At 61.3% G+C, this 114,057-nt stretch carries 99 protein-coding genes and 1 pseudogene (2 of these 100 cut by a window edge); 53 read left to right on the top strand and 47 right to left on the bottom strand.

The features are described 5' to 3' along the window. From RHM69_RS20555 to RHM69_RS20535, 5 genes are all read left to right on the top strand, one after another. Window positions 1-314, top strand: partial view of a LysR substrate-binding domain-containing protein gene (locus RHM69_RS20555; protein WP_014720521.1) — the 3' end only. The gene continues 595 nt to the left of window position 1, outside the view; the window shows 314 of its 909 coding nt (coding positions 596-909); the start codon falls outside the window, past its left edge; the stop codon is at window positions 312-314. Window positions 315-645: 331 nt separating this feature from the next. Beyond that, window positions 646-1,137, top strand: coding sequence for a 5-(carboxyamino)imidazole ribonucleotide mutase (gene purE / locus RHM69_RS20550; RefSeq protein WP_003195648.1), 492 nt, complete (start codon window positions 646-648; stop codon window positions 1,135-1,137). Window positions 1,138-1,148: 11 nt separating this feature from the next. Then, window positions 1,149-2,234, top strand: a complete 1,086-nt coding sequence (locus tag RHM69_RS20545; protein ID WP_014720520.1) for a 5-(carboxyamino)imidazole ribonucleotide synthase — start codon at window positions 1,149-1,151, stop codon at window positions 2,232-2,234. 105 nt (window positions 2,235-2,339) lie between these two features. Continuing rightward, window positions 2,340-2,585 carry a GlsB/YeaQ/YmgE family stress response membrane protein gene (locus tag RHM69_RS20540; RefSeq protein WP_005792540.1) on the top strand — a complete coding sequence of 82 codons (246 nt, stop codon included), beginning with the start codon at window positions 2,340-2,342 and terminating at the stop codon, window positions 2,583-2,585. A gap of 77 nt (window positions 2,586-2,662) precedes the next feature. Continuing rightward, window positions 2,663-3,199, top strand: coding sequence for a DUF3299 domain-containing protein (locus RHM69_RS20535; RefSeq protein ID WP_014720519.1), 537 nt, complete (start codon window positions 2,663-2,665; stop codon window positions 3,197-3,199). Window positions 3,200-3,315: 116 nt separating this feature from the next. Here RHM69_RS20535 and RHM69_RS20530 read toward each other — a convergent pair whose 3' ends face one another. Beyond that, a complete protein-coding gene (locus RHM69_RS20530) occupies window positions 3,316-4,215 on the bottom strand; it encodes a D-hexose-6-phosphate mutarotase (protein ID WP_019818138.1) in 900 nt (299 codons plus the stop codon). Window positions 4,216-4,273: 58 nt separating this feature from the next. Next, a complete protein-coding gene (locus RHM69_RS20525) occupies window positions 4,274-4,678 on the bottom strand; it encodes an acyl-CoA thioesterase (protein WP_003176975.1) in 405 nt (134 codons plus the stop codon). 406 nt (window positions 4,679-5,084) lie between these two features. On the opposite strand from RHM69_RS20525, the gene RHM69_RS20520 reads away from it, so the two are divergent. The 7 genes from RHM69_RS20520 (at window position 5,085) to RHM69_RS20490 (ending at window position 14,577) form a co-directional block, all read left to right on the top strand. After that, window positions 5,085-6,374 (top strand): MFS transporter, encoded by a 1,290-nt coding sequence (locus RHM69_RS20520; RefSeq protein WP_014720517.1) that lies wholly within the window; start codon window positions 5,085-5,087, stop codon window positions 6,372-6,374. A gap of 119 nt (window positions 6,375-6,493) precedes the next feature. Continuing rightward, window positions 6,494-7,480, top strand: a complete 987-nt coding sequence (locus RHM69_RS20515; RefSeq protein ID WP_003195633.1) for a phosphate ABC transporter substrate-binding protein PstS — start codon at window positions 6,494-6,496, stop codon at window positions 7,478-7,480. A 484-nt stretch (window positions 7,481-7,964) separates the two neighbouring features. Beyond that, the gene (locus RHM69_RS20510; protein ID WP_172832677.1) at window positions 7,965-9,998 is read left to right on the top strand and encodes an ABC transporter permease subunit; all 2,034 of its coding nucleotides are present in this window, start codon (window positions 7,965-7,967) and stop codon (window positions 9,996-9,998) included. 15 nt (window positions 9,999-10,013) lie between these two features. After that, window positions 10,014-11,684 (top strand): phosphate ABC transporter permease PstA, encoded by a 1,671-nt coding sequence (gene pstA, locus RHM69_RS20505; RefSeq protein ID WP_020302831.1) that lies wholly within the window; start codon window positions 10,014-10,016, stop codon window positions 11,682-11,684. A gap of 163 nt (window positions 11,685-11,847) precedes the next feature. Next, window positions 11,848-12,681, top strand: a complete 834-nt coding sequence (pstB, locus tag RHM69_RS20500) for a phosphate ABC transporter ATP-binding protein PstB (protein WP_003195626.1) — start codon at window positions 11,848-11,850, stop codon at window positions 12,679-12,681. A gap of 70 nt (window positions 12,682-12,751) precedes the next feature. Next, window positions 12,752-13,513, top strand: coding sequence for a phosphate signaling complex protein PhoU (phoU, locus tag RHM69_RS20495; RefSeq protein WP_003195624.1), 762 nt, complete (start codon window positions 12,752-12,754; stop codon window positions 13,511-13,513). A 164-nt stretch (window positions 13,514-13,677) separates the two neighbouring features. Then, window positions 13,678-14,577: a response regulator gene (locus RHM69_RS20490; protein WP_014720514.1), complete on the top strand. Its 900-nt coding sequence runs from the start codon at window positions 13,678-13,680 to the stop codon at window positions 14,575-14,577. Window positions 14,578-14,709: 132 nt separating this feature from the next. Here RHM69_RS20490 and RHM69_RS20485 read toward each other — a convergent pair whose 3' ends face one another. The 3 genes from RHM69_RS20485 to phoB form a co-directional block, all read right to left on the bottom strand. Next, window positions 14,710-16,050: a hemolysin family protein gene (locus tag RHM69_RS20485; RefSeq protein WP_003195620.1), complete on the bottom strand. Its 1,341-nt coding sequence runs from the start codon at window positions 16,048-16,050 to the stop codon at window positions 14,710-14,712. Between the two features lie 257 nt (window positions 16,051-16,307). After that, the gene (gene phoR, locus RHM69_RS20480; protein WP_178123077.1) at window positions 16,308-17,594 is read right to left on the bottom strand and encodes a phosphate regulon sensor histidine kinase PhoR; all 1,287 of its coding nucleotides are present in this window, start codon (window positions 17,592-17,594) and stop codon (window positions 16,308-16,310) included. Window positions 17,595-17,675: 81 nt separating this feature from the next. Next, a complete protein-coding gene (gene phoB, locus RHM69_RS20475; RefSeq protein WP_003195617.1) occupies window positions 17,676-18,365 on the bottom strand; it encodes a phosphate regulon transcriptional regulator PhoB in 690 nt (229 codons plus the stop codon). A gap of 151 nt (window positions 18,366-18,516) precedes the next feature. On the opposite strand from phoB, the gene RHM69_RS20470 reads away from it, so the two are divergent. Further along, entirely contained in the window at window positions 18,517-18,894 is a 378-nt protein-coding gene (locus tag RHM69_RS20470; protein ID WP_014720512.1) for a hypothetical protein, read from the top strand. Between the two features lie 121 nt (window positions 18,895-19,015). On the opposite strand, the gene ubiA is transcribed toward RHM69_RS20470, so the two are convergent. Then, entirely contained in the window at window positions 19,016-19,906 is an 891-nt protein-coding gene (gene ubiA / locus RHM69_RS20465; protein ID WP_014720511.1) for a 4-hydroxybenzoate octaprenyltransferase, read from the bottom strand. Beyond that, window positions 19,906-20,469, bottom strand: coding sequence for a chorismate--pyruvate lyase family protein (locus RHM69_RS20460; protein WP_032873328.1), 564 nt, complete (start codon window positions 20,467-20,469; stop codon window positions 19,906-19,908). The genes ubiA and RHM69_RS20460 overlap by 1 nt, the downstream gene beginning before the upstream one ends. A 195-nt stretch (window positions 20,470-20,664) precedes the next feature. On the opposite strand from RHM69_RS20460, the gene RHM69_RS20455 reads away from it, so the two are divergent. From RHM69_RS20455 to RHM69_RS20440, 4 genes are all read left to right on the top strand, one after another. Further along, window positions 20,665-20,832: a rubredoxin gene (locus RHM69_RS20455; RefSeq protein WP_014720509.1), complete on the top strand. Its 168-nt coding sequence runs from the start codon at window positions 20,665-20,667 to the stop codon at window positions 20,830-20,832. 36 nt (window positions 20,833-20,868) lie between these two features. Beyond that, complete coding sequence (locus RHM69_RS20450) at window positions 20,869-22,017, top strand: NAD(P)/FAD-dependent oxidoreductase (RefSeq protein WP_019818134.1); 1,149 nt, start codon at window positions 20,869-20,871, stop codon at window positions 22,015-22,017. Window positions 22,018-22,207: 190 nt separating this feature from the next. Next, window positions 22,208-22,483: an HU family DNA-binding protein gene (locus tag RHM69_RS20445; protein WP_003195589.1), complete on the top strand. Its 276-nt coding sequence runs from the start codon at window positions 22,208-22,210 to the stop codon at window positions 22,481-22,483. Window positions 22,484-22,757: 274 nt separating this feature from the next. Beyond that, a complete protein-coding gene (locus RHM69_RS20440) occupies window positions 22,758-23,852 on the top strand; it encodes a type III secretion effector protein (RefSeq protein ID WP_200599370.1) in 1,095 nt (364 codons plus the stop codon). Window positions 23,853-24,074: 222 nt separating this feature from the next. Here the strand turns inward: RHM69_RS20440 and RHM69_RS20435 are convergent, their stop codons facing one another. The 12 genes from RHM69_RS20435 to tssA all read right to left on the bottom strand — a co-directional run bounded on the left by RHM69_RS20435 (window position 24,075) and on the right by tssA (window position 41,610). Next, window positions 24,075-24,836, bottom strand: a complete 762-nt coding sequence (locus RHM69_RS20435) for a pentapeptide repeat-containing protein (protein WP_175570659.1) — start codon at window positions 24,834-24,836, stop codon at window positions 24,075-24,077. Beyond that, window positions 24,833-29,215 carry an RHS repeat-associated core domain-containing protein gene (locus RHM69_RS20430; RefSeq protein ID WP_019818131.1) on the bottom strand — a complete coding sequence of 1,461 codons (4,383 nt, stop codon included), beginning with the start codon at window positions 29,213-29,215 and terminating at the stop codon, window positions 24,833-24,835. Before RHM69_RS20430 ends, RHM69_RS20435 begins: the two co-directional genes overlap by 4 nt. A 14-nt stretch (window positions 29,216-29,229) precedes the next feature. Beyond that, entirely contained in the window at window positions 29,230-29,664 is a 435-nt protein-coding gene (locus RHM69_RS20425) for a DcrB-related protein (RefSeq protein ID WP_014720504.1), read from the bottom strand. Between the two features lie 15 nt (window positions 29,665-29,679). Then, a complete protein-coding gene (locus RHM69_RS20420) occupies window positions 29,680-31,626 on the bottom strand; it encodes a type VI secretion system Vgr family protein (protein WP_014720503.1) in 1,947 nt (648 codons plus the stop codon). Between the two features lie 156 nt (window positions 31,627-31,782). Beyond that, window positions 31,783-34,443, bottom strand: a complete 2,661-nt coding sequence (tssH, locus tag RHM69_RS20415; protein WP_038452010.1) for a type VI secretion system ATPase TssH — start codon at window positions 34,441-34,443, stop codon at window positions 31,783-31,785. After that, window positions 34,436-35,479 (bottom strand): type VI secretion system baseplate subunit TssG, encoded by a 1,044-nt coding sequence (gene tssG / locus RHM69_RS20410; protein ID WP_038452008.1) that lies wholly within the window; start codon window positions 35,477-35,479, stop codon window positions 34,436-34,438. Before tssG ends, tssH begins: the two co-directional genes overlap by 8 nt. Further along, window positions 35,443-37,302 (bottom strand): type VI secretion system baseplate subunit TssF, encoded by a 1,860-nt coding sequence (gene tssF / locus RHM69_RS20405; RefSeq protein ID WP_020302842.1) that lies wholly within the window; start codon window positions 37,300-37,302, stop codon window positions 35,443-35,445. The genes tssG and tssF overlap by 37 nt, the downstream gene beginning before the upstream one ends. Then, window positions 37,299-37,814 carry a type VI secretion system baseplate subunit TssE gene (gene tssE, locus RHM69_RS20400; protein ID WP_003195563.1) on the bottom strand — a complete coding sequence of 172 codons (516 nt, stop codon included), beginning with the start codon at window positions 37,812-37,814 and terminating at the stop codon, window positions 37,299-37,301. Before tssE ends, tssF begins: the two co-directional genes overlap by 4 nt. 72 nt (window positions 37,815-37,886) lie before the next feature. After that, complete coding sequence (locus tag RHM69_RS20395; protein WP_003195562.1) at window positions 37,887-38,375, bottom strand: Hcp family type VI secretion system effector; 489 nt, start codon at window positions 38,373-38,375, stop codon at window positions 37,887-37,889. Between the two features lie 155 nt (window positions 38,376-38,530). Further along, window positions 38,531-40,027, bottom strand: coding sequence for a type VI secretion system contractile sheath large subunit (tssC, locus tag RHM69_RS20390; RefSeq protein WP_003195559.1), 1,497 nt, complete (start codon window positions 40,025-40,027; stop codon window positions 38,531-38,533). Between the two features lie 2 nt (window positions 40,028-40,029). Then, complete coding sequence (gene tssB / locus RHM69_RS20385; protein WP_322255314.1) at window positions 40,030-40,536, bottom strand: type VI secretion system contractile sheath small subunit; 507 nt, start codon at window positions 40,534-40,536, stop codon at window positions 40,030-40,032. A 54-nt stretch (window positions 40,537-40,590) separates the two neighbouring features. Next, entirely contained in the window at window positions 40,591-41,610 is a 1,020-nt protein-coding gene (gene tssA / locus RHM69_RS20380) for a type VI secretion system protein TssA (RefSeq protein WP_200599378.1), read from the bottom strand. Between the two features lie 393 nt (window positions 41,611-42,003). Between tssA and tagH the strand changes: the two genes are divergently transcribed. The 13 genes from tagH (at window position 42,004) to RHM69_RS20315 (ending at window position 59,490) form a co-directional block, all read left to right on the top strand. Continuing rightward, window positions 42,004-43,332, top strand: a complete 1,329-nt coding sequence (gene tagH / locus RHM69_RS20375; protein WP_032873323.1) for a type VI secretion system-associated FHA domain protein TagH — start codon at window positions 42,004-42,006, stop codon at window positions 43,330-43,332. Between the two features lie 57 nt (window positions 43,333-43,389). Continuing rightward, a complete protein-coding gene (gene tssJ, locus RHM69_RS20370; RefSeq protein ID WP_019818127.1) occupies window positions 43,390-43,899 on the top strand; it encodes a type VI secretion system lipoprotein TssJ in 510 nt (169 codons plus the stop codon). An 18-nt stretch (window positions 43,900-43,917) separates the two neighbouring features. Continuing rightward, entirely contained in the window at window positions 43,918-45,252 is a 1,335-nt protein-coding gene (gene tssK / locus RHM69_RS20365; RefSeq protein WP_019818126.1) for a type VI secretion system baseplate subunit TssK, read from the top strand. Window positions 45,253-45,258: 6 nt separating this feature from the next. Beyond that, entirely contained in the window at window positions 45,259-46,548 is a 1,290-nt protein-coding gene (locus RHM69_RS20360) for a DotU family type VI secretion system protein (protein WP_014720496.1), read from the top strand. Then, complete coding sequence (gene tssM / locus RHM69_RS20355) at window positions 46,545-50,045, top strand: type VI secretion system membrane subunit TssM (RefSeq protein ID WP_019818125.1); 3,501 nt, start codon at window positions 46,545-46,547, stop codon at window positions 50,043-50,045. Before RHM69_RS20360 ends, tssM begins: the two co-directional genes overlap by 4 nt. Beyond that, window positions 50,042-50,695, top strand: coding sequence for a type VI secretion system-associated protein TagF (gene tagF, locus RHM69_RS20350; RefSeq protein ID WP_014720494.1), 654 nt, complete (start codon window positions 50,042-50,044; stop codon window positions 50,693-50,695). The genes tssM and tagF overlap by 4 nt, the downstream gene beginning before the upstream one ends. Continuing rightward, window positions 50,696-51,415, top strand: a complete 720-nt coding sequence (locus RHM69_RS20345) for a PP2C family protein-serine/threonine phosphatase (RefSeq protein WP_003195541.1) — start codon at window positions 50,696-50,698, stop codon at window positions 51,413-51,415. Further along, a complete protein-coding gene (locus tag RHM69_RS20340) occupies window positions 51,412-54,390 on the top strand; it encodes a serine/threonine-protein kinase (RefSeq protein WP_019818124.1) in 2,979 nt (992 codons plus the stop codon). Before RHM69_RS20345 ends, RHM69_RS20340 begins: the two co-directional genes overlap by 4 nt. Further along, window positions 54,390-55,094 (top strand): ABC transporter ATP-binding protein, encoded by a 705-nt coding sequence (locus tag RHM69_RS20335; RefSeq protein ID WP_014720492.1) that lies wholly within the window; start codon window positions 54,390-54,392, stop codon window positions 55,092-55,094. Before RHM69_RS20340 ends, RHM69_RS20335 begins: the two co-directional genes overlap by 1 nt. Beyond that, on the top strand, window positions 55,094-56,278 hold the full coding sequence (locus tag RHM69_RS20330) for an FtsX-like permease family protein (RefSeq protein WP_020302846.1): 1,185 nt from the start codon (window positions 55,094-55,096) through the stop codon (window positions 56,276-56,278). Before RHM69_RS20335 ends, RHM69_RS20330 begins: the two co-directional genes overlap by 1 nt. Next, window positions 56,271-57,983, top strand: a complete 1,713-nt coding sequence (locus RHM69_RS20325) for a formylglycine-generating enzyme family protein (RefSeq protein WP_020302847.1) — start codon at window positions 56,271-56,273, stop codon at window positions 57,981-57,983. Before RHM69_RS20330 ends, RHM69_RS20325 begins: the two co-directional genes overlap by 8 nt. An 84-nt stretch (window positions 57,984-58,067) precedes the next feature. Next, a complete protein-coding gene (gene tagQ, locus RHM69_RS20320) occupies window positions 58,068-58,991 on the top strand; it encodes a type VI secretion system-associated lipoprotein TagQ (RefSeq protein ID WP_003195532.1) in 924 nt (307 codons plus the stop codon). Window positions 58,992-59,115: 124 nt separating this feature from the next. Continuing rightward, complete coding sequence (locus RHM69_RS20315; protein ID WP_003195530.1) at window positions 59,116-59,490, top strand: hypothetical protein; 375 nt, start codon at window positions 59,116-59,118, stop codon at window positions 59,488-59,490. Window positions 59,491-59,619: 129 nt separating this feature from the next. Here the strand turns inward: RHM69_RS20315 and RHM69_RS20310 are convergent, their stop codons facing one another. The 6 genes from RHM69_RS20310 to exbB form a co-directional block, all read right to left on the bottom strand. Continuing rightward, the gene (locus RHM69_RS20310; protein WP_014720489.1) at window positions 59,620-61,020 is read right to left on the bottom strand and encodes an aminoacyl-tRNA deacylase and HDOD domain-containing protein; all 1,401 of its coding nucleotides are present in this window, start codon (window positions 61,018-61,020) and stop codon (window positions 59,620-59,622) included. Window positions 61,021-61,097: 77 nt separating this feature from the next. Further along, on the bottom strand, window positions 61,098-63,173 hold the full coding sequence (gene recG / locus RHM69_RS20305) for an ATP-dependent DNA helicase RecG (protein ID WP_003195525.1): 2,076 nt from the start codon (window positions 63,171-63,173) through the stop codon (window positions 61,098-61,100). 8 nt (window positions 63,174-63,181) lie between these two features. Beyond that, window positions 63,182-64,102: a hydrogen peroxide-inducible genes activator gene (locus RHM69_RS20300; RefSeq protein ID WP_003195523.1), complete on the bottom strand. Its 921-nt coding sequence runs from the start codon at window positions 64,100-64,102 to the stop codon at window positions 63,182-63,184. Window positions 64,103-64,258: 156 nt separating this feature from the next. After that, window positions 64,259-65,005 carry an energy transducer TonB family protein gene (locus RHM69_RS20295; RefSeq protein ID WP_003195521.1) on the bottom strand — a complete coding sequence of 249 codons (747 nt, stop codon included), beginning with the start codon at window positions 65,003-65,005 and terminating at the stop codon, window positions 64,259-64,261. Next, the gene (exbD, locus tag RHM69_RS20290) at window positions 65,002-65,427 is read right to left on the bottom strand and encodes a TonB system transport protein ExbD (protein WP_003195519.1); all 426 of its coding nucleotides are present in this window, start codon (window positions 65,425-65,427) and stop codon (window positions 65,002-65,004) included. Before exbD ends, RHM69_RS20295 begins: the two co-directional genes overlap by 4 nt. Window positions 65,428-65,433: 6 nt before the next feature. Next, window positions 65,434-66,417: a tonB-system energizer ExbB gene (exbB, locus tag RHM69_RS20285; RefSeq protein ID WP_032873316.1), complete on the bottom strand. Its 984-nt coding sequence runs from the start codon at window positions 66,415-66,417 to the stop codon at window positions 65,434-65,436. Window positions 66,418-66,605: 188 nt separating this feature from the next. Here exbB and RHM69_RS20280 point away from each other — a divergent pair, with 188 nt between their 5' ends. Beyond that, the gene (locus tag RHM69_RS20280; protein WP_014720486.1) at window positions 66,606-67,457 is read left to right on the top strand and encodes an SDR family oxidoreductase; all 852 of its coding nucleotides are present in this window, start codon (window positions 66,606-66,608) and stop codon (window positions 67,455-67,457) included. Between the two features lie 125 nt (window positions 67,458-67,582). Here the strand turns inward: RHM69_RS20280 and RHM69_RS20275 are convergent, their stop codons facing one another. The 6 genes from RHM69_RS20275 to RHM69_RS20250 form a co-directional block, all read right to left on the bottom strand. Continuing rightward, on the bottom strand, window positions 67,583-68,323 hold the full coding sequence (locus RHM69_RS20275) for a hypothetical protein (protein ID WP_014720485.1): 741 nt from the start codon (window positions 68,321-68,323) through the stop codon (window positions 67,583-67,585). A gap of 56 nt (window positions 68,324-68,379) precedes the next feature. Further along, window positions 68,380-68,760 carry a RidA family protein gene (locus RHM69_RS20270; RefSeq protein WP_003176922.1) on the bottom strand — a complete coding sequence of 127 codons (381 nt, stop codon included), beginning with the start codon at window positions 68,758-68,760 and terminating at the stop codon, window positions 68,380-68,382. 24 nt (window positions 68,761-68,784) lie between these two features. Continuing rightward, entirely contained in the window at window positions 68,785-70,890 is a 2,106-nt protein-coding gene (gene spoT, locus RHM69_RS20265) for a bifunctional GTP diphosphokinase/guanosine-3',5'-bis pyrophosphate 3'-pyrophosphohydrolase (protein WP_003195510.1), read from the bottom strand. A 60-nt stretch (window positions 70,891-70,950) separates the two neighbouring features. Then, on the bottom strand, window positions 70,951-71,214 hold the full coding sequence (gene rpoZ / locus RHM69_RS20260) for a DNA-directed RNA polymerase subunit omega (protein ID WP_003195508.1): 264 nt from the start codon (window positions 71,212-71,214) through the stop codon (window positions 70,951-70,953). 167 nt (window positions 71,215-71,381) lie between these two features. Next, complete coding sequence (gene gmk / locus RHM69_RS20255) at window positions 71,382-72,002, bottom strand: guanylate kinase (RefSeq protein WP_019818119.1); 621 nt, start codon at window positions 72,000-72,002, stop codon at window positions 71,382-71,384. A gap of 10 nt (window positions 72,003-72,012) precedes the next feature. Next, window positions 72,013-72,876 (bottom strand): YicC/YloC family endoribonuclease, encoded by an 864-nt coding sequence (locus RHM69_RS20250; RefSeq protein WP_014720484.1) that lies wholly within the window; start codon window positions 72,874-72,876, stop codon window positions 72,013-72,015. A 286-nt stretch (window positions 72,877-73,162) separates the two neighbouring features. Here RHM69_RS20250 and rph point away from each other — a divergent pair, with 286 nt between their 5' ends. Both rph and RHM69_RS20240 read left to right on the top strand, forming a co-directional pair. Next, entirely contained in the window at window positions 73,163-73,885 is a 723-nt protein-coding gene (rph, locus tag RHM69_RS20245) for a ribonuclease PH (protein ID WP_003195497.1), read from the top strand. Between the two features lie 22 nt (window positions 73,886-73,907). Then, window positions 73,908-74,276, top strand: coding sequence for a DUF4870 domain-containing protein (locus RHM69_RS20240; protein WP_003195495.1), 369 nt, complete (start codon window positions 73,908-73,910; stop codon window positions 74,274-74,276). Window positions 74,277-74,335: 59 nt separating this feature from the next. On the opposite strand, the gene RHM69_RS20235 is transcribed toward RHM69_RS20240, so the two are convergent. Beyond that, window positions 74,336-75,115, bottom strand: coding sequence for an exodeoxyribonuclease III (locus RHM69_RS20235; protein WP_003195493.1), 780 nt, complete (start codon window positions 75,113-75,115; stop codon window positions 74,336-74,338). Between the two features lie 82 nt (window positions 75,116-75,197). Here RHM69_RS20235 and pyrE point away from each other — a divergent pair, with 82 nt between their 5' ends. Next, the gene (gene pyrE / locus RHM69_RS20230; protein WP_014720483.1) at window positions 75,198-75,842 is read left to right on the top strand and encodes an orotate phosphoribosyltransferase; all 645 of its coding nucleotides are present in this window, start codon (window positions 75,198-75,200) and stop codon (window positions 75,840-75,842) included. Between the two features lie 166 nt (window positions 75,843-76,008). Here pyrE and argB read toward each other — a convergent pair whose 3' ends face one another. From argB to coaBC, 4 genes and pseudogenes are all read right to left on the bottom strand, one after another. After that, window positions 76,009-76,914: an acetylglutamate kinase gene (gene argB, locus RHM69_RS20225; RefSeq protein ID WP_003213275.1), complete on the bottom strand. Its 906-nt coding sequence runs from the start codon at window positions 76,912-76,914 to the stop codon at window positions 76,009-76,011. Window positions 76,915-76,934: 20 nt separating this feature from the next. Then, window positions 76,935-78,341 (bottom strand): annotated as a pseudogene (locus RHM69_RS20220) (phosphomannomutase/phosphoglucomutase); the annotation flags it as partial. Between the two features lie 254 nt (window positions 78,342-78,595). Further along, window positions 78,596-79,051 (bottom strand): dUTP diphosphatase, encoded by a 456-nt coding sequence (gene dut / locus RHM69_RS20215; RefSeq protein ID WP_014720481.1) that lies wholly within the window; start codon window positions 79,049-79,051, stop codon window positions 78,596-78,598. 5 nt (window positions 79,052-79,056) lie between these two features. After that, the gene (coaBC, locus tag RHM69_RS20210) at window positions 79,057-80,265 is read right to left on the bottom strand and encodes a bifunctional phosphopantothenoylcysteine decarboxylase/phosphopantothenate--cysteine ligase CoaBC (protein ID WP_003195481.1); all 1,209 of its coding nucleotides are present in this window, start codon (window positions 80,263-80,265) and stop codon (window positions 79,057-79,059) included. A 142-nt stretch (window positions 80,266-80,407) separates the two neighbouring features. On the opposite strand from coaBC, the gene radC reads away from it, so the two are divergent. Beyond that, window positions 80,408-81,082 carry a RadC family protein gene (gene radC, locus RHM69_RS20205; protein WP_014720480.1) on the top strand — a complete coding sequence of 225 codons (675 nt, stop codon included), beginning with the start codon at window positions 80,408-80,410 and terminating at the stop codon, window positions 81,080-81,082. Window positions 81,083-81,136: 54 nt separating this feature from the next. On the opposite strand, the gene RHM69_RS20200 is transcribed toward radC, so the two are convergent. Next, entirely contained in the window at window positions 81,137-82,729 is a 1,593-nt protein-coding gene (locus tag RHM69_RS20200) for an ABC transporter substrate-binding protein (protein ID WP_014720479.1), read from the bottom strand. 457 nt (window positions 82,730-83,186) lie between these two features. On the opposite strand from RHM69_RS20200, the gene rpmB reads away from it, so the two are divergent. The 3 genes from rpmB (at window position 83,187) to ltrA (ending at window position 85,492) form a co-directional block, all read left to right on the top strand. After that, a complete protein-coding gene (gene rpmB, locus RHM69_RS20195) occupies window positions 83,187-83,420 on the top strand; it encodes a 50S ribosomal protein L28 (protein WP_003176907.1) in 234 nt (77 codons plus the stop codon). A gap of 11 nt (window positions 83,421-83,431) precedes the next feature. Beyond that, window positions 83,432-83,587, top strand: coding sequence for a 50S ribosomal protein L33 (rpmG, locus tag RHM69_RS20190; protein WP_003176906.1), 156 nt, complete (start codon window positions 83,432-83,434; stop codon window positions 83,585-83,587). A gap of 483 nt (window positions 83,588-84,070) precedes the next feature. Continuing rightward, complete coding sequence (gene ltrA, locus RHM69_RS20185) at window positions 84,071-85,492, top strand: group II intron reverse transcriptase/maturase (RefSeq protein WP_322255312.1); 1,422 nt, start codon at window positions 84,071-84,073, stop codon at window positions 85,490-85,492. A 184-nt stretch (window positions 85,493-85,676) separates the two neighbouring features. Here the strand turns inward: ltrA and RHM69_RS20180 are convergent, their stop codons facing one another. Beyond that, the gene (locus RHM69_RS20180; RefSeq protein WP_014720478.1) at window positions 85,677-86,039 is read right to left on the bottom strand and encodes a cupin domain-containing protein; all 363 of its coding nucleotides are present in this window, start codon (window positions 86,037-86,039) and stop codon (window positions 85,677-85,679) included. 230 nt (window positions 86,040-86,269) lie between these two features. On the opposite strand from RHM69_RS20180, the gene RHM69_RS20175 reads away from it, so the two are divergent. Further along, window positions 86,270-87,763, top strand: coding sequence for an aldehyde dehydrogenase (locus RHM69_RS20175; RefSeq protein ID WP_003195472.1), 1,494 nt, complete (start codon window positions 86,270-86,272; stop codon window positions 87,761-87,763). Window positions 87,764-87,940: 177 nt separating this feature from the next. Further along, the gene (locus tag RHM69_RS20170; RefSeq protein ID WP_054919722.1) at window positions 87,941-89,083 is read left to right on the top strand and encodes an MFS transporter; all 1,143 of its coding nucleotides are present in this window, start codon (window positions 87,941-87,943) and stop codon (window positions 89,081-89,083) included. 124 nt (window positions 89,084-89,207) lie between these two features. On the opposite strand, the gene RHM69_RS20165 is transcribed toward RHM69_RS20170, so the two are convergent. Both RHM69_RS20165 and RHM69_RS20160 read right to left on the bottom strand, forming a co-directional pair. Then, a complete protein-coding gene (locus tag RHM69_RS20165; RefSeq protein WP_038451999.1) occupies window positions 89,208-90,776 on the bottom strand; it encodes a phospholipase D family protein in 1,569 nt (522 codons plus the stop codon). A 61-nt stretch (window positions 90,777-90,837) separates the two neighbouring features. Continuing rightward, window positions 90,838-92,262: a PLP-dependent aminotransferase family protein gene (locus RHM69_RS20160; RefSeq protein WP_003195467.1), complete on the bottom strand. Its 1,425-nt coding sequence runs from the start codon at window positions 92,260-92,262 to the stop codon at window positions 90,838-90,840. A gap of 166 nt (window positions 92,263-92,428) precedes the next feature. Here RHM69_RS20160 and RHM69_RS20155 point away from each other — a divergent pair, with 166 nt between their 5' ends. After that, window positions 92,429-92,653: a DUF1127 domain-containing protein gene (locus RHM69_RS20155; RefSeq protein WP_014720475.1), complete on the top strand. Its 225-nt coding sequence runs from the start codon at window positions 92,429-92,431 to the stop codon at window positions 92,651-92,653. On the opposite strand, the gene RHM69_RS20150 is transcribed toward RHM69_RS20155, so the two are convergent. Next, complete coding sequence (locus tag RHM69_RS20150; protein ID WP_200599380.1) at window positions 92,654-93,946, bottom strand: NAD(P)/FAD-dependent oxidoreductase; 1,293 nt, start codon at window positions 93,944-93,946, stop codon at window positions 92,654-92,656. Window positions 93,947-94,061: 115 nt separating this feature from the next. On the opposite strand from RHM69_RS20150, the gene RHM69_RS20145 reads away from it, so the two are divergent. Further along, window positions 94,062-94,415, top strand: coding sequence for a YkgJ family cysteine cluster protein (locus RHM69_RS20145; protein WP_003195461.1), 354 nt, complete (start codon window positions 94,062-94,064; stop codon window positions 94,413-94,415). 71 nt (window positions 94,416-94,486) lie between these two features. Here RHM69_RS20145 and RHM69_RS20140 read toward each other — a convergent pair whose 3' ends face one another. After that, window positions 94,487-94,975, bottom strand: coding sequence for an Lrp/AsnC ligand binding domain-containing protein (locus tag RHM69_RS20140; RefSeq protein WP_003176896.1), 489 nt, complete (start codon window positions 94,973-94,975; stop codon window positions 94,487-94,489). A gap of 156 nt (window positions 94,976-95,131) precedes the next feature. On the opposite strand from RHM69_RS20140, the gene dadA reads away from it, so the two are divergent. The 6 genes from dadA to RHM69_RS20110 all read left to right on the top strand — a co-directional run bounded on the left by dadA (window position 95,132) and on the right by RHM69_RS20110 (window position 101,231). Next, entirely contained in the window at window positions 95,132-96,433 is a 1,302-nt protein-coding gene (gene dadA, locus RHM69_RS20135) for a D-amino acid dehydrogenase (RefSeq protein WP_014720473.1), read from the top strand. Continuing rightward, entirely contained in the window at window positions 96,405-96,758 is a 354-nt protein-coding gene (locus RHM69_RS20130; protein WP_019819809.1) for a RidA family protein, read from the top strand. Before dadA ends, RHM69_RS20130 begins: the two co-directional genes overlap by 29 nt. An 80-nt stretch (window positions 96,759-96,838) precedes the next feature. Then, the gene (gene alr, locus RHM69_RS20125; protein WP_060766886.1) at window positions 96,839-97,912 is read left to right on the top strand and encodes an alanine racemase; all 1,074 of its coding nucleotides are present in this window, start codon (window positions 96,839-96,841) and stop codon (window positions 97,910-97,912) included. 116 nt (window positions 97,913-98,028) lie between these two features. Beyond that, window positions 98,029-98,577 carry a cupin domain-containing protein gene (locus RHM69_RS20120; RefSeq protein WP_014720470.1) on the top strand — a complete coding sequence of 183 codons (549 nt, stop codon included), beginning with the start codon at window positions 98,029-98,031 and terminating at the stop codon, window positions 98,575-98,577. Window positions 98,578-98,759: 182 nt separating this feature from the next. Then, on the top strand, window positions 98,760-99,170 hold the full coding sequence (locus tag RHM69_RS20115; RefSeq protein ID WP_019819811.1) for a c-type cytochrome: 411 nt from the start codon (window positions 98,760-98,762) through the stop codon (window positions 99,168-99,170). A 138-nt stretch (window positions 99,171-99,308) separates the two neighbouring features. Beyond that, window positions 99,309-101,231, top strand: a complete 1,923-nt coding sequence (locus tag RHM69_RS20110; protein WP_014720468.1) for an acetyl-CoA hydrolase/transferase C-terminal domain-containing protein — start codon at window positions 99,309-99,311, stop codon at window positions 101,229-101,231. A gap of 116 nt (window positions 101,232-101,347) precedes the next feature. Here RHM69_RS20110 and RHM69_RS20105 read toward each other — a convergent pair whose 3' ends face one another. Beyond that, window positions 101,348-101,920 carry a xanthine phosphoribosyltransferase gene (locus RHM69_RS20105; RefSeq protein ID WP_003195447.1) on the bottom strand — a complete coding sequence of 191 codons (573 nt, stop codon included), beginning with the start codon at window positions 101,918-101,920 and terminating at the stop codon, window positions 101,348-101,350. Window positions 101,921-101,978: 58 nt separating this feature from the next. Then, a complete protein-coding gene (rep, locus tag RHM69_RS20100; RefSeq protein ID WP_005792464.1) occupies window positions 101,979-103,988 on the bottom strand; it encodes a DNA helicase Rep in 2,010 nt (669 codons plus the stop codon). Window positions 103,989-104,254: 266 nt separating this feature from the next. Here rep and RHM69_RS20095 point away from each other — a divergent pair, with 266 nt between their 5' ends. Next, window positions 104,255-105,919: a putative bifunctional diguanylate cyclase/phosphodiesterase gene (locus RHM69_RS20095; RefSeq protein ID WP_014720467.1), complete on the top strand. Its 1,665-nt coding sequence runs from the start codon at window positions 104,255-104,257 to the stop codon at window positions 105,917-105,919. Window positions 105,920-105,983: 64 nt separating this feature from the next. On the opposite strand, the gene RHM69_RS20090 is transcribed toward RHM69_RS20095, so the two are convergent. After that, window positions 105,984-107,387, bottom strand: a complete 1,404-nt coding sequence (locus RHM69_RS20090) for a NorM family multidrug efflux MATE transporter (protein WP_019819813.1) — start codon at window positions 107,385-107,387, stop codon at window positions 105,984-105,986. Between the two features lie 152 nt (window positions 107,388-107,539). On the opposite strand from RHM69_RS20090, the gene RHM69_RS20085 reads away from it, so the two are divergent. Together RHM69_RS20085 and RHM69_RS20080 are read left to right on the top strand one after the other, a co-directional pair. Further along, window positions 107,540-108,460, top strand: coding sequence for a LysR substrate-binding domain-containing protein (locus tag RHM69_RS20085; RefSeq protein ID WP_014720465.1), 921 nt, complete (start codon window positions 107,540-107,542; stop codon window positions 108,458-108,460). Window positions 108,461-108,636: 176 nt separating this feature from the next. Continuing rightward, window positions 108,637-110,613 (top strand): methyl-accepting chemotaxis protein, encoded by a 1,977-nt coding sequence (locus RHM69_RS20080; protein WP_014720464.1) that lies wholly within the window; start codon window positions 108,637-108,639, stop codon window positions 110,611-110,613. A 27-nt stretch (window positions 110,614-110,640) separates the two neighbouring features. Here RHM69_RS20080 and RHM69_RS20075 read toward each other — a convergent pair whose 3' ends face one another. Both RHM69_RS20075 and RHM69_RS20070 read right to left on the bottom strand, forming a co-directional pair. Continuing rightward, on the bottom strand, window positions 110,641-112,137 hold the full coding sequence (locus RHM69_RS20075) for a YifB family Mg chelatase-like AAA ATPase (protein ID WP_014720463.1): 1,497 nt from the start codon (window positions 112,135-112,137) through the stop codon (window positions 110,641-110,643). 155 nt (window positions 112,138-112,292) lie between these two features. Continuing rightward, complete coding sequence (locus RHM69_RS20070; RefSeq protein WP_003195432.1) at window positions 112,293-112,556, bottom strand: accessory factor UbiK family protein; 264 nt, start codon at window positions 112,554-112,556, stop codon at window positions 112,293-112,295. 423 nt (window positions 112,557-112,979) lie between these two features. Between RHM69_RS20070 and glnK the strand changes: the two genes are divergently transcribed. Then, entirely contained in the window at window positions 112,980-113,318 is a 339-nt protein-coding gene (glnK, locus tag RHM69_RS20065; protein WP_002555808.1) for a P-II family nitrogen regulator, read from the top strand. 34 nt (window positions 113,319-113,352) lie between these two features. Further along, window positions 113,353-114,057 carry the 5' portion of an ammonium transporter gene (locus RHM69_RS20060; RefSeq protein WP_020302863.1) on the top strand. The gene runs 633 nt beyond the window's last position, so the window shows 705 of its 1,338 coding nt (coding positions 1-705); its start codon is at window positions 113,353-113,355; its stop codon lies beyond the right edge, outside the window.

Raw genomic sequence — 114,057 nt, 5'->3', positions numbered from 1 at the left:
CCTACAGCGCCGGCGCGTTCCTTGGCCGCTCGGTGAATTTGCTGCTGCGCCAGAGGGCTCTGCGCTTTACCACCATCTATGAAACCGCCATGGCCGACAGCCTCAAGAGCATGGCGCTCGAAGGCTTGGGAATCGCCTGGGTACCGCAGTTGAGCGTACGTGCAGAGTTGGCGCGCGGCGAACTGGTGGTGTGTGGCGGGCCGCAATGGCACGTGCCGCTGGAGATTCGTCTGTATCGCTGCGCGTTGGTGCGCAAGGCGAATGTGCGGTTGTTGTGGAGGAAGCTTGAAGGTGGGGCGGCGCAAAGCGCTTGAGCCCAGCGCAGAACACATGTGGGAGCTGGCTTGCCTGCGATAGCGGTGTGTCAGCCAACCTATTTTGCGCTGATCCACTGCTATCGCAGGCAAGCCAGCTCCCACAGGATTTCGTGGTGTTTTCGCTGACTCTTAAGTCAATAAAACCGCCACTTTGCGCCGCTAGACAGATGGTCATCCCAGGGGCTGTTTATCTGGATTATTACGGTATACTGCGCGGCCTTCGGCCGGTCCAACCGGCCTTAATTCGTACACCAAGCCACGCCGGTCTCCCGCGTGGCTTGTTGTTTTTTGACGCGCCTGCGGGCGCCCAGAGAGAAGAGGCACGACGATGAGTGCATTGGTTGGCGTGATCATGGGCTCCAAGTCCGATTGGTCCACCCTTAGCCACACCGCCGATATGCTGGAAAAACTCGGCATTCCGTACGAAGTGAAGGTGGTCTCCGCCCACCGCACCCCGGATTTGCTGTTCCAGTATGCCGATGAAGCAGAATCCCGTGGCATCGAGGTGATCATCGCCGGTGCCGGCGGCGCGGCGCACTTGCCTGGCATGTGCGCGGCCAAGACTCACCTGCCCGTGCTTGGCGTGCCGGTGCAGTCGTCGATGCTCTCGGGCGTGGATTCGCTGTTGTCCATCGTGCAGATGCCGGCTGGCATTCCGGTGGCAACCCTGGCAATCGGTAAGGCCGGCGCGATCAACGCAGCCTTGCTGTCCGCCAGCATCCTGGGCGCCAAGCACCCGCAGTTTCATGCGGTGCTGAAAAAATTCCGTGCTGAGCAGACAGACAGCGTGCTGGACAATCCAGACCCACGCATCGCCTGAGGTTGTTATTGATGAAAATCGGTGTAATCGGTGGCGGCCAACTGGGCCGCATGCTGGCTTTGGCGGGTACGCCGCTGGGGATGAACTTCGCTTTCCTGGACCCGGCGCCGGACGCCTGCGCTGCGGCCCTGGGTGAACACCTGCGCGCTGACTACAGCGACCCGGACCACCTGCGCCAACTGGCCGATGAAGTCGACCTGGTGACCTTCGAATTCGAAAGCGTCCCGGCCGAAACCGTGGCCTTCCTGTCGCAGTTCGTGCCGGTGTACCCGAGCGCCGAAGCCTTGCGCATCGCTCGCGACCGCTGGTTCGAAAAGAGCATGTTCAAGGACCTAGGCATTCCGACGCCGGCCTTCGCCGACATCCAGTCCCAGGCAGACCTGGACGCCGCGGTCGCCAGCATCGGCCTGCCGGCGGTGTTGAAAACCCGCACCCTGGGTTACGACGGCAAGGGTCAGAAAGTCCTGCGTACCGCGGCCGATGTGGTCGGCACTTTTGCCGAGCTGGGCAGCGTTGCCTGCCTGCTGGAAGGCTTCGTGCCGTTTACTGGCGAAGTCTCGCTGATTGCCGTACGCGCCCGTGATGGCGAAACCCGCTTTTACCCGTTGGTGCACAACACTCACGTCAACGGCATCCTGAAAGTGTCGGTAGCCAGCACTGACCACCCGCTGCAGGCCCTGGCCGAAGACTATTCCAGCCGTGTGCTCAAGCAGCTGGATTATGTTGGCGTGATGGCGTTCGAGTTCTTTGAAGTCGACGGTGGCCTCAAGGCCAATGAAATCGCCCCGCGCGTCCACAACTCCGGACACTGGACCACTGAAGGCGCCGAGTGCAGCCAGTTCGAAAACCACCTGCGGGCGGTGGCGGGCTTGCCGTTGGGCTCCACGGCCAAGGTCGGCGAGAGCGCCATGCTCAACTTCATCGGCTCTGTACCGCCGGTGGAGCGTGTGATGGCGATCGACGATTGCCACGTGCACCACTACGGCAAGGCCTTCAAGGCCGGGCGCAAGGTCGGCCACGTCAACCTGCGTTGCAAGGATCGTGCGACGCTGCAGGCGCAGATCCTCAAGGTTGAAGCACTGATCGCCGAACAATAAGCCTGGCCACGGCGGGAACCATTGGGGTTCTGCGTCTCTCTGATTGCAGGATGCCAAAGCCTGACTAGGCTTTGGCATGACTCATACCAATCAGAGGGAAATGCCATGGGTATCATCGGAACCATCTTTATCGGCTTGATCGTCGGCCTTCTGGCGCGCTTCCTCAAGCCTGGCGACGACAGCATGGGCTGGATCATGACCATCCTGCTGGGTATCGCCGGTTCCCTGGCCGCGACCTACGGCGGTCAGGCCCTGGGGATCTACCAGGCAGGCCAGGGCGCAGGTTTCATCGGCGCGCTGGTGGGTGCCATCGTGTTGCTGGTGATCTACGGCCTGATCAAAAAGAAGTAATCAGCCGACAAAGTCCTCTGCGCTGCGCAGGCGCAGAGGGCTAGAATGCTCGGCACTTGTATTTGCCGAGCCTCTCCATGCGCCGTCTTCTGTTAACGCTTCTTCTGCTGGGCTCTGGCCTGGCGCACGCTGGCGAACTGCCGGAAACCGACTGGCTGGACCTGATGCCGCTGTCGGATCAGAAAGCTCTCGAAGCCATGCCCGAGATCGACCATAACTCTCCCGAAGCTCAAGGCACGTTCACCGAAAAGGGTGGCTTGAAGCAGAGCAAGGGCCTGCCTGCGGTGATGTATTCCACCAAGACCGTCGCAGCCATGAACGGCAAGAATATCCGCATTGGCGGCTATCCGGTGCCGCTTGAAACGGACGCCAAGGGCCGCAGCACATTGTTCTTCCTGGTGCCTTACCCGGGCGCCTGCATACACGTGCCGCCACCGCCGCCTAATCAACTGGTGCTGGTGCGCTATCCCAAGGGGTTGAAGCTGGATGATATCTACACGCCGCTGTGGGTCACGGGCACGTTGAAGGTGGAGAAGGTCAATAACGACTTGGCAGATGCCGCGTACGCGCTGGAGGCCGGGAAGGTACGGGTGGTGCAGGAGTCTGATCTCTAAAGCCCAAAGCATAACCCCTGTGGAAGCTGGCTTGCCTGCGATAGCAGCGCCTCGGTGTTCCTGATACACCCAGTTGCCTGCATCGCAGGCAAGCCAGCTCCCACATTGGGTTGGGTTTACAAGGCCTGGGCCGTGATGCTCACGCCCAAGGTGTGGCTTTCCCCGGGCGCCAGGTTCACCACATCGTCCAGCACGTTGGCCGTCTCGATGCACAACATACCCTGCCAGCCGTCATCGGCCATATCGTCGAAAGCCTTGGCGCGTTCGGTCCAGGGGTTCCAGACCACGGTGGATTTCGAGCCTTCGCTGGTGAGCTGGATACGGCGCTGCCAATCGCTATCGACGATATTCAGCTGTGCCGGCGTATTCAGGTAAATGCGGTCTGTTTCGGCGCTGAAGTGCAGCAGCCCGGCTTGCTGTTTCTCGGCCCACCCGTCGGCGGTATCGATGTAAGCCACGCCATCCAGGCCCTCGACCTGAACCTTGCGCACATCGCTCACGGCGAAGTAGGTGTGCAATGCCTGGCTGAGGGTCACGATGTCGGCGCCGCGGTTGTGGCTGGTCAGGCGGATGTGCAGTTGGTCATCCAACAGCAGGCTCAGCGTCAGGTCTACCTGATGGGGCCAGCCTGGAAAGCCGCCAGCCGGCACCGGCAAAACCAGGTCCACTCGCAGCGTCTGGCCGTCGAGTTCGGTGGTGGCCAATTCCCAGCGGGCGGTGCGCACAAAACCGTGGGCGCCGGCAGGCTGATTACTCTGACGCATGGCTTTGACGCTTTGCGGGTTGCGGTCGAACACCCCGAACCACGGCCAGCACACCGGTACGCCAGTACGAATGCCTTTGCCCTGCTTGAACACGGCCTCAGGGTTCGGCCAGATCAGCGGCTGTTCGCCCTCGCGCTGGTAACTGAAGATATGCGCACCCTGTTGGGCCACCATCAACTCGGCGCCGTTGTGGCGGATGCGCCAGCAGTCCAGCTCGTCGATTTTTACCGTCTCAACGTGGGGCGTAGGCATGACAAAGCTCTCTTAGTGGCAGGCAATGGGGCAATTGACCGTTAAAACCCGGCGAGGTTTAACGCGCCCGTGACGGTACCGAGCGCGTGCGGCCGCTGCCATCGATGGCGACGAACACAAATACGGCTTCGGTCACCTTGCGCCATTCGCTGGACAACGGATCGTCGCTCCACACTTCGACCATCATCTGGATCGAGCTGCGGCCGATTTCCAGGGCCTGGGTATAGAAGGAAAGCTGCGCGCCCACGGCTACCGGCACCAGGAACGCCATGCGATCAATGGCCACGGTGGCCACGCGCCCACCGGCGACCTTGCTGGCCATTGCCGTGCCGGCCAGGTCCATCTGCGCGACCAGCCAGCCGCCGAAGATATCGCCAAAACCGTTGGTTTCACGCGGAAGCGCGGTGATTTGCAGGGCGAGGTCGCCTTGCGGGATAGGATCTTCTTGTTCGAGTTCGATCATGCCGAGGGTGCCTCTGACCCGTGACGCTTCATGGGTATTTCAAGTGGATAGCCGTCTTCTCAGAAAAACGTTTCAGCACCAACATACACCGCTCGATGCGTTTCTCGTAAGGCGAACTAAAGGGAAACTCTGCCAAATCGGCTGGATGGTACCCAACAGCGTTTTGGCACAGCAGCCCCTCAAGACAGCGGGTCTGGCGCTTGCACCGGCGAGTATATCGAGACCCTGGCGCCACGACGACCTCCCGACGCTCATTTGGTCGGTAAATAGACGCTGTATCGGGGCTTTTGCGCGCAACTGTGCTCCTGGCGCTGTGCTTTTTCAGGCGATTTGCTATCTTGCCAAACCCGCCGCAAGTCACGGGCGTGCAGTCCTTTACGATGATTACTATAAGAGAAGCCTTGCCATGTCCTCCGTGCCTGCAAGCAGTGCGCAACCCTCGCGCCCGCTGACCCGCAACGACTACAAAACCCTGTCGCTGTCTGCCTTGGGCGGGGCGCTGGAGTTCTACGACTTCATCATCTTTGTGTTTTTCGCCACCGTGGTCGGGAAACTGTTCTTCCCCGTCGACATGCCCGAATGGCTGCGCATGATGCAGACCTTCGGCATCTTCGCCGCCGGCTACCTGGCCCGCCCCTTGGGCGGCATCATCATGGCGCACTTTGGTGACCTGCTGGGCCGCAAGAAAATGTTCACCCTGAGCATCTTCATGATGGCTGTGCCCACCCTGATCATGGGCTTGCTTCCGACCTACGCGCAGATCGGCCTGTGGGCGCCGGTCCTGTTGCTGCTGATGCGCATCATCCAGGGCGCTGCGATTGGCGGCGAAGTACCGGGCGCCTGGGTGTTCGTCTCCGAGCACGTGCCGCCGCGCCACATCGGCTACGCCTGCGGCACCCTGACCAGCGGCCTCACCGCCGGTATTCTGCTGGGCTCGTTGGTGGCTACCGCCATCAATAGCGCCTATACACCGGAACAGGTCTCTGATTACGCCTGGCGGATTCCTTTCCTGCTCGGCGGCGTATTCGGCCTGCTGTCGGTGTACCTGCGTCGTTGGCTGCATGAAACCCCGATCTTCGCCGAGATGCAGCAACGCAAGAGCCTGGCCGCTGAACTGCCCTTGCGCGCCGTATTGCGCGATCACCGTGGCGCCATTGTGCTGTCGATGCTGTTGACCTGGCTGCTGTCGGCCGGCGTGGTGGTAGTCATCCTGATGACCCCGACCGTGCTGCAAACTATCTATCACTTCAGCCCCACGGTGGCACTGCAGGCCAACAGCCTGGCCATCGTGACCTTGAGCCTGGGTTGCATCGCCGCAGGCGCGCTGGCCGACCGTTTTGGTGCCGGTCGCGTGCTGGTCACCGGTTGCGCGCTGCTGCTGGCGACCTCCTGGACGCTGTATCACAGCCTGATGGCCCACCCGGACTGGCTGTTCCCGTTGTATGCCCTGACCGGCTTGTTTGTCGGCACCATCGGCGTGGTGCCCTACGTGATGGTCAAAGCCTTCCCGCCGGTGGTGCGCTTCAGCGGTCTGTCGTTCTCCTACAACGTTGCTTATGCCGTGTTCGGCGGGTTGACGCCCTTGGCGGTGTCGCTGCTGATGAAGGAGAGCCCGATGGGCCCGGCTTACTATGTGGCCGTCCTGTGTGTGATGGGGATGCTGGTGGGCGGGTATCTGTGGAAACGCGGTCGCTGAAGCCTGCACATTCAGATAGTGGCCTTTCATCTAATTGTCATATTTCAGACATAGAGTGTTCACACGGCCTGCCGATACTTGGCCCCGATCCAATTATCCCTATCTGCTAGGAGCAAGGCATGAAACTGAAACGTTTGATGGCGGCAATGACTTTTGTCGCTGCTGGCGTTGCGACCGCCAACGCGGTGGCCGCTGGTGTTGATCCGGCAATCCCGGCTTACGTCAAGACCACTGGTGTGTCGGGCAACCTGTCCAGCGTCGGTTCCGATACCCTGGCTAACCTGATGACCCTGTGGGCCGAGGGTTACAAAAAGGAATACCCGAACGTCAACATCCAGATTCAAGCTGCCGGCTCTGCCACTGCGCCACCTGCGTTGACTGAAGGCACCTCCAACCTGGGCCCGATGAGCCGCAAGATGAAGGACACCGAACTGGCGGCCTTCGAGCAGAAGTACGGCTACAAGCCAACGGCAATCCCGGTTGCGGTGGATGCCCTGGCGGTATTTGTGCACAAGGACAACCCGATCCAGCACCTGACCATGGAACAGGTCGATGCGATCTTCTCCTCGACGCGTCTGTGCGGCGCCAAAGCCGATGTGAAAACCTGGGGTGACCTGGGCGTGACCGGCGACCTGGCCAACAAGCCAGTGCAACTGTTCGGGCGTAACTCGGTATCCGGCACCTACGGCTACTTCAAGGAAGAAGCCCTGTGCAAAGGTGACTACAAGCCAAACGTGAACGAACAACCGGGCTCGGCTTCGGTCGTGCAGTCGATCAGCTCCTCGCTGAACGGCATCGGTTACTCGGGCATCGGCTACAAGACCGCCAGCGTGAAGACCGTGCCATTGGCCAAGAAAGGCAGCACTGACTACATCGAAGACTCCGAAGAAAACGCCCTGAACGGCAAGTATCCGCTGTCGCGTTTCCTCTACGTGTATGTCAACAAAGCCCCGAACAAGCCACTGGCACCGCTGGAAGCTGAGTTCGTGAAACTGGTGCTGTCCAAGCAGGGCCAGGAAGTGGTGGTCAAAGACGGCTACATCCCACTGCCAGCCAAAGTCGCCGCCAAGGCCCTGGCTGACCTGGGTCTGAAAGAAGGCAACTAAGCCTGCGATACCTGATGTAGACGCATGCTTTTCTGTGGGAGCGGGCTTGCCCGCGATGCTGGCGACGCGGTTTAGCGTTGAAACCGTGTTGATGCCATCGCGGGCAAGCCTGCTCCCACATAAGCAGTCTGCATCCCTAATTTTTTATCCGCTGCCAGCCCTGCTTCGCGGCGGATTTGTTGCGTCACTGCACTGTCATCTTTCTGTCATACAGGATCGCTAGGGTGTGCGCATGAATGATCTGGCCAATTCCACCATGACGACGACTTCCCCTCCCAAGCGCATTGATTTCAATACGCCTGAGCTGCAACGCAAGCGCCGCATCCGCGCGCTCAAGGATCGCTTCACCCGTTGGTATGTGCTGGTCGGCGGCCTCGCCGTGCTGGCCGCCATTACCCTGATCTTCTTCTTCCTCGCCTATGTGGTTGCGCCATTGTTCCAGGGCGCCTCGTTGACCAAGGAAGACGCGTTGACGCCCGCTTGGATGCAGGACGCCGGCAAGCCGTTGATGATCTCCCTCGAAGAACAGAACCAGGTCGCCATGCGGGTTTCCGACAAGGGCCAGGCGCTGTTCTTTGCCGTGGACACCGGTGCCGAGCTCAAGCGTGTCGACCTGCCGATTCCGGCCGGTACCAGTGTTGCTTCCATTGGTGAAGATCAGCCGGGCAGCCCGCTGGTGATTCTCGGCTTGTCCAATGGCCAGTCTTTGGTGTTCCGCCACACCTATAAGGTGTCGTACCCGGACGGCAAGAAAACCATCACCCCAGCGATCGAGTACCCCTACGGCGAAACGCCGATCGTGCTGGATGACGCCGGTCGCCCGCTGGAACACGTTGCGCTCAACGCCACCGACACCTCCCTGGTGGTGGCAGGTTCCGCCGGTTCGCACTTGAACGTGCTGACCCTGAGCCGTGAAGAAAACATGATGACTGGTGAGGTCACCAGCGAGCAGAAGCGTGTCGAGCTGCCGCAGATGACCGAGCCGGTGAAGGCGATCTTCATCGACCCACGCCAGCAGTGGCTGTACGTGATCAACGGCCGTGCCCTGGCCGACGTGTTCAGCCTGCGCGACAAGAGCCTCAACGGGCGCTACAAGCTGCTGGAAGACGCCGACACGGAAATCACCGCCAGCACCCAGTTGGTCGGCGGCATCTCGCTGATCCTGGGTAACTCCAAAGGCGGCCTGGCCCAGTGGTTCATGGCCCGTGACCCGGATGGCGAGCAACGCCTGAAGCAGATCCGCACCTTCCAGATGGGCACTGCACCCATCGTCGAAATCAGCGCTGAAGAGCGCCGCAAAGGCTTCACCGCCCTGGATGCTGCTGGCCAGTTCGGCGTGTTCCACAGCACCGCTCACCGCACCTTGCTGGTGGACCCGGTGGTCGACGGTCAGGGTCTGTTCGGCATGTCGCCACGGGCCAACCGTGTGATCGTCGAGGCGGGTGGCAAGCTGCAACCGTTGTTGCTCGACAACCCGCACCCGGAAGTGTCGTGGAGCGCGTTGTGGAGCAAGGTCTGGTACGAGAACTACGACGAGCCTAAATACGTCTGGCAATCCACGGCCGCCAACACCGATTTTGAACCCAAGATGAGCCTGGCCCCGCTGACCTTCGGCACCTTGAAGGCCGCGTTCTACGCCATGTTGCTGGCGGCGCCACTGGCGGTTGCTGCAGCGATCTACACCGCTTACTTCATGGCGCCGAGCCTGCGCCGCAAGGTCAAGCCGGTGATCGAACTGATGGAAGCCATGCCGACGGTGATCCTCGGATTCTTCGCCGGCCTGTTCCTGGCGCCGTATGTGGAAGGGCATCTGCCGGGCATTTTCAGTCTGTTGATGCTGTTGCCGATTGGCATCCTGGTCGCCGGCTTTGTCTTCAGCCGCTTGCCTGAGTCGATCCGCCTGCGCGTTCCCGATGGCTGGGAAAGCGCGATCCTGATTCCGGTGATCCTGTTCGTGGGTTGGCTCTCGCTGTACATGAGCCCGTACCTGGAAACCTGGTTTTTCGGCGGTGACATGCGCATGTGGATCTCCCACGATCTGGGCATTACCTACGACCAGCGCAACGCGTTGGTGGTCGGCCTGGCCATGGGTTTTGCCGTGATCCCGAACATCTACTCCATCGCCGAAGACGCCGTGTTCAGCGTGCCACGCGGCCTGACCCTGGGGTCCCTGGCACTGGGCGCCACGCCGTGGCAGACCATGACCCGCGTGGTCATCCTCACCGCCAGCCCGGGCATCTTCTCGGCGCTGATGATCGGCATGGGCCGCGCCGTGGGCGAGACCATGATCGTACTGATGGCCACCGGTAACACCCCGGTGATGGAGATGAACCTGTTCGAGGGCCTGCGCACCCTGGCGGCCAACGTTGCGGTGGAGATGCCCGAGTCGGAAGTGGGCGGCAGTCATTACCGCGTGCTGTTCCTCTCGGCGCTGGTGCTGCTGTTGTTCACCTTCATCATGAACACCCTCGCCGAGCTGATTCGTCAGCGTCTGCGCAAGAAATACTCGTCGCTTTAAGAAAGGTAGAAGTCTGTGAAACAGAACTCCCTGAATGGATGGTTCAAGAGCGGCGCCCCCGGCGTCTGGATCAGCGGTGGCGCGGTGTCCATCGCGGTCATCATGACCATTGGTTTGCTGGCTGTGATTGCGGTGCGGGGCCTGGGCCATTTCTGGCCGGCCGACCTGATCCAGGCCAACTACAACGTGCCAGGCCAGGCCAACCACATCGTCATCGGCGAAGTGGTCCAGAAAGAAGAAGTGCCGCGTGAGCGTCTGAAAAGCGCGGGCCTGCCAGTGCCGGACCAAGGCCCGGAATTCATGACCCGTGAGCTGATCAAGGTCGGCAACCGCGATTTGAACGGCAACGACTTCACCTGGATCGTCGGCGAATGGTTGAAGGACCAGACCAAACCGACCAACCTGATGGCCATTGAGCGCCGTGAATGGGGCAATTTCTACGGCACCCTGGTCAACGTCAAGCAGGACGGCAAGGTGATTGCCGAAGGCGAGGCCGCGTGGCCGGAGCTGCAAGCTCGCGTGGACCGCGTGAACAAGCTGGCCGCTCAGCTCAAGAGCCTGGAAAAAACCGATATTGGCGCGATCAACGCCGGGTTGGAGCGCATCCGCCTGCACGGTCGCAAACTGGAACTGGAAGGCAAGCTCGACGCTGCCGCCCAGGCCGACATGGACGCCGACCGCGCCGAGCTGAATGCGCGCTACCAGGACATCGAAGCGCGCCTGGCCGACCTGCATGCCCAATTCAACCGCGACGCCCTGACGGCGCGTGACGGCAACGGCAAGGAAGTGGAAATCGGCATCGGCAAAGTGGTGCACGCCTACCAGCCGAACGCCATGGGCACGATGACCAAGATCGGTTTCTACTTCAGCAAGGTCTGGGAATTCCTCAGCGATGACCCACGGGAAGCCAACACCGAAGGCGGGATCTTCCCGGCCATCTTCGGCACCGTGATGATGACCCTGATCATGGCAATGATCGTGACCCCGTTTGGCGTACTGGCCGCGGTGTACCTGCGTGAATACGCCAAGCAGAACACCTTGACGCGCATCATCCGCATCGCCGTGAACAACCTGGCCGGTGTACCGGCCATCGTCTACGGCGTGTTCGGCCTTGGCTTCTTCGTGTATGTATTGGGGGGCTCGGTCGATCGTCTGTTCTTCGCTGAAGCGCTGCCTGCGCCGACCTTCGGTACGCCGGGGCTGCTCTGGGCTTCGCTGACCCTGGCGCTGCTGGCGGTGCCGGTGGTGATCGTGGCCACCGAAGAGGGCCTGGCGCGGATCCCTCGAACCGTGCGTGAAGGCTCCTTGGCACTGGGCGCGACCAAGGCGGAAACGCTGTGGAAGATCGTGCTGCCGATGGCCAGCCCGGCCATGATGACCGGCATGATCCTCGCCGTGGCCCGCGCCGCCGGTGAAGTGGCGCCGCTGATGCTGGTGGGTGTGGTGAAACTGGCGCCGTCGCTGCCGCTGGACGGCAACTACCCGTACCTGCACCTGGATCAGAAGATCATGCACCTGGGCTTCCATATTTATGACGTCGGCTTCCAGAGCCCCAACGTCGAAGCGGCACGGCCTCTGGTGTACGCCACCGCCTTGCTGCTGGTACTGGTGATCGCCACGCTCAACCTGTCGGCAGTGTGGATTCGTAACCACCTGCGCGAAAAATACAAAGCGCTGGACAGCTAATGCGATCCAATGTGGGAGCTGGCTTGCCTGCGATGCAGACGACGCGGTGTATCAGTAAGACCGCAGTGATGCCATCGCAGGCAAGCCAGCTCCCACAGACACAGAATTTGAGTAAGCCGCCCCGGCGGTTCAACGAATGAATTGGTAGCACAGGGAGCATCCCATGCAACACGAAACCCAATCCCACGGCATCAACATGTCTGCCCTGGGTCGCGACAAGCAGAGCCTGAGCCTGGCCCAGGAAACCGTGGCCATCGAAGTACCGGGCCTGAGTCTGTACTACGGTGACAAGCAGGCGCTGTTCGACGTCAGCATGAACATCCCAAAACAGCGTGTGACCGCCTTTATCGGCCCGTCGGGCTGCGGCAAGTCGACGTTGTTGCGTACCTTCAACCGCATGAATGACCTGGTGGACGGTTGCCGTGTGGAAGGCGCGATCAACCTCTACGGCACCAATATCTACCGCAAGGGCGAGGACGTGGCCGAGCTGCGTCGCCGCGTGGGCATGGTGTTCCAGAAGCCCAACCCGTTCCCCAAGACCATCTACGAAAACGTGGTCTACGGCCTGCGTATCCAGGGTATCAACAAGAAACGCATCCTCGATGAAGCCGTTGAGTGGGCGCTCAAGGGCGCGGCATTGTGGGACGAGGTCAAGGACCGCCTGCACGAATCGGCACTCGGCTTGTCCGGCGGCCAGCAGCAGCGTCTGGTGATCGCCCGTACCATCGCCGTAGAGCCGGAAGTGCTGCTGCTCGACGAACCGTGCTCGGCCCTCGACCCGATCTCCACCCTGAAAGTCGAAGAGCTGATCTACGAGCTCAAGTCCAAGTTCACCATCGTCATCGTGACCCACAACATGCAACAGGCGGCGCGGGTTTCCGACTACACCGCGTTTATGTACATGGGCAAGCTGGTGGAGTTCGGCGACACCGACACCCTGTTCACCAATCCGGCGAAGAAGCAGACCGAAGACTACATCACCGGTCGCTACGGCTAGGAAGCTGTGGTTCTGATTGCACTGACGCTGCGGTTTTCCGCACCTTACCGGACGCTCCAAGGACGCCAACATGATTAGCAAAGAAGGCCTTACCCACCACATCTCCGCGCAGTTCAATGCCGAGCTTGAGGAAGTGCGCAGCCACCTCCTGGCGATGGGCGGGCTGGTGGAGAAGCAAGTCAATGATGCGGTCACCGCGCTGATCGAGGCCGACTCGGGCCTGGCCCAGCAAGTGCGTGAGATTGATGAGCAGATCAACCAGATGGAACGCAATATCGACGAAGAGTGCCTGCGCATTCTCGCCCGTCGCCAGCCGGCGGCCTCGGACCTGCGTTTGATCATCAGCATTTCCAAGTCGGTGATCGACCTGGAACGCATCGGTGACGAAGCCACCAAGATTGCCCGCCGCGCCATCCAGCTGTGCGAAGAGGGTGAAGCCCCCCGTGGCTACGTGGAGGTGCGCCATATCGGCGATCAGGTACGCAACATGGTGCGCGATGCCCTCGACGCCTTCGCCCGCTTTGACGCCGAACTGGCGTTGTCGGTGGCCCAGTACGACAAGATCATCGACCGCGAATACAAGACCGCGCTGCGCGAGTTGGCCACTTACATGATGGAAGACCCGCGCTCGATCTCGCGGGTCTTGAACATTATCTGGGTGCTGCGTTCCCTGGAGCGTATCGGCGACCACGCGCGCAATATCTCGGAATTGGTGATTTATCTGGTGCGCGGCACCGATGTGCGGCACATGGGCCTCAAGCGCATGAAAGCCGAAGTTGAAGGGACTGCTGATCTAATCCCTAATGTTTCGGGCGAATCTGACGATAAGTAAGGTTGCCCGAGAAATTAACGCCCGGCCTCTGGCCGGGCGTTTTCGTTTGTGGCATCTGAATTTTTTGCACAGCAGGCGCCATAAAGTCCTTCTGTGACCCGCGAGTTTTGGCAAAATGCCATCAGTCAGGCGTTTTGCAGACGTTTTTATAGGATGAAGGGTCGATGAGTAAAGTCAGTGTGTTGGTGGTGGATGACGCCTCGTTTATTCGCGACCTGGTGAAGAAGTGCCTGCGCAATTACTTCCCCGGAATCAAGATCGAAGATGCGGTGAACGGCAAAAAGGCGCAATCCATCCTGATGCGCGAAACCTTCGACCTGGTGCTGTGTGACTGGGAAATGCCGGAAATGTCCGGTATTGAGCTGTTGACCTGGTGCCGCGAGCAAGCGCACCTGAAGGCCATGCCGTTCGTGATGGTGACCAGCCGTGGCGACAAGGAAAACGTGGTGCAGGCCATCCAGGCCGGCGTTTCCGGCTACGTCAGCAAGCCGTTCACCAACGAGCAGTTGCTGAACAAGGTCAAGCAAGCCCTGCACAAGATCGGTCGCCTCGATGCGCTGATTGCCAGCGCGCCGACCAAGATGAACTCAGCCTTTGGCAACGACTCCCTGAGCGCCCTGACCGGCGGCAAACCCGAAGCGGTCAAGCCGGCCCCGGTGGCGGCGCCCAGCAAAGGTTTGCTCAATACACCGCCAGTCAAGGCCCCCGCCGCAGCGGCGCCGGCTGGCAGTCGCGGTCAGGGCCAGTTGCGCCTCGCAAGCGGCACCCAGCAATGCGTGATCAAGGCCCTGAGCATCAAGGAAGCGTTGCTGGTGGTAAAGCGTGGCGAGGTCCTGCCTCAGGTGCTGGAAAGCGCCGTGCTCGACCTTGAGCAGGGCGACAACGCCGAAGTCGCACGGCTCAACGGCTACCTGCACGCCATCGTCGCCTACGAGCCCAAGCCCGACAGCGACTGGTTGCAACTGACCTTCCGCTTTATCGACCAGGATGCGCAGAAGCTGGACTACATTTCCCGCCTGATCGCCCGTGGCACGGCGCAGAAGCATTTCGTGCCGGGTGCGTGACCCTTCAAGGCGACGCTTAGTCCATGTGGGAGCGGGCTTGCCCGCGATAGCAATCTCTCAGTCAACGATGCGCTGGCTGACCCACCGCTATCGCGGGCAAGCCCGCTCCCACACACAGCACTGCGCTTGCAGTCAGTCCAGCAGCAAGACCTTGGCCAACACGATCTTCGGCCCTTTCATCTTCTTGATGATGATCCGCAAGCCTTCAACTTCCAGCACTTCTTCTTCTTCCGGCACGCGCTTGAGCGTGTCGTAGATCAGGCCGGCCAGGGTTTCGGCTTCGATGTGGTCCAGGTCGACGCCCAGCAGGCGTTCCACCTTGAACAACGGCGTGTCCCCACGCACCAGCAGTTTGCCGGGCTGGTAGGCGAGGATGCCGCGCTCGGCCTTGCGGTGTTCGTCCTGGATATCGCCCACCAGCACTTCCAGCACGTCTTCCATGGTCAGGTAACCGATAATCTTGCCGTCGGCCTCTTCCACCAGGGCGAAGTGCGCGCCGCCTTTGCGGAACTGCTCCAGCAGTTGCGACAACGGCATATGTCGCGATACGCGTTCCAATGGGCGGGTCAATTCGGCCAGGTTGAACGATTCGGGGATATGGTCCAGGGCCGCCAGTTCCAGCAGCAAATCCTTGATGTGCAGCAAGCCGACGAACTCGTTGCGCACCGCGTCATACACCGGGTAACGGCTGAATTTGTGACGACGGAACAGCGCGAGGATTTCCTTGAGCGGGGCGTTGAAGTCCAGGGTCACCAGGTCTTCCCGGGAGTTGGCCCAGTCCACTACTTCCAGCTCGCCCATTTCCACGGCGGAGGCCAGTACACGCATGCCTTGGTCGCTGGGGTCCTGGCCGCGGCTGGAGTGCAGGATCAGCTTGAGTTCTTCGCGGCTGTAATGGTGCTCATGGTGGGGGCCAGGCTCGCCTTGGCCCGCGATACGCAGGATCGCGTTGGCACTGGCGTTGAGCAGGTAGATAGCCGGGTACATCGCCCAGTAGAACAGGTACAGCGGCACGGCCGTCCATAGCGACAGCAGCTCGGGTTTGCGAATCGCCCAGGATTTGGGCGCCAGTTCACCGACCACGATGTGCAGGTAGGAAATCACGAAGAAGGCGGCAAAGAACGACACGCCCTTGATCACTTCCGGCGACTGCACGCCGACCGCGCCCAGCATCGGCTCGAGGATGTGCGCAAAGGCCGGTTCACCGACCCAGCCCAGGCCCAGGGACGCCAGGGTGATACCCAGCTGGCAAGCCGACAGGTAGGCGTCGAGCTGGCTGTGCACGGTACGCAGGATCTGCCCGCGCCAGCCGTTCTTATGGGCGATGGCCTCGACGCGGGTGGCGCGCAGTTTGACCATGGCAAATTCCGCCGCAACGAAGAAACCGTTGAGCAGTACCAGGATCAGTGCAAAAAGAATCATGCCGAAATCGGCGAAGAGTGTCGCGAGGGTGATGCCAGGGGAAGGGTCCATGATGGGGTTTTGCAGGTTCCGTGTGTTCAATAAGGGGTGACAGGTGGGCCTGAAAGGCAGGCACAAGTCGGCCAATGTAGCGGCTGACGGGGCGCTTGCCTAGTGCCCGCTGCCGGGCGGGGCTGCAAAGTCGTGTCGCAGAACCCGTGTGGGAGCTGGCTTGCCTGCGATGGCGGTCTGCCTGCTACCGATAATTTGGCTGACCCGCCGCCATCGCAGGCAAGCCAGCTCCCACAGTGGGCCGTGCTCACTTCCACTTAATCATCGGCCTCGACCGCTCGCGAACGGTTTACCTGCGCCGGCGGAAAATGGCAGGTAAAGGTACTGCCATGCCCCAGCACGCTGCTGATTTCCAGGCGGGCCCGATGGCGCAGCAGCACATGCTTGACGATGGCCAGGCCCAGCCCGGTGCCGCCGGTATTGGAGTTACGGCTGGAATCGACACGGTAGAAGCGCTCGGTCAGGCGCGGCAGGTGCTTGGCGTCGATACCGATACCCGAGTCCTGCACACTCAGGTGTGCGCCATGCTCGTCGGCCCACCAGCGAATGCGGATATTGCCCTTGTCCTGGGTGTACTTCACCGCGTTGAACACCAGGTTGGAGAAGGCGCTGCGTAGTTCGCCTTCACTGCCCTTGAGCAATACGGTTGGGTCGGCCTCCAGCGTGATCTGCTGCCCGCGTTCGCCTGAGAGCGCCTGGGCATCGTTCTTGATCGTCTGCAACAGGCTCTGCACCGCCACGGGGTGGTTATCCGAGGGGTAGTCCGTGGCTTCAAGCTTGGCCAGCAACAGCAGGTCGTTGAGCAGGGTTTGCATGCGTGAGCCTTGTTGCTGCATCTGCTGCAGGGCGCGGCTCCAGCGCGGGTTGATCTCATCGACATTGTCCAGCAACGTCTCCAGGTAGCCGCAGATCACCGTCAAGGGCGTGCGCAACTCGTGGGAGACGTTGGCGACGAAGTCCTTGCGCATCTGTTCCAGCTGGTGGATACGGGTCACGTCACGTACCAGCATCAAGTGTTCGTTGTTGCCGTAGCGGGTCAGGTACAGCTGGATGCGCACGCGGTCGTTGGTGGGCGAGGGGATTTCCAGGGCTTCTTCGTAGTTGTCCTGCTCGAAGTACTCCTTGAAGCGCGGGTGGCGTACCAGGTTGGTTACCGGCTGGCCGCTGTCCTGAGGGGTCTTGAGGCCCAGCAGGGTCTCGGCGGCGCGGTTCCACCATTCGAGGTTGCCGTCGCTGTCGAGCATGATCACCGCGTCCTTGAGTGCGGCGGTGGACTCCTGCACCCGGTCGATCACCGCTTGCAGGCGCCCGCGTACCCGTTGGTCGCGGCGTTGCAGGTGGTAGATGCTGTCGAACACCTCGCCCCACAGGCCGTAGCCATCGGGCGGTGCTTCGTCGGGTTTGTGCTGGCGCAGCCATTCATGCAGGCGCAGCAATTGTTTGAGGGTCCAGCCCAGGTACAACGCGATGCCGGCGGCCAGGCTCCAGCCGTAATAGCCACTGATCAGCCCGACCAGCAGGCAGGCAGTGATCAACAGAAGCATGTGGCGGATCAGGGTGCCGTGCCAGTTCTGGTTCACTTAAACATGCGTCCTTGTCAGCTGTTAAGGGAGGAAGGGACTGGCTCAGCCTTTGGTAGAAAACCGATAGCCGGTGCCGCGCACGGTTTGTACCAGATTCTCGTACGCATCGCCCAAGGCTTTGCGCAGGCGGCGGATATGCACATCCACAGTGCGCTCTTCCACATAGACGTTGCCGCCCCATACCTGGTCGAGCAGTTGGCCACGGGTGTAGGCACGCTCCTGGTGGGTCATGAAGAACTGCAGCAGGCGGTATTCGGTCGGTCCCATCTCGGCAGGCTTGCCGTCGATGGTCACGCGGTGGCTGATCGGGTCCAGGATCAAGCCGTCGACTTCGATAGGCGCTTCGCCATCGGTCGGGCCGGCGCGGCGCAGCACGGCTTTGAGGCGCGCCACCAGTTCCCGTGGAGAGAACGGCTTGGTGATGTAGTCATCGGCGCCGACTTCCAGGCCCTGGATCTTGTTGTCCTCTTCGCCCTTGGCGGTGAGCATGATGATCGGGATATCCCCGGTCAGCTCGTCACGCTTGAGACGGCGGGCCAACTCGATGCCTGAGGTGCCGGGCAGCATCCAGTCGAGCAGGATCAGGTCCGGCTTGCGGTCGACGATAATGGCGTGGGCCTGCTGGGAGTTCTCCGCCTCCAGGCAGTCATAGCCGGCCATTTCCAACGCGACGGCGATCATTTCGCGAATGGGCGCTTCGTCGTCAACGATCAGAATGCTCCTGCCAACCATGCTCAATCCTCTTGTCATTTAACTGTCTTGCGCCGCATTAGATAACGGAATTATTGCAGTCGTGTGACAGTAATTTAGTCGCTTGGGCAATTAACGGCACTCTGGACTACCCTTTGGGTCCGAATCCTGACAACCACAAAGGAAGGTTCCGATGACTTACAGCACTGTTTCCTGGAAAGCCCTGCTGGTATCTGCGGTGTTGACGCTGCCAGGCCTGGCGTTTGCGGCAGAGCCGGCGATGACCCAAGACGGGATGTTAGTGGATCACAAGGGGATGACGCTCTATACCTTCGACAAGGACGCTGATGGCAAATCAGTGTGCAAGGACCAGTGCGCGACCAACTGGCCACCGCTGAAGGCAGAGTCCACTGACACCAAGACCGGCGATTGGACGGTGATCACCCGCGACGACCAGACCAGCCAGTGGGCCTACAAAGGCAAGCCTGTCTACACCTACAAGGACGACAAGAAAGCCGGTGACAAGACCGGTGATGGCAAGGGTAGCGTCTGGCACATCATCAAGCCTTAAGTCTGCGGCGCTGCTGAATCCATCGGGGGCAAGCCCCTCCCAATTTTTTGATCTGCGAATACAGTCAAAATGTGGGAGCTGGCTTGCCTGCGATGGCGTCCCAACAGCCACCACAGAATCCTCAGCGAACCGCGTAATCCACCACGATCCCGACAAAAATCGCCAACCCCGCCCAGTGGTTATGCAAGAACGCCTTGAAGCACTTCATGCGGTCCCTGTCACGCGTGTACCAGAACTCCCAGACAAAGCAGCCCGCTGCCGCCAGCAACCCCAGGTGGAACCACCCGCCCAACTCGAACCGCGCGCCGGCCAGCAACAGGCATGCCAGCGCCAGGCCTTGCAGGGTGAGGATGATCACGCGGTCAGCGTCACCGAACAGAATGGCGGTGGATTTCACCCCGATCTTCAAGTCGTCATCGCGGTCGGTCATGGCGTAATAGGTGTCGTAGCCCACCGTCCACAACAGGTTGGCGATGTACAGCAGCCACGCGGTGGCAGGCAAATGGCCGGTCTCGGCGGTAAACGCCATCGGCATGCCCCAGGAAAACGCTGCGCCCAGCACCACTTGGGGGTAATAGGTGTAGCGCTTCATGAACGGGTAGCTCGCCGCCAGAGCCAGGCCGCCCAGGGAGAGCAGGATGGTGCTGGCGTTGGTCAGCAGCACCAGCAGGAAACTGATGCCCATCAGCACGGCAAAAAACACCAGCGCTTCTTTCGAACTGATCTTGCCGCTCACCAGCGGGCGTTGCTCGGTGCGTTTCACATGGCCATCGACCTTGCGGTCGGCCCAGTCGTTGATCACGCAGCCGCCGGCCCGGGTGAGCACCACGCCCAGCACGAAAATCACGATATTGATCAGCGACGGCGAACCCTTGCCGGCGATCCACAGGGCCCACAGCGTCGGCCACAGCAGCAGGTAGATGCCGATGGGCTTGTCCATGCGCGTCAACTGAATGAAATCCCAGGCCCTGGGGTTCAGGCGGTTCAAGGACTTGAGCAGACGTTGGTACATCAGCAGTTCTCCGGATGATCGTGCAACGCGCGCCAGAAACCTGGCAAAAAGACTTCCGCCACCAGCACGCTCAGCGCTCCGCGGTCGAAGCGCGAGCGGCGTGCCCACAGATTATCGGCCTGGTCCGCTGTCGGCAGCCAGGCACGAGGGTAGTGACACACTTCAATGGCCTGGCGGGTGAAGGCGCGGTCGCAGAACAGCAACTCGCCCAGCGAACGGCTGCCCAGCTCGTCCATGTGCAGGCCATCGCCCTGCAAAGCACTGCGGGCCGCCACGCTGCGGGCGAACACCCAAGGCAGGCCGTGCCCGCGCAAATACACCTCGCGTACCCAGCCGATACTGGCCGGCGGCAGGTCCAGGGCGGCGCATTCATCATCGCGCAACGGTTGCCAGCCTTCGAACAGCGGCGTCACGCTGAAACCCTCGTTGGACAGCCACGTCAGCCGTCGCGTCAGCGAGCCTTCGTCAAACAGCCAGTTGAGGGTCAAGGGCGTGGGCAAGGGGCTCAGAAGGCTCTGGGTCAGCCATTGGCAAGCATCGGGAAGGGCGATTGAGTGCGGCACGGTGAGTCAGTATTGGCAGCAAAAGAGGCGGCGAGCTTACCATGGCACCCTGAACTTTTGCCGCGCCAAACCGGCCGTTTGCGTCGAACGTGCTTGCATCTGCCGGCCCCGATCAGTACAAAACGCCCTGAGCCGCGCGGCAACGCTGGATCCATCGACCGCCGGCCAACACGCCTGAACCTGAGGAAGCACGTAATGAAGAAGTGGCAATGTATCGTCTGTGGCCTTATTTACAACGAAGCGGACGGCTGGCCGGATGACGGTATTGCACCAGGCACTCTGTGGCAGGACGTCCCGGAAGACTGGCTGTGCCCGGACTGCGGCGTGGGTAAGTCGGACTTCGAAATGATCGAAATCGCGTAATCCCGAATTTAAGAAACGTACTACAAGGAGAAAGGAATGAACGCACCTGTCGTGATCATCGGCACAGGATTGGCCGGTTACAACGTCGCCCGGGAGTTTCGCAAGCTCGACAGCGAGACCCCATTGCTGCTGATCACTGCCGATGACGGACGCTCCTACTCCAAGCCCATGCTCTCCACCGGCTTTGGCAAGAACAAGGAAGCCGATGGCCTGAGCATGGCCGAACCCGGCGCCATGGCCGAGCAGCTCAAGGCCCAGGTGCGCACCCATACGCGTATCAGCGGCATCGACCCAGGCCACAAGCGTCTGTGGATCGGCGAGGAAGCGGTGACCTATCGCGACCTGGTCCTGGCCTGGGGCGCAGAAACCGTGCGCGTACCGGTCGAAGGCGATGCGGCTGATTTGATTTTCCCGATCAACGACCTGGAAGACTACGCACGCTTTCGTGCCGCTGCTGCTGGCAAACGGCGCGTGCTGCTGCTCGGCGCCGGCCTGATCGGCTGCGAATTTGCCAACGACCTGATCCTGGGCGGCTATGAAATCGACCTGGTCGCGCCCTGTGAGCAAGTCATGCCGACCCTGCTTCACCCGGCGGCGGCCGCCGCGGTGCAAGCCGGGCTCGAAGGCATCGGCGCGCGCTTTCACCTGGGCCCGGTGCTCAATCGCCTGCAACGCGCCGCTGATGGCCTTGAAGCGCACCTCTCGGACGGCGAAGTGATCCACTGTGACCTGGTGGTGTCCGCCATCGGCCTGCGCCCACGCGTAGACCTGGCCGCAGCCGCTGGCCTGCAAATCAACCGCGGAATCATGGTGGACCGTCACCTCAAGACCTCCCACGCTAATATCTACGCCTTGGGCGACTGCGCCGAGGTCGATGGCCTGAACCTGTTGTACGTGATGCCGCTGATGAGCTGCGCTCGCGCCCTGGCACAAACCTTGGCTGGCAATGCCACGGCGGTGAGCTATGGGCCGATGCCCATCACCGTGAAAACCCCGGTCTGCCCGCTGGTGGTATCACCTGCGCCACGAGGCACCGAAGGCGTCTGGAGCGTCGAAGGGCAGGGTGCCGACATCAAGGCCCTGTGCCGCGATGCCAGCGGCCGTCTGCTGGGTTATGCACTGACCGGCAGCGCTGTCATGGAAAAACTGGCGCTGAACAAAGAACTTCCGCCGTTACTGGCGTAAATACCACCCGTTCTGTCGCAAACATCACGTTCATACCCGTAGAAAGGCCGCCGCGAGACTGGCGCGGCGCCCGAGGGCGTGCCATCCTCACTCCCGTCTGCCGCAGAGTAGAGCCTGCGGCGCCTTGGCGCTGCTCCACCAGAGAGCAGCACGGACATAACAACAAAAAACCGTCAAAGAGGCTTCACATATGCGTAAACCAGATCTCGCAGCCGCCATCGCTGAAAAAGCCGATCTCACCAAAGAACAGGCCAACCGCGTCCTCAATGCCGTCCTCGAAGAAATCACCGGCGCCCTGCACCGCAAGGACAGCGTCACCCTGGTCGGCTTCGGCACTTTCCTGCAACGCCACCGCGGCGCCCGCACCGGCAAAAACCCGCAAACCGGTGAGCCAGTGAAAATCAAGGCGAGCAACACGGTAGCGTTCAAGCCGGGCAAGTCGCTCAAAGACAGCGTCAACCCGTAAGTTAAGCGGTACCGTCTCGAAGGGAGGCGGGGCGGTAAAGAAAATGGGCACGCCGACTGGGTCGGGTGCCCATTTTTATTGTGCGAGAGAAGCATTTTTGCCACCACAACAGACGTTGCCTCTTGCGTAGATATAAGTGAGTACAGTAGCCATTGATCGAATCGATGTTATAGAGTTTCTATATTGACTCAGTGTGGAACTACATCCAAACGACAGGACACATATAGCGCGAGACTGCAGGGAGCGCTCTCTAAACTCATTTAGAGGTGTATATATGAAAGTTCTTGATCTGCCTTTTGTTCCACCTGTCCAATTACCCCACGAGAAAAAAGTAGAAGCGAAGGCTCCGTCGGCGTCGGGTGCTGCCGGAGCAGCCACCGCTAACGTTGAGGGCGTTTCGAGTGGCGCGGACGAGCAGGTATTTAAATGCATAGCAGCGACCCCGGAGGAGATCGCTGCTAAAAAAAGGCAAATGGGTGCTGCGATTGCTAATAATTTGGGACCCGATCAATTAGACCTTCCTGCCCCCGAAGATCTTAAATTCAAACCTGGCGCTCCAGGCAAACCTCACACTCCAGGCAAACCTAGAACTGGCGGAACTAATGGTGGATCTTCCCCTGCCGTGTCCACACCTAAGCCAACTGTGAAGCCTAAGCCAACGGTAACGCCTAAGCCAACTGTGAAGCCTAAGCCAATCACACCTACTCCAACAAAACCAACGGCTGTGCCGAACACTCCGAGTGGTGTAGTGAGCACCGCGCAAAACATTGTGAGTCAGCCACAGAACTTGCCGCCGGCCCCTCCATCAGTAGCGGCCAGTGTGCGTAATGCTTTTATAACGGCCAGTGCAAACAACATAATCAGCAGCCCCTTCACTGTCGGCCAGCAATTCACGTCTAACTACTTCCAGAATAAATTTACAGCGCAAAGTCAGATGCCAGGAGCGCCAGTACAGAATGCAGATGGCACGATTGGAACCGTAGACCCTGCCGCGACGAAAGAGCAAAAAATGGAGGCTCGCCTCACCGGTGCTGAAATAAAAAATGAGGCAACGGCCAACCTGTTTATTTTTCTCAACTTAGGAGCAGAAGCAAATGCGGTGCAGCCGAGCGATCAAGCGCCTAAGGACACAGATGGGCGCCTGAAGAACCTTGAGGCGTCGATGGATGCAATCGAAGAGCAAATGCCGGAGCTCGCTAAACGTTTCAAACTTCTTTACGAACCGTACGAAGCGGCCGAATCATCAGTGGCGCCGACTGAAGAATCTCGTATGGACAATATTGAAAAACGTCAGCAACACATAAATGAAATGATCAATTTATTGAAGATTGTTCAGAATCAGAGATCGCAGAAAACACCAGGCGTGTAAGGGAGATATGGTGTTTATTTAACAAGTGGGCAGGCAATGCGACGAGCGTTATTGGCTTAAATAACGTTGTCTCTTTTTATGGGCAAGAGCACCAATGAAGGTGACAGGTTTATCTGACTTTTGTGTCGACTTTGATCTGAGTGATCTGCCCATTTTTAGCGTCCTGTCATTAATTTTGGCTCCGATCATCAGAACTTTTAATTCAGGATTGCCCCTCTGTTTTTAAGTGCCCTGAAGAAACTCGATAAATTGTTTGGTGAATTCCGGCCCTTCGTACTCTTCAAGATTCTTGATATTGAAGAGTGCGCCTCGTTGCGTTGTGAGCTTTTGCAGACGGCGTTTCAATAACTTATTGATCGGGTTTTCTGGCTCAGAGATAATCAATGCGAGCGCTTTGCGGGCGCGAACAGACACGTCTTTGAAAAAAATGTGCTGGGGATCTGCAGGGGGAATGATCTGCTCAAGATCACAGTCTGTAAACGTTACCCAATCCAGTTTGCACAATTCAAAATCAACAAGAAGGGGGGTGTTGGGCGGTTCGGATATGAAACTTACCTCTTGTAATCTTCCCGAAAACTTGAGGTTTTTTATTTTGCTGGCATTGAACGAGTTGTCAATGATCTTGCACTGGGTAAATATGCAGTTGCTGAATTCGCAATCTTTCAAAGACGCTTCTCGAAAGTTGCACTTTATGAAAGTGCAGTTCTCAAATTTGCTGTTGCTGAAGCCTGAAGCCTGAAAGTCAACCGTCTTGAAGTGACAATGGGCTAATAAGGTCTTATTGAAAAATCTTGAACCGGAAAAATCACTTTTCTCAAAGCTGCAGCTTTCCAATATACACTGATCGAAAATCGGATCGGAGAGCTTCGCATCTTTTAATTTACAATCGATAACACGTTCTTTTTCAAAACGCGTTTTTTTAGGTAACACAAGCCCGTCCTGCTGTATGCCTGACAGTACGAATGATGGCATTTTGTTATTCACCATAATATTCCTTCATAACCATTGCCCCAGTCCCCATAACGCCGCTGATGCGTGCCTCTTTTCCAATCAGCCTTAGTCGTGAGGTCCCACCAGGTTTTAGTTTTAGTTTCATACACATCGGGAAGACGCTGCCCTGATTTCGATACCTCCAGGTGTCCCAATGATGGATCATTTTTTACTCTGGTTTTGAAGTTTGCATCAATTCTCTGCCCTACATACCTGCGATAGCGAGAACGTGCTTGTCCGAGATCGCCTCTATCATAGGCTCGTTTCACCGCTGCTCTTTGCCTCGGGGTCAATGACCTTTGGGGGTTACTGTAGACAGCCTTCTTCGCTGCATTGGCATGCGCTTGAAGCTTAGCAGTGGTTGAGCCGCACGGTGCCCATCCCAACGGATCGATCCATCCCGAGGGGTTAGGAGAATACTGATAAAGGTTAAAACCTCCTGCTAGCCCGACAGGGTCCGGCGTTGTAAAACGCCCCACGTCGGGATCATAAAACCGGAATGTATTAAAATGCAGCCCCGTCTCCCGATCCAGATACTGCCCTTGGAATCGTAGATTTTGCTCTTCAATGTAATGTGGCTCCCGCACCTCTTCCAAGGTATTGCCCCACACCTGATAAGTCGCACGCCAGGTAATTTGCCCATCGGCCTCGGTCAGTCGCTCCGGCAGTCCGTTAAGATCATTGTGGTAGTAGCGGGTTTTTTGCAGTGGGCCGATGCCGTCAATCCTGGCCAGGGGCACGTAGCTTTCACCTTCGTATAGATACAGACTGGTCTGGCTGTGTTTGAACTCCTGCAACAGACGTAAACCATCCCAGGTGAAACTCGTCTGGCCCAACGGGCGGCCATTGTAATCATGTTCGGTTTTTTCGATCCGCCGCCCTAGGGGGTCATAGGTCATCCTGACCACGTGGCCGCTCTCATTTCGCACTTCAACCAGCCGGCTTTCCGCATCGTAGGCAAAGCGCTGCAAGCCACGAGCAGAGCTGCGTTTTTCGATCATTCTTCCTAAAGCATCATAGGCATACCGTATGTCTTGATAGACGAGCAGGCGATTATGTCGTATGAGACCACCTTGATTTGGGCGGTCCAGCAGATTGGCCGCAGCGTCATAGGCGTATGTTTCGGTCCAGCCAACTTGGTGGCTTAAAAGGATTCGGTCGGTGCTGTCGTAACCCAGATGTTCTTGATGATCATGTTGGTGGTTTATACGACGTCGCCCGATCAGGTTGTCACTGGGGTCGAAGCTATAGTCCGTCTCGACCAGGGGAGGCAACTGCCAAGGCTGGTCAATGCTGCGACGCTGTCGTGAGCGAACCCTGCCACTTCGGTCGTATGCGGTACTCGTTTTGAGTTGGCCCTGGGTACGCTGTACTTCGCGATGCAAGCGATCACGCTCAAAGTCGCTGATGACTTTTCCATCGATGTTCAACTGATGCAGGTGGCCGCTACCGTAGTACAGCCTGTTCAACCATCGACCGTCGGGCAAGCCGGTTTGAACCAGGTTTCCCAGCTCGTCGTAACGATGCTGCACAGACCCTGCCGAGCTTTGCTCCTCAAGCAGTTGCCCCAGCGCGTCATAGCTGAAACCGAGTAGCTGCTGGCGGCCATCAAGGGCGGTGAAGGTGACACCGACCAACTGGTCGTTCAGGTCGTGTTCATAGACCGTGGTGCCGTCCGCGGTGGTTTTACTGACCAGGCGGCCAACAGGATCGCGCTGAAACTGGTGCGACAACGGCGCTACCGGCTCGCCCTCTGTTCCCGGTAGATAGTCCACGGCAACAATATCGTCCAGTGAATCGTAGGTGTAGCAGCGTCGGCTTTGATCCAGATCCTGCTGCTGCACCATGCGGTCGGCTGCGTCCCACTCAAAGCGATAGCTCTCGCCATTCTCGTTGGTCAGCTTGCGGAGTCGTCCGTAGGCATCATGATCGAACATCACCGAACGGTTATGCGCATCCCGGCGTTGTTTGACCAAGCCACGAACGTCATAGTCATAGCGTGTGGTGCTGCCGGCAGGGTCAACGTGGGCAGTCAGATAACCATTTGCGCTGCGCTGGAACAGTTCGACGCGGCCATCTGGAAGCTGGCATTCCAGTAGTAGCCCCTGAGGACCGTACCGATAGCGCACCGATTCACCCTCGGCATTGGTCTGCACCACCAAATTGCCGAAGGCGTCGTACTGATAGCGAGTGGGATAACCCGAGCAGTCCACTTCTTCGACCAGTTGGCTCCATTCGTTCCAATGCAATGTTCTGGTTTTTTCGGTCGCATCGATGATGCGTACCGGCTGGCCGAAACCGTCATAGACATAGCGCGTACGGTTGCCCAGGGGGTTGATTTCCTCGATGCAGTTACCACGCTGGTCGTAGCGATAATGCCAGCTGTGGCCCGCAGTATCGGTTTCCACCTCGGGCAATGCCCAATGCGCCAGCCACTGCGTGCTGCTGGTTCTGGACAGTGGATCGATGACGGCGCTCAGGTTGCCGCACGCGTCATAGTTGAAACGCCACTGGCCGTTTTGCGGGTCAATCGCACCGAGCAGTTGGCGATCTTCGCTCCATTCAAACTGCCACGTATGGCCGAGGTTATCGATGTAGCGAGTGATCTGGAACTGCGGATTCCAATGCCGAGTGCTGACGCGCCTCAACCCGTCGGTGACGCGCGTAATGCCCGCATCCAAGTCGTAGTCGAAGGTGTATTCATCACCCGCATCTGTCCAGTGCCGACTGACGCGCCATTCCGAGCCGTCTGGGCCAGGTACTTGAGCCCATTGGTAGAAGCAGCGCATGCCACTCGGCAATCGGTGCACGGTCATGCGCCTGCCGCTGTCGTAGGCAAAGCTGCGAAGGGTCGTGCCCTGGGCGTCCAAGACTTCGGCAAGATCGCCGTTGCTGTCATAGCGATAGCTGACGAGCACGTCGCAGCGCCCATCGAAATGGTCTTGGCGCAGGTAACGGCGTTCGATATGGCTTACACGCCCAGGATGCTCTGCGGTGTAGCTTAGGTCGACGTGCATCAAGTCATGGGTGTCGCGCAGGCGGCACAGCCGTCCTTGGGCATCGTAATCAAGGAAGATCCGCCCTTCATTGCGATCACCTAGCAGTTGCAGGCGCATTCGAGAGTGGTTCTGCGGGTCGAGTTCGAACAGCCGATACAGGCCGTCGGTACTCTCGATCAAGACCGCTGCGTCACCACTGCGCCTGACCGCAAGACCTTCGACTGGGTCGAATGCTCCGCCGGACGCAGGGATGTAACCGATCTCCAAGCGCCTTCCCTGTTCATCGATATAAAACAAGTTTTCGTCTTTATCGATCTCGACCGATACCTCATAGGCAACGCTCCAGCCCGCCCCAAAGAGACCGTCGGTCCGTGCGTCGAGGCTGCTGTAGAAACGCTGCCAATCGATGGGAAACAGCCCAGGAAGCACGAAATCCAGTTCATCCTCATCACCTAGAATCTTAGCGCCGGTCGCACTGTGCACGGGGTTGGGGGAGCCGTTCATGGCGCTCTTGAGCGCAGAGGTTATTTTGCTGGTGCCATAGGAGACTCCAGCCCCTACCACCACACTGCCGAACAGGCAGGGCAGTTTGCTCCAAAAGCACTTCACATTGCCGCGTAGCATCAACAAGGCAGTAATCGCCAGCCCCACCCCCGGCGTTTTCCCGCTACGAATCTCCTGCACCACAATGGTCTCACCACCAATGCGCACATCCGGCGAAATCAGGCCCTCAGCCGTCCCAATCTTGGCGTCACAGGTACTGCGATCACCGCTGCGTGCCGCAGGCTGCCCGTTGATGAACACCGAGCTGGAACCTTCGGCAATAAACTGCAGGGGCATGGGCGGATGCTTGTTGCAAGCCACGGTGTCCAGCGGGCACGGCTCGGTGCCGGGGGCGGGCGAGGCGACGGTCGGGCGCCACATCTGCGAGAAAAACTCCCCGGCCATATCCAGGAAGCTCGGCGCTGCCGGCTCGCTGGGCGCGACCGGTACAGCCGTCATCTTGCCTGCGGCGCGGGCGGCCTTTTTGCCATTGATGAACACGTTGTGCGAACCGCTGGTGATGAAGGCATCGATCACCGGCGGGAACACCCAGTTGGCGGCGGACTCGCACCAACTGGATATCTTCAAGTCCGCCCCCGTGAGGCCAGCGGTAATACCGACGACCGCGCCCACCACCAACACCAGGGCTACACCGCCGGTGGCGATGGTTGCACCCGTCGCGAGGAACACCGCCCCGGCAACGGCCAGGCAGCCCACGGTGGTGAGCGCCGCATAGGCGGCCACTTCCAGCACGCCGCCGAGAATATCGGCCATCACCGAGGTGTGCAGCAGTGCGTCGCCTTCGCGGGCCGCCCAAAGATCCTCACTCATTGCTCAGACTCGACTCAGGGCGTGGCGAGGAAGTGGAGTGTGTTTTTCAGCGTTGCCCAGTGTGCCGCTTCGGCAGGGCCCAGGGGCTGGGTCTTGACGTAGCTCAGGGCAATCAGATTGCGGGTGCCAGGTATCTGCATCGCCAGCTGATACTGGTAAATGTTGTCGCTGCCTTTGTTGAAGTGGTTCTGCACTTCAAACGCATCGATGTCCTGCGCTGGGCCGACCTTGACCGCTTGTGCAGGGCTATAGCGCAGATCTTTGACCTGCTGCTCGAGTTTTTTCAGCTGGCCTTCAAAATTGCTTTGCAGGCTTTCGCCGTCCGCCAACGGGCTGCGGCTCACCACCAGGGTGGTGCCCAGCTTGGCGAACTTGAGGATATTGATGGAGGTGTCCTGTACCTCGGCGTCGGGAAGGGTGAATTGGGCTTCGTTGATCAGGTAGTTCATGGTGACAAAATCTCGTTATTGACCAGCACCGGGCTTACCGGGGAATTTTGACTCGACGGCGGACTTGATCGTGCTTTGCACGCCCTGGGCACCCGGCGAAGTGCCTTTGTCGCTGCCCAGGTTGATGTCCAGCTTGCCCTTCGTCTGGATCTTGCTGCTGCCGGTGGAAAACAGGTTGAACGAGCCACAGGTCAGGTTGATGTCGCCGCCAGCCTTGAGCTCAATCACGCTGTCGCCGCACACCAGGCGAAGACTCTCGCCGGCCTCGATGGTGTAACTCGTGGCGGCGCTGTCGGACTTGGCACCGCCCACGATCACCGTGTCGTTATTGCGCACAACCCGCAGGCGGTTACTGCCAATGGTCACCGTCTCGTTATGCCCAATATTCTTGTTGCGGTCATGCCCCACCGAGTGGCTTTCATCCACCTCCACCACGATGTCCTGGTTACGCTCGGCATGGATATACAACTGCTCCAAGCCCTTCTTGTCCTCCATGCGGATTTCATTGAAGTTGGCCGGCGTGCCGCCTTTGCTGGAGCGACTTTTCATGCCGCTCTGGGTGGCGTTCTCCGGCAAGTCGTAGGGCACCGTCTGCTCAGCGTTGTAGACCCGCCCGGTGATGATCGGTCGGTCGGGGTCGCCTTCGAGGAAGCTGACGATCACCTCTTGGCCGATGCGCGGAATCTGCATCGAGCCCCAGTTCTTGCCGGCCCAGGATTGCGACACACGAATCCAGCACGAGCTGTTCTCGTTGGATTGGTCGTGGCGGTCCCAGTAGAAATGCACCTTCACGCGGCCGTACTGGTCGGTCCAGATCTCCTCGCCCTTGGGGCCTACCACCAAGGCGGTCTGCGGGCCTTTGACGATGGGGCGGTGAGTATTGGCCAGCGGGCGGAAACTCTGTTGGGCGTCGATGCAGGTCAGGCTGCTTTCAAACTGCGCCGAGCCTGAACCGCCACCGCTTTCCAGGCTTTCTTGCACGATGAAGTAGCGGCAACCGACGATCAGGTACTCGCGGTTCTGGTCCTGGCGACTGAAACCGGTGAGGCTGAACAGATGGCCCGAGCCCAGCCCGCGCGCATTGCCGCTGAACTCAATCTGTTCATGCAGGGTTTGCAGGGCCTCGATGCGGGTGCGCGCATAGTGTTCGCCGTCGGCGCTTTGCACGTAGGTACCGGGGTAGTCGTACAGCGGGTAGTCGCCGGCGGTGTGCGGGCGCGGCATGGCCGAGCGCACGTCGATGCTCGCGCTGGGGCGCTGGAAGTCGTAGTCGTTCAGCTCCAGCGAGCCCGGCTGCACCTCCTGCGCCAGGTGCCAATTGTGCATATGGTCGCGTTCGCGCTGCTGCTCGTCCTTGGGGTAGTAGGGGATCGACGCGTAGCCGGGCACGCTGGTGTGGGCGCCATAGGCGTCGGCCAGCACCAGCACATGGCGGTCCTGTTCATGGCGGAAGAAGTAGTAGATGCCTTCCTGTTCCATCAGTCGGCTGACGAAATCGAAGCTGGTCTCGCGGTACTGCACGCAGTACTCCCACTCGCGATACGGCCGGCTGAGGGCGTCTTCAAAGTCGGAAAAACCCAGGTCACGGAACACCTGCTTGATGATCTGCGGGATGCTCAGGTTCTGGAAAATCCGGCAGTCGGAGGTGCGGCTGAGCAACCACAGCCAAGGGCGCAGGGTGACTTGGTAACTGGCGAACTGGCCTTTGTCGATGTTCTGGCTGCACCGGGCAACGATCCCGTGGAAATGCCGCTCGCCGCCGTCCGCCAGTTGCAGGCCGACGCTCATCGGTTTACCCAGCAATTGGTTCAGGTCGATGTTGGCGTCCAGGGACGTCAGTTGCAGCTCATAGTTGAACAGCCGGCCCAACTCTTCACCGCCGCCCATTTCGTTGAGCAGCAGCACATCCGGCCCGAGGGGGCTGTTGATCTTGGCCAGGCGTGAGGCTTGGTTGAATAGCATCGGTAGTCCCGTAAATACCGTCATCACTGACGGAACCGGATCAACTGTGGGAGCTGGCTTGCCTGCGATAGCGGTGGATCAGTCAACATCAATGCTGAATGTCAGACCGCTATCGCAGGCAAGCCAGCTCCCACACTGACCGTATTCCAACAATAGTTATTCGGTGTCGCTGAAGTCGTAGTGCAGTTCATTATCCCGACTACTGATCCGCACCCCCGCCAGTGCCTTGCCTTCCAACATGCGCGTGAGGAACTCGCGGCTCATGTCCGGCAGCAGGCTGTTGGTCAGGATGGTGTCGATCATGCGCCCGCCGCTTTCGGTCTCGGTGCAGCGCGAGACGATCAGGTCGACCACTGCGTCGTCATACTCGAACGCGACTTTATGGGTGTTCTCCACGCGCTTCTTGATTCGGTTCAGTTGCAGGCGCGTGATCGCTTTGAGCATCTCGTCGCTCAGCGGGTAGTAAGGGATGGTCACCAGGCGACCGAGCAAGGCCGGCGGGAAAATCTCCAGCAGTGGCTGGCGCAGGGCCTTGGCGATTTCCTCGGGCTCGGGGATGTTCGCCGGGTCTTTGCACACCTGTGATATCAGCTCTGTCCCGGCATTGGTGGTCAGCAGGATCAGGGTGTTCTTGAAGTCGATCACCCGGCCCTCGCCGTCCTCCATCACGCCCTTGTCGAACACCTGGAAGAAAATCTCGTGCACGTCCGGGTGAGCTTTCTCCACCTCATCGAGCAGCACCACGCTGTAGGGTTTGCGCCGTACCGCTTCGGTCAGCACACCGCCTTCGCCGTAGCCGATATAGCCCGGAGGTGCGCCCTTGAGCGTGGACACGGTGTGGGCTTCCTGGAACTCGCTCATGTTGATGGTGATGACGTTCTGCTCACCGCCATACATGGCTTCGGCCAGGGCCAGGGCGGTTTCGGTCTTGCCCACACCCGAGGTGCCGGCCAGCATGAACACGCCAATCGGCTTGCTCGGGTTGTCGAGGCCGGCGCGGGAGGTCTGGATGCGCTTGGCGATCATCTGCAGGGCATGGTTCTGGCCGATGATGCGTTTCTTCAGGTGCTGGTCGAGGTTGAGCACAGTCTCCAGCTCATTGCGCGCCATGCGGCCCACCGGGATGCCGGTCCAGTCGGCGACCACCGAGGCCACGGCCTGATAATCCACGGTCGGCAGGATCAACGGGGTTTCGCCTTGCAGGGCGGTGAGGCGCTGTTGCAGGTCGACCAATTGCGCACGCAACTCATCGTTGCCGCTGTCCACCACACCGGCTTTCTCGCGCAAGGTTGCCCGGGTGGCGAGCAGTTCATCCACCAAGGCTTTCTCTTCAGCCCAGCGGCTTTCCAGCGTGGCCAGACGCTCACGCTCGGCGGTCAGCAGCGCTTCGCTATTGGTTTGACGCGCACCAATGGCAATGCCGATCGCATGCTCACGGGCGATGATTTGCAACTCGGTTTCCAGGGCCTCGATACGCCGACGGCTGTCGTCCACTTCCGCGGGTACCGCGTGCAAGCTGATGGCGACGCGGGCGCAGGCGGTGTCGAGCAGGCTCACGGATTTGTCCGGCAACTGGCGCGCCGGAATGTAGCGGTGGGAGAGCTTCACTGAGGCTTCCAGAGCTTCGTCGAGGATCTGCACCTGATGGTGTTTTTCCATGGTGGAAGCCACGCCGCGCATCATCAGCAGGGCCTTGTCTTCCGACGGTTCGGCAACCTGTACCACTTGGAAGCGGCGGGTCAGGGCCGGGTCTTTCTCGATGTGCTTTTTGTACTCGGCCCAGGTGGTGGCAGCCACGGTACGCAAGGTGCCACGGGCCAGGGCAGGCTTGAGCAGGTTGGCTGCGTCACCGGTGCCGGCAGCGCCACCGGCACCCACCAGGGTATGGGCTTCGTCGATAAACAGGATGATCGGCTTGGGCGAGGCCTGCACGTCTTCGATGACCTGGCGCAGGCGCTGTTCGAACTCGCCTTTCATGCTGGCGCCGGCTTGCAGCAAGCCCACGTCGAGGCTGCGCAGCTCCACGTCTTTCAAGGCGGGCGGCACGTCACCGGCGACGATGCGCAGGGCGAAACCTTCGACCACGGCGGTCTTGCCCACCCCGGCTTCACCGGTGAGGATCGGGTTGTTCTGGCGCCGACGCATGAGGATGTCCACCAGTTGGCGAATCTCCTCGTCACGGCCCACGATTGGGTCGAGCTTGCCGCTGCGGGCCTGTTCGGTCAGGTCCACAGTGAAACGCTTGAGCGCTTCCTGCTTGCCCAGCGCGCTGGGCGCCATGGCACCGCTGGCCTCGCCTGGCACACCGGCATTGAAACCGTCGCTGGCGCTCAAGGCATTTTCCGGCGAGTCACCGACGTATTCGTCAAAGCGCTCGCTCAAGGCCTCGGCCTTGATCTTGTCGAACTCGCCGGACAGGCCCAGCAGCGCATGGCGCAGGCTCGGTGTCTTCAAGATGCCCAGCACCAGATAACCGGTGCGAACCTGGCTTTCACCGAACATCAGGCTGCCATACACCCAGCCGCGTTCCACGGCTTCTTCCACATGGGAGGACAGGTCGGTGATCGACGTCGAGCCACGCGGCAGGCGATCCAGGGCTTCGGTGAGGTCGCGGGCCAGGCGCGCCGGCTCCACGTTGAACTGACGGATGATGCGGTGCAGGTCCGAGTCCTGCAGTTGCAGCAACTGGTGAAACCAGTGGGCCAGTTCCACATACGGATTGCCCCGTAATTTGCAGAACACGGTGGCGGCTTCGATGGCTTTGTAGGCCACGCTGTTGAGTTTGCCGAACAGTGCGGCGCGACTGATTTCACCCATGCTCTGGATTCCTTGAGGTGGTGGCGTGGTCGGCGTAATGCCGGGCCAGGATTAGGTCGTTGGCGTCATGCGCAGGTTGGCCGAGCCAGGTGTTGAAGCCCAGGCGGAACTGGCCGTTGAGTTGCAGCGCCGGTACTTCGGGTTGTTGCAAAACCAGGTTCAAGTCCCAGTCCAATTCATGGCCCAGGTACTCGGCCACCCACGCCACCAGCTCGTTGAACGGCTGTTGGCCGGGCAGCATGCCCATGTAGTTATCCAGCGTGAGCGGGCCCAGGCGGATGCGGAATTTGTGCTGGCGGTCCCATACGTGGCTGCCCAGGCAGAAGTCCACGCCCAACTGGTTGGCGCTGACCCCCACGCGGCTGCGTTCGGGCAGTTCCAGCCATTGGCCGACGTATTCCTCGATCTCTACCGGCAGGCCGAAGTACTCGCTGAGGATCGCTTTCAAGCCATCCGGGTAACGGGTTTGCGCCGACAGATGGCCGCTGTAATGCAGCTTCGCGGTATCGGGGATCAGCCCTTGATTGAGCAGGCTCGGCATCCCGCGGCCACTCAGGGCGGCGAGGCGGGCGGACCAGTAGTCATCGTCCGGGCGGTCATGGCTGACCGTTGGCCGCGCCTCGGCCCAGGCCCGATAGAACAGGGTCAACAAGCGATGGTGGAACACATCCAGGAACTGCTTGCTGGTGCTGTCGGCGTTGTTGCGTTGGCGCTCGCGCACGTACTCGGTGATGTGCAGCGGCAGCGGCCCGTTGGGGCCGCCGAGGCCGAAGAAGAACTGCTCCAACCGCGCCGGCTTGCCGTCGCCACCGGGGGCGACCGAGGCGAGGGTGGCGGGTGCGAAGATGCAATCGGCCTGCTGCCCCAGGCGCAGCGGATCATCGGCCAGGCGCAGGGAATGGCCCAGGCGTGGCAGCTCGGGCGTTTCGCACTCGATGCGCCGCAATGCCTGGAAGAAGTCATATTCCCAGGGCTCCTGGTGCATCGCGTCCAGGGTTCTCACAGGGTCGGACGCCGTCCGGGCTTGGCTTTCCATCGCATGATCTCGCCGCGTTCGGTGGTACGGATCACCGTCTCGGTAAAGCTGTTGATCGACACGTAGCGTGCCAGGAAGCGCTCCAGCACTGCACCGAGCAGGAACACGCCGGTGCCGCGAAACGCGTTTTCATCGAACTCCAGGGTGATTTCCAGGCCGCGGCCAAACACAATCGGGCCAGGCATCGGCAGGCGTCGGGTCACCGCCTTGCTGCTGACTTCGCGCAGGCCTTCGATCTGCAATTGCAGGGCGGCGTCATTGCTGTCGCCGTACAGGCGCAGCAATTCGCGCAAGGCGCCGGCGCCCTGGCCCTGTTCGCTCAAGGAGAGGTAGTTGAGCGACAACTGGCTGATCAGGCGCCAGGCCTTGGCGTCATGTGCGTGGCTGGCACGCGGGCGGCTTGGCCCGGCGACGCATCGCACGGCCAGTACCGGCGCGCTGTCGGCCAGGGTGAAGTCGGTCTTGCCGTTGCCCACGCTCATGAACAGCGGCAGGTCCCGGTTGGTGCACAGCGCCGTCACGCCCAGTTGGCGCAGGTCATGGCGATACGGCGCCTGGCGGCTGTCCACCAGGCTGACGAAGGTTTCACTGCCCACATAAGTGGAGCGTGGGCCATTGCGGCGTTGGTCGCTGGACAGCACCCGTGGCTCGCGGCGCACGCTGTAATACGCCTGGTCGCGGCCATAGCGCGACGGATCGCGCACTGCGTAGAACGGCAAGAACGGCTGCTCCGGTCCGGTGCCATGGCCGGTAATGCCGCTCAAGGAGTGAATCTCGAAATCCATCGGCCGCGTACGGTCGGCGATCACATGGTGTTCATTGACCCGGTCGGACAAGTGGATGCGGTCCACGCGCTTGGGGAACAGGTTGATGGCGGGCGTGCAGAACGGCAAGAACTGCGCCGCGCCGACACTGCCTTCCAGGCTCGGTTCGTGGCGGTCGAACAACACGATCAGTTCCAGCTCCTGGCCGTCACACCGCTTGACCGCGCGTCTCAACTCGGCGAACTCAACGAACAGGAAGCGATGGGGCAGGGCGAAGTACTCCTGCAACAGGCGATAGCCCTGGAACGCCCGCGCCACCACCGGCATGGCCGCATCGGCATCATCGAACCCCCGCGAGCGCAACGCGCCCTGGGGCAGGCGCTCGACCCAATCGCCACCGGGCTGGCGCGCAAACACCGCGCAGGCATTGCCCAGCAGTTGTTCGTAGAGGCGAAACGGTTGTTCATCAGCGCCGCTCAGGTACAGCGGCAAGGTATCCAGGTCGAGGCTGTTGAACGGCAGCTCGGCACCGGTGCGCAGGGTCAGGCGCAGGCCCGCCTTGGCTTTCGGTTCGCTGGCGGCCAGGCGTCCGAGCACGGCGGCGGGGTTGCCGAAATATTCGGCGTTGCTGACCTGCAACGGCCACAGCGTCACCGGGTGCGCGGTGCGGTACTCGCAGCAGGTCTGGGTTTCACGGCCCAGGGCGGCACGCAGCACCGTGTCCCGGGGCAGCGGGAAACCGCCGGCCAGGGAGCCTTCATCGGGGTCGGTCTGCAATTGCACTACGGTCATCGACGGCGTCGGTGCCAGGTAGTGCGGGTAGGCGATTTCCAGCAAGTTGTGGGTGAAGGTCGGGTACTCGGCGTCGAGCTTGAGCTGCACGCGGGCGGTGAGATAGGCGAAGCCTTCAAGCAAACGTTCGACGTACGGGTCGGCGCAGTCCATGCCGGACAGGGTCAGCCGACTGGCGATCTTCGGGTATTCCTTGGCGAACTCGGCGGCGCTTTCGCGCACGTGGTGCAGTTCCTGGTTGTACAGCTCCAGCAGGCGCGGATTCATGGGCGTCTCCGCTGGTCGGCATTGAGCACGCGCACATGGCCGGACTCCAGGTCCACGTCGGTCTGCAACAGCAAACGTAACGGCACCGGCTGTGCCCACAGGTCGCCTTCAATCTCGAAACTCAGGGCGTTGTGATTCATCTCGCCATGGCCCATGCGCGCCTTGACCCGCAATGTGTGGCGCAAAATACGCGGCTCGAAAGTGGCGATGGCCTGGTAAATCAAGGCTTCCAGGGCTTTGATATCGACGCTCGACGCGCTGTTGCCCGCCAGTGCTGGCAGGCCGTAATTGACCACCGAAGTGCCGGCCGGGGTGTGCAGCGTGGCATCGGTATCGAGTAACGAGGTGGTGTTAAGCAACCACGCCAGGTCACGCAGCACCGAGGCCTTCAATTGGGTCAGGGACAGCACGCGTTTGTCGGCGCTTTCCTTGGGGTTGGTCGGGTCGTCGTCGGTCAACCGGTCCAGCAGGGACGGTTGCAGACGGTCGCGGGAAGCGATTTCAGTTACCACCAAAGCAGCTCCACGGACGGGTTGCGAGAGGGACACAATGGCCGTGGCACCGGGCCACGGCCACAAGGGCTATCAGCGTTTGGTGTTGGAGCGAATGTTCCAGCCAAACTTGATGGCGCCGCCGTCTTTGGTGCCGTCGGCTTTCTGCGGCTGGTAGTCGACCATCACTTGGGCGAAGTTCAGGGTGACGTTTTCGGTCAGGCGATCATCGCTGCCCGAACCGCCGGTGCTCAAGGAGGTGACCAGCACTTCTTCCAGGTTGATCACCATGTACTCGACCTGGCTCTCGCCACCGGCCTTGCGCACGGTCAGCTTGACCTTGTCGATGTGCTTGCCGCTGGCGCAGTGCATCATCAGGTTGGGCGAAGCCTTGTCGACGTACTTGGTCAGCGACAGGTCCTGGATATTCACCTTGCCCGCGCCACCGCCACCGCCGACGTGCATGTTGCCGGACTGGGACATGCCCCAGCTCCAGTTCAACACATCGATTTCGTCCTTGTGGGCCTTGTCCATGGACTCGCCCTTGATGTCGCCGATCTTGATGAAAATATCAACAGCCATGTTTTCTCCCTGTGTGGCCCATGCCACTTGATTGGGTGATCGTTCCCACGCTCTGCGTGGTAACGCATCCTGTGACGCTACGCGTCACCGGGACGCAGAGCGTCCCGGGCGGCATTCCCACGCGGAGCGTGGGAACGAGCTAGCTCAATCGTTACTTATGCGCTTTTTGCCGAAGGCAGTTTCGATACCAGGCGCAACGACACCGTCAGCCCTTCAAGCTGATAGTGCGGGCGCAGGTAGAACTTGGAGTTGTAATACCCCGGGTTGCCTTCGACTTCTTCCACGATCACTTCGGCCGCCGCCAACGGGTGCTGGGCCTTGGTGGTTTCGGTGGAGTGCGCCGGGTCGCCGTCGACGTAGTTGAGGATCCAGTCCTGCAACCAGCGCTGCATTTCGTCCTTCTCTTTGAAGGAGCCGACCTTGTCGCGCACGATGCACTTCAAGTAGTGGGCGAAACGGCAGGTGGCGAACAGGTACGGCAGGCGTGCGGCCAGGTTGGCGTTGGCGGTGGCGTCCGGGTCGTCGTATTCGGCAGGCTTTTGCAGCGACTGGGCGCCAATGAACGCGGCGAAGTCGGTGTTTTTCTTGTGCAGCAGCGGCATGAAACCGTTCTTCGCCAGTTCCGCTTCACGGCGGTCACTGATGGCGATTTCGGTCGGGCACTTCATGTCCACGCCACCGTCATCGGTAGGGAACGTGTGGGCCGGCAGGTTTTCCACTTCACCACCAGACTCGATACCGCGGATGCGCGAGCACCAGCCGTAGTGCTTGAACGAACGGTTGATGTTCACTGCCATGGCGTAGGCGGCGTTGGCCCAGGTGTACTTGGAGCTGTCGGCGCCGTCGGTGTTTTCTTCGAAGGCGAAGGCTTCTACCGGGTCGGTCTTGGCGCCGTACGGCAGGCGTGCCAGGAAGCGCGGCATGGTCAGGCCGATGTAGCGCGAGTCTTCCGATTCACGCAGCGAGCGCCAGCCGGCGTATTCCGGGGTGGTGAAGATCTTGGTCAGGTCGCGTGGGTTCGACAGTTCCTGCCACGAACCCATGCCCATCACGGTCGGCGAGGCCGCAGCGATGAAAGGCGAGTGCATGGCGGCGCAGACTTTTGACAGCTCGCCCAGCAGTTCCACGTCGGGCGGCGACTGGTCGAAGTAGTAGTCACCCACCAGGCAGCCGTAAGGTTCGCCACCGAACTGGCCGTATTCTTCTTCGTACATCTTCTTGAAGATCGGGCTCTGGTCCCACGCGGTGCCCTTGAATTTCTTCAGGGTCTTGTGCAGGTCTGGCTTGGAGATGTTGAGCACGCGAATCTTCAGTTGCTCATCGCTCTCGGTGTTATTGACCAGGTAATGCAGGCCACGCCAGGCGCTTTCCAGTTGTTGGAAATCCTGGTGGTGGATGATCTGGTTGACCTGGGCGGTGAGCTTGGCGTCGATGGCGGCGATGATCGATTCGATCGACTTGATCGCGTCGTTGGACACCAGGTCGGTTTGCGCCAGGGCCTGTTCAGCCAGGGTGCGCACCGCGGTTTCAACGGCTTCGCGGGCACGCTCGGTCTTGGGTTTGAATTCTTGCAGCAGCAGGTTCGCGAACTCGCTGGCTTCTTCGGTGGTACCCAGGATCTGGCTGCCTTCGCGGGCGGTATTGTCCGTCATGATTACTGCTCCCCTGCAGGCTTGGGCGCGCTGGCAAGTGCCTGAAGCAATGCCGGGTCCTTGATCGCCTTCATGATGATTTCTTCAGCGCCAGTCTTGCCGTCCATGTAGGTCAGCAGGTTGGCCAATTGGGTGCGGGCTTCGAGCAGCTGATTCAGGGAGTCGACCTTGCGGGCCACGGCGGCCGGGCTGAAGTCGTCCATGCTTTCGAAGGTGATGTCCAGGCTCAGGTTGCCTTCGCCTGTCAGCTCATTGGGTACGTGGAACGCGACGCGTGGCTGCATGGCCTTGAGGCGTGAGTCGAAGTTGTCGACGTCCACCTCAAGGAACTTGCGGTCGGCCACGGGGGCCAGCGGCTCGGCAGGCTTGCCGGCGAGGTCGGCCATCACGCCCATCACGAAGGGCAGCTGGACCTTTTTCTCGGCGCCGTAAAGCTCGACGTCGTACTCGATCTGCACTCGAGGCCCACGGTTGCGCGCGATGAATTTCTGAGAACTTTGCTTCGCCACGTTGCTGCTCCTGGTCGCTTGAGCGACGGTGTTGTTACTGCACGGTCCGGCGGCTTACTCGCTTTCGGGGCCGCGCAGGTTTTCAAATTGGGACATGCCATCGGGAATCAGATTGCGCACGATGGCCGCAAAGTCGGCATGTACCAGATTCTTGGCTCGGTTCAACAGCACCGGCAGCGGGCTCGAAGGCTCGTGGCGGGTGTAGTACGCAAGGATCTTGTCGAGGCTGCGCAGCACATCGTCGCGGGTGGCGATGTCGCCAGAAGGGCGAGGAGCTGCGGGCGCGGCGGCGTTATCGACCGAGGGGGCATTGTCTTCACTGACGGCCTCGGGATCGCTGCTGCTGTCGGTGCCTGGCACCGCTTGGTTGAGTAGTTGCAGGGCCTGTTTGAGCGGCTGCTTCAAGGCGCTGAGGTCCACGCCCTGGGCGGAACCGACTTGGTCATTGACCTGTTGCTCAATGGCCTCGCACGCCGCACGCGCCGCGCTCAAGGCGTCACGGGTGGCTTGCAGTTGTTCGGGGTCGCTGTCCAGGAACGCGGCGTTGAGTTGCTGGTTGCCCAACTGCTCATCGGCAAAACTCTGCAGGCCGCTGGCGTTGAGCGCTGCGCGCAGGGTCACGGGCCCGAAGGTGCGCGAGCGCGTCAGGATGCTTTCGCGCAGCAGACGAATATTGGTCTCGCAGGTCAGGCCGGTAAGGGCGTTGATGCGCACGGTGGGGTCGTTGTCATCGTCGGCATCCAGGCGCGGGTGCAGACCGGCCCAGTATTGGCGCAGCAAGGCGTCGATCAGCGTGAGGACTTCGGCCAGCCCGGCCACACCCTGGAGGGCGAGGGTGCTTTGCAGCAGAAAGTGGGTGATGCGCAGGTCTTTGCTGCGCTGCAACAGGTCGAGGCTTTGCTGCTGGATGCTGCGCCACTCGGGCGGCTCAGCGGGCAGGATCGAGTCGCCCATGCTGCGTTCGGGTTGGCCCTTGGCATCACGTTCCAATTGCAGAAATTGCGCGTCATATTCCATGTCCTCGCCACAGGGCGACGTCGCGGAAACGGCGGTGAGCAGCAACGGCACATCCACTGAATTCGATCTCCTTATCGGCCCGCTGGATGGCGGGCAACGCATGCATTAGTTGCGTAATGAACTTTGCATGTTTTCTTGGTCATATACTCAGCGTGCCACTACTGCGCCATCACTGATGTTCAAGAAGTTGTGCATTTTTGGTGTAGTACTTATGGCTTGTCAAGGTAAGCTATTCGCCCTCTGTGACAGATGTGCGGTGTTTAACAACCTGCGCGACTGGCGAGTCGAAAGGCGCGCCCAGAGCGGATTTTTGTCATGGAAGCCAGTTAAGATCAGCGATCATGCTGGTAAAAGCAGATTTTGGCGGTCGTTTGTACGACAGGACGGGACTCTCCAGGGCGGTGCTGCCTCCTGGGTAGACTGCGCGCGATGTATCAGCAAGGAGGCAAGATGTCGCTGTGTTTGACTATCACTAGTTATCACAAGATCACACCTGGGCAATGCCCCGAAAAGTCCATGGATCAGGGCGTGATGGCTATTGGCCGCAGTTCTGACAATGACTGGGTATTGCCCGACCCTGAGCGTCTCGTCTCTTCGCAACATTGCGTTATTCAATACAAAGATGGCCGTTATTATTTGACCGATAACAGCACCAATGGTGTGGAGTTGGTCAAGGTGGGTATTCGTATGCGTCGGGGTAACAGCGAGCCGTTGCAAGACGGTGAATTGATCCGCATCGGCGATTACGAAATCCAGGCGCGTATCGACTTCAACGTGCAGGCCATCGACAGCCAGCCATTTGCCGGTGACTCACCCAATAGCTTTGAAGCGCTGATGGGCGCCGTGGCGAGCCAACCTGCGCCCACGCCGATGATCGCGCCGCAGTTCCAGGGCGCCTCGGCCATGGAAACTTTGCCAGACCTGTTCGACTTCCTCAGCCCCACCGCCGTGCCGCCGCCCACCGTGGCGGACCATGTGCCGTCCGAGCAACACGATTTTCGCCCCCCGGCCCCAGTGGCCGTACCGGCGCCCGAAAAGCCATTGGTGCAAGGCTCGGTGATTCCCGAAGACTGGGACCTGTTCGGCGACGCGCCCGCGCCCGTGGTCAATGCTGCGCCCGCCCCAGACCCGATCATCCCGCCGCCACCTGTGGTCGAGCCTGTTGCGCTCCCCGTGGCCAATGCCGAGCCACAACCGGACCTCCTGCAAGCCTTTCTGCGCGGTGCGGGCCTGGACCAGTTGCGCCTGGACAAAGCCGACGCTTGCGCGCAGATGGAAAGCATCGGCCGCAGCTACCGGCTGATGGTCGAGGGCCTGATCGACGTACTGCGCGCCCGTGCCAGCCTCAAGGGCGAGTTTCGCATGCAGCAGACGATGATCCGCCCCGCCGAAAACAACCCGTTGAAATTCGCCCCGAATGCCGATGAAGCGTTACTGCTGTTGCTGCGTCATGGCAACCAGGCGTTTATGGCGCCGGACCTCGCCGTACGTGACAGTTTCGACGACCTGCGCGCCCACCAGTTGGCCGTGATGGCTGGCGTGGAAGCGGCGATCAAACACCTGCTCACGCGCTTTGAACCGGCGCAATTGGAGGAGCGCATGGGCAAACCCGGCGGCCTCTCGAGTCTGTTCAACGGTTCGCGCCAGGCCCAGTACTGGCAGCAGTTCACCGAGCTCTACAGCAACATTTCCCGCGAGGCCCAGGACGATTTCCAGGACCTGTTCGGTCGCGAATTCAGCCGGGCCTACGAAGAACACAGTGCACGACAGCGACGCTGAAAACGCCTCGCACTAATGGATAAAACGGATAGCTAAATACGTCATTGAGGACGCAGGATGATTCCCAGGTTTTTACTCGCAGCCGCCACCGCGCTGCTGCTGACGGCGTGTGCCAACGACACTGCCAAACCCCAGGCGGCTGCCGAGGCCGAAGCTGACACGGCCGCCGTTGAGCTGCATTTTCATGCGATTGCCGGGCTTAACCCCGGTGCCAACGGCCAGGCCGCGCCGGTGCGGGTGCGCATTTTCGAATTGAAAAACGCCGCGACCTTTTCACGCTCCGATTACTTCGCCCTGGCGGACCGTGCGCAATCGACCCTCGGCCTCGACCTGCTGGACCAGGACGAAGTGATGGTGCAGCCCGGCCAACAACTGAGCCTGCAGCGCGATCTCGACCCGTCCACGCGCCAGATCGGCTTGCTGGTGGGCTACCGCGAGTTGGACCGTGCGCAATGGCGCACGGTCATCAACGTGCCGCCGCGCCAATACAGCGAATACCAGATCAGCCTCGACGTGCATGCCGTGCGCGCCGACGTCGTGGCTTCCCCATCCAGCCCAGCCCAATAACAAGCAATCGGAGCCCCCATGTCCTGGAACAATCGCGTGGTCTGGTCGGAAGGCATGTTCATCGGAACGCAGCACTTCCAGCAGCATGACCGTTACCTGGAAAACCTGATCGATGCCCGCAGCCGTCCGTTGTCAGCGGGTGCCTGGGGGTTCTCCGAATTGCTGATCGACCAGGGCCTGCTGGCCCAGGGCAAGCTGGCGATTGTGTCGGCCCGCGGCCTGCTGCCCGATGGCACGCCGTTCAATATTCCCCAGGACGACCTGGCGCCGAGCCCGTTGAACATCGACGACAACCTGCGCGACGGCCTGGTGTACCTGGCCCTGCCGCTCAAGCGCGCCGGCGCCCGTGACACGGTGGACGAGGGTGAAGCCCTGGAAGCGGCGCGCTACGTGAGCCAGGTGCGTGAAGTGCGCGACGACAACGCCCCGTTCGAAAACCGTGCACCGGTGGCGGTGGGGTCGCGGGCATTGCGCCTGCTGACGGCGCAGGACGGCATCAGCGACTACGCCGCCATCGGCCTGGTACGCATCAAGGAAAAGCGTGCCGACCGTGCGTTGGTGCTCGATGACACTTACATCCCGCCCGTGCTGGACGTGGCCGCAAGCAAGCCGCTGACGGCCTTTCGCAGCGAACTGCTGGGCCTGTTGCACCAGCGTGGCGAAGCCCTGGCCGGCCGCGTGGTGGCCTCGGGTGCCGGGGGTGCCTCTGAGATCGCCGACTTCATGCTGTTGCAACTGGTCAACCGCGCCCAGCCGCTGATCCAGCACTTCAGCCAGTTGAGCCCGTTGCACCCGGAGCGCTTCTTCAGCGAACTGGTCAGCCTGGCCGGTGAGTTTTCCACCTTCTCAACCTCCAGCCGCCGTCCACACGAATACCCGCAGTACCAGCACGACGACCTGGCCCTGAGCTTCATGCCGGTAATGGCGGCCCTGCGTGAAGCGCTGTCGATGCTCATCGACAGCAAGGCCACGCCGATCCCCATTGTGGAGAAAGCCTACGGCATCCATGTGGCGATGTTGGCCGACAAGACCCTGCTCGACAACGCCAGTTTCATCCTCGTGGTACGCGCCGATGTGCCCGGCGAAACCCTGCGTGCGCGTTTCGGCCAGCAGAGCAAGGTCGGCTCGGTGGAGCACATCCGCGACATGGTCAACCTGCAACTGCCGGGCATCGGCCTGCTGCCGTTGCCGGTGGCGCCACGCCAGTTGCCTTACCACGCTGGCAGCACCTACTACGAGCTGGACCGTGGCAGCGAGCACTGGCAGCAGCTGAATAATTCCGGCGGTTTCGCCTTCCATATCGCCGGGCAGTTCCCGGGCTTGAACCTGGCCTTCTGGGCGATCCGAGGATAATTGGCGATGCATCCCAATGATGATGACCGCACCCAGTTCATGCCGCGCCCGGGTGGCCGAGAACCTGCACCCGCGCGTGCCGAACCTGCGCCGCTGTCGATGCCGGCTGCGCCGATCCTCACCGGCAAGAGCCAGGGCCTCAACCCGCTCGAAAGTGCCGCCGGCCCGTTGCTGGCGTTGTTGACGCGGTTGCGCAACACCATTGCCCATCCCGCGCCGGCCAGCCTGCGTGCGCAGTTGCTGGCGTACCTGCGCCAGTTCGAAGAGCGCGCCGAAGCCGCCGGTGTGGCACGCAATGAAGTGCTGTTGGCCCGTTACGCGCTGTGCACTGCCTTGGATGAGGCGGTGCTGAGCACGCCGTGGGGCAGCACCAGTGACTGGGGTAAGCAGAGCCTGCTGATCACCGTGCACAACGAAGCCTGGGGTGGCGAAAAGGTTTTCCAGTTGCTTGACCACTGTCTGCAAAGCCCACGGGAACGTCTGTACCTGCTGGAGCTGTTGTACCTGTGCATGTGCCTGGGTTTTGAAGGGCGTTACCGCGTGATGACCGACGGGCGCAGCCAGTTGGAAGCCTTGCGTGAACGCACCGCCGCAGCGATACGCAGCGCCCGTGGCGAGCACGAGCGTGAGCTGTCGCCGCACTGGCGCGGTGTAACCGTGGCCCGTGATCGCCTGGCGCAATTCATGCCGCCATGGATTGCCGTGGCGATTGGCTTGGCGCTGCTGTTGGCGTTGCTGTTCGGCCTGCGCCTGAAGCTGGCCTCGGACGCCGAGCCGGTGTTCAAGAATATTCATGCCCTGGGCGAGATCCCGGTGCAGGCCATCGACCGTCCGGTGGCGCAGCCCAAAGTGATTGAGCGCCCGCGCCTGGCCGGGTTCCTGGCCGACGACATCAAGGCCGGCCGCGTGGCGGTGGAAGACAAGGTCGACCGCTCTGTCGTGACCATTCGTGGCGATGAGCTGTTCGCCTCGGCCAGCTCCAGCATCGTCGATGACTACCAGCCGCTGATGCTGCGCATCGCTGACGCCATTCGCAAGGTCAAGGGCCAGGTGCGTGTCACCGGGCACAGCGACAACCGCCCGATTGCCACGTTGCGTTTCCCGTCCAACTGGGCGTTGTCCGAAGCCCGGGCCAAGTCGGTGCTGGCGATTCTCGCGGCCAAGACCGGCCAGGCCGAACGCTTCAGCGCCGAAGGCCGCAGCGACACCGAGCCGTTGGCCACCAACAGTACTGCCGAAGGCCGTGCCCGCAATCGTCGGGTTGAAATCACCGTATTGGCGGAGGGCGTCGAGTGAAGGCGTTTTTCAGTTTCATGATTCGCTGGGTGATCCCCGTGCTGGGCCTGATTGCCCTGAGCCTGATCATCTGGTTTGTTGGCCCGCTGCTGGACGTGCTGGTGCCCGAAGGGCGCCGTTGGGCGCTGATCGTGCTGGTGTTTGCGCTGTGGGTGGCCTACCGCGTGTTCCGCATCATCCAGGCCCGTCGCCAGGCCGCCGAAGTGATGCGCAGCCTGGCCGCAGAAACCCCGGTCGACCCCAACAGCGTTGCGACCGCCGAAGAGCTGTCCACGCTGCGCCAGCGCATGGACGAAGCCCTGGCACTGCTGAAAAAGGCCAAGCTGGGCGGCGATGAGCGCCGCAACCTCTACGAGTTGCCGTGGTATGTGATCATCGGCCCGCCGGGCTCGGGCAAGACGACCGCGCTGGTCAATTCCGGGCTGCATTTCCCACTGGCGGCGCAATTGGGCGCCGGTGCGGTGCGGGGCGTGGGGGGGACGCGCAACTGCGACTGGTGGTTTACCGACCAGGCCGTATTGCTCGACACCGCTGGCCGCTATACCACCCAGGACAGCAACTCCACGGTGGACAAAGCCGCCTGGCTGGGCTTTCTCGACTTGCTGAAAAAGCAGCGTGCGCGCCGGCCTATCGACGGTGCCTTTATCGCCATCAGCCTCTCGGATCTGCTGCTGGGCACCGACGCCGAGCGCGCAGCCCATGCTGCCGCGATTCGCCTGCGCATCCAGGAGCTGTATACGCAACTGGGCGTGCGTTTCCCCATCTACCTGATGCTCACCAAGCTCGACCTGGTGCCGGGCTTCATGGAGTTCTTCGACAACCTGAGCAAGGAAGAGCGCGCCCAGGTGTGGGGCATGACCTTTGCCCTGGACGACGGCAAAAACAGCGACAGCCCGCTGGCGCACCTGCAAAGCGAATTCGCCGGCCTGGAGCAGCGCCTCAACGAACGCCTGGTCGAGCGCTTGCAACAGGAACGCGACCCGGCACGACGCGACCTGATCTACGGCTTCCCGCAGCAGTTCGGCGCGTTGAAAGATTGCCTGCAAAGCTTCCTCGAAGGCGTGTTCAAACCCAACGCCTTTGAAGAGCGCGTGTTGCTGCGTGGCGTGTACTTCACCAGCGGCACCCAGGAAGGCAGCCCGATTGACCGCCTGATCGGTGCCATGGCCCAGAGCATGAACCTGGACCGCCAGCACCTGGCGCGCCAGAGCGGCACCGGGCGCAGTTACTTCATCGAAAAACTGTTCACCGCCGTGGCCTTTGCCGAGCGCGGCCTGGTGGGGGTGAACCCGAAAGTCGAGCGGCGCCGCAAGTGGATCGCCCGTGGCGTACTGGCGGCCACCGGCGCGCTGGTGGTGGTGGTCAGCGGCCTGTGGTGGGTGAGCTATCGCGCCAACCAGGCATATATCGCCCAGGTCGATCAGAAGGTCGCGCCCCTGGGCCAGACCGTACAGAACCTGAGCCCGGCACAGCGGGAAGTGCTCGCCGTGCTGCCGTTGCTCAATGCGGTGAAGAACCTGGCGGGGGATTCGCCGAGCTGGTCCGAAGGGCTGGGGCTGTACCAGGGCGATATGCTCGAAGCCGAGTCCGCCAGCGTGTACCGCAAACTGTTGATCGCCGTGTTCGCGCCACGCCTGGTGACGCGTATCGAAGAGCAACTGCACGGCGGCGGTAACTCGGACTTTCTCTACGAGGGCCTCAAGGCTTACCTGATGCTCGCCGACACCGAGCATTACGACCCGGACTTCATCAAGGCCTGGATCGCCCTGGACTGGGACCGCAACCTGCCCCGCGACCTGCCGGCCGACCAGCGTCAGGCCCTGGCCGGGCACTTGCAGGCGCTGTTCGAACGCCACCCGCCGAGCGCACGCCTGGACCCACGGCTGATCGACGATTTGCGTCGGCAGTTGCAGCAATTGCCGGTAGCCCAGCGCGTGTACGACCGCGTCAAGCGCCAGAAACTGCCCGAAGGTATCCCGGACTTTCGCCTCAACGAAGCCGCCGGTCGCGATGCCGCGCTAGTGTTCAGCCGCAAGAGCGGCAAGCCGTTGGGTGAGCCGTTGAGTGGTTTCTTTACCGCCAAAGGCTATCGCCAGGCGTTCTTGCTCAGCAGCTTGAACCAGACCGGCACCCTGGCCGAAGAGCAATGGGTGCTGGGCCATGAACAGGCCGACCAGCAGAACGTGGTGAGCCTGGCCGCCGACGTGCGCCGTTTGTACTTCCAGGATTACCAGCGCCAGTGGGACGCGTTGCTCGCCGACATCGACTTTGTGCCGATCACCAGCGTGGCACAGGCCGCCGATGTGCTGCGGGTGATTTCCGGTCCCACCTCGCCGCTGAAAAAGCTGCTGGTGGCGGTTGCCAGGGAAACCGACCTGCAAGCCGAAGAACGCCAACTGGCCGCCAAAGGCGTGCCGGTGGAAGGCGGCGTGGACAAGCTCAAGGAGCGCCTCGGCAGTTTGCTGGGCGAGGCGCAACCGACGGCGAATGCACCGGCACCGGCGGATGATCCCGTGACCGCGCACTTTGCCGAACTCAACAGCATCGTCAGCAAAAACGAAGGTGAACCGGCGGCCATCGACGGCCTGCTGTCGGACATGAATGCACTGTATGTGCAGGTCAGTGCCATGGTCGGTGCCAGCGGCGATGCCTTGCTCGGTGAGGCCAAGAACCAGGCGGCGGCTGCGGCCACGCGGGTCAGCCTGAACGCCGAGCGTCAGCCGCCGCTGGTGCAGGGCATGGTCAAGTCGGTGGTCAATTCCACCACCAACAGCATGATGGGCGGGGTGCGTAACCAGCTGAACGCGGCCTGGGTCAGTGAGGTGGTCAACGTGTATCGCCAGTCGTTGGCCGGGCGTTACCCGATGTCGCCGGGCAGTGCGCGGGACGCCACCCTGGATGACTTCGGCCAGTTCTTCGGCGTGGGCGGGGTGATGGACAACTACTTCCGCAAATACCTGCAGCCCTATGTGGACACATCGGCACAGACCTGGCGCTGGCAACCTGGGGCGGCGCAGAAGCTGGGGATTGCTCCTGGCGTGCTGCAAACCTTCCAGCGTGCGGCGTCGATTCGGGACGCGTTCTTCCGCTCCGGTGGCACCCAACCCATCGTGCGTTTCGAACTCAAGCCGGTGTCGATGGACCCTACCATCACTCAGTTTCTGCTTGACCTGGACGGCCAGCAATTGAGCTACGACCACGGCCCGAGCCGGCCGGTGGCGATGCAATGGCCGAACCCGGGCAGCATTGGCGTGGTGCGTATTTCCATCATGCCCCCGTCGGCCAGTGGTCGCTCCGGCATCACTCTGGACGGCCCGTGGGCCTGGTTCCGTCTGCTGGAGCAATCAGACCTCACCGCAGGCAACTCGCCGGATCGTTTCAACCTGCGCCTGCGAGTCGATGGCGCGAGCATCGCCTACGAGTTGCGCGCCAACAGTGCCTTCAACCCGTTCAAGAGCCGCGTGCTCAGTGGCTTCAGCCTGCCGGAGCGGCTATGACGGCCCTGGGTTTCTACGGCAAGTTGGCCAGCCGCGGGGACTTCGTCAGCCGCGCCTTGCCGCAGAGCTTTATCGGCCCGTGGGACAGCTGGCTGGCGGCGGGTTTGCTCGCCAGCCAGAACAGCCTCGGCGCTGACTGGCTGAATGCGTACCTGGTCAGCCCGTTGTGGCGCTTTGTGCTGGCCCCGGGCGTGTGCGGGCCGGACGCGGCGGCGGGCGTGGTGATGCCGAGCATTGACCGGGTCGGGCGTTACTTTCCGCTGGCGGTGGTGACCTTGCTGGATCACGACACCAACCCGGCGTCGCTGGTGGGCGGTTCGGACGCCTGGTTCGAGCAGGCTGAAACCTTGTTGCTCAGCACCCTCGACAGCGGCGCGACCTTCGAAAGCTTCAACGCCGGGCTCGACGAGTTGGGTGTGCCGGCCAGCGAGCCGCGGGCGGTGGACAGCCGTTTCGCCGGCCTGCAAAGGGTGGCAGCCACCGTGCCGCACCAGCGTATGACCGCACTGGCCGAACAGGCGTGCGAGGGCGCAAGCCTGTGGTGGGGGCGAGGCTCGCAGCGTATCTCCCCCGGTTTATTACGGTGCCAGGGCCTGCCTGCCGCCAGCGATTTTGCGCAGTTTTTGCTCGGACAAGAAGGTGTGGTGTAGATGGGCGTGACGTACGAATCCGCGAGCAAAAGCCATGTGGGCATGGTTCGCCAAGTCAACGAAGATGCCTTTCTGGATCTGCCGGAAAACCGCCTGTGGGTGGTGGCCGATGGCATGGGCGGGCACGCGGCGGGCGACTATGTCAGCAGCTTGATCGTCGACAGCCTGCGCCATGTGCCGCTGGGCCGCTCTCTGGATGAATACTCGGCGGCGCTGCGCAATGACCTGCTGCGCATCAACGCGGCCGTGCGCGAAGAAACCGCCAACCGTGGCGTGACCATGATGGGCAGCACCGTGGTGGTGTTTGCCGCGCGCGGCTTGCGCGGGGTGTGCCTGTGGGCCGGCGACAGCCGCCTGTACCGCTTGCGCGACGGCGTGCTGGAAAGCATTTCCCGCGACCACAGCTACGTGCAAGACCTGCAAGACAGCGGCCTGCTCAGCGAAGCCGACGCCCGCACCCACCCGCGCTCCAATATCGTCACCCGCGCCATTGGCGTTGAGGCCCAGTTGGACGTCGCCTCGGTGGACCTGTTGATCGCTCCCGGCGACAGCTATTTGCTGTGCAGCGATGGCCTCAACAAAACCGTCGAAGACCACGAAATCCGCGAGGTGCTCAGCCATGACGCACCGGATGAAATCGTGCGCAGCCTGGTGCACTTGGGCCTAAATCGCGGCGCACCGGACAACATCACCACCCTCGTCGTGAAGGTCTCGTCATGAACATCGTCATCCCAGGTTATGACATCGAAGGCGAGATTGGCGAAGGCGCCATGGCCAGCGTGTACCTGGCGACCCAGCGCTCGCTGGAGCGCAAGGTGGCGTTGAAGGTGATGGCGGCGGCTTTGGCGGCCGACCCGAGTTTCTGCGAACGCTTCCTGCGCGAGGGCAAGACCCTGGCGCGCTTGTCGCACCCGCACACGGTGACCATCCATGACATCGGCAACGTCGGTGAGCTGTATTACATGGCCATGGAATACCTGCCCAACGGCACGCTCAAGGAGCGCATCGCTGCTGGGCTGACCCCGGAGCAGGGCGTGACGCTGATCCGCCAGATTGCCTCGGCCCTGGGCTATGCCCATGCCCAAGGGCTGGTGCACCGCGACGTCAAGCCGGCGAACATTCTGTTTCGCGCCGATGGCACGGCAGTGTTGTCGGACTTCGGGATTGCCAAGTCGCTGGACGATCGCACCCAGTTCACCCAGGCCGGGTTTGCCGTGGGCACGCCGAGCTACATGAGCCCGGAGCAGGCGCGGGGCCAGGAGATCGATGGCCGCGCCGACCTCTACGCGCTGGGCGTGGTGCTGTATGAAATCCTCGTCGGCAAGCTGCCTTATAACGGCACCGATGCGCTTTCCACGGCGCTGGCGCACCTGACCGAACCCTTGCCGGAATTGCCTGTGCACCATGGGCGCTATCAGGGCGTGCTGCGCAAGTTGTTGGCCAAGGACCCGGCGGAACGTTATCCGGATGCGGCAGCGTTGTTGTTGGCGCTGGATCAACTGCCGGCTGATGAATCGGATGCCACGCTGGTGCGGCCGCTGCCGATTCCATTGAGCTTTGATCTGGCGGGCATGACCCCTGTCACCATCGACATTCCGACGGATAAACCGCAGCCGCAGCCAATAGTGCGTCAACCGGTGGTGACGCCGACGCAGCACAATGCCCCGTCCGAGCAGCGCCGTGGGCCGGTATTGGCTTTGGCCGCCGTGGCAGTCGCCGTCGCGTTGGCCATTGGTGGCGCCAGCTACTGGTGGTTGAGCGGCGGCGATGAACCGGCCAAGCCGCCAGCCGCCGTGGTGCCCAAGGTGACGCCGCCCGTGGCTGTCGCTGAAGTGGATGGCGGTCAGCGCCCGTTGCTGATGGCAGGCAAGAAAACCTTGTTCCAGCGTGTACTCAGCAAACCCGGCGCCCAGCTTTCAGCGGACGCCGGGAGTACGCCGGGTAAAGCGCTGCCGGCGTTTTCCGTGCTCTACGTGTACCAGCGCAAAGAGGTCGATGGCAGCCAGTGGGTACGCGTCGGCGCGGCCACTGATGGTCGCAGCGACGGTTGGCTGCCAGCCTCCCAGGTCAGCGACTGGAAACAAAGCCTGGTGCTCAAGTTCACCGAGCGCTCCGGCCGGGCTCCCGTGATGTTCCTGCGCCAGCCCGGTGAGGTGGAAAAACTGCTGGCCGACCCTGCCGCAGCGAAAAGCGCCTTGGCCAAGGCGCAGAACAACCGTGAAGACAACCAGCAAGTCCTGGCCCTGGAACCCACCGCCAGCGCGGTGCCGCAGAACCAGTTCTACCTGTTGCCGATCTTCGATTCCAAGGAGAGCTTCGACGACAACGGCCAGCCGGTGCAGTTGCTCAACGTGGCCTCCATCGACCCAGGCAGCCGCGCCGCTGCCAGACCCGCCAGCCCGACGCTCAGCGCCAATGCCGACGCGTTCCGCACGGCGGTGGTGCTGGTGGTGGACACCACCGTGTCGATGCAGCCCTACATCGACCAGATTCGCGACGTGGTGCATGAGCTGCAAACCCGCATTGCTGAGCGTGGCGAGTTGGACAGCGTCAGCTTCGGCATGGTCGGCTTTCGCAGCAGCATCCAGAAAACGCCGGGCCTTGAGTATGTCGCCAAGACCCTGATCAGCCTCGACCAAGGCCGCGACCCGCAGCGCTTTCTGGATATGGCGCGACAGGTCAAAGCGTCGACGGTGTCCAGCCACTCGTTCAACGAAGATGCGTTTGCCGGGGTGATGCAGGCAGTGGACGGCATGGATTGGTCCGGCTACGGCGGGCGCATCATCCTGCTGGTCTCCGATGCCGGCGCGCTGCGCAAGAACGACCCGTTCGCCGCCACCCAGATGAACGAAGCGGAAGTGCGCCAGGCGGCGCTGGGCAAGCAGATCAAGATCTACGCGCTGCACCTGCGCACCGATGCCGGCAAGAAAACCCATGCCGGCGCCGAGAGCCAGTATCGCGTCCTCACCGCCGACGCCAACCCGCAGATCGGCGACCTGTACACGCCGGTGCCAGGGGGCGATGTGCGCAAGCTGGGTGAGCGCGTCGATGAGATCGGCACGGTGTTCGCCAACCTGGTGCATCAGGTGCGCAGCAACACGCCGCAGCCCGTGCCGTTGCTCAGTGCCGCGCCGAGCCTGGCGGACAAGTCCGCCGCCGTCGGCTATGCCATGCACATGGACTTTCTCGGGCGCAAGACCGCGAGCCAGGCACCGCAATTGGTCAGCGCCTGGACCGCTGATCGTGACCTGACCAACCCGGCGCTGCCAGCGTTCCAGGTGTGCGTGATGTTGACCAAGCTGCAACTCAACGATCTGCAACAATCGTTGAAGTTGATCGTGGATGCGGCGCGCAAGACCCAAAGCTCGCCCAAGGATTTCTTCCAGGAAATCGCCAGCGCCTCGGCCTATATGAGCCGCGACCCGCAGGCCCTGCGCAAGGGCGGCAACCTGGCTGACGGCGGCCTGCTCGGTGAATACCTGGAGGGCCTGCCGTACCGCAGCAAGTCGCTGAACATGACCCAGGACCTGTGGTTGTCATTGAGCGTGGCCGAGCAGGAAGACTTTATCGACGAGCTGGATTCGAAAATCCGTCTGTATGAAACCTTCCATAACGACGTGGCCAACTGGGTCCGTTTCGGCGATGCCGAACCGGGCGATGCGTTGTATCGCGTGCCGCTGTCGACGCTGCCGTAATGTTGAACCTGAGCGCGGTGCACAAGAGCCGGGGCGTCGGTAGCCAGCGCTACAGCCTGGTGATCCCTGCGTTGCAGCTGGGCGCGGGTGAACAACTGGCAATTGTCGGCCCCAGTGGTTGCGGCAAGAGCACCTTGCTCGACCTGCTGGCGCTGGTGTTGGCGCCGGATCAGGTGGGGCAGTTTGCATTCAACCAACACGACGTCGGCGCGCTGTGGCGTGCCGACCGGCAATCGGCGCTGGCCGCGTTACGCAGCCAGCACTTGGGCTATGTGCCGCAGACCGGGGGGTTGCTGGGGTTTCTGGACGTGCGCGGCAATATCGCGCTGTCGCGCCAACTGCTGGGCTTGCAGGATGACGGCCGCGTGGCGCGCCTGGCTGAGCAGTTGCAGATCAGCGATCAGTTGGCCAAGCGCCCGGCGGCGTTGTCGGTGGGCCAACGCCAGCGGGTCAGCTGTGCACGGGCCCTGGCCCATGGGCCGCAACTGGTGCTGGCTGATGAGCCGACGGCGTCCCTGGACCCGCTCAACGCCGAACGCGTGATGCAGGCGCTGCTGGCCCAGGCCCGCGAACACCGTACGGCCTGTGTGATCGCCACCCATGATGAACCGCTGGCCCGCGCCAGTGGCTTGCAGGTGCGGCGTATCAGTTGCCAGCGCGATCCAGACGGCGGTATCACCGCAACCCTCGGGGAGGCGTGCTGATGCGCATCGGCCTGGTTGCTTCGCTTGCGTGGCAGGACTACCGCAACGATGGGTGGTTGTCGGCCTGTGCGGTGTTGGCATTGGTGGCGGTTATCGCGCCATTGCTGGTGTTATTCGGGCTGAAATTTGGACTGGTTAGCAGTTTGACCGAACGCTTGGAGACCGACCCCGCCAGCCGTGAAATCATCCCATTGGGCGGTGGTCGATTCAGCGCGGCGTTTATCGCGCAACTGGGTGAGCGCAGCGAGGTGGCGTTTGCTGTGCCGCGCACACGGCAAATTGCCGCCACGGCGCAGGTGGGCACCCTGACCCTGGAAATGCTGCCGACTGCCGCAGGCGACCCGTTGTTGGCTGGCTTGCCGATGCCCCACGGCCTGGACCAGATCGTGCTCAGCCATACCGCCGCCGAAAAACTCGCGGCAAGGCCCGGTGACTGGCTGGAAACCAGCTTTGCGCGGCAAGTGGCGGGGCGCGTCGAGGCCCAGCGCACGCGGTTGCAGGTGCTGGCGGTGTTGCCGCTGGAGGCCTTCGTTCGCGAGGGCCTGTTTGCCGATCTGGCGTTGTTGGAGGCAGCGGAAGATTATCGCGATGGCCGTGCGGTGCCGGCGTTGGGTTGGGCCGGTGAAGCGGCGAGCGTGAGCGAACAGCGTATCTACCCAGCGTTTCGCCTGTACGCGCGCAGCCTCAGTGATGTGGAACCGTTGCGGGTGTATTTCGCCGGGCAGAACCTGTTGGTTTCAACCCAGGCGCACACCATCGCTCAAGTGCAATCGTTGAGCCGCAACCTGTCGATTGTGTTCTGGATCATCGCCGGGTTGGCGTTGGCCGGGGCGTTTGCGGCTATTTTCGCGGGCACCCTGGCGGCGGTGGCGCGTAAGCACCGTGAACTCTCGGTGTTGCGCCTGCTGGGGTTTTCCACCGCCGCGTTGTTGCTGTTTGTGCTGCTGCAAGCGCTATACAGCGCGGGTTTTGCCGCTGTGCTCAGCGTTGGGCTGTATGGCCTGGCTGAGGCGGCGTTGAACAAGCTTTTTGTGCAGGTGCCGGGCGAGTACGCCAGCCACCTGTTGGCGCGCCATTACGGCCTGGCCCTGGTGGCGGTGCTCGGCGTCAGTGCCGTGGCGGCCGCCTGTGGTGGTTGGCGGGTGGCACGTATCCAGGCTTCTGAAGGAATCAGAGATGTATAAATTACTGGGCGCCTGCGTGGCGCTGAGCCTGGCCTCGCTGGCCTGGGCCGATGAGGCAAGTGACAAGCTCGACAACCCCAAGCCGTTGCCGGACGACGTGAGCCTGCCGCTGCCCTGCGAAGGTAACATGGTATTCCGCTACGCCTACATTCTGGCCCAGGGCACCCTGGATGACCGTGAAATCAACCTGGGCTACCCCTTTGCCGAAGGCGAGGCGGGTTATCAGCAGTCGTTTATTTCCGGCTACCGGCGCGACTTCATCAACGGCCAGTTCACCCTCAAGGACTTGCCCAAGGACTGGAGCAAGGTCATCGCGCCGCAGATGCCGAAGACCGACGCCAAGACCCCGCTCAAGCCCATGCTGTACTTTATCGGCAAATACGAAGTGACTGCTCGCCAGTACGCCCAGGTGATGGCCCAGGCGCAATCCCTGGCCAGCGGAGAACCGGCTCCCGCATGTGAGGCGCCCAGCGGCATGGCCGGGCGTTTGCCCAAGGTGAAACTGTCGCGCTTTGAAGCCGAGCGTTTCTCGGCGGTGTACAGCGCCTGGCTGATGAAATACCACCGCGAACTGCTGCCGGTAAGCGGGCGCGGTGCGTCGGCCGAAGACGGCGGCCTGGGTTTTGTGCGCCTGCCCACCGAAGTGGAGTGGGAGTACGCCGCACGCGGCGGCCAGGCGGTGAGCCGCCAGGACCTCGAAGGCCGTCTGTATCCACGGCGCGCCGAGGGCAGTGAAAGCGATGGTCCGCTGGCCGATTACGCGGTGTTCAACCAAGTGGCCGGCGGCACCGGCCAGGCGGCGCGGTTGATGCCCATCGGTACCAAGTTGCCCAACCCCATTGGCATGTTCGACGTGATCGGCAACGCCGCGGAAATGGTCCAGGAATCCTTCCAGCTGGTACACGCTGGCCGCCGCCAGGGCACCTACGGCGGCTTTGTGGTCAAGGGCGGCAACTACCTGGAAGGCGAGGGCACGTTGTTCACCGGCATGCGCCGCGAATACCCGTTGTTTGCCGCTGATGGCACCGAGCAAAGCAACGAGACCACCGGCTTTCGCGTGGCGATTGGCGCGTTGTCGGCGCCGCGCTCGCGCTACAAGGAATTGTTTGCCCAATGGCAGAAGGAAGGCCGCCTGGCCGCGCTGACCGATGCCATCGACGACGCCCAGGACCCGACCAAGCGCCTGGACAGCATCATCGCCGCCAGTGTCGATCCCAAGCTTCAAGCCGAGCTGGGCCTGGTCAACGAAGAGCTCAAGCGCAACGTGTCGCTGATCGCCCAGCAACGCGAAGAAGCCGCGGGCAATTTGATCCAGTCGGCGGCGTTGGTGGCCGAGACCATCAGCAACTACAACATCCGCCTGGCCAACCTGCAGAAGAGTCGCCAGCAGGCGGTGGACAGCAAGGACGAGGCCAGCGCGCAGCTGTTTGACATGGCCATTACCAATGGACGCAGCGCGTTGGACGGCGCGGTGGCGATTTACATCGACAACCTGGCCACCGGCACGCGCTACACCGATGCGGTGATCCAGGCGCAGTTTCAACGGATCAAGGAAGAGTTGGATCGCAAGCCAGTGCTCGGCAAGAGCCTGGTGACGCGCGCGACACTGTTCGTTCGCCATGTCGGCAACTACCGCAAGCAACAGCGGGCCGACCCGGCAACGATCTTGAAGGAATTGCTCGCAGCGAGCGGTCAGCGGTCTTGATCGTTGGCTGTCTAGCGAGCTTGGAAGGGACTCAGGCGGCGGTGGGCCGTGCTGGGCAAGTCAAACTTAACAGAGATCACATCTATGCTTTTTTCCCGTAAGGCGGTTTCCAAGCGTCACCTGCTGCTGATCGCAGCTGGTTTCAGTACCGTGTTGACTGGTTGCGCTACGTCGCCTGCGTCCAAGGTGGCGTCGAGCACCAAGGTCGAGTACTACCCCAACTGCTACGAGCCGGTGCAGCACCTGCGCGCCACCGATTCGGACATGACCAAGTCGGTCGTCACCGGTGCCGCGATCGGCGCGGCCGGCGGTGCCCTGCTGGGCGCGCTGACCGGCGACAAGGACAGCCGTGGCCGCAATGCCGCGATCGGTGCCGCAGGCGGCGCCCTGGCTGGCGGTGCGGCGGGTTACTACACCGAGCGCCAGAAACAGATCACCGATGACAACCAGCGCATCGCGTCCTACTCCACCGACTTCAACAAAAGCGCCTCGGACATCGACCGCAGCACCGCCTATGCCAAGGCCTCGCAGCAGTGCTACCAGAGCGCATTCACCAAGCTGGTGGCTGATCGCAAGGCCAAGACCGTCAACGACACCGAAGGCCGCAAGCGCCTGGCGGAAATCGTCGCGGGTCTGAAGGAATCCAATGACCTGATCGTGACGGTCAACGGCAAGGCCAGCGAAGACCTGAACAACTACACCCAGGCGTACGAGAAAGACCTGCAACAGGTCGGCGTACAGCGCAGCGATGTGGTGACCGTGGCCACCGCCGATACCACGCCAGTGGTCGCTCCGGCCAAGGGCAAGAAAGCCGTCAAGCCAGCCAAGAAGCCGGTGCTGCCGACAGTGCCGAAAGAAGCGGTAACCACCGAACGTAGCATCCAGACCGTGCAGGCCAAGCAAGCTGAAAGCAAGCAGGTCGCCAGTGCGGGCAAGACCCAGATCGAAGCAACCTGCCGCAATCCAAACCTGGCCGATTGGGCGCCAGTGCCATGTCCTAACGTTTAAGTACTTGTTGCTATAAGCGTTAAACGCCAACCGATCTGCGCCTAAAGCGCGAGATCGGTGGCGTTCTTTTTGCAAATCGTTACACTGCTGCGGCCACTCCAATAAATACACCGAGGCCGTGTGCATGAAATTTCGTCTTCTCCTGTGGGTGCTGGGCCTGATGATGGGCAAAGCCAGCCGCACCAACCCCGCCTTCCAGCAGCAACTGGGTGACAAAGACCTGGCCTTCCAGCTGCAGACCCTCGACGGCAAGGTTGCCCGTCACTTCATCGTCAAAGACCAGCGCATCACCAGCCGCTCAGGTGTCCACCCGGCGCCGGCCTTCGCCATTGCCTTCAAGGATGCCGCCTACGGCTTCGCCACGATGCAGGCGAAGAACAAGCAACTGGCGTTCATGACGGGGATTCAGGACAAGTCGATCCAGATCAAGGGCAACCCGGCACTGGTGATCTGGTTCCAGGGGCTGACCAAGTATTTGAAGCCGAAGAAAAAGAAGTAGGCGGTCAGGTAGACCGAGTTGAATTCATCGCAGGCAAGCCAGCTCCCACAGTTGACCCTATTTCAACGTTGGAACGCGGTCACTGTGGGAGCTGGCTTGCCTGCGATAGCGGTGTAACAAGCGCCAGATTTACCCCTGGCTGAACTGCGAAGCCAATTCGCGCAACAGCACTTCGGCATCCAGCACTTTACCGACCACATCCTCCGCCTTCTCGCGGCTCAAGCCCAGGCGCTCAAGCAGTGCGTCCGGAATGGATTCATCCGGCCCGGAGCCAATCCCCCGGCTGCGCAACAGGCGCACCGCCAGGCACACCAGGTTCGGATACTCGGCGTATTGCCCGTCGTACGTCGGGTCGTGCTGGAAGCGCAGGGCGGTGCACAATTCGTCCGGCATGTCCCAATAGCGCATCAGCCAGGCGCCGATCTGTTCGCGGCTGATGCCCAGCAAGTGTTGCTCGACGTAGCTGTGGCACAGGTGCGGGTTGACCTCCAGGTGCCGGCAGATCAGCGAGAAGTGCGGCGGAAACACGTGGGCCAGCAGCAGATAGCCGAAGTTGTGCAGCAAACCTGCCAGGTAGGTCAGGCCGGCTTCCGGGCGCTGGGCGCGGGGCATGGCACGGGTCAGGCCTTCAATCACGGCGGCGGTGTAGATCGACTGGTGCCAGTACGGCGTGGACAGGTGCGGGCGGTCCTTGGGCAGGCTCAGGGTTTTGCCCAGGGCCAGGCCCAGCGCCAGGTTGATCACAAGATCAAAGCCCAGCACGCGCACGATGGCGTCTTCGACTGAGCGGATCTTGCCCGGCGAAGCGTAGTAGGGCGACGCGGCCCAGCTTACGACCTGGGCGGCGAGGGCCGGGTCGGTTTCCACCACGCCGGTGATGTCGTCGATGGTGGCATTGGGATCGACGCGCAGCTTGATGATCTTCTGCGCGGTGTCGGCCAGCGGTGGAATCTCGATGGTCGCTTCCAGGCGCTGCTGAATACGACGCGCGGTGAAGGCTTGCATCGCCTGGGTGATTTCCTCACGGTCATCATTGGGGCGGTCGAGATTCGGGCGGATGTTGCTCAAGGGTTCCCCGAACTGCGCGGCGCTGGCCTTGGTGAGCAGGCTCTTGAAGGCGTCGCTGGGGATTTCCAGCAACAGCCCGGCTTCGCCCGAATGCACCAGCAGGCTCGGCTCATTGAGCAAGCGGCCTTCGTACAGGCATGGCGAACTGGTCAGGGGCGGCAAACCCGGCAGCAGGCTCAGGTCATGCTTGCCCAGCATGCGCTCGACACGCTCGGGGGCGACGGCCGTGAGGCGGCGACCGGTGAGTTCGGCGAGGCGGTTGAGGTCCAGCAACTGGCTTTGGGGGAACAGCACCATGAGCGCGCCAACCGCATCTTCAAGCAACACCGCCTGGACCTTTTGTGCAGGGTTCAGGCCAGGCTGTTCGATGACTTCCGTGTAGGGGATGGCGAGCTTTGCGAGCAGCGCCCGAATGACCGGCGGGGCGGTCAGTGGGGCTGTGGCGAGGGCAACTTCTGACATGGCCTGATCCAATTTCTTACATTCATTGGAGTATAACCAGCTTGATACGGGTGTTGGTCGGATAAGTGCGTCAGGCGTCACACTTGGCCGTATTGCTGGCCGTGCCGCAGCCAGCGGTTGAGCAAGGGGCTGACGTGATCGGGCCAACGTTCGAGCAATGCTTGCGCAGCATCGCGCACGGCGGGCAGCAGGTCGGCATCGCGCATCAGGTCGGCGACCTTGAATTGCAGCAGGCCGGTCTGGCGCGTGCCGAGCATTTCACCGGGGCCGCGCAGTTCGAGGTCTTTTTCGGCGATAACAAAACCGTCGTTGGTTTCGCGCATGATGCCCAGTCGCTGGCGACCGATCTGCGACAGTGGCGGGTGATAGAGCAGCACGCAGTGGCTGGCGGCACTGCCCCGGCCAACCCGCCCGCGCAGCTGGTGCAGCTGCGCCAGGCCCAGGCGTTCGGGGTTTTCGATGATCATCAGGCTGGCGTTGGGGACGTCCACGCCCACTTCAATCACGGTGGTAGCCACCAGCAATTGCAGGTTGCCGGCCTTGAACTCGGCCATCACTGCGGCTTTTTCCGCCGGTTTCATACGGCCATGGATCAACCCCACCTTGAGCTCACCCAAGGCACTGGTGAGGTCTTCATAAGTGGTTTCGGCGGCCTGACAGGTCAGTTCTTCGGACTCTTCGATCAGGGTACACACCCAGTACGCCTGGCGGCCTTCGGCGCAGGCACCGCGCACGCGCTCGATCACTTCGACACGTCGGGTGTCGGTGACCAGCACGGTGTTGACCGGCGTACGCCCCGGCGGCAGTTCGTCGAGGATCGATGTGTCGAGGTCGGCGTAGGCGCTCATGGCCAGGGTGCGTGGGATCGGCGTGGCGGTCATGATCAACTGGTGCGGGTTCATGCGCCCGCCCACGCCTTTCTGGCGCAGGGCCAGGCGCTGTTGCACGCCAAATCGGTGCTGTTCGTCGATGATCACTAGCGCAAGGTTCTTGAACTGCACTTCGTCCTGGAACAGCGCATGGGTGCCCACCACCATCGGTGCGCCGGCGGCGATCTGCTCCAGGGCGGCCACGCGGTTCTTGCCTTTGAGCTTGCCAGCCAGCCACGCCACCTCCAGGCCCAGCGGTTCGAGCCAGCGCTTGAAGGTGATGAAGTGTTGTTCGGCGAGGATTTCCGTCGGTGCCATCAGCGCCACTTGATAGCCAGCTTCCAGGGCTTGCAGGGCGGCGAGGGCAGCGACCACGGTCTTGCCTGCCCCTACGTCACCCTGGATCAACCGCAGCATCGGTTCTTGCTGGCTGAGGTCGTAGGCGATTTCATTGCCCACGCGCTGTTGCGCGCCGGTCGGCGCAAAGCCGAGGTTGGCCAGGTATTGCGCAGGCAGCCGCGTGGCCTTGGGCATCGCCGGGGCGCGCAGGGAACGCATGCTTTCGCGCAGGCGTTGCTGGGACAGCTGGTGCGTGAGCAGTTCTTCAAAGGCCAGGCGATGCTGGGCCCAGTGATGACCGAGGGCGAGTTCGTCCACATCGGCATCGGCGGGCGGGTGATGCAAATACCGGATCGCATCGGCCAGGGGCGCCAGCTGATAGTCGCGGGCCAGCTCCAGGGGCAGCCAATCGGGCAGGCTTTGCGGGCCGAGCATGGTCAGGGTCTGCATGCACAACTGGCGCAGGCGTTGCTGGGTCAGGCCCTCGGTCAGCGGGTAGATCGGCGTGAGCGTGGTGTCCACCGGCGGCGGCTCATCGCCGGTAATGGCGCGGTATTCCGGGTGGTAGATTTCCAGGCCCGATGCGCCTGGGCGTGCCTCGCCATAGCAGCGCACGCGGGTGCCACGCTTGAGGCCTTCCTTCTGCGCGTTGCTGAAGTGGTAGAAGCGCAAGCTCAAGCCGCCAGTGCCGTCCTGCAGGCGCACCACCAGGCTGCGGCGCTTGCCCATCACCACGTCGGCGCCACTGACGGTGCCTTCGATCACCGCGTCTTGCCCAGGGCGCAAATGGCCGATGGGCACCACGCGGGTGCGGTCCTGGTAGCGCAGGGGCAGGTGGAACAGCACGTCCTGAAGGTTCTCCAGGCCGACCTTGGCCAGCTTCTCGGCCATGGCCTCACCGACACCCTTGAGTGCCGTCACCGACACCTGCGACAGCTCAGTCATACCGTGGCTTAGCTCGCAACGGGCGGCTTGGCCACCGAACACAGACGGATCGAGTCCGCGAGGATCTCAATCGCTTTGGGGCGCGGGAAGCTGGCGCGCCAGGCAATCGCCACGGTACGGAACGGCACCGGCGGCGTGAGTGGGCGAACTTCGATCACGCCCTGGGCGTAGTGATGGCTGTCTACCGCAGACAGCGGCAGGATCGAAATGCCCAGGCCGGAAGCGACCATATGGCGAATGGTTTCCAGGGAGCTGGATTCCACCGTGGTGTGCTTGGCGCCGTCGTTGCCCTTGGTCAGGGTCGGGCAGGCTTCCAGCACCTGGTCGCGGAAGCAGTGGCCTTCACCGAGCAGCAGCAGGCTCTTGTCGTTGAGCAGGCCGGCGTCGATGGTGTCCTTCTTGGTCCACGGGTGAGAGGCTGGCATCAGCACATAGAACGGCTCGTCGTAGAGCGGCAGGGTCAGCACGTCCGCTTCGTTGAAGGGCAGGGCGATGATGATCGCGTCCAGCTCGCCGTTGCGCAGTTTGTCGCGCAGCACGTGGGTGAAGTTTTCTTCGATATACAGCGGCATCTGCGGCGCGACGCGATGCAGTTGCGGGATCAGGTGCGGGAACAGGTAGGGGCCGACCGTATAGATCGCGCCGACCTTGAGCGGCGCGGTCAGCTGGTTCTTGCCGGCCTGGGCCAATTCGCGAATGCTTTGCGCCTGTTCCAGGACCTTCTGCGCCTGGGCAACGATGCCTTCGCCCACCGGGGTGAGGCGAACGGCGCTCTTGCTGCGCTCGAAAATCAGCACACCGAGTTCGTCTTCAAGCTTTTTCACACCCACCGACAGCGTCGGCTGGCTGACGTGGCAACGCTCGGCTGCATGGCCGAAGTGCTGTTCTTGGGCGAGGGTCACGATGTAGCGTAATTCTGTGAGAGTCATAGCGGGCGTCCATGAGGTTGCGGGCCAAGCATACCGGCTGCAATCGATAGACGCACGTTATCAGAACTTTGCTGGGGATTGAGTGGGGAGTGTCGGAATTTTGCTGAGGTAATAAAGCGAACGTGGGAGGGCACCAGTCCCTCCCACAGTGCTCTGTCAGCGGCGACGCTTGTCGATGTTGTAGACGAACGGCGCGACCAGTTCGACGCTGCCGTTTTTCAACAGGTCTGCCGGTGGCTTGGGTAGCGGCTGAGCCTTGCGGATCATCTCAAGCGTTGCACGGTCCAGGTCGGCGTTGCCGGAGCGGCCTTCCAGTTCGTAGGACAGCACATTGCCTTCGCCATCGACCACGAAGCGCAAGCGGTTCATACCTTCCTTGCCACTGCGTTGGGCGCCGGGCGGGTACTTCTTGTACTTCTGCAGGTGCGCCAGCAACGTGCTTTGCCAGGATGCCTGGGCGGCCAGCTGCTGTGCCGACGGGCCCGGTGTAGGCTGGGCGGACTTCTGCGCAGGTGCGTTGCTCGGCGGCGTTTCGCTCGGTGGCTCCTCGGAAGGTTTCTCCTTGGGCGGCTCGGGCTTCTTCTCCACCGGCTTTGGCGGTTGTGGCTTAGGCTTGGGCTTAACCGGCTTGGGCACCTGGATCGTTGGCTTGGGCGCCTCGGCCAGCTTCGGCAGGGGCAGCTCTTCGACCGGTGGTGGCGGCGGCGCAACGACCTTGGGCGGTGCTGGAGGCGGCGGTGGCGCTGGCAGCGGCGCCAGGTCGATGACCATGGCGGCAGGTGGCAGCTGGATCGCCTGCGGCGCGGACCATTGGAGCGCGATGATGATCGCGACGGCATGCACGCCCAGCACGACGGCGAGGCTGGTGCCATAACGCGTCAGTTTGTGGCGCGTCGTGATCATTTCTTGGCTGCCGTCTCAAGTCCGACCAGGCCTACCTTGAGGTAGCCGGCTGCCCGCAGGGCATCCATCACGCTCATCAGGTCGCCATAGTCCACGCCTTTGTCGGCCTGGAAGAAGATCGTCGTGTCTTTCTTGCCTTGGGTCTTGGCATCCAGCACCGGCCCCAGGGTTTCAGCCTTGACCTCTTCTTCGCCCAGGAACAGGCGTTGGTCCGCCTTGACGCTGAGGAATATCGGTTTCTCTGGCCGCGGCGCCGGCTTGGCGCTGGACGCGGGCAGGTCCACTTTGATGTCCACGGTCGCCAGCGGTGCCGCCACCATGAAGATGATCAGCAGCACCAGCATCACGTCGATAAACGGCGTGACGTTGATTTCGTGGTTCTCGACGAGTTCGTCGTCGCCTTGATTCAAATGCAGGCCCATGGCCGATTACCCCACTTTCACCATGTGCGGTTGCGAGCTGCGCTCGGTAGGCAGGTGATCGAGGTCACGGCTGACCAGCAACAGGACTTCAGCCGATGCATCCGATACCTGAGCCTTGTAGCCGGCAATCGAACGGGCGAAGACGTTGTAGATCACCACCGCAGGAATCGCGGCAACCAGGCCCAGGGCGGTAGCCAGCAGGGCTTCGGCGATGCCGGGGGCAACGACGGCGAGGTTGGTGGTCTGGGTTTTGGCGATGCCGATGAAGCTGTTCATGATGCCCCACACGGTACCGAACAGGCCGACGAAGGGCGCAGTGGAACCGATGGTGGCGAGTACGCCGGTGCCACTGCTCATGTTACGGCCGCAGGCGGCAACCAGGCGCTCCAGGCGGAAGCTGACGCGCTCCTTGATGCCTTCTTTTTCGCGAGTGTTGGCCGACAGGCGCATTTCTTCCAGTGCGTCGTGCACCAGCAGGTTAGCCAGGGTGCCCTTCTTGGTCGCGGTTTCGCTCGCTTCCTTGAGGGTGGTGGCTTTTTTCAGGTGGACGATTTCAGCGCGCAGACGACGCTTGGCGCCCAACAGCTCGAAGCCTTTGGCAATCCAGATGGTCCAGGTGATGATCGAGGCAATGGCCAGGCCGATCATGACGGCTTTCACCACCACGTCAGCATTCTGGTACATGCCCCATGGTGACAAGTCGTGGGCCATGCCCAGGGTGTTGTCTTCCTCAAGCACCACGCCGGTTTCGTCGGCAGGTGCGGCGGCGCCGGCGGCCTGGGCCGGGTCGGTGGCCACTGGCGCGACGGCAGGCGTTGCCGCAGTAGCGGCATTTTGCTCGGCAGCTGCCGGAGCGGCGGGGGCAGTGGCGTCAGCGAATGCGGCGGTCGGTGCCAGCAATACGCTGAACAGCATCGCAGCAATCGCACGCCAGGCGCGGGAGGGGCTGTGAAGCTTGGTTGGCGAAGCGGGGTTTGTATGACGTGTCATGCTGGCCGGACCTGAGAGAAAAAATGGGTGATCGTCCTTCCAGACCATTTCGGGTCGAGGACAAATGGGCGGTTATTATTGCAAGTAATTCTTGTTAACTAAAGTGGCACTGTTACTTTATTTCGCTTTTTACTGGCCGTTGATCCACTCGCGCGGCTAATCTGCGCCTTTGAGAATGGAGTTTTGTGATGTCTGTGCCTTCTGTTGTGATTGCCGGTTGCGGTGATGTGGGTAGTCGGCTGGCTAGCCAATTGCTGGCCTCGGAATGGGAGGTTCATGGCCTGCGCCGCGATATTTCGCGCCTGCCCGACGGGGTGATCGGCATCGCCGGCGACCTGTTCAAAAAGGACTGCCCTGACACCTGGCCCATCGGCGGGGTGGATTACCTGGTGTACTGCGCCGCTGCCACTGACCACGACGAAGCCGGCTATCGCGCCGCCTACGTGCAAGGGTTGCTGCATGTGCTGGAGTGGCTGGAAGACTACGGCCAGACGCCCAAGCATTTGCTGTTTGTCTCCAGCAGCAGTGTGTATGGGCAGCAAAACGGCGAGTGGGTCGACGAAACGTCCGAGACGCAAGCGAAGGGCTATTCCGGGCAGGTGATGCTGGAGGCTGAACAGGTGGCGCTCAACAGCGGTATTCCAGCGACCATCGTGCGACTGACCGGGATTTACGGCCCGGGTCGTGAATGGCTGCTCACTCAGGTTCGCCAAGGCTATCGCGTTGCGGTTGACCCGCCGTTGTATGGCAACCGTATCCACGCCGATGACGCCGCGGGCCTGCTCGCCTTTTTGCTGCGGCATGTGGAAAAGGGCGGTTCGCTGGACAAGGTCTACATCGGCGTTGACGATGCGCCGGCACCACTGGCCGAGGTGGTGGCCTGGTTGCGCGAGTACCTGGGTGTGACCGAGTGGGCTGAAGATGCAAGTGTGCGCCGTGCTGGCAGCAAACAATGCAGTAATGCGCGTATCAAGGCGCTTGGCTGGATGCCGACATACCCGACTTACCGGGAAGGCTATGCGGCGATTCTGAAAGGCTGAAGCGCGCAAAAAATGTGGGAGCTGGCTTGCCTGCGATAGCGGTATATCAATCACATCTTTGTTGGATGTAATACCGTCATCGCAGGCAAGCCAGCTCCCACATTTGGATTTGGGTGAGGCTTTTATTACTTTTCAAGCAACCATTGGCGAGGGCCTGGCGTAAACGAAGGCACTTCATCGGCCTGTGCGGTATTGATCGCCTGGAAGATCTCCAGTTGCTCACCCTTGCGCGCGAAGATCCAAGGGTTGCCCTGGCCGTTCAGTTGCAGCCAGATGCTGTCATAGCCGCCGCTCATGGAGGCGCAATCGCCTGCCAGGCAGAGTGAATAACGATCAACCCCCGGTAGGCCGGCGACCTTGCCGTCTGCCTGGAACTGCACCGTGGCGCCGCTGCCGGTGCCGTCGCTGATCTTCCAGTCGCCGCCCATATAGGCCGCGTACAGCGCGCGTTCGAAATTGGCGCCCAGTGGCGCGCCTTCTGGGGCCGGGTCTTTGGCGCGGGCAAACAGCTGCTCGGGCTCGTTGTCGTTGGCCACTTGCAGCAGTTGCTTGCCTTTGCGCTTGAGTTCAGTGGCAGAGCTGCCATAGAAATCCACGTTCCATGCGCCGGGCTCTTCACCCGACAACTTGCCTTCCGCCACTTCAAAACCGTTGTAGTAGCGGGCCTGCAAGGCCTTGGTGTTGACCTCCCACTCAAGGTTGGGGCCATAAGACTGCAGGGCTTCACGCAAAGGGCCGCCCTTGGCCGCCGCGTCGATGGCGGCCTGGTTGATCCAGGTACCGCTTACATCCAGGTCGGCGGGGTTACTGGCACAGCCACCGAGCAACAGGGCGAGCAACGAAGAGGCTACAAGCGCTTTGCGCATTACGAAATCCTTCTGAAACGAAGTCGGCGCAGCCTTTTGGGGCTGCGCCGGGTGTTTTACTCGATGACCAGAATGGCGTCCATCTCAACCTGTGCACCCTTTGGCAGGGCGGCCACGCCGATGGCGGCGCGGGCTGGGTAAGGTTGTTCGAAGTACTTGCCCATGATCTCGTTGACCTTGGCGAAGTGGCTGAGGTCGGTGAGGAAGATGTTCAGCTTGACGATGTCCTTGAACGAACCACCGGCAGCTTCAGCCACGGACTTGAGGTTTTCAAAGACCTGTACGGTCTGGGCTTCGAAGCCTTCAACCAGTTCCATGGTCTTTGGGTCCAGTGGGATCTGGCCGGACATGTAGACGGTGTTGCCCGCCTTGATCGCCTGGGAATAAGTGCCGATGGCGGCTGGAGCTTTATCGCTGGTGATAACTGTCTTGGTCATGAATGACTCCTTGTAATGGATCGGTTATGCACGCATGCGGGTGATGCGGATCACACCGGTCAAGGCGCGCAACTTTTTGATCACGCGGGCCAGGTGCACACGGTCGTGCACGCTGACCACCAGTTGGACCACGCTGATGCGACCATCGCGTTCGTCCATGCTGATTTTCTCGATATTGCCGTCGGCGGCGTTGACGCTGCTGGCCAGCAGGGCGATGAGGCCGCGCTGGTGTTCCAGCTCAACCCGCAGCTCGACGTTGAATTCGCCGGTGACATCCTTGGCCCACGAGAGCTGGATGCATTTTTCCGGGTTGTGGCGGATTTCAGTGATGTTGCGGCAGTTGTCCAGGTGCACCACCATGCCTTTGCCGGCGGACAAGTGGCCGACAATCGGGTCGCCCGGGATCGGCGTGCAACATTTGGCGTAGCTGAGCACCAGGCCCTCGGTGCCGCGAATTGCCAGCGGGCCTTCAGGGCTCGGCAACTGTTCGCCTTCGCCCAGCAGGCGGCGCGCAACCACGTAAGCCATGCGGTTGCCCAGGCCGATATCTTCCAGCAGGTCTTCGATGGTTTCCTGGCGGTACTCGTGGAGCATCGCTTGCACGCGCTCTTGCGGGATCTTGTCCAGGGCGCTGTCGAAGCCGTTGAGCACCTTGTTCAGCAGGCGTTCGCCCAGGCTGATGGATTCGGAGCGGCGCTGCAATTTCAGCGCGTGGCGAATATGCGTACGCGCCTTGCCGGTGACCACAAAGTTGAGCCAGGCCGGGTTGGGGCGAGCGCCCGGTGCGCTGACGATCTCCACCGTGGAACCGCTTTGCAGTGGTTCGGACAGCGGGGCCAGGCGCCGGTTGATGCGACAGGCGATGCAGCTGTTGCCGACATCGGTGTGCACTGCGTAGGCAAAATCGACCGCCGTGGAGCCTTTGGGCAGCTCCATGATCCGGCCTTTGGGCGTGAACACGTAGACCTCGTCCGGGAACAGGTCGATCTTCACGCTTTCGATAAATTCCAGGGAGTTGCCGGCACGTTGCTGCATTTCCAGCACGCCCTTGACCCATTGGCGCGCGCGAGCATGGGTGCCTTTGGGCTGCTCGTCGCCGCTGGACTTGTACAGCCAGTGGGCGGCGATGCCGTTGTTGGCCATCTCTTCCATTTCGCGGGTGCGGATCTGGATCTCGATCGGCACGCCGTGCATGCCAAACAGGGTGGTATGCAGCGACTGGTAGCCGTTGGCCTTGGGAATTGCGATGTAGTCCTTGAAGCGGCCCGGCAGCGGCTTGTACAAATTATGTACAGCGCCCAGCACGCGGTAGCAGGTATCGACCTTGTCGACGATAATCCGGAACGCGTACACGTCCATGATCTCGTTGAAGGCCCGGCGCTTGCCGCGCATCTTCTTGTAGATGCCGTAAATGTGCTTTTGCCGACCGCTGACCTCGCCCTCGATCTCGTCGATCGCCAGGCAATGGCTCAGGGACTCTTCGATCTTGTTGACGATTTCCTTGCGATTGCCCCGTGCGCGCTTGACCGCCTGGTAGATGCGCGCCGAACGCATGGGGTGCATGGCTTTAAAGCCGAGGTCTTCGAATTCGATACGAATGGCGTGCATGCCCAGCCGGTTGGCGATGGGCGCATAGATTTCCAGGGTTTCCTTGGCGATGCGTCGGCGCTTTTCGCCGGACAGCACTTCCAGCGTGCGCATGTTGTGCAGCCGGTCGGCCAGCTTGACCAGGATCACCCGAATGTCTCGGGCCATGGCCATGGCCATCTTCTGGAAGTTTTCCGCCTGGGCTTCGGCCTTGGTCTCGAAGTTCATCTGGGTCAGCTTGCTGACCCCATCGACCAGTTCGGCCACGGTTTCGCCAAATTGCGCACTGAGCGCTTCCTTGGCAATGCCGGTGTCTTCGATCACGTCATGCAGCATCGCGGCCATCAGGCTCTGATGGTCCATGTGCATGTCGGCAAGAATATTGGCCACCGCAAGAGGATGGGTGACATACGCCTCGCCACTGCGGCGGCGCTGGCCGTCGTGGGCTTGTTCGGCATAGAAATACGCTCGGCGAACCAGGTTGACCTGGTCGGCGCCGAGGTAGGCCGATAAGCGATCGGCGAGGGCGTCTATGCTCGGCAAAGTGTGAACTCCTGCCGATGGCTGTGACCCCGCGCCGTGCTACGTCGACCAGGCATAGGCTTAGACGTCCTCGTTGGACTCGCCTTCGAACGCTGCAAACAGCGGTTCGTCTTCAACGATTTCGGCGTTGGCGATGAACTCGTAGCTCATCAGGCCTTCAGCGATTTCACGCAGGGCTACAACGGTAGGCTTGTCGTTTTCCCACTGGACCAGGGGCTCTTTGCCGCCAGTGGCCAGTTGACGGGCACGCTTGGTAGAGAGCATGACCAGCTCAAAGCGGTTATCCACGTGTTCTAGGCAGTCTTCAACGGTTACGCGGGCCATGGTATTCCTCGGAGCGAATGCAAGATGCGCGCTGCCCGGTTGGGCGAGCGGACTGAGCAGTTTAAAAAATCACCAGCGTTTAGGGAAGCGCTGATTTTTCGCAGGCCTTCGCAAAACCGCTACAAGTGCCAATGTAAGGCCCTTGCAGCTGTTTTGGGAAGCGCCAATCAACCGAGCAATTCGGCGAGTAATTTGCCGAAACGCTGCTGTTGGCGCTTTTGCTGCAGTTGGTTGGCGCGGAAAATCGCCTTCAAATCGTCCAATGCGTGGGTAAAGTCGTCATTGATGATCAGGTAGTCGTAGTCGACGTAGTGGCTCATTTCGCTGACGGCCTCACGCATGCGACCTTCGATGATCTCGTCGCTGTCCTGGCCACGGTTGGTCAGACGCTGGTGCAGGGCTTGGAGCGAGGGCGGCAGGATGAAGATGGAGCGCGCCTTGGGCATCAGCTGGCGCACTTGCTCGGCGCCCTGCCAGTCGATCTCCAGAATCAGGTCGTGGCCTTCGTCCAGGGTCTGTTGCAGGTGGCTCTGCGAGGTGCCGTAGAGGTTGCCGAACACTTCGGCGCGCTCCAGGAAGTCACCGTGTTCGATCATCTTGACGAACTCGGTACGCTCGACGAAGTGATAGTGCACGCCGTCCACTTCGCCCGGGCGCATGGCGCGGGTGGTGTGCGAGACCGAAATGCGGATCTGCTCGTCAGCGTCGGTCAAGGCCTTGACCAGGCTGCTCTTGCCCGCGCCCGAAGGGGCGGAAATGATGTAAAGGGTGCCGGTGCTGTGGGTCATGGAGGGTGCCTTACTCAATATTCTGTACTTGTTCGCGCATTTGCTCGATCAACACTTTGAGGTTGACCGCCGCCGTGGTGCTGCGCGGGTCGAACGCCTTGGAGCCCAGTGTATTGGCTTCGCGGTTGAGTTCCTGCATCAGGAAGTCCAGGCGCCGACCGGCGGCACCGCCCGACTTGAGTACGCGGCGCACTTCAAGGATATGGGTACTCAGGCGGTCGAGTTCTTCGGCCACGTCGCTCTTCTGTGCGAGCAGGACCATTTCCTGTTCCAGGCGCGTCGGGTCGAGGTCGGCCTTCATGTCGGTGAAGCGGTCTAGGACCTTCTGGCGCTGGGTGGCGAGCATCTGCGGTACCAGTTCACGCAGGGTCACTACGTCGGCTTCGATCGATGTCAGCCGCTCGCTGATCAGGCGCGCCAGTTCGGTGCCTTCGCGCTCACGGCCGGCCTTGAGTTCCTTCAGGCCCTGGTTGAACAGGGCGAGGGCTTCGGCATTCAGGGCCTGTGGGTCAGCCGCGTCGGCCACCAGCACGCCGGGCCAGGCCAATACTTCCAGAGGGTTCAATGCGGCCGGCTGCTTGATCAGGCCGGCGATGGTTTCGGCAGCGGCCACCAGTTGGGCGGCGCGGTCGCGGTCGACCTGCAGCGGCTTGCCGGTGGTTTCTTCGGTAAAGCGCAGGGTGCATTCCAGCTTGCCACGGGAAATGCCCTGGCGCAGCGCTTCACGCACGGCGCCTTCGAGGTCGCGGAACGACTCTGGCAGGCGCAGGTGCGGCTCCAGGTAACGGCTGTTGACCGAGCGCAGTTCCCAGCTGAGGGTGCCTTGGGTCCCGGCTTTTTCGACACGGGCGAAGGCGGTCATGCTGTGCACCATGGAGGTACCTCGCGTTGGATAAATAGAAATTGGCCAGGCCGACCTGTAGGAGCGAGCTTGCTCGCGAAGAACGCAAGGCGCCGCGCTGAATCAGGAAGCCCCCGTAATTGTTGGCGTTTTTCGCGAGCAAGCTCGCTCCTACAGTCTGGAGGCGCAGGATTGTAGCGCAGTGGGAGGTAGGCGCCCAAACCCGGGCATTGGTAACCGGATTTTTTAGAAGTGCCCCGAACCGGCTTGCGGCTCTATAATGCTCGGCAGTTTTTCGTCCTCAGTACAGGTATCCCCTATGAAACGTCCAAGTGGTCGCGCTGCCGATCAGCTCCGCTCGATCCGCATCACCCGCAACTACACCAAACACGCCGAGGGATCCGTACTGGTCGAGTTTGGCGATACCAAGGTCATCTGCACTGTCAGCGTCGAAAACGGCGTGCCGCGCTTCCTCAAGGGCCAGGGCCAGGGTTGGTTGACCGCTGAATACGGCATGCTGCCGCGCGCGACTGGCGAGCGTAACCAGCGTGAAGCCAGCCGTGGCAAGCAAGGCGGGCGTACCCTGGAAATCCAGCGCTTGATCGGCCGTTCCCTGCGTGCTGCCCTGGATATGTCCAAGCTGGGTGACGTGACTCTCTACGTCGACTGCGACGTGATCCAGGCAGATGGCGGCACCCGCACGGCGTCCATCACCGGCGCCATGGTGGCCCTGGTCGACGCACTGAAAGTGATCAAGAAGCGTGGCGGCCTGAAAGCGGGTGACCCGCTCAAGCAGATGATCGCCGCTGTGTCGGTTGGCATGTACCAGGGCGAGCCTGTGTTGGACCTGGACTACCTGGAAGACTCGGCCGCCGAGACCGACCTCAACGTGGTCATGACCAGCACCGGTGGTTTCATCGAAGTGCAGGGCACTGCCGAAGGCGCGCCATTCCAGCCGGCTGAGCTGAACGCCATGCTGGCCTTGGCCCAGAAAGGCATGACCGAAATCTTTGAATTGCAGAACGCCGCGCTGGCTGACTGAGCCGGCCCCAAGGAGAAGCGCCATGAATGACAGCCAGTTGCCGGTCCCGGCCCCGTCCAAGGAAGTACGCCAGTGGGCAATGTTGTGTCATTTTGCGGCATTCCTGGGGTTGGTATTCCCCTTCGGCAGCTTGCTGGGGCCGTTGATCCTGTGGCAATTCAAGAAGGACATGGACCCGCTCATCGATGACCAGGGCAAGGAGGCGCTGAATTTCCAGATCACCGTGGCGATCGCCTGGCTGGTGTGCCTCTTGTTGGGCTTCGTGGTTGTTGGCTTCTTGCTGATGACCGTGCTGGTGATCGGGGCGTTGATACTGACGATCATCGCCGGTATCAAGGCCAACAAAGGCATTGCCTATCGCTATCCGTGGACCTGGCGCCTGGTCAAGTAACCGAACGGCCACAAAAAAACCGACATCAGTGTCGGTTTTTTTGTGCCTGGAAAACGACCTCAGATGGTCAATGTCCAGTCGTAGTCCACGATCAGCGGCGCGTGCTGCGAGAAGCGCGGCTGGCGCGGCAGGCGTGCACTGCGTACGAACCGGCGCAGGCCTGGGGTCAGCAGCTGGTAGTCGAAACGCCAGCCCAGGTTGAGCATCTCAGCCTGTTCGTTATCTGGCCACCAGCTGTACTGGTCGCCTTCGCGGCTGACTTCGCGCAGGGCATCGACATAGCCCATGTTGCCGACAATCTCGTCCATCCAGGCGCGTTCCGGCGCCAGGAAGCCTGGGGATTGCTGGCTGTCGCGCCAGTTCTTGATATCCAGCTTCTGTTGCGCCACGTACAGCGAGCCACAATAAATGTACTCGCGACGTTTACGTCGCTGTTTATCCAAGTAACGGGCGAAATCGTCCATTAGCTTGAATTTCTGGTTCAAGTCTTCATCGCCGTTCTGCCCGGAAGGAAGCAGCAAGGTCGCGATGCTGACCTTGTCGAAATCGGCTTGCAGGTAACGCCCGTAGCGGTCGGCTGTCTCGAAGCCGAGGCCGCTGATGACCGCCTTGGGTTGCAACCGCGAGTACAAAGCCACGCCACCTTGGGTGGGCACTTCGGCATCGCAGGCATAAAGGAAGTAGCCATCCAGTTGGAAGGCTGGGTCGTCCAGTTCAAAGGCGGAGGCACGGGTGTCCTGCAGGCAGATGACGTCGGCATTCTGTGCTTGCAGCCAACTGAGCAAACCACGCTCGACTGCAGCCTGAATACCATTAACGTTCACACTGATGATCCGCATAAATGGCCCCAAAAATCGCGTGCGTGTATGATACACGCCGTCCACCCAATTAGCTAAATCCGTGGTATCTGAGGCTTTTTTCATGCAGGCGTATCAGCGCGATTTCATTCGTTTTGCCATCGATCGCGGCGTTTTACGCTTCGGTGAGTTCACCCTCAAGTCCGGGCGCACCAGCCCGTACTTCTTCAATGCGGGCCTGTTCAACTCAGGTTCGGCCCTGGCTCAGCTGGGCCGTTTCTATGCGGCAGCCATCGTTGAGAGCGGTATTTCCTTCGACGTACTCTTTGGCCCTGCCTACAAGGGTATTCCCCTGGCAGCGGCGACGGCGGTAGCGCTGGCGGAGCATCACGGGCAGGACTTGCCGTGGTGTTTCAACCGTAAGGAAGCCAAGGCCCATGGTGAAGGTGGCAGCCTGGTCGGCGCGCCATTGACCGGCGAGGTGCTGATCATCGATGACGTGATCACCGCGGGTACTGCTATCCGTGAAGTGATGCAGATCATCGCTTCCCAGGACGGCGCCAAGGCTGCCGGTGTACTGATCGCCTTGAACCGTCAGGAACGCGGCAACGGTGAGTTGTCGGCGATCCAGGAAGTGGAGCGTGACTTCGGCATTCCGGTGGTGAGCATCGTGTCGTTGAACCAGGTGTTGCAGTTCCTGGAAGATGACCCGCAGCTCAAGCAGCATTTGCCGGCGGTGCGTGCCTACCGCGAGCAGTTCGGCGTCTGACACTGAATCCTGTGGGAGCGGGCTTGCCCGCGATAGCGGTGTGTCAGGCGGTGCATTTTAGAATGTACTGCCGTCATCGCAGGCAAGCCAGCGCCCACATTTGAACTGTGTACAAACAAAAAGCCCCGCTCAATTCGATTGAGCGGGGCTTTTTGCTTTGCAGCGGTTAAGGACGCTTGCGGTTACTGATCAGCGTGCCCACACCAGTATCGGTGAAGATTTCCAGCAGGATTGCATTTGGCACGCGGCCATCCAGGATCAGCGAGCTGCCGACGCCGCCCTGCACCGCTTCCAGTGCGCAACGGATCTTCGGCAACATGCCGCCGTAGATGGTGCCGTCGGCGATCAGGTCGTCTACCTGCTGGGTAGTCAAGCCGGTCAGTACCTTGCCTTCCTTGTCCATCAAGCCGGCGATGTTGGTCAGCAGCATCAGCTTTTCAGCCTTCAGTGCTTCCGCCACCTTACCGGCTACCAGATCGGCGTTGATGTTATAGGACTCGCCATTAGCACCCACGCCGATCGGCGCAATTACCGGGATGAAGTCGCCCTTGACCAGCAGGTTGAGCAAATCGGTGTTGATGCCGATGACTTCGCCCACCTGGCCGATGTCGATGATTTCCGGCTGGGTCATCTCCGGCGTCTTGCGGGTCACGGTCAGTTTCTTGGCGCGGATCAGTTCCGCATCCTTGCCGGTCAGGCCGATGGCGCTGCCGCCGTGGCGGTTGATCAGGTTGACGATGTCTTTGTTGACCTGGCCGCCGAGGACCATTTCCACCACGTCCATGGTTTGCGCGTCAGTGACGCGCATGCCATCGATGAAGTGACTCTCGATGGACAACCGCTTGAGCAGGTCGCCGATTTGCGGGCCGCCGCCGTGGACGACCACGGGGTTGATCCCTACGGCCTTCATCAGCACGATGTCGCGCGCAAAGCCGGTTTTCAGCTCATCGCTTTCCATGGCATTGCCGCCGTACTTGATCACCAGCGTCTTGCCGACGTAGCGTCGAATATAAGGCAACGCTTCGGACAGGACCTTGGCGGTGTTGGCAGCGGCTTCGCGTTCGAGGGTCATTCAGGGCTCCGGGCAAAAAATCAGAACGGTAATTGGAGATCAGGGGCAACACGTTTCAACTGGGCGTGGAACACGTCCTTGATGCGCTGCAACTCAGCCTCGGTATCCGCCTCGAAACGCAGGACCAGCACCGGTGTGGTGTTGGACGCGCGAACCAGGCCCCAGCCTTTGGCGTAATCGACTCGCACACCATCAATGGTGGTCAGGTTGGCGCCTTCACCCCATTGCGCATCGTGCAATGCGTCAATGATGCTGAATTTGCTCTCCTCGGTCACATGGATATTGATTTCTGGCGTAGAAATATCATTCGGGAAGGTCTGAAACAGCTCTTCGGCCGTGGATTTCTCCTTGCTGAGGATCTCCAGCAGGCGAGCGGCGCTGTAAATACCATCATCAAACCCGAACCAGCGCTCCTTGAAGAACACGTGGCCGCTCATTTCACCGGCCAACAGCGCGCCGGTTTCCTTCATTTTCTTTTTGATCAACGAGTGACCGGTCTTCCACATTAGCGGGCGACCGCCGTACTCCTTGATCAATGGCGTCAGGCGACGCGTGCATTTCACGTCGAAGATGATCTCGGCGTTGGCATTGCGCGCAACCACGTCGCGGGCAAACAGCATCAACAGGCGGTCCGGGAACACGATCTCGCCGGTTTCGGTCACCACGCCCACACGGTCCCCGTCGCCATCGAAGGCCAGGCCGACGTCGGCGCCCACTTCCTTGACCTTGGCGATCAGGTCCACCAGGTTTTCCGGCTTGCCTGGGTCTGGGTGATGGTTGGGGAAGTTGCCGTCCACTTCGCAGAACAGTGGGATCACTTCGCAGTTCAGGGCTTCGAGCAATTGCGGGGCAATCACACCCGCTGCGCCGTTGCCGCAGTCCACCACGACTTTCAAGCGGCGGGCGAGCTTGACGTCACGGGTGATTTCATCGGAGTAGCGTTGCAGGATGTCAACCTTGGTGATGGTCCCTGTGCCGCGGGTCAGGTCGTTGGTCTTCAGGCGGGTGTGCAGGGCCTGGATCTGCTCATTGGCCAGGGTGTCGCCAGCGATGACGATCTTGAAGCCGTTGTAGTCCGACGGGTTGTGGCTGCCGGTAAGCATGACCCCGGATTTGCCCGCCAGTACGTTGGCGGCGTAGTACAGCGCGGGGGTTGGCACCAGACCGACGTCGCTGACGTGGCAGCCGCTGTCAGCCAGGCCCTGGATCAGTTGCTCGACCAGCTCCGGGCCAGACAAGCGGCCGTCACGGCCTACCGAAACGTTGGGTTCGCCTTGGGCCAGACTCTGGGAGCCGATGGCGCGGCCGATCCAGTAGGCGGTTTCGGCGGTCAGGGTCTTGGGGACCACACCACGGATGTCATAGGCGCGAAAAATGCTGTCGGGAAAGGTCGGGGCTACGCGGGCTGCGGTACTCATCGCGGGGGAAACTCCATCTGAAAGGGGGCAAGGCGGGCCTGATGTGGCTGGCCGGCAGGCTCAAACTGAAGGGTATGACGGCGTTTTCGGCAGAGAGTTCGTGGTGTAAAAATGCCATCGGCGCTTCGGCGCTAGCATTATTTTTACGTAGTCCTTTGATTTCATTAGAGAAATCTCGATGATTATTTCCGCGCATTCTTCATCCTGAAAAGCCGGGCGGTGGCGCGTGGCCGGACGATTGCATCCGGCCACGTTCAGCTTAGTCAGTGACTGCCGGAATGCCCAAAACCGCCTGCGCCGCGTTGGGTTTCATCGAATTCCTGCACCAATTCAAAATGCGCCTGCACCACCGGCACCAATACCAGTTGGGCGATGCGCTCGCCGACGGCGATGTTGAAAGCAGTCTGGCCACGGTTCCAGCACGACACCATCAACTCGCCCTGGTAGTCGGAGTCGATCAGGCCGACCAAGTTGCCGAGCACGATGCCATGTTTGTGACCCAGGCCGGAGCGCGGCAGGATCAGCGCCGCCAAGCCAGGATCGCCGACATAGATCGACAGGCCAGTGGGAATCAGGATGGTTTGGCCCGGCTCAAGGACGGTGTCCTCCTTGAGCATGGCGCGCAGGTCCAGGCCGGCGGAACCCGGCGTGGCGTAGGCCGGCAGAGGGAATTCGTTGCCGAGGCGTGGGTCGAGAATCTTGGCTTGCAAAGCGTGCATGGACATTAAACCTGGTTCAGCCGTTGGGCGATAAAAGAGATCAGTTGGCGGGCAATCTTGCCCTTGCTGGTCTGGGCGAAAAGGGTGGCGTGCAGTTCGCGGTCGATCACGCTGCACGCATTTTCCTCGCTGTTGAAGCCGATGCTCGGGTTGGCGACATCATTGGCAACGATCAGGTCGAGGTTTTTGTCTTTCAGTTTGCGTGCGGCGTAGTCCAGCAGGTGCTCGGTCTCGGCAGCGAAGCCGACGCTGAACGGACGGTCTGGACGGGTTGCGATGGTGGCCAGGATGTCCGGGTTACGCACCATTTGCAGGAGCAGGCCGTCGCCGCTCGTAGGGTCTTTCTTGAGCTTCTGCGGGGCCACGACCTCCGGGCGGTAATCCGCAACCGCTGCCGAGGCGATAAACAGGTCGCAGGGAATGGCGGCTTCGCAGGCCGCCAACATGTCCCGGGCGCTGACTACGTCGATCCGCGTGACGCGATCAGGGGTCGGCAGATGCACGGGACCTGTGATCAGTGTGACCCGTGCGCCTGCCTCGACCGCGGCTTCTGCCAACGCGAAGCCCATTTTTCCTGAGCTATGGTTGGTGATGTAGCGGACCGGGTCGATGTTTTCCTGGGTTGGGCCAGCGGTGATCAGCACGTGCTTGCCGGTCAGGGCCAGGTGCTGGAAGCACTCGGCGGCGCATTGTGCGAGGTCCGTGGCTTCGAGCATGCGGCCCAGGCCGACGTCGCCGCAGGCCTGGCTGCCGGACGCCGGGCCGAACACCTTGAGGCCGCGGGTTTGCAGGAGTTGGGTATTGGCCTGGGTGGCCGGGTCGCGCCACATGGCCTGGTTCATGGCCGGAGCGATAGCGACGGTGGCGTCGGTGGCCAATACCAGGGTGGTGAGCAGGTCATCGGCAATGCCCTGGGCCAGGCGGGCGATCAGGTCGGCAGTGGCCGGGGCGATCAGCACCAGGTCGGCCCATTTGGCCAGTTCGATATGGCCCATGGCGGCTTCTGCGGCCGGGTCCAGCAGGTCGAGGTGAACCGGGTGGCCGGACAGGGCTTGCATGGTCAGCGGGGTGATGAACTCACTGCCACCACGGGTCATGACCACGCGCACTTCGGCGCCCTGGTCCAGGAGCCTGCGAACCAACTCTGCGCTCTTGTAGGCGGCAATGCCGCCGCCGACGCCGAGAACGATGCGTTTCCGATACAGACGCTGCATTGGTTTGCCTTTCCAGTTCAGTGATGCCAGTTCAGTGACGCCTGCGATGACCCCTCCCCAGGTGAAATCGCCGGCAAAAAAGAGGGCCCTACGATAACACAGCGCCCGCCGGGCAACAGCGGAGCAGATACAGGGAGGTGGGATGAGTATTCGTGATTGGCCCGTGGCGGAGCGTCCGCGGGAGAAATTATTGGAAGGCGGCGCAGCGAGCCTGTCCGATGCCGAGCTGTTGGCGATTTTCCTGCGTACGGGGGTTGCCGGCCGAAGTGCGGTGGATCTGGCGCGCCATCTGTTGGCGCAATTCGGTGGCCTGCGCCCGTTACTGGAGGCCAGCCAGACGTTGTTCAGCCAGCATCTGGGGCTGGGCCCGGCGAAGTTCGCCCAACTGCAGGCGGTGCTGGAAATGTCCCGGCGCCACTTGGCTGAGCGCTTGCGGGCTGACTCGGTGCTGGAGAGCCCGTTGGCCGTGCGCGAGTACCTCAAGGCGCTGCTGCGCCATGAGCCCCATGAGATATTCGGCTGCCTGTTTCTGGACTCCAAGCATCGGGTGCTGGGGTTCGAGGTCATTTCCCAGGGCACCATCGACGCTGCGATTGTCTATCCGCGACAAGTGGTCAAGCGCGCCTTGGCGTACAACGCGGCGGCGTTGATCCTGTGCCACAACCACCCGTCGGGGAGCGCGGAGCCCAGCGCGGCTGATCGAAAATTGACCAAGCTGCTGCAAAAGGCGCTGGACGTGGTGGATGTGCGGGTGCTGGACCATATCATCGTGGGCGATGGCGACCCGCTGTCGATGGCTGAATACGGTTGGTTGTAACGGTCCGGCCTCTGTAGGAGCGAGCAAGTTCGCTCCTACAGGTGGGAGTGTGCCTTAGGGCTTGAGGCTGACTTTCGAATAGTCCTGGCGCCCGAACGGGCTTACCTGGTACCCCTGGATGTTCTTGCGGGTCAAGGCAAACGCCGTCGGATGCGCCAGTGGCAGCCACAGCGCCTGTTGCTGGATCTGCGCCTGGGCCTGCTGATACAGCTTGCTGCGCACACCCTGCTCACTGGTGGTTTTGCCCGCGCTGATCAACTTATCCAGGGTGGGGTCGCAATAGCGGGCAAAGTTGGTGCCGGACTTCACCGCTGCGCATGAGAACTGCGGCGTCAGGAAGTTATCCGGGTCGCCGTTGTCGCCGGCCCAGCCCATGAACAGCAAGTCGTGCTCGCCGGCCTTGGCGCGGCGGATCAACTCGCCCCATTCGATCACGCGAATCTCGGCCTGGATGCCAACCTTGGCCAGGTCGGCCTGCAACAGTTGGGCGCCGAGGTTCGGGTTGGGGTTCAGCAGGCTGCCCGTAGGGCGGGTCCATATTGTGGTCTTGAAGCCGTCCTTGAGCCCGGCGCGGCCCAGCAGCGCCTTGGCTTTGGCGAGGTCCTGCGGGTAGCCTGGCAACTCCTTGGCATAGCTCCAGGTGTTCGGCGGGTAGACACCGTTGGCTGCTTCGGCGGTGCCTTCGAACACGGCCTTGAGGTAGCTGCCCTTATCAAAGGCCAGGTTGATCGCCTGGCGCACTTCGGGCTTGTCCAGCGGTGGGTGCTGGCTGTTGATGGCGACGAACGCGGTCATGAAGGCGGCGGTTTTTTCCACCTTCAGCGCCGAGTCTTTTTCGGCCTCGCCCACATCCAGGGGCTTGGGTGACAGGGCGATCTGGCATTCATCGCGGTGCAGCTTCTGCAGGCGTACGTTGGCGTCCGGGGTGATGGCGAAAATCAGGTTATCCACCGCCGGTTTGCCGGCGAAGTAGTCCGGGTTGGCCTTGTAACGCACCACGGCATCTTTCTGGAAACGCACGAACACAAACGGGCCGGTGCCGATTGGCTGGCTGTTGAGCTTCTCGGGTGTGCCGGCCTTGAGCAATTTATCGGCATATTCAGCCGGATAGATCGAGGCAAAGCCCATGCTCAGTGCTGGTAAGAAGGTGGAATCGGCATGGTCGAGGGTGAAGCGCACGGTCAGTGGGTCAAGGGCGTCGATTTTCTTGACCAGTGTGGGCAATTGCAGGGATTGGGCGTGAGGAAAGCCGCTCTGGGCGATCTTGTGCCACGGGTTGGCCGGGTCGAGCATGCGCTCGAAGCTGAAGCGCACGTCTTCGGCGGTCAAGGTGCGGCTTGGGCTGAAATAACTGGTGCGATGGAATTTCACATCGGGGTGCAGTTTGAAGGTGTACGTCAGCCCATCGGGCGACACTTCCCAGCTGTCTGCAAGGCTCGGTACCAACTTGCCACTGGCCGCGTCGAATTCCACTAAACGGTTCATCAGCACGTCGGCCGAGGCGTTGGTGGTGGTCAGTGAGTTGTACTGCACCACATCGAAGCCTTCGGGGCTGGCCTCGGTGCATACGCTCAAGTTGGTGGCCGCAACGGCCATCGGCGCAATAAAGAGAGGGGCAAGCAATAGCGGTAGGGCAGCGAGGCGCATATTCGGTTTCCTGTGCAGATCGAAGGCCCATCTGCGAGTGCAGTCTGGAAAAAGCCTACCGTAGAGGTCTGATTGATAAATGACTAGCCCATTTTTGCCTGTGCTTTTGGTCAAAATGCTGTTTTGATGGCGCCTCAGCGTGTTTCGCCGTGCACTTCCCTGTGACCGCAGGCGTTGTAAATCATTCTGTGCGACGAGCGGTCGGCTGTTACAGCGGCCCCTCCTGGCAGCGGTTCAGGCACTTGTGGCCAAGATTTACGCTGCTAAAAGTACACAGGTTGTTGTTGCACTTGGGTCTTTCTGGTATAAAGCAGCGCTCTTTTCTAGGGGCCCGGTTCCTTCACTGTAGGTGTAGCCGGTAAGACCCTAAAGAAACGCGGCGCCTGGCGCCAAATGACTGAGAGATTAAGCGGCCAACCCATGCCGGGTTGGGCATGTGGTTTTAGAGGGCTGAGGCATGTCGAGAGTCTGTCAAGTTACCGGTAAGGGTCCGGTGACTGGGAATAACATTTCCCACGCAAATAACAAAACCCGTCGTCGTTTCCTGCCGAACCTGCAGCATCACCGCTTCTGGGTTGAAGAAGAGAAACGTTTCGTGCGTCTGCGCGTATCTGCTAAAGGCATGCGTATTATCGACAAGCGTGGCATCACTGTCGTGCTGGCCGAAATCCGCGCCGCTGGCAAGATCTAAGGAGCTCTATCATGCGTGAATTGATTCGAATGATCTCTAGCGCCGGTACTGGTCACTTCTACACTACCGACAAGAACAAGCGTACTACCCCGGACAAGCTCGAAAAGAAAATGTTCGACCCGCGCGTTCGCAAGCACGTGATCTACAAAGAAGGCAAAATCAAGTAATTGATTTTCCTCCTTGTGAAAAAAAGCCCGTATCTCACGATGCGGGCTTTTTTTTGGTGCGCCAGGCATGGCGCGTTGCGCGCAAGCGCAACCAGCTTGGCTGTGGTGGCCACGCTGGTGACTGGGAGGTGAAAGTCCTCTACACACCCGGCAAGGGGAAGTGTTAGCCAGAGGCAAGGGTGTCGCGGGTGACTGCGAATCTGAAGGAAGCCCGAGGCAAAATGCTGGCCTGACGAACAGGAAGCGGATAGAGGCGGCGCAGCGGGGTAAGAAGGCCAAAATCTTCAAAGCCCAATACTTGCACGGAACGCTGTGACGTAGATCCGACAGGCATAAGCAGGAAGGTCGCGCGAATTACCCTGGGAGATCTGCACGTTTGCCAGTGTGCTACCGAGCGTCGAGAGGCGATGGGATGAGCGTGCAGAAGTCAGCCGAAGCCGTAGTAAGTGGCGAATAACCGCGCCACCAAGGGCCGAACAGGTTATGCCGCCAGTAGGCGTCAGAGTCTCGTTGAATACCGAAATGCAGAAATTTCTCCAAGAGAAGACTGTGACTCCGAGTCCCGGACAGAATCCGAGGATGACGGCTGACAGCGCAAAGGTATCGACGGCATCTGTGACGTGGACGAACGCGGAGCCGGACACGCTGATGGCGCGGGTGCTTGCACCGGCCAACCTCAGACGTGCGTATCAGCGCGTGGTCAGCAACAAGGGCGCGCCGGGTGCCGATGGCATGACGGTCGACGACTTGGCGGACTACGTGAATCAGTATTGGCCGATCCTCCAGAGGAGGTTGCTGGCCGGCGAATACCACCCGCAAGGTGTACGCGCCGTCGACATCCCCAAACCCAAAGGCGGCACCCGACAACTGGGCATTCCCTGCGTCGTGGATCGCCTGATCCAACAGGCACTGCTGCAACAGCTCACGCCGATCTTCGACCCGCTGTTTTCGGATTACAGCTACGGCTTCCGTCCGGGCAGAAGCGCCCACCAAGCCATCGAGACAGCCCGCGCCCATGTGGCGGCAGGGCATCGCTGGTGCGTGGAACTCGATCTTGAGAAATTCTTTGACCGGGTCAACCACGATCTCCTGATGGCGTACGTGGCGCGCCAAATCGTAGATAAACGCGTGCTCAGACTGATCCGGCGGTACCTCCAAGCCGGTGAGATGGCGGGTGGGATCGCCAGCCGACGGCAGGAAGGGACGCCGCAAGGCGGCCCGCTCTCGCCGTTGCTGTCGAACATCCTGCTCAACGAACTCGACCGCGAGCTGGAACGGCGGGGTCATCGCTTCGTGCGTTATGCCGACGATGCGAACATCTATGTGCGCAGCCCTCGTGCTGGCGAACGAGTGATGGCCAGTGTTGAGCGCTTCCTGAATCAGCGCCTGAAACTAACGCTGAATCGGGATAAGAGCCGAGTAGCCGGGTCTTGGATGTGTGATTACTTGGGTTACGGGATGAGCTGGCATCAGCAACCGAGACTGAGAGTGGCGACGATGAGCCTGGGTCGCTTGCGCGACCGGCTCAGAGAGCTGCTACGTAAAGCGCGGGGCCACAAGGTGGCGACTGTCATCGAGCGGATAAACCCCGTGCTGCGCGGATGGGCGGGCTACTTCAAGCTGAGCCAGAGCAGACGGCCACTTGAGGAATTGGACGGCTGGGTGCGTCACAAGCTTCGCTGTATCGTCTGGCGTCAATGGAAGCGGCCCTCTACGAGGGCGCGCAACTTGATACGCTTGGGACTTAATGCGGCGCGGGCGTGGAAATCGGCAGTCAATGGCCGAGGCCCATGGTGGAACTCGGGAGCGCCCCATATGAATCAGGCGTTGCCGAAGAAGCTGTGGGACCGCCTCGGGCTGGTCTCGATACTGGATACGATAAACCGACTTAACCGTATAACCTGAACCGCCGTATACGGAACCGTACGTACGGTGGTGTGAGAGGACGGCGGATGTGAATCCGCCTCCTACTCGATCCTGATCGTTCCCACGCTCTGCTGATCGTTCCCACGCTCTGCTGATCGTTCCCACGCTCTGCGTGGGAATGCCGTCTCGGACGCTTAGCGTCCCGTTGTCGATCAATCAATGATCAGGCTTTCTCTTCAAACACCACGTAGATCTTGCGGCACGCTTCCAGCACTTCCCAGGTACCGCTGAAACCGGCAGGGATCACAAAGCGATCGCCGGCCCGCAGGGTCTTGGCATTCCCCTCGGCATCACGCAACACCGACACGCCTTGCACGATCTCGCAGTACTCATGCTCGGTGTAGTTGACCTTCCACTGGCCCACTTCACCTTCCCAGACGCCGGCGTTCATCTGGCCGCATGGGCTGTTGTAGTGGTTGTAGAGTGTCTGCTCGGGATCGCCCTTGAGGATTTTCTCGGCGGCAGGGCGGTAGCGTTCGGGGGCGGTGTTGGCTTGGCTGAAATCGACGATGTCCTGGATGCTCATGTGCATTTCCCGTCTGGCCTGCGGTTGGAGAGTCCAAAGTCTATGTTTATTAAAATGAACATCGCAAGGGCGTTTGCCGCCGTTATGTCAAATATATTGAAACATCCCCAGCCGCTGGTTTAGGGTGGCAGCTGCCTTGAGCCGAACAGCAGGCTGGTCGGGCAAGCATTCGTGATGGCGCCGGGATAAACCTCCCAGGCCCTTGTATTCAATAAGAGGAGGACACTCGTATGACCACCCTGACCCGTGCCGACTGGGAACAACGCGCCAAGGCTCTGAAGATCGAAGGCCGCGCCTATATCAATGGCGAATACACCGCCGCCGTTTCCGGTGACACCTTCGAATGCATCAGCCCGGTGGATGGGCGCTTGCTGGCCACTGTCGCCAGCTGTGATGCCAGCGATGCCCAGCGCGCCGTGGAAAATGCGCGTGCCACTTTCAATTCCGGCGTGTGGTCGCGCCTGGCACCGGCCAAGCGCAAGTCCGTCATGATCCGTTTCGCCGCGCTGCTCAAGGCCAACGCCGAAGAGCTGGCGCTGCTTGAAACCCTGGATATGGGCAAGCCCATCAGCGATTCCCTGAACATCGACGTCCCCGGCGCGGCGCAAGCCCTGAGCTGGAGCGGCGAGGCGATCGACAAGATCTACGACGAAGTCGCCGCCACGCCCCACGATCAACTGGGCCTGGTGACCCGCGAGCCCGTCGGTGTTGTTGGCGCCATCGTGCCGTGGAACTTCCCGTTGATGATGGCGTGCTGGAAACTCGGCCCGGCGCTGTCCACCGGCAACTCTGTCATCCTGAAGCCGTCCGAAAAATCCCCGCTCACCGCCATCCGCATCGCCGCGTTGGCCGTTGAGGCTGGTATTCCAAAAGGCGTGTTCAACGTGCTGCCTGGCTATGGCCACACCGTGGGTAACGCCCTGGCGGTGCACATGGACGTCGATACCCTGGTGTTCACGGGCTCCACCAAGATCGCCAAGCAACTGTTGATCCGCTCCGGCGAGTCGAACATGAAGCGTGTATGGCTGGAAGCCGGTGGCAAGAGCCCGAACATCGTGTTTGCCGACGCGCCGAACCTGCAAGCGGCGGCCGAATCCGCCGCCAGCGCCATTGCCTTCAACCAGGGCGAAGTCTGCACTGCCGGCTCGCGCCTGCTGGTCGAGCGTTCGATCAAAGACACCTTCCTGCCGCTGGTGATCGAGGCCCTCAAGGGCTGGAAACCCGGCAATCCACTGGACCCAGCCACCACTGTGGGTGCGTTGGTGGATACGCAGCAGATGAACACCGTGCTTTCGTACATTGAAGCCGGCCACGCCGACGGCGCCAAGCTGGTCGCGGGTGGCAAGCGCACCCTGGAAGAGTCCGGCGGCACCTACGTCGAGCCGACGATTTTCGACGGCGTGACCAATGCCATGAAGATCGCCCAGGAAGAGATCTTTGGCCCGGTCCTGTCGGTGATCACTTTCGACAGCGCCGAAGAAGCCATCGCCATCGCCAACGACACCCAATACGGCCTGGCTGCGGCGGTGTGGACGGCGGATATCTCCAAGGCACACCTGACGGCCAAGGCTCTGCGCGCCGGCAGCGTGTGGGTTAACCAGTACGACGGCGGCGACATGACCGCACCGTTCGGTGGTTTCAAGCAGTCGGGTAATGGCCGCGACAAGTCGCTGCATGCATTCGACAAGTACACCGAGCTGAAGGCGACCTGGATCAAGCTCTAAGCAACACTGCTGATCCCCTGTAGGAGCGAGCCTGTGTGGGAACTGGCTTGCCTGCGATAGCATCACTGAGGTGTGGCTGACACACCGAGGCGTCTGTATCGCAGGCAAGCCAGCTCCCACATAAGCTCGCTCCTACAGTTCGTTTTGCGAAGCAGAATTATCCACAGGAGCGTGGCAATGCGTTGGGCGACATATTTCGCCGTGCTGGCCTCGGTACTCAGCGTTGGCCTGGCCCTGGGTGTCAGCATGCCGTTGGTATCCCTGCGTCTTGAAGGTTGGGGTTATGGCAGTTTCGCCATTGGCGTGATGGCGGCGATGCCGGCATTCGGCGTACTGCTGGGCGCCAAGGTCTCCAGTCGCATGGCGTCCTGGCTCGGCACTGCCAACCTGATGCGCCTGTGCCTGTGGGCCGGTGCGGTGTCCATCGGCTTGCTGGCGATCCTGCCCAGCTACCCGGTGTGGCTGGTGCTCAGGCTGATGATCGGGGTGATCCTGACCATCGTATTTATCCTGGGTGAAAGCTGGATCAACCAATTGGTGGTCGAGCAGTGGCGTGGCCGCCTGGTGGCGCTCTACGGCTGCAGTTATGCCTTGAGCCAACTGTCGGGGCCGTTGCTGTTGGGCCTGATTGGCACCGACCATGACTACGGCTTCTGGGTCGGCGCGGGCCTTTTGGTGCTGGCGCCGCTGCTGTTGCTGGGACGTACCGGCGCGCCGACGGCGGATTCGTTCAGCGTGACCTTTGGCGACCTGTGGCGCTTTTGCCTAGGCCTGCCGGCGATTGCCTGGGCTGTGGCGTTGTTCGCTGCCTTCGAAGCGATGATTCTGACGTTGTTGCCGGTGTATTGCCTGCAACAGGGTTTTACCGCTGAGATCGCCTTGGCGATGGTCAGCACGGTGGTGGTGGGCGATGCGTTGCTGCAATTGCCCATTGGCGCGCTGGCCGACTACCTGCCGCGACGCACTCTGTTTCTGGCCTGTGCACTGTTGTTGCTGGCATCGAGCCTGGCGGTGCCGTTATTGATGCACACCTTGCTGATCTGGCCGGTGTGGGTGCTGTTCGGCGCCAGTGCCGGCGGTTTGTTTACCTTGTCGCTGATTTTGATTGGCGAGCGCTACCGCGACGATGCGTTGGTGCGTGCCAACGCTCACGTGGCGCAGCTGTGGGGCATTGGCTGCCTGATCGGGCCGCTGGTGGCAGGAGCGGGCAGCCAGTGGATCAGCGGGCATGCGCTGCCGCTGCTGATGGCCGCCGGGGCGCTGGGTTTGGTGGTGCTGTTGCTGCGCCAGGGGGCTTTCGGCGCTACGCAGCCGGCCTGACCTTTAAACGCGGCCAATGTGGAGCTGGCTTGCCTGCGATGACGGTTTGTCAGCCAGCTGATTTGTTGTCTGGCACACCGCTATCGCGGGCAAGCCCGGCTCCCACAGGTGATCCGCAGGGGTTTTAGAGCATGCGTTCCAGGCCAACACTGGTGGCGAACCAGGCGTTGAACCGCCGCCACCAACTGCCCGGTTCGCGCGTCAGAGTGTGCATCTGGCCGTTGTCTTCTGTCACCCACACCACTTGGCCGTCCTGCAGTTTGGCCTCATAGCTCAACGCTGGCGCCATACCTTCCAGCGCCAGGTTGCGCACGTGTTCGGCCAGTTCGGGGCTGTCCACCAGTACGCCGACTTCGGTGTTCCACAGCACTGAGCGCGGGTCGAAATTGAATGAGCCGATAAACGACTTTTCTCGATCGAAAATCATCGCCTTGCTGTGCAGGCTGGAGTCCGAGCCGCGCCAACTGCCATGCCGAAACAGGTGCGGGCCGCTGCTTGCGCTGGGGTCGCCCGGTTGCCGGCGCAGCTCATAGAGCTTTACTCCGTGCTCCAGCAGCGCCTTGCGATACGGCGCATAACCGCCGTGCACGGCCGGTACGTCGGTGGCTTCGAGGGCGTTGGTCAGCAGGCGCACCGAAACACCCGCATCGGCACGCCCTGTGAGGTAGACCAGCCCAGGTTGGCCCGGTACGAAGTAAGCCGAAATCATGATCAGCTCATGGCTGACACCCGCCAGCTCTGGCGCCAGCTGAGTGGTCAGCAACAGTCGCGGGTCGGGGTCGGCCTTGGCCAGTACCTTGCTCGGTGCGTCCCACAGCGCCTGGTTCCAGGCCCAGATCAACTCGCGGCGCCAGATGTCCATGCGGGGCTGGGTCTGGTACGTGCGCAGGCGGTTATACAGCGCATGGTTCTGCTGACGGGACTGAGCCAGGGAGGCTTCAAGGCGCCCGCGGGCGACGGCGAGGTCGACCTTGGAGGGTTTGTTCGAGACGAAGTCATCGATAGGCTTGCTCAGGGCGCTGTTCCAGTACTGGTCGAAGCTGTGACCCAATTGCTCGGCTACCGGCCCGACGCTGAGCATGTCGATGTCGGTGAAATTCAGGTTGGGTTCGGCGTCGAAATACTCGTCGCCCAGGTTGCGCCCGCCAACGATGGCCACGCTGTTATCGGCCAGCCACAGCTTGTTATGCATGCGCCGGTGTTGCAGTGACAGGTTGAATACACGGCCCATGGCGCGTGTAACGCCGGTGCTGCGCCCCAGGTGCAGCGGGTTGAACAGGCGTATCTGCACCTTGGGATGGGCGGCGAGGGTGGCGATGATCTGGTCGAGGCCATCGCTGGTGGTGTCGTCCAGCAGAATGCGTACGCGCACCCCGCGGTCGGCGGCCTTGAGCAGTTCGTCCACAAGCATGCGTGTGCTGATGCCGTCGTGCACGATGTAGTACTGCAAGTCGAGGCTGGTCTGGGCGTTGCGGATCAACTCGGCGCGGGCCATGAAGGCTTCACTGCTGTTGGGCAGCAAACGAAAGCCCGAGCGCCCTTGGTAGGGGGCGGCCTGGGCCTGGATCGAGCGACCGAACGAGGAGTCCTTCGCCGGCAGGGCATCGCTGGGGATGCGCGGGGTGTCGACCGTGGCGCAGCCGCCCAGGGCCAGGGCGGCCAGCAGGCAAAACGGTAAAAGCCGTCGAATCATCAAGGAAACTGCTTCCAGGTCAGGGCGGTTGTGGCATATGACGGCAATTGCTCGGGAAAGGTCAGTCCGCCGTCTCTTCCAGCATCTTGCCAGCGGCAGCACCTACCTTGCGCACGGCCTCTTCAATCTGCGCTGTTGGCTTGGCAGCGTAGTTCATGCGCAAGCAGTTACGGTACTTGCCGGAAGCGGAGAAGATACTGCCTACCGCCACCTGTACGCCTTGTTCCACCAGCACGCGGTTGAGCTTCAAGGTGTCGAAGCCCTCCGGCAGCTCGATCCATAACATAAAGCTGCCCTGGGGCCGGCTGGCACGCGTACCAGCGGGAAAATAACGGCTGACCCAATCCAGCATCAAGTCGCGATTACGTTGGTATTGGGTGCGCATCCTGCGTAAATGCGGCTCGAAATGACCGCCTTTGAGGAATTCTGCAATGGCAATCTGCGGCTGTGTAGCCGTAGAACCGGTGCTGATGTATTTCATGTGCAGCACCCGTTCCAGATAGCGTCCCGGTGCGACCCAGCCAATGCGCAGACCGGGCGCCAGGGTTTTGGAGAACGAGCTGCACAGCAGCACACGCCCGTCTTCATCGAAGGATTTGATGGTGCGCGGGCGTGGGTAGCTGTAGGCCAGCTCGCCATACACATCGTCTTCGATAATCGCCACGTCAAAGCGCTGGGCCAGGGTCAGCAAGGCGCGTTTGCGCGCTTCCGGCATGATGTAGCCCAAGGGGTTGTTGCAGTTTGGAGTGAGCTGGATGACTTTGATCGGCCACTGCTCCAGCGCCAGCTCCAGGGCCTCCAGGCTGATGCCGGTGAGCGGGTCGGTGGGGATTTCCAGGGCTTTCATGCCCAGGCCCTTGAGGGTCTGCATGGCGCCGTGGAAGCTGGGCGAATCCACCGCGACGATATCGCCAGGCTCACAAATGGCGTGAATGCTGGCGGAGAGGGCTTCGTGGCAACCGGTGGTGATCACGATGTCTTCGGCGCTCAGTTGGCAACCGGAGTCCAATGACAGCCGGGCGATTTGCTCACGCAGTTCCATACAGCCGAGGATATTGTCGTAATACAGCCCCGGCAGGTCTTGGCGCCGGCTGACACGGGCGAGGCTACGCAGCAGCGGCTTCAAGGTGGGCGACAATACATCCGGCATGCCCCGACCCATCTGTATGACGTCTTTGCGCGGCACCGCACGAATCAGTTCCAGCACCAGGTCCCACTGGGAGATTTCCACTGGCCGTTGGGCCGGGCGGCCAATCTCGGGCAGTGCCGGCAGTTCACGGCCCACCGGAACAAAATAGCCCGACTTGGGCTTGGGCATCGCCAGGCCGTTGTCTTCGAGCAACCGATACGCCTGCTGCACGGTGCTCAGGCTCACCCCATGTTCCACACTCAAGGCCCGCACCGAGGGCAGTCGATCGCCCGGACGATAGAAGCCCTGCTCAATGCGGGTGCCGAGCAATTCGGCGAGGTTGACGTAAAGAGTCATGGTGGTCGCTCCCGAGGGACCAGTACAGATAAAGGGAAAATACAGGATTCAGCCACGCATAGGGAGTATCTGTATGGATCTAATAAAAGTTGGCTGAATCTGTAATGGTTCTGGCCGCCCGCGCATGCTGGTCACTCAAGGCAACAGGCCAATGAGGGGCAGTCAAATGAGCGGCATGAGCGATGTACGGCTGGCGTTACGCAGTCAGGAACTGGAAGCGGGGCAGGAGCAGGCGCTCACTGCCGCGGCGCCTGGCCGCTGGCATCTGTTCTGGCGCCGTCGCCATACGCGCAAGGCCCTGCTGGACCTGAGCCGCGAGCAGTTACGCGACATCGGGCTGACCGCCGAGCAGGCGCGCCGTGAGGGTTTGAAACCCTTCTGGCGCGATTGATCAGAGCAGTTCTTTGAGGCGGTGCCAGAGCATCCCCAGTGCCAGCAACGGCGAACGCAGGTGTTTGCCGCCGGGGAAGGTGATGTGTGGCACCTGAGCGAATAGATCGAAGCGCCCCTGTTGCTGGCCGCTGATGGCCTCGGCCAGCAGCTTGCCCGCCAGGTGCGTGGCGTTGAGGCCATGGCCGGCATAAGCCTGGGCGTAATACACGTTGGGTTGCTCGGCCAGGCGGCCAATCTGCGGCAGGCGGTTGGCGCCGATGCCGATCATGCCGCCCCATTGGTAGTCGATTTTCACGTCTGCCAATTGGGGGAATACCTGCAGCATCTTCGGCCGCATGTAGGCGCCGATGTCCTTGGGGTCTCGACCGGAGTAGTGGCAGGCGCCGCCGAACAACAGGCGACGGTCGGCGGACAGGCGGAAGTAATCCACCGTCACGCGCTGGTCACACACGGCCATGTTCTGCGGTAACAGGCTGGTGGCTTGCGCCTCGCTCAAGGGCTCGGTGGCAATGATGTAGCTGCCGGCGGGCAACACCTTGCCGCTCAGTTGCGGGTTGAGCCCGTTCAGGTAGGCGTTGCAGGCCAGTACCAGGGTCTTGGCGCGCACAGTGCCTTGGGCGGTGTGCACCTTGACCTCAGGGCCATAGTCGATACGGGTCACTTGGGATTGCTCGTACAGCGCCACGCCCAACTGCTGGGCAACGGCAGCCTCACCCAGTGCCAGGTTCAGCGGGTGCAGATGGCCGGAACCCATATCGATCATGCCGCCTACATAGCGATCAGAGCCGATTACGGTGCCCATCTCGCTGGCTTGCAACAGGCGCACTTCGTGGCGGTAACCCAGGCTGCGCAGCTCTTCGGCATCCTCGGTCAGGCCCTGCAGGTCGCGGGGTTTGTTGGCCAGGTCGCAGTAGCCCCAAGTCAGGTCACAGGGGATCTGGAAGCGCTCCACACGCTCGCGCACGATCTCCACGGCTTCCAGGCCCATCAGCTTCATCTGGCGCACGCCGTCGCTGCCGATCACCTGGGTGAACTGATCCAGCCCGTGGCCGACACCGCGAATCAACTGGCCGCCATTGCGCCCGCTGGCGCCCCAACCGATTTTGCGCGCCTCCAGCAACACCACGCGAAAGCCGCGCTCGGCCAATTCCAAGGCGGTGTTGAGCCCGGAGAACCCCCCGCCGATCACACAGACATCGGCGTTTACCTCACCGGTCAGCGTCGGGTAATCCGGTTGCGGCACGCTGCTGGCGGCGTAGTAGGAAGCGGTGTGCCGGGCGCTGGCGGTCATGGGGAACCTCCCTGTCTGGAAAATTTGACGCAGGATACAGTGGTCGCACGACGCTGTCTGCGCGGGGCGTTTTGCGTCAGAATCCACGTCTATTCGCCGTTCGGTATAGGTTTCGATGAGTTGCAACAGTCAGAAAATCAGCGCGCTGCGTCGCCAGATTCCTTCGTTCGAGTGCGTCCCCGGTTGCCACGACTGCTGTGGGCCGGTGACCACCTCGCCCGAGGAAATGTCGCGCCTGCCGCGCAAGACCGCTGCCGAGCAAGAGGCGGCGATGGACGAGCTGAACTGCGTGCATCTGGGGCCCAAGGGTTGCACGGTGTATGACGAGCGGCCGCTGATCTGTCGCCTGTTCGGCACCACCAAGACCTTGCCGTGCCCTAATGGCCGCCGGCCAGTGGAGCTGATTCATCCGCGGGTGGAGAAGCAGATTCATGAGTACATGGCGAGTACCCGGCAGGTGTTGGTCTAGCGGATTTACTCGGTTAAAACCAAGGGAGCAGGCACGCCAGCTCCCACATTTGACCGTGTTGTGTCAGTGGGTCAGTCAGGGATCGGCAGGTTCAGGCTTTCTTTCACCTCTTCCATCACGATATAGCTCTTGGATTCGCGCACATGGGGGAGTTTGAGCAGGATATCGCCCAGCAATTTGCGGTACGAAGCCATCTCCGAGATTCGCGCTTTCACCAGGTAGTCGAAATCACCCGACACTAGATGGCACTCCAGCACGTGAGGCAGTTTCAGCACGGCTCGGCGGAATTCTTCAAAGGTGTCACCCGACTTGTAATCCAGGCTGATCTCGACAAATACCAGCAAACTTCCCTTCAAATGCTGGGGATTGAGCCGTGCGTTGTAGCCCATGATGATCCCTTCGCGCTCCAGGCGCCGCACGCGCTCGGTGCAGGGCGTGGTGGACAGCCCGACCTTTTCCCCCAGCTCCGTGAACGAGATGCGCCCGTCGGTTTGCAGGATGCGCAGGATATTGCGGTCGATCTTGTCCAGCTCCCGTTTGGTCTGGGTGTTGGTACGCATAGGGGATACGCCTCTGTCAAAAGGGTTTTTGCCAAGAATTGTCGCCAAATATAGGCATTTATATAGTGAAATGCACTGTCGATTGTTTTTTACACTGCGCTCATCATTGCTCGAATAACACACGTCAGCGGCCAAGCCCGCGATGAGGATATAAAAATGCGCGTTCTGGTCTTGGGTAGCGGCGTCATTGGGGTGACCAGTGCCTATTATTTGGCGCGGGCCGGCTTTGATGTCGTGGTGGTTGATCGTCAGCCTGCCGCTGCCATGGAAACCAGTTTCGCCAACGCCGGCCAGGTCTCCCCTGGGTATGCTTCGCCCTGGGCCGCGCCGGGTGTGCCACTCAAGGCGATCAAGTGGCTGTTGCAACGCCACGCGCCGTTGGCAATCAAGGCCACTGCTGATATCGACCAATACCTGTGGATGGCGCAGATGCTGCGCAACTGCACGGCCAGCCGCTACGCGGTAAACAAGGAACGCATGGTGCGCCTGTCCGAGTACAGCCGCGACTGCCTCGACGAATTGCGCGCCGAGACCGGCATTGCCTACGAAGGGCGCAGCCTCGGGACTACCCAACTGTTCCGCACCCAGGCCCAACTCGATGGTGCCGCCAAGGACATCGCCGTGCTGAAAGAGTCCGGCGTGCCATTCGAATTGCTCGACCGCGCCGGCATTGCCCGGGTTGAACCGGCTCTGGGCAGCGTCACCGATATCCTCGCGGGTGCCTTGCGCCTGCCCAACGACCAGACGGGCGATTGCCAGATATTCACCACGCGCCTGGTCGACATGTGCAAACAATTGGGCGTGGAATTCCGCTTCGAACAAGACATCCAGCGCCTGGACTACGCAGGCGACCGCATCAATGGTGTGCTGATCGACGGCAAGCTGGAAACCGCCGACCGCTATGTACTGGCCCTCGGCAGTTACTCGCCCAAGTTACTCAAGCCATTGGGCATCAAGGCGCCCGTGTACCCGCTCAAGGGCTACTCGCTGACCGTGCCGATCACTAACCCGGCAATGGCGCCGACCTCGACCATTCTCGATGAAACCTACAAAGTCGCGATCACCCGTTTCGACAACCGTATTCGCGTCGGTGGCATGGCTGAAATAGCCGGTTTTGACCTGTCGCTGAACCCGCGGCGACGTGAAACCCTGGAGATGATCGTCAACGACCTTTATCCTCAGGGCGGCGATCTGGCCCAAGCCAGTTTCTGGACCGGCCTGCGCCCGACCACCCCAGACGGCACGCCGATTGTGGGTGCCACGCCGTTCAAGAACCTGTTCCTGAATACAGGCCACGGTACCCTCGGTTGGACCATGGCCTGTGGTTCGGGTCGCTTGCTGGCCGACCTGATGGCGAAGAAAACGCCGCAGATCAGCGCCGCAGGCCTCGATATTTCCCGTTATGGCAACCACCAGGAGTCCGCACAACATGTCAATCCAGCGCCAGCTCACCAATGAGCGCATGAGCCAGATCGTTGTCCACAGCGGTACCGTGTACCTGGCAGGGCAGGTAGGCGACGACATGAGCGCCGGGATTGAACAGCAAACCCGTGAAACCCTGGTCAATATCGAGCGCTTGCTGGACTTGGCCGGTACTGACAAGTCCAGGTTGCTGTCGGTGACGATCTACCTGAAAGACATCGACGCCGACTTCGCCGGCATGAACGCGGTGTGGGACAAGTGGCTGCCCAAAGGCGTCGCCCCGGCCCGCGCCACTGTGCAAGCCAAGCTGTGCGAACCCGAGATTCTGGTAGAGCTGTCAGTCGTGGCTGCGCTGTCTTAACAATGATCCCTCTCCCGGTGCCGGCGTTGTTGGTCTGCACCGGTTTTTTTATTGACTTTGCTGCCTAGAAGCCTGCCGACATGCGTCCAGCCCGTGCCCTGATCGATCTCCAAGCCCTGCGCCATAACTACCAATTGGCCCGAGAAGTCACCGGGGCCAAGGCCCTCGCCGTGATCAAGGCCGATGCCTACGGCCATGGCGCGGTGCCCGTGGCCCAGGCACTGGAGGCGCAAGCCGACGGGTTCGCGGTGGCGTGCATCGAGGAAGCGCTGGAACTGCGCGCCGCCGGCATTCGTGCGCCGGTGTTGCTGCTGGAAGGTTTTTTCGAAGCCGACGAGTTGCCGCTGATCATCGAGCAGGATTTGTGGTGCGTGGTGCATTCGCTGTGGCAGTTGGACGCCATCGAGCAAGCTCGTTTGAGCAAGCCGCTGACAGTGTGGCTGAAGCTGGACTCGGGCATGCACCGTGTGGGCCTGCACCCCAAGGATTACCAGGAGGCGTATCAGCGCCTGCTGGCGAGTGGCAAAGTGGCGAAAATCGTGCTGATGAGTCATTTTGCCCGCGCCGATGAGCTCGATTGCGTCAGCAGCAACGAACAAGTAACGGTGTTTGAGGCGGCGCGTCAGGGGCTGGCGGCTGAGGTCAGCCTGCGCAACTCACCGTCTGTATTGGGCTGGCCGAGCGTGTCCAGCGACTGGGTGCGCCCCGGTATCATGCTTTACGGCGCAACGCCCTTTGGCGAAGACCAGGCCATTGCGGCGCGCTTGCAGCCGGTGATGACCCTGGAGTCCAAAGTGATCTGCGTACGCGAATTGCCGGCCGGTGAGCCGGTGGGCTATGGCGCCAGGTTCGTCACGCCCAAGCCGATGCGCATCGGCGTGGTTGCCATGGGCTATGCCGACGGTTACCCGCGCCATGCGCCTACCGGCACACCGGTGCTGGTCGCTGGCCAGCGCAGCCGGCTGCTGGGGCGCGTGTCCATGGACATGCTGTGTGTCGACCTCACCGACTTGCCCCAGGCGGGCCTTGGTTCCACCGTAGAGCTGTGGGGCAAGCACATCCTCGCCAGCGATGTGGCCGTGGCCGCCGAGACCATCCCTTATCAGATTTTCTGCAATCTGCGCCGAGTGCCAAGGCTCTATAGCGGCGCTTAGCCGCCGGCAACGAACCGAGCACGCCGGGATTTAGGCCCAAGTGTTGTAAATACTGAACGCTGTCGCCATGATAACGCTCAATTACAACAAAGCCTGAATCCTAGGAGGCTCCTGCATTGGACGTCGGCGAACGACTGCAATCCATCCGTAAACTCAAAGGTCTTTCCCAGCGTGAGCTCGCCAAGCGTGCGGGCGTCACCAACAGCACCATTTCGATGATCGAGAAAAACAGCGTCAGCCCCTCGATCAGCTCCCTGCGCAAGGTGCTGGGCGGTATCCCCATGTCCATGGTCGAGTTCTTTTCCGAAGAAGTCCTCCAGGAAATACCGACGCAGATCGTCTATAAAGCCAATGAGCTGATCGACATCTCTGACGGTGCCGTCACCATGAAACTGGTGGGCCGGGCGCGCCCAAGCCGGGCCATCGCATTTCTCAATGAAATCTACCCTCCGGGTGCCGACACGGGCGAAGAAATGCTCACTCATGAAGGCGAAGAAACCGGAATTCTGGTGGAAGGGCGCCTGGAATTGGTGGTCGGCCTTGAAACTTTTGTGCTCGAAGCGGGCGATAGCTACTACTTTGAAAGCACCAGGCCTCATCGTTTTCGCAATCCGTTCGACGTGCCGGCGCGACTAATCAGCGCAGCCACACCTGCGAACTTTTAAGAATAGAGGCGCCCTGCCAGCGTTGCAGAGGTTCCCGCAGCTGTACACCGTGAGGCCGAATCTCCCTTTATTTAATAGGGTTGTTTCGGCCAGGCGGGCTAACCGTTATACTTTCGCCGCCTGCGAAACCGTGGCCGCAGGCGTGAATAGCCACCATTGAGGGTGAACGCGTGAACCTAATTATGAAAATGCTGGCTGCACCAGCAACCGTACTGGCCCTATGGGCTGTCAGCGCTCAAGCTGCGACCAATGATGACATTGCCAAGCGCCTGGAGCCTGTGGGCCAGGTTTGCGTCCAGGGCCAGGAATGCAAGGGCATGGAAGTTGCCGTGGCAGCCGGCGGCGGCGGCGCGAAAACCCCCGATGATATCATCGCCAAGCACTGTAACGCGTGCCACGGCAGCGGCCTTTTGGGTGCGCCAAAAATTGGCGACACCGCCGCATGGAAAGAGCGCGCCGACCATCAAGGTGGCCTCGATGGCATCCTGGCAAAGGCCATCACCGGTATCAACGCCATGCCGCCCAAAGGCACCTGCGCTGATTGCTCGGACGACGACCTCAAGGGTGCGATCAAGAAGATGTCCGGGCTGTAATCGGTCGATCTTCGTCAAAAATGCCGCTTACGAGCGGCTTTTTTGTGCCCGCGATTTGGTATTCAGGCTGTTCATTGCAGCAAAGACCCGGCAAGCTCGGTCCAACCCCTAATTCATGGAATGTTCGGGAGCAGTCGGATGGTGCAGTTGTGTTCAATCGAGCAAGCAGTTGACGACGTACTGGAGCGCCTGCCGGCGCATATCCACATGGGCATGCCGCTGGGGCTGGGCAAGCCCAACCTGTTCGTCAACGCGCTGTACCGGCGTATCGCAAAGTTGCCCGAACGGGCGCTGACGCTTTATACCGCGCTGAGCCTGGGTCGGCCTACGCAGGGTGATGGTCTTCAAAAGCGCTTTCTCGAACCCTTCATCGAACGGGTGTTTGGCGACTACCCCGAACTGGATTTCCTCGCGGACCTGCACAGGGGCAGCCTGCCGAAGAATATCCGTGTGCAGCAATTCTTCATGCAGCCCGGTAGCCTGCTCCACAGCGCCGCGGCGCAGCAGGATTACGTCAGCAGCAACTACAGCCATGCGGCCCGCGACATCAATGCCGCCGGCCTGAACCTGGTGGCGCAATTGGTTGCCAGTAGCAGCGAGCATCCCGACCGCCTGAGCCTGAGCTGCAACCCGGATATCACTCTCGACCTGCTGCCCATGATCGCCAAGCGCCGCGCGGCCGGGGAGACCATCCTGGTCGTCGGCCAGGTCCATAGCGATTTGCCCTACATGCCTGGCGATGCCGAGTTGGGCATGGATGAGTTCGACTACCTGCTGGATGAAAAAGACAGCACCACGTTGTTCTCCACCCCGAATATGCCGGTGGGCTTTCAGGATCATTTTATCGGCCTGCATGCCAGCACCCTGGTGCGTGATGGCGGTACGTTGCAGATTGGCATCGGCTCCATGGGCGATGCCCTGACGGCTGCCCTGCTGGCGCGCCAGGCCGACAACGAAGCCTATCGCCTGTTGCTCACCGACTTGGATGTGTACCAGTGGGCACCGTTGATCAGCCGCGAAGGCGGCGTTGAGCCGTTTGCCCGTGGCCTTTACGGTTGCAGCGAGATGTTCGTCAACGGCCTGCTGGTATTGGCCGATGCCGGGATCGTGCGGCGCAAGGTCTACCCGGATGTGGCGACCCAGATGCAGGCCAACGCGGGCACCCTGGACGACGCGGCGCAACCTGATGGCGTGTCGATTCATGGCGGTTTCTTCTTGGGGCCGCGCAGTTTTTACCAGCGCCTGCAGGAAATGACCCATGCCAAGCGCCAGGCATTCAACATGACCCGCATCAGCTACATCAACGAGCTGTACGGGCAGGAAGAACTCAAGCGCCTGCAGCGCCTGGATGCGCGGTTTATCAACAGCGCCATCATGGTCACCTTGCTCGGTGCTGGCGTGGCTGATCAGTTGGAAGACGGTCGCGTGCTCAGTGGTGTGGGCGGGCAATACAATTTCGTGGCCCAGGGGCATGCGCTGGAAGGCGCACGCTCAATCCTGATTTTGCGCAGCTGGCGTGAGTCGGCGGGGGAGGTCAGTTCCAATATCGTCTGGGAGTACGGCCACTGCACCATTCCCCGGCACCTGCGCGATATCGTCATTACCGAATACGGCATTGCCGACTTGCGCGGTCAGACGGATGCCAAGGTGATCGAAGCGTTGCTGAACATCACTGACTCAAGGTTCCAGCACGACTTGATTGAGCAGGCGCAAAAGGCCGGCAAACTGCCCAAGGATTTCCAGTTGGATCCCCGTTTCGCCGACAACACGCCAGAGCGGCTTCAGGCGATTCAGGCTAGGCATCGTCGCCTGTTCCCGGAATACCCCCTGGGCAGCGACTTCACGAATGAAGAGCGGGATTTGTTACGAGCGCTGAACTGGCTCAAGAGCAAATTCAAGCTCACGGAAATTCTGGAGTTGGGCAAGGCGGCACTCGACGCGCCGGAGCCGGAGGCGTTTCCCGAGCATTTGCAGCGGATGCGCTTGGATAAGCCGGAGGGCATCAAGGAAGACCTGTATCAACGCTTGCTGCTGGCCGGACTACAGGCCACCGCCCACTGACAGCGCAACGCAAAAGCTAATGTGGGAGCTGGCTTGCCTGCGATGAGGGCCTGTCAGTCGACATCTCTGTCGACTGACACACCGCTATCGCAGGCAAGCCAGCTCCCACACAGTGATTACTCGATAAAGGTCACGACACCACCGGCCAGCGACTTCACCCGCGCCAGCGACTCAACCCGATAACCCTGTGCATCCAGTTCTGCACGCCCACCCTGGAACGACTTCTCGATCACGATGCCCAAACCGGCGACGGTCGCGCCGGCCTGCTTGATGATCGAGATCAGCGCCTGGGACGCCTTGCCGTTGGCCAAAAAGTCATCGATCACCAGCACGCGGTCGCTGCTGGTCAGGTGGCGCGGGGAGATCGCCACGGTGCTTTCGGTTTTCTTGGTGAAGGAATACACCGTGGCCGACAGCAGGTTTTCCGTGAGGGTCAACGACTGCTGCTTGCGGGCGAAGATCACCGGCACACCCAGGTTCAGCCCGGTCATGATCGCCGGGGCAATGCCCGACGCTTCGATGGTGACGATCTTGGTGATGCCCGAATCCTTGAACAGTGCGGCGAACTCGTCGCCGATCAGTTTCATCAGTGCCGGGTCGATCTGGTGGTTCAGAAAGGCGTCAACCTTGAGGACCTGATCGGAAAGCACGATGCCTTCTTCGCGAATTTTCTTGTGCAGTGCTTCCACGGAAAGCTTCCTCTAATGGCGCGTTGTGCGCCGAAAGTAGATTAAAAAGTAGTCGATTCTAGCGCTTTAACATCGCGCGTATGTCCGCCAAGGCGGTGTTGCCGCGAACGGCCTTCACCTCGGTGGGCGTGTCGTCATTGCCTTCCCAGGCCAGATCGTCCGGCGGCAGTTCATCCAGGAACCGGCTGGGGGCACAATCGATGATTTCACCGTATTGCTTGCGCTTGGCGGCAAAGGTGAAGGCCAGGGTCTGACGTGCGCGGGTAATGCCCACGTAGGCCAGGCGGCGTTCTTCCTCGATGGTGTCGGCTTCGATGCTGGAGCGGTGCGGGAGGATTTCCTCTTCCATGCCCATGATGAACACGTAGGGAAATTCCAGGCCCTTGGAGGCATGCAAGGTCATCATCTGCACGCCTTCGGCACCGTCTTCCTCTTCTTGCTGGCGCTCGAGCATGTCGCGCAACACCAGCTTGCCGATGGCGTCCTCGACGGTCATCTCGCCGTCTTCGTCTTTTTCCAGGGTGTTCTTCAGCGCTTCAATCAGGAACCAGACGTTGCCCATGCGGTAATCCGCGGCCTTGTCGCTGGAACTGTTGGTGCGCAGCCAATTTTCATAGTCGATGTCCATGACCATGCTGCGCAAGGCGCTGATCGGGTCTTCGCCGGCGCACTGCTCGCGCACCTTGTCCATGAAACGCTTGAAGCGCGACAGGCGATCGGTGAAGCGCGTATCCAGGTGTTCGCCCAGGCCTATTTCGTCGGTGGCGGCATACATGGAAATCTTGCGTTCGGTGGCGTAGTTACCGAGCTTTTCCAGGGTGGTGGAGCCGATTTCCCGGCGTGGCACGTTGATCACGCGCAGGAAGGCGTTGTCGTCGTCCGGGTTCACGATCAGCCGGAAGTAGGCCATCAGGTCTTTGACTTCCTGGCGTCCGAAAAAGCTGTTGCCGCCCGACAGGCGATACGGCACCTGGTGATGCTGCAATTTCAGCTCGATCAGCTTGGCCTGGTAGTTGCCGCGATACAGGATCGCAAAGTCGCTGTAGGGCCGGTCGGTGCGCAAGTGCAGGCTGAGGATTTCCACGGCCACGCGCTCGGCTTCGGCGTCTTCGTTGCGGCAGCGGATCACACGGATCTCGTCGCCATGGCCCATCTCGCTCCACAGTTGTTTTTCAAACTCGTGGGGGTTGTTGGAGATCAGCACGTTGGCGCAGCGCAGGATGCGGCTGGTGGAGCGGTAGTTCTGCTCCAGCATCACCACTTTCAAGGAGGGGTAGTCTTCCTTGAGCAGCATCAGGTTTTCCGGGCGGGCGCCGCGCCAAGCGTAGATCGACTGGTCGTCGTCGCCCACTACGGTGAACTGGTTGCGCGTACCGATCAGCAACTTCACCAGCAGGTATTGGCTGGCGTTAGTGTCCTGATATTCGTCCACCAGCAGGTAGCGCACCTTGTTTTGCCACTTCTCCAGGATGTCCTTGTGCTCTTGGAACAGCTTGACCGGCAGCAGGATCAGGTCGTCGAAGTCCACCGCGTTGAACGCCTTGAGCGTACGCTGATAGTGGGTGTAGACGATGGCGGCGGTCTGCTCCTTGGGGTTGCGTGCGGCCTCCAGGGCTTCGGCGGGCAGGATCAGGTCGTTTTTCCACGAGCCGATCATGTTCTTGATTTCGTCTACGCCGTCGTCGCCCGCGTATTCCTTCTGCATGATGTCGGTCATCAGGGCCTTGACGTCGGTCTCGTCGAAGATCGAGAAGCCGGGCTTGTAGCCCAGTCGCACATGCTCCTTGCGGATGATGTTCAGGCCCAGGTTGTGGAAGGTGCACACGGTGAGGCCGCGGCCTTCGCCGCCTTTGAGCAGGGTGCCGACCCGCTCTTTCATTTCCCGTGCCGCCTTGTTGGTGAAGGTCATGGCGACGATGTACTGGGCGCGGATGCCGCAGTTCTGGATCAAGTGCGCGATCTTGCGCGTGATCACGCTGGTCTTGCCGGAGCCTGCACCGGCGAGCACCAATAGAGGGCCGCCGACGTAGTTCACGGCTTCTTGCTGCCGGGGATTGAGTCGGGACATACGGAATTTTAGGGGTCGTTGTTCAAAAGGGCGGGCATTTTAACAGGCTGGAAAGATTCTGCTGCCATAGAACGACGGTGTGACGTACCACTCGATCTAAATTTGCCGGTTTTGCTACTTTGCCGCAGGATGTGGAGGAATATCCGAGACGATTATTTACAGTCTGCGTATTTGATAACACCTATCATTTGTCATCCTTTGTCATTGTCAGGCCGCACGTCATAATGGCACCGCTAATGAAATTTTGCAGAGTCTAGGGAGTTAGCGTGTCTACGCCTGTCGAACCCTTGCGTTTGCTGCTGCTGGCCGATGAGCCTGAGTGGGCAGCGTTGTTGCGCGAGTGCCTGGCGCCGATGGGCGAAGGGGCTGTGCTGATCAGTGCGCCCAACTGGGACTCGGTAAGCCGCCTGTTCGATGACGACCAGGGTGCTGTGTTATTGACCACGCCCAGCCTGCAGCCAGGCCCTGGCCGGTGCAGCCTGCCGTGTGTATTGCTGCTGGAGCAGGAGCCACTGGTGTCGCCGCTGGGTGTCAGCGATTGGTTGGTGTTGGATGCATTGGACGCCGACACATTGCGCCGCTGCCTGCGCCATGTGCGCGAGCGCGGCGTGCTGGAGAATACCTTGCAGCGCCTGGCCGAGCAGGACCCGCTCACCGGTATTGCCAACCGTCAGGGCTTCCAGACCTTGCTCGCTGCACGCTTGGCGGACAATGACGGCCGTGGCCTGGCCCTCGGTCATCTGGACCTGGACAATTTTCGTCATGCCAACGATGCTCTCGGCCATCAGGCGGGCGACCGGTTGATCCTGCAAGTGGTGTCGCGGCTCAAGAGCCAGCTCGAAGCCGGGGACCAACTGGCGCGCCTGGGCAGCGATGAGTTTGCCTTGTTGATCGATACCCGCCGGGCGCCTCAGCGCGCCGAGTGGATGGCTGAGCGCATCACCGAAGTGATGGCCGAGCCCTACTGGGTGGATGGTGAAAGCCTGTTGATTGGTTGCAGCCTGGGTATGGCCCATGCTCGAGCCCGCGCTGGCGCCGACCCGTTGATGTGGCACGCCCATATCGCCATGCAGCAGGCCAAAAGTACCCAGGGCTGCACCTTCCATATCTTCAATGAGCGCATCAACCGCAACGCCCGCAGCCTGGCCGACCTGGAAAGTGAACTGCGCCGGGCTTTGCGTCGCGATGAGTTGGAGCTGCATTACCAGCCGCGCCTGGACCTGGACGACGGTCATATCGTTGGCCTCGAAGCCCTGGTGCGCTGGCGTCACGGCGAGCGCGGCTTGTTGCCGCCCAGCGAGTTCGTGCCGCTGGCCGAACAGAGTGGCTTGATCGTGCCATTGGGCTACTGGGTGATCTCCCGAGCCCTGCGCGACATGCAAGACCTGCGTGAACGCGGCCTGCCGCCGCTGCACATGGCGGTCAACCTGTCGTTTCGCCAGTTCCAGGACAGTCAGTTGCTGTCTACCCTCAGCCGCCTGATTGCCGAGCGCGGCGTGGAAGCGCAATGGCTGGAGTTCGAATTGACCGAAACCGCCGTGATGCGCCGCAGCGACCTGGTCAAGCAGACCATGGACGCCCTTGGCCGGCTGGGTGTGCGGTTTTCCCTGGATGACTTCGGCACCGGTTTTTCGTCGTTTGTGCACCTCAACAGCCTGCCGATTGCCTTGTTGAAGATCGACAAGAGCTTTGTCGGCGGCATGGAAGAGCGCGAAGAAAACCGCAAGCTGGTGCACGCCATGATCAACCTGGCCCACAACCTCAACCTGGAAGTGGTCGCCGAAGGCGTGGAAACCCCTGAGCAACTTGAACTTTTGCGCTTGTTTGGGTGCGATCAGGTCCAGGGTTACCTGATCAGCAAGCCGTTGCCGTTGCCGGAGCTGGTGGAATACCTGCTGTTTGGTCAAAGCCAGCAGGCGCTGTTGGGCTAAGCCTTCAAAGTGGTTCAAATGTGGGAGCAGGCAAGCCAGCTCCCACATGGACCGCGTGTACTCGCTAGTCAGGCAGTGCCGCTTGGAAACCAACAGGAGCATCTGGCTCCTGCCGAATCATCCGCTTCATCTTCGCCTCAAACGCCCAGGTCAGGCTCACCGCCGCACACGCCAGGCCCAGTGCCAGGCCCCACCAGACGCCGGTGGGCCCCCAGCCCAGGGTGAACGCCATCAACCAGGCCGACGGTGCGCCAATCAGCCAATAGCAACCCAGGCCCACCAGGAAGGTGGTCTTGGCGTCCTTCAGGCCACGGATACAACCCATGGCGATGGTCTGCACGCCATCGAACAATTCGAACCAGGCGGCGACGGCCAGCAGGCTCACCGCCAGGACGATGACGTCATGGAACGCCGGGTCGTCATGGTCGAGGAACAGTCCGATCAGCGGGTCGGAAAACAGCCACAGTACCGCCGCAAACCCCAACATCACCATGGCCCCGAATCCTATGCCCACTCGCCCGGCCAGGCGTGCCATCAGCAACTGCCCGGCGCCGTAATGCTGGCCGATGCGCATGGTCACCGCGTAGGACATCCCCGCCGGCACCATGAAGGCCACCGAGACAATCTGCAGGGCGATCTGGTGCGCCGCCAACTGCGTGCTGCCCATGGTGCCCATGCACAACGCCGCAAAGGCAAACAACCCGACCTCTACCGCATAGGTGCCGCCAATCGGCAGGCCCAGGCGCCACAGCTCGCGCAGGTAATGGGTATTCAGGCGCAGCAGGCCGGTGCCCAGCGGGTAAGCGGCGTAGGCCCGGTTGCTGCGGATGTACCACATCAATGCCAGCGCCATGCCGTTGGCGACGATGGCAGTCACCAGGCCGATGCCCATCAGGCCCAGTTTCGGCAGGCCGAACATGCCTTCGATCAAGGCATGGTTGAGCAGGTAGTTGACCACGGTGCCGCACAGGCTGATCACCATCACCGGAGTGGCCTTGCCGATGGCGCTGGTAAAGCCGCGCAGAGCCATGAAGCTCAGGTAGCCGGGCAGGGCAAAGGGCAGGATCGTCAGAAATTGCCCGGCTGCTTGCACGTTGGTTTCGGTCTGGCCAAACATCAGCAGTACCGGCTTCAAGTTCCATAACAGCAACGCCGCCGCCAGCGCCATCAACCACGCCAGCCACAGCCCGGCCTGGGTCAGGCGGGTGGCGCCGTCGATATCGCCCGCGCCATGGCGAATGGCGACCAGGGTGCCCACGGCTGCGATCACGCCGATGCAGAAGATCGCCACGAACGAATAGCTCGCCGCGCCCAGGCCGCCGCCTGCCAAGGCCTCGGGGCTCAGGCGCGCCATCATCAGGGTGTCGGTCAGCACCATCAGCATGTGCGCCAACTGTGAGGCAATCAACGGCCCCGACAGCCGCAGAATGGCCCAGAGTTCGGTACGTGCCGGATGTTGCATGATCATCACACTCGAATAATCAGGAAGGTGGGGAAGGGTTGATTCTCGGCGCATTCAGCGCATTGCACAAAAGGATAAAAGCGATCGTTGGCATGATTAAAACTCATGCTTGAGCGATTCTGGTAGGGTTTCCAGATTGCGCAGTCGGAGCTTTCAGAATGTCCCGTCGTCTTCCTCCTCTTTATGCCTTGCGGGCATTTGAAGCCGCCTCCCGGCACCACTCCTTTACCCGCGCGGCTGAGGAGTTGTCGATTACCCAAAGTGCGATCAGCCGGCATATCCGTACGCTCGAAGATTATTTCGCCTGCCGATTGTTCCAGCGCAGCGGTCGCACATTGCAGCTCACGGAAGCGGCGCGGTTGTTGCTGCCTGGCGTACGGGAAGGCTTCGCTGCCCTGGAGCGTGCTTGCCATACCTTGAATGCCGAAGATGACATCCTGCGTATGAAGGCGCCGTCCACCTTGACCATGCGCTGGCTGCTGGCGCGGTTGAGTCGCTTCCGCGCATTGCAGCCAGGCAATGAGGTACAGCTCACCAGTGCGTGGATGAGCATCGATGAAGTGGACTTTAACCAAGAGCCGTTCGACTGTGCAGTGTTGCTCAGCAACGGGCACTTTCCGGCGGACTGGGAGGCCAGTTATCTGTTTGCGGAAATGCTGATCCCGGTGGGAGCGCCGAATCTGTTGGACGACGGTCCCTGGGACGTGACGCGGCTGGCAACCGCCGAACTGCTGCACCCGACCCCGGACCGCCGCGACTGGCGTTACTGGCTGCAGCGCATGGGGTTGTCATCTCACGTTTCACTCAAGGGTGGGCAGGTGTTCGACACGCTCGAGCTGGGCATGATCGCTGCCGCCCGTGGCTATGGCGTCTCCATGGGTGACTTGCTGATGGTGGCCGAAGACGTGGCGCAGGGACGCTTGAGCCTGCCGTGGCCCACGGCGGTCGCCAGTGGGGAAAGCTACTACCTGGTGTGGCCGAAAACTCGCCCGGGCGGGGAGCGTTTGCGACGGCTGGCGGAATTTCTTCAGGGCGAAGTCAAGGCGATGGAATTGCCCCAGGTTGAACGCCTCGATTGAGTAGGGCCGGACCGTGTGTGCAATCGTTTGCGGGATACCCCTGTGATTCGCTCAAGTATTGCCAAATGCCGCCGAAGAAGGAGGTTGGAACCATCGTGCATCAACGTTTCCCACTAGATAATTTGCCGAGCAGCGCTATGAGATCAGGATGATCCTGGCCTCGGCCAGGAGCTGTCATGTCTCAACCTCGTGCCCGGATTGCCTCCCAGTTAGGCCTTGCACTCGCCGTGATTCTCGCTGTCGTCATCAGCGGCAGTACGGTCTTTGCCTTGCGTACCCTCGACTCCGCCAACCTCGCCACCCGCGAGGAACACCTGGCCAGCGAGGCGCGTCTGCTCGCCGACCAACTCAACACCTTCCACAGCACCTTGCGCGAAAGCACCCAGCGTTTGAGCGGGCTGTTTGAAAAGCGCTTCGGCGCCGGCTTGAGTGTGCGTGCGGACCAGCCCGTGGCCGTGGCCGGCGTGCAGACGCCAAGCCTCTACCTGGGCAACGAGGTATTGAATAACAACTTCGAAGAGGTGGATGAGTTCAAGCAGATGTCCGGCGGCGTGGCCACGGTATTCGTGCGCAGCGGCGACGACTTTATCCGCGTCAGCACCTCCCTGACCAAGCAGGATGGCAATCGCGCCATTGGCACCGTGCTCGACCGTCAGGGCGCGGCCTACCAGCGCGTTGTGGGCGGCCAGACCTACATCGGCCGTGCCGTGTTGTTCGACCGCTCCTACATGACCCAATACAGCCCCGTGCGTGACAGCAGTGGCCAGGTCATCGCCGTGCTGTTCATCGGTTTCGATTACACCGATGCTCAGAACGCCCAGTTTGAAAACCTCAAGCGCTTCCGCATTGGCCAGACCGGCTCCCTCGCGCTGCTCGATGAGCAAAAGCACTGGCTGGTGCCGCCGGCTGGCGTGCAAGCGCCGGATCAGGCGATTGCCGTGATGCTCGACCTGGCGAAAAAGCCGGGCGCAGGCCGTTTCTGGAGCGACAAGAACGAAGATTTCTATAGCGTATCGGTGCCGTTCGAAGGCGGCCCTTGGGCGGTGGTAGCGAGCATGCCCAAGGCTGAGATTCGCGCAGTGACCTGGGAAGTCGGCATCCGCCTGGTGATCGGCAGTGTGTTGGCGATGTTGCTGGCAGTGGGCGCCACGGTGTGGCTGTTGCGCAGCAAGCTGGCGCCATTGAGCGAGCTGGTGCGCCAGGCCCAGGCGCTGGGCGCGGGCGATTTGAGTGCGCGCCTCAACGTTTCCAGCCATGACGAAATCGGCCAGTTGGCGCGCAGTTTCAACCAGATGGGTGAAGCGCTGTCGACCATGGTGTCGCATATCCGTACCGCGGCCGAACAGGTCAACAGCCGCGCACAGGCGTTGTCGGGCCTATCCGGTGGTGCCTACGAAGGCATGGAGCAGCAGTCCGGCGAGATCACCAGCATGGCCGGTGCGGTGGAAGAGTTCAGTGCTACCTCGCTGAACATTGCCGACAACATGGGCAACACCGAGCGCCTGGCCCAAGAGAATGCCCAGCAAACCCGTATCGGCCGCACCTCGATGCAAGAAGCGTCATCGTCCCTGGAACATATCGCCACTGCGCTGAACAGCACCGCTGCAGTGATCAACACCCTGGGCCAGCGTTCCCAGGAAATCGGCGGGATCGTCGGCGTGATTACCGCCATCGCCGAACAGACCAACCTGCTGGCGCTCAACGCCGCCATCGAAGCCGCCCGCGCCGGTGAGCAAGGCCGTGGTTTTGCCGTGGTCGCCGACGAAGTGCGCAATTTGGCTTCGCGCACCCGCCAGGCCACCGATGAAATCTCCGGCATGATCCAGAGCATCCAGCAGGAAACCGGCAACGCCATCAGCACCATGGAACACGGCAATGCGCTGATGCAGGAAGGCTTGTCGCGCAACGCTGACGTGGCCTCGGCCCTGGCGCGTATCGACGAGCAAAGCCGCTCGGCCGGCCAGCAGTTCGCGGCGATCACCACCGCCACCCAGGAACAGAGCAGCACCGCGACCTTGCTCAGCAGCAACCTGCAGAGCATTGCGCTGGCCAACAGCGAGCAGCGTGAAGTGGTGTCCAACCTGGCGGTTACCGCCAAGGAGCTGGAGACCTTGGCGGCAGGTTTGCGTCATGAGGTGGATCGGTTTCGTTGAGGCACCGCCAATCAAATTGTGGGAGGCTCAACTGAGAGATGCTGGGCGGTATTGCAAGGCCTCCTTCAGATGATCACGGGTGATGGCGTCCATCTGGTCCAGGTCCGCCAGGGTGCGCGCCACCTTCAGCAGCCGATGGGCCGCCCGCAGTGACAGTGTCAGTCGCTCGCAGGCGGTCTCCAGCCAGCCCTCGTCGACCTTTGGCAGCTTGCAGTGCTGGCGTAGCCCCGGCAGGTCGAGAAAAGCATTGGCACACCCCTGGCGTTGCTGTTGACGCTCGCGTGCTTCGGCTACCCGCACCGAGGCATCGGCCGTTGTATCGCCCGCCGGTTGAGTGGGGCTCAGCGCAGTGGCCTCCCGCGCGACGGTCAGGTGCAAATCAATCCGGTCCAGCAAAGGGCCGGATAGCTTGTTGCGATAACGCTGGATCTGCTCCGGCGTACACCGGCAACGCCCGCTGGGTTCGCCCATGTAGCCGCAGGGGCAGGGATTCATCGCCGCGACCAGTTGAAAGCGAGCCGGGAAACGCACTCGGTCACGGGCGCGGGATATCACGATATGTCCCGATTCCAATGGCTCGCGCAGCACCTCCAGTACCTTGCGATCGAACTCTGGCAGCTCATCCAAGAACAAAACCCCGTGATGGGCCAGGGTGATTTCCCCCGGTTGTGGCTTCGAGCCGCCACCCACCAGCGCCGGCCCGGATGCCGAGTGGTGCGGCTGGCGAAACGGGCGGTTTGGCCAATGGCTCAGCGGTGCCAGGCTGACCACGGACTGGATCGCGGCCACTTCCAGCGCTTCCTGCTCGCTCAACGGCGGCAGCAAGCCCGGTAGCCGGCTGGCCAATAAAGTCTTGCCGGTGCCCGGTGGCCCGCTGAACAATAGGTTATGCGCGCCTGCCGCCGCGATCAGCAATGCTCGCTTGGCCGCGAGTTGGCCCTGCACTTCACGCAGGTCTGGGTAAGGCTTGTTCACGTACAGCAAACCGTCGGACCTGTAGGGCTCAATCGGCACATGCCCATTCAGGTGCGCCACCACTTGCAGCAAGTGATCCACCGCAATCACCTTCAACCCCGACGCCAGGCACGCCTCTTCGGCGTTGGCGCGCGGCACTATCACGGTGCGCCCGGCCTTGCGCGCCGCCAGCGCGGCCGGCAATACCCCCTTCACCGCGCGCACCTCGCCGGACAGCGCCAATTCCCCAAGGCACTCCACGTCATCGAGCATCAAGGCCGGCACTTGCACACTGGCCGCCAGGATGCCGAGGGCAATCGCCAGATCAAAACGCCCGCCGTCCTTGGGCAGGTCGGCGGGCGCGAGGTTGAGCGTGATGCGCCGGGCCGGATATTGCAGCGCCGAGTTGAGGATGGCACTGCGCACGCGGTCCTTGCTTTCCTTCACTGCGGTTTCGGGCAAACCCACCAAGGTGAGAGACGGTAGGCCATTGGCCATATGCACTTCGACAGTGACGGCTGGGGCTTCCACACCGACCTGGGCGCGGCTGTGGACAATGGCGAGGGACATGCTCGTTCCTTGAATGGGAGGGCCGCTTCCTGCGGTTTTTTCAAGGGTAGACGAGGTGGGATGGAGCGGGGCGGGGGAGGTTTTACAGAACGTATCCGGGCGGCAACGCAAAACAAGTGTGGGAGCAGGCAAGCCAGCTCCCACAACAATCGCGTTCACTCAGCAGAAGGTGGCGTCAACCGGGCTTCAAGTTCAGCCACCTTCGCCTCCAGGCTCTCCAGCCGCGCACGTGTGCGGGCCAGCACCACCATCTGGCTGTCAAACTCTTCCCGGCTGACCAGGTCGAGCTTGCTGAAACCACTCTGTAGCAAAGCCTTGAACTGGCTTTCGATTTCATTGCGGGGCAGTGGGGTGTCGCCGCTGAACAGGCGAGAGGCGTGGCCGCTCAGGGCGTCTAGGAAGTCTTTGGGCGCGAGCATTGGACATATTCCGGAAAACAGTTGGCCGGCAGTGTATCACGCAGCGTCTATAGTCATTTTCAGGCCCCGTTGCGCACGGTTTTCGCGCATTGGGGCGGGCGGCCTCGCACTGTTTTGATGCGCATTGCGGCCGCGCAGGCGCCCCGTAGGTGGGCACAAGCGGGTAAAGGATTGATTTCGGTGGTTTTTACGGAGCTGGCAAGGTTTCTGCTTAGACGATCATGACCCATGCACTGATGCAGTCGCTGTGACGAATGCAGTGCGCCGACGGATCCGGGGTACAGGGCTCGTCACCAGTGGTTCGCTGGCGTCGCGACGGCAAATGCCGAGGCGACGATGCGTTACAAAGCCAGGCACTGCGCTTAGACTTGAGACGGGTTTGTTTTCCTGGGGCAAGTCCACCAAATTCGGGAGAGAGTTTTCATGAAGCTAGTCACTGCCATCATCAAGCCGTTCAAGTTGGACGATGTACGCGAGTCACTGTCCGAGATCGGCGTGCAGGGCATTACCGTTACTGAGGTCAAGGGCTTCGGTCGGCAGAAGGGTCATACCGAGCTGTATCGCGGCGCGGAATACGTGGTCGATTTCCTGCCGAAGGTGAAGATCGATGTCGCCATTGACGACAAGGATCTTGACCGGGTTATCGAGGCGATAACCAAGGCGGCCAACACCGGCAAGATCGGTGACGGCAAGATCTTCGTGGTCAATCTGGAACAGGCTATTCGCATCCGTACCGGCGAAACCGATACCGACGCAATCTAAGCCGCCAAACCCCAACGCCCCAGGAGAAAACAATATGACTCTGCGTAAATTCGCAGGGCTCGGAGCCCTGCTGTCCATCGTAATGCCAAGCCTGGCCATGGCGGCAGATGAAGTGGCTGCTCCAGTCCTCAATTCCGGCGACACCGCCTGGATGCTTACCGCCACCGCGCTGGTGCTGTTCATGACCATCCCTGGCCTGGCGCTGTTCTACGGCGGCATGGTCCGCTCCAAAAACATTCTGTCGGTGATGATGCAGTGTTTCGCCATCACTGGCCTGATCAGCATCCTCTGGGTCGTCTACGGCTACAGCATCGCGTTCGATACCACCGGTATGGAACAAGGCGTGGTCAACTTCAATTCCTTCTTCGGCGGCATGGGCAAGGCGTTCCTGGCGGGTGTCACCCCGGCCAGCATCACCGGGCCGGCGGCGCTGTTTCCGGAAGCCGTGTTCATCACCTTCCAGATGACCTTTGCCATCATTACCCCGGCGCTGATCGTCGGTGCTTTCGCTGAGCGTATGAAGTTCTCCGCAATGCTGATCTTCATGGCTATCTGGTTCACCCTGGTCTACGCGCCGATTGCGCACATGGTCTGGAGCGGCAACGGCGGCCTGATGTGGGACTGGGGCGTGCTGGACTTCGCTGGCGGCACCGTTGTGCACATCAACGCGGGTGTGGCTGGCCTGGTGGCGTGCATCGTGCTCGGCAAGCGCAAAGGCTTCCCGACCACGCCGATGGCC

The organism is Pseudomonas sp. CCI1.1 (assembly GCF_034348165.1).
Lineage (GTDB): Bacteria > Pseudomonadota > Gammaproteobacteria > Pseudomonadales > Pseudomonadaceae > Aquipseudomonas > Aquipseudomonas paracarnis.
Note: the sequence above shows the minus strand (reverse complement) of the source record. Positions and strands in the feature narration are given on the sequence as shown.

What these genes read in the sequence shown, in the direction of transcription:
- purE (WP_003195648.1), top strand. Translation starts at nt 646, where the DNA reads ATGAGTGCATTGGTTGGCGTGATCATGGGCTCCAAGTCCGATTGGTCC.
- RHM69_RS20545 (WP_014720520.1), top strand. Translation starts at nt 1,149, where the DNA reads ATGAAAATCGGTGTAATCGGTGGCGGCCAACTGGGCCGCATGCTGGCT.
- RHM69_RS20540 (WP_005792540.1), top strand. Translation starts at nt 2,340, where the DNA reads ATGGGTATCATCGGAACCATCTTTATCGGCTTGATCGTCGGCCTTCTG.
- RHM69_RS20535 (WP_014720519.1), top strand. Translation starts at nt 2,663, where the DNA reads ATGCGCCGTCTTCTGTTAACGCTTCTTCTGCTGGGCTCTGGCCTGGCG.
- RHM69_RS20530 (WP_019818138.1), bottom strand. Translation starts at nt 4,215, where the DNA reads ATGCCTACGCCCCACGTTGAGACGGTAAAAATCGACGAGCTGGACTGC.
- RHM69_RS20525 (WP_003176975.1), bottom strand. Translation starts at nt 4,678, where the DNA reads ATGATCGAACTCGAACAAGAAGATCCTATCCCGCAAGGCGACCTCGCC.
- RHM69_RS20520 (WP_014720517.1), top strand. Translation starts at nt 5,085, where the DNA reads ATGTCCTCCGTGCCTGCAAGCAGTGCGCAACCCTCGCGCCCGCTGACC.
- RHM69_RS20515 (WP_003195633.1), top strand. Translation starts at nt 6,494, where the DNA reads ATGAAACTGAAACGTTTGATGGCGGCAATGACTTTTGTCGCTGCTGGC.
- RHM69_RS20510 (WP_172832677.1), top strand. Translation starts at nt 7,965, where the DNA reads ATGCAGGACGCCGGCAAGCCGTTGATGATCTCCCTCGAAGAACAGAAC.
- pstB (WP_003195626.1), top strand. Translation starts at nt 11,848, where the DNA reads ATGCAACACGAAACCCAATCCCACGGCATCAACATGTCTGCCCTGGGT.
- phoU (WP_003195624.1), top strand. Translation starts at nt 12,752, where the DNA reads ATGATTAGCAAAGAAGGCCTTACCCACCACATCTCCGCGCAGTTCAAT.
- RHM69_RS20490 (WP_014720514.1), top strand. Translation starts at nt 13,678, where the DNA reads ATGAGTAAAGTCAGTGTGTTGGTGGTGGATGACGCCTCGTTTATTCGC.
- RHM69_RS20485 (WP_003195620.1), bottom strand. Translation starts at nt 16,050, where the DNA reads ATGGACCCTTCCCCTGGCATCACCCTCGCGACACTCTTCGCCGATTTC.
- phoR (WP_178123077.1), bottom strand. Translation starts at nt 17,594, where the DNA reads ATGCTTCTGTTGATCACTGCCTGCCTGCTGGTCGGGCTGATCAGTGGC.
- phoB (WP_003195617.1), bottom strand. Translation starts at nt 18,365, where the DNA reads ATGGTTGGCAGGAGCATTCTGATCGTTGACGACGAAGCGCCCATTCGC.
- RHM69_RS20470 (WP_014720512.1), top strand. Translation starts at nt 18,517, where the DNA reads ATGACTTACAGCACTGTTTCCTGGAAAGCCCTGCTGGTATCTGCGGTG.
- ubiA (WP_014720511.1), bottom strand. Translation starts at nt 19,906, where the DNA reads ATGTACCAACGTCTGCTCAAGTCCTTGAACCGCCTGAACCCCAGGGCC.
- RHM69_RS20455 (WP_014720509.1), top strand. Translation starts at nt 20,665, where the DNA reads ATGAAGAAGTGGCAATGTATCGTCTGTGGCCTTATTTACAACGAAGCG.
- RHM69_RS20450 (WP_019818134.1), top strand. Translation starts at nt 20,869, where the DNA reads ATGAACGCACCTGTCGTGATCATCGGCACAGGATTGGCCGGTTACAAC.
- RHM69_RS20445 (WP_003195589.1), top strand. Translation starts at nt 22,208, where the DNA reads ATGCGTAAACCAGATCTCGCAGCCGCCATCGCTGAAAAAGCCGATCTC.
- RHM69_RS20440 (WP_200599370.1), top strand. Translation starts at nt 22,758, where the DNA reads ATGAAAGTTCTTGATCTGCCTTTTGTTCCACCTGTCCAATTACCCCAC.
- RHM69_RS20430 (WP_019818131.1), bottom strand. Translation starts at nt 29,215, where the DNA reads ATGAGTGAGGATCTTTGGGCGGCCCGCGAAGGCGACGCACTGCTGCAC.
- RHM69_RS20425 (WP_014720504.1), bottom strand. Translation starts at nt 29,664, where the DNA reads ATGAACTACCTGATCAACGAAGCCCAATTCACCCTTCCCGACGCCGAG.
- RHM69_RS20420 (WP_014720503.1), bottom strand. Translation starts at nt 31,626, where the DNA reads ATGCTATTCAACCAAGCCTCACGCCTGGCCAAGATCAACAGCCCCCTC.
- tssH (WP_038452010.1), bottom strand. Translation starts at nt 34,443, where the DNA reads ATGGGTGAAATCAGTCGCGCCGCACTGTTCGGCAAACTCAACAGCGTG.
- tssG (WP_038452008.1), bottom strand. Translation starts at nt 35,479, where the DNA reads ATGGAAAGCCAAGCCCGGACGGCGTCCGACCCTGTGAGAACCCTGGAC.
- tssF (WP_020302842.1), bottom strand. Translation starts at nt 37,302, where the DNA reads ATGAATCCGCGCCTGCTGGAGCTGTACAACCAGGAACTGCACCACGTG.
- RHM69_RS20395 (WP_003195562.1), bottom strand. Translation starts at nt 38,375, where the DNA reads ATGGCTGTTGATATTTTCATCAAGATCGGCGACATCAAGGGCGAGTCC.
- tssC (WP_003195559.1), bottom strand. Translation starts at nt 40,027, where the DNA reads ATGACGGACAATACCGCCCGCGAAGGCAGCCAGATCCTGGGTACCACC.
- tagH (WP_032873323.1), top strand. Translation starts at nt 42,004, where the DNA reads ATGTCGCTGTGTTTGACTATCACTAGTTATCACAAGATCACACCTGGG.
- tssJ (WP_019818127.1), top strand. Translation starts at nt 43,390, where the DNA reads ATGATTCCCAGGTTTTTACTCGCAGCCGCCACCGCGCTGCTGCTGACG.
- tssK (WP_019818126.1), top strand. Translation starts at nt 43,918, where the DNA reads ATGTCCTGGAACAATCGCGTGGTCTGGTCGGAAGGCATGTTCATCGGA.
- RHM69_RS20360 (WP_014720496.1), top strand. Translation starts at nt 45,259, where the DNA reads ATGCATCCCAATGATGATGACCGCACCCAGTTCATGCCGCGCCCGGGT.
- tagF (WP_014720494.1), top strand. Translation starts at nt 50,042, where the DNA reads ATGACGGCCCTGGGTTTCTACGGCAAGTTGGCCAGCCGCGGGGACTTC.
- RHM69_RS20345 (WP_003195541.1), top strand. Translation starts at nt 50,696, where the DNA reads ATGGGCGTGACGTACGAATCCGCGAGCAAAAGCCATGTGGGCATGGTT.
- RHM69_RS20340 (WP_019818124.1), top strand. Translation starts at nt 51,412, where the DNA reads ATGAACATCGTCATCCCAGGTTATGACATCGAAGGCGAGATTGGCGAA.
- RHM69_RS20335 (WP_014720492.1), top strand. Translation starts at nt 54,390, where the DNA reads ATGTTGAACCTGAGCGCGGTGCACAAGAGCCGGGGCGTCGGTAGCCAG.
- RHM69_RS20330 (WP_020302846.1), top strand. Translation starts at nt 55,094, where the DNA reads ATGCGCATCGGCCTGGTTGCTTCGCTTGCGTGGCAGGACTACCGCAAC.
- RHM69_RS20325 (WP_020302847.1), top strand. Translation starts at nt 56,271, where the DNA reads ATGTATAAATTACTGGGCGCCTGCGTGGCGCTGAGCCTGGCCTCGCTG.
- tagQ (WP_003195532.1), top strand. Translation starts at nt 58,068, where the DNA reads ATGCTTTTTTCCCGTAAGGCGGTTTCCAAGCGTCACCTGCTGCTGATC.
- RHM69_RS20315 (WP_003195530.1), top strand. Translation starts at nt 59,116, where the DNA reads ATGAAATTTCGTCTTCTCCTGTGGGTGCTGGGCCTGATGATGGGCAAA.
- RHM69_RS20310 (WP_014720489.1), bottom strand. Translation starts at nt 61,020, where the DNA reads ATGTCAGAAGTTGCCCTCGCCACAGCCCCACTGACCGCCCCGCCGGTC.
- recG (WP_003195525.1), bottom strand. Translation starts at nt 63,173, where the DNA reads ATGACTGAGCTGTCGCAGGTGTCGGTGACGGCACTCAAGGGTGTCGGT.
- RHM69_RS20300 (WP_003195523.1), bottom strand. Translation starts at nt 64,102, where the DNA reads ATGACTCTCACAGAATTACGCTACATCGTGACCCTCGCCCAAGAACAG.
- RHM69_RS20295 (WP_003195521.1), bottom strand. Translation starts at nt 65,005, where the DNA reads ATGATCACGACGCGCCACAAACTGACGCGTTATGGCACCAGCCTCGCC.
- exbD (WP_003195519.1), bottom strand. Translation starts at nt 65,427, where the DNA reads ATGGGCCTGCATTTGAATCAAGGCGACGACGAACTCGTCGAGAACCAC.
- exbB (WP_032873316.1), bottom strand. Translation starts at nt 66,417, where the DNA reads ATGACACGTCATACAAACCCCGCTTCGCCAACCAAGCTTCACAGCCCC.
- RHM69_RS20280 (WP_014720486.1), top strand. Translation starts at nt 66,606, where the DNA reads ATGTCTGTGCCTTCTGTTGTGATTGCCGGTTGCGGTGATGTGGGTAGT.
- RHM69_RS20275 (WP_014720485.1), bottom strand. Translation starts at nt 68,323, where the DNA reads ATGCGCAAAGCGCTTGTAGCCTCTTCGTTGCTCGCCCTGTTGCTCGGT.
- RHM69_RS20270 (WP_003176922.1), bottom strand. Translation starts at nt 68,760, where the DNA reads ATGACCAAGACAGTTATCACCAGCGATAAAGCTCCAGCCGCCATCGGC.
- rpoZ (WP_003195508.1), bottom strand. Translation starts at nt 71,214, where the DNA reads ATGGCCCGCGTAACCGTTGAAGACTGCCTAGAACACGTGGATAACCGC.
- gmk (WP_019818119.1), bottom strand. Translation starts at nt 72,002, where the DNA reads ATGACCCACAGCACCGGCACCCTTTACATCATTTCCGCCCCTTCGGGC.
- RHM69_RS20250 (WP_014720484.1), bottom strand. Translation starts at nt 72,876, where the DNA reads ATGGTGCACAGCATGACCGCCTTCGCCCGTGTCGAAAAAGCCGGGACC.
- rph (WP_003195497.1), top strand. Translation starts at nt 73,163, where the DNA reads ATGAAACGTCCAAGTGGTCGCGCTGCCGATCAGCTCCGCTCGATCCGC.
- RHM69_RS20240 (WP_003195495.1), top strand. Translation starts at nt 73,908, where the DNA reads ATGAATGACAGCCAGTTGCCGGTCCCGGCCCCGTCCAAGGAAGTACGC.
- RHM69_RS20235 (WP_003195493.1), bottom strand. Translation starts at nt 75,115, where the DNA reads ATGCGGATCATCAGTGTGAACGTTAATGGTATTCAGGCTGCAGTCGAG.
- pyrE (WP_014720483.1), top strand. Translation starts at nt 75,198, where the DNA reads ATGCAGGCGTATCAGCGCGATTTCATTCGTTTTGCCATCGATCGCGGC.
- argB (WP_003213275.1), bottom strand. Translation starts at nt 76,914, where the DNA reads ATGACCCTCGAACGCGAAGCCGCTGCCAACACCGCCAAGGTCCTGTCC.
- dut (WP_014720481.1), bottom strand. Translation starts at nt 79,051, where the DNA reads ATGCACGCTTTGCAAGCCAAGATTCTCGACCCACGCCTCGGCAACGAA.
- coaBC (WP_003195481.1), bottom strand. Translation starts at nt 80,265, where the DNA reads ATGCAGCGTCTGTATCGGAAACGCATCGTTCTCGGCGTCGGCGGCGGC.
- radC (WP_014720480.1), top strand. Translation starts at nt 80,408, where the DNA reads ATGAGTATTCGTGATTGGCCCGTGGCGGAGCGTCCGCGGGAGAAATTA.
- RHM69_RS20200 (WP_014720479.1), bottom strand. Translation starts at nt 82,729, where the DNA reads ATGCGCCTCGCTGCCCTACCGCTATTGCTTGCCCCTCTCTTTATTGCG.
- rpmB (WP_003176907.1), top strand. Translation starts at nt 83,187, where the DNA reads ATGTCGAGAGTCTGTCAAGTTACCGGTAAGGGTCCGGTGACTGGGAAT.
- rpmG (WP_003176906.1), top strand. Translation starts at nt 83,432, where the DNA reads ATGCGTGAATTGATTCGAATGATCTCTAGCGCCGGTACTGGTCACTTC.
- ltrA (WP_322255312.1), top strand. Translation starts at nt 84,071, where the DNA reads ATGCCGCCAGTAGGCGTCAGAGTCTCGTTGAATACCGAAATGCAGAAA.
- RHM69_RS20180 (WP_014720478.1), bottom strand. Translation starts at nt 86,039, where the DNA reads ATGAGCATCCAGGACATCGTCGATTTCAGCCAAGCCAACACCGCCCCC.
- RHM69_RS20175 (WP_003195472.1), top strand. Translation starts at nt 86,270, where the DNA reads ATGACCACCCTGACCCGTGCCGACTGGGAACAACGCGCCAAGGCTCTG.
- RHM69_RS20170 (WP_054919722.1), top strand. Translation starts at nt 87,941, where the DNA reads ATGCGTTGGGCGACATATTTCGCCGTGCTGGCCTCGGTACTCAGCGTT.
- RHM69_RS20165 (WP_038451999.1), bottom strand. Translation starts at nt 90,776, where the DNA reads ATGATTCGACGGCTTTTACCGTTTTGCCTGCTGGCCGCCCTGGCCCTG.
- RHM69_RS20160 (WP_003195467.1), bottom strand. Translation starts at nt 92,262, where the DNA reads ATGACTCTTTACGTCAACCTCGCCGAATTGCTCGGCACCCGCATTGAG.
- RHM69_RS20155 (WP_014720475.1), top strand. Translation starts at nt 92,429, where the DNA reads ATGAGCGGCATGAGCGATGTACGGCTGGCGTTACGCAGTCAGGAACTG.
- RHM69_RS20150 (WP_200599380.1), bottom strand. Translation starts at nt 93,946, where the DNA reads ATGACCGCCAGCGCCCGGCACACCGCTTCCTACTACGCCGCCAGCAGC.
- RHM69_RS20145 (WP_003195461.1), top strand. Translation starts at nt 94,062, where the DNA reads ATGAGTTGCAACAGTCAGAAAATCAGCGCGCTGCGTCGCCAGATTCCT.
- RHM69_RS20140 (WP_003176896.1), bottom strand. Translation starts at nt 94,975, where the DNA reads ATGCGTACCAACACCCAGACCAAACGGGAGCTGGACAAGATCGACCGC.
- dadA (WP_014720473.1), top strand. Translation starts at nt 95,132, where the DNA reads ATGCGCGTTCTGGTCTTGGGTAGCGGCGTCATTGGGGTGACCAGTGCC.
- RHM69_RS20130 (WP_019819809.1), top strand. Translation starts at nt 96,405, where the DNA reads ATGTCAATCCAGCGCCAGCTCACCAATGAGCGCATGAGCCAGATCGTT.
- alr (WP_060766886.1), top strand. Translation starts at nt 96,839, where the DNA reads ATGCGTCCAGCCCGTGCCCTGATCGATCTCCAAGCCCTGCGCCATAAC.
- RHM69_RS20115 (WP_019819811.1), top strand. Translation starts at nt 98,760, where the DNA reads ATGAAAATGCTGGCTGCACCAGCAACCGTACTGGCCCTATGGGCTGTC.
- RHM69_RS20110 (WP_014720468.1), top strand. Translation starts at nt 99,309, where the DNA reads ATGGTGCAGTTGTGTTCAATCGAGCAAGCAGTTGACGACGTACTGGAG.
- rep (WP_005792464.1), bottom strand. Translation starts at nt 103,988, where the DNA reads ATGTCCCGACTCAATCCCCGGCAGCAAGAAGCCGTGAACTACGTCGGC.
- RHM69_RS20090 (WP_019819813.1), bottom strand. Translation starts at nt 107,387, where the DNA reads ATGATCATGCAACATCCGGCACGTACCGAACTCTGGGCCATTCTGCGG.
- RHM69_RS20085 (WP_014720465.1), top strand. Translation starts at nt 107,540, where the DNA reads ATGTCCCGTCGTCTTCCTCCTCTTTATGCCTTGCGGGCATTTGAAGCC.
- RHM69_RS20080 (WP_014720464.1), top strand. Translation starts at nt 108,637, where the DNA reads ATGTCTCAACCTCGTGCCCGGATTGCCTCCCAGTTAGGCCTTGCACTC.
- RHM69_RS20075 (WP_014720463.1), bottom strand. Translation starts at nt 112,137, where the DNA reads ATGTCCCTCGCCATTGTCCACAGCCGCGCCCAGGTCGGTGTGGAAGCC.
- RHM69_RS20070 (WP_003195432.1), bottom strand. Translation starts at nt 112,556, where the DNA reads ATGCTCGCGCCCAAAGACTTCCTAGACGCCCTGAGCGGCCACGCCTCT.
- glnK (WP_002555808.1), top strand. Translation starts at nt 112,980, where the DNA reads ATGAAGCTAGTCACTGCCATCATCAAGCCGTTCAAGTTGGACGATGTA.